This window comes from Marilutibacter penaei, assembly GCF_014145395.1.
Classification (GTDB): Bacteria; Pseudomonadota; Gammaproteobacteria; order Xanthomonadales; family Xanthomonadaceae; genus Marilutibacter; species Marilutibacter penaei.
The window spans coordinates 55,515-166,976 of the sequence record NZ_JACHTE010000005.1; the positions used below are offsets into that span (position 1 = coordinate 55,515).

Consider the following 111,462-nt stretch of genomic DNA (forward strand, 5'->3'; position numbering starts at 1 on the left):
AGGGTGACCTCGGTACCGCACTTCTCGCACACCACGCCACGGTGCTTCATGCGCTTGTACTTGCCGCACAGGCACTCGTAGTCCTTCACCGGCCCGAAGATCGCGGCGCAGAACAGGCCGTCACGCTCCGGCTTGAAGGTGCGGTAATTGATGGTCTCGGGCTTCTTGACCTCGCCGTACGACCACGAGCGGATCAGGTCCGGGGACGCCAGCGCGATCTTGATGGCGTCGAAGTCGAGCGCCGGCCGCTGCTGGTTGAACAGGTTGAGCAAATCTTTCATGGGGATATCTCCTCAGGCGGCGGCAGCGATCAGTTTTCTTCCAGTTCCATGTTGATCGCGAGCGAGCGGATTTCCTTCACCAGGACGTTGAAGGACTCCGGCATGCCGGCCACCATTTCGTATTCGCCGTCGACGATGTTCTTGTACATCTGGTTGCGGCCCTGCACGTCGTCGGACTTCACCGTCAGCATTTCCTGCAGGGTGTAGGCCGCGCCATAGGCTTCCAGCGCCCAGACTTCCATCTCACCGAAGCGCTGGCCGCCGAACTGCGCCTTGCCGCCCAGCGGCTGCTGGGTGACGAGCGAGTACGGACCGGTCGAGCGGGCGTGCATCTTGTCGTCGACCAGGTGGTTCAGCTTCAGCATATGCATGTACCCGACCGTGGTGTGGCGGTCGAACGCCTCGCCGGTCCGTCCATCGAACAGCTGGGTCTGGCCGCTCTGGGGCAGGTCGGCCAACGCAAGCATCGCCTTGATCTCGGACTCGGCGGCACCGTCGAACACCGGGGTCGCCATCGGGACGCCGTCGGTCAGGTTGCGCGCGAGGTTCAACAGCTCCTCGTCGCTGAACTGGGACAGGTCGACGCGCTCGCCATGCAGCTTGCTGTCGTGGTTGTAGATCTCGTCGAGGAACTTGCGCAGCTCGGCCAGCTTGGCCTGCGCCTCCAGCATCGCCTGGATCTTGCGACCCAGGCCCTTGGCGGCCCAGCCCAGGTGGGTCTCGAGGATCTGGCCGATATTCATTCGGCTCGGCACGCCCAGCGGGTTGAGGACGATGTCGACCGACTCGCCGCTGGCCATGTAGGGCATGTCCTCGACCGGGACGATCGTCGAGACGACACCCTTGTTGCCGTGGCGGCCGGCCATCTTGTCGCCCGGCTGGATGCGACGCTTCACCGCGAGGAAGACCTTGACCATCTTCAGCACGCCCGGGGCGAGGTCGTCGCCCTGGGTGATCTTGCCGCGCTTGTCGGCGAAGCGCTTCTCGAACTCCTGCTCGTGCACCTCGATCTGCTTGCGGGCGCGCTCGATCGCCTCGACCGCTTCCTCGTCCTTCATGCGCAGGCCGAACCAGTCCTTGCGGGCCAGTCCATCCAGCACCAGGCTGGTGACCGTGTCGCCCTTCTTCAGGCCCGGCCCGCCGTTGGCGACCTTGCCGATCAGCTGGCTGCGCAGGCGCGCGTAGATGGCGCCCTCCAGGATGCGGAACTGGTCGTCGAAGTCCTTCTTGACGCGACGGATCTCGGAGTCCTCGATCAGCTTCGCGCGCTTGTCCTTCTCGATGCCGTCGCGGGTGAAGACCTGCACGTCGATGACGGTGCCGTCCATGCCCGGCGGCACGCGCAGCGAGCTGTCCTTAACGTCGGACGCCTTCTCGCCGAAGATCGCGCGAAGCAGCTTCTCTTCCGGGGTCAGCTGGCTCTCGCCCTTCGGCGTGACCTTGCCGACCAGGATGTCACCCGCGCGCACTTCGGCGCCGATGTACACCACGCCCGACTCGTCGAGGCGGTTCAGCGCGCTCTCGGAGACGTTCGGGATGTCGGCGGAGATCTCCTCCGGCCCCAGCTTGGTGTCGCGTGCAACGCAGGTCAGCTCCTCGATGTGGATCGTGGTGTAGCGATCCTCCTCGACCACGCGCTCGGAGAGCAGGATCGAGTCCTCGAAGTTGTAGCCGTTCCAGGGCATGAACGCGACCAGCATGTTCTGGCCCAGCGCCAGCTCGCCGATGTCGGTCGACGGACCGTCGGCCAGCACGTCGCCGCGCTCGATCACGTCGCCCACGTTCACCAGCGGACGCTGGTTGATGCAGGTGTTCTGGTTCGAGCGGGTGTACTTGATCAGCGAGTAGATGTCGACGCCGGCATCGGTCTCGCCGGAGATCTCGTTCTCGTTGACCTTGACCACGATGCGGCCCGCGTCGATCTGCTCGACCACGCCGCCACGCAGTGCGTTCACGGTCACGCCGGAGTCACGCGCCACCGCGCGCTCGATGCCGGTACCCACGAGCGGCTTCTGCGAACGCAGCGTCGGCACGGCCTGGCGCTGCATGTTCGCACCCATGAGGGCGCGGTTGGCATCGTCGTGCTCGAGGAACGGCACCAGCGCCGCGGCGACCGACACGGTCTGCATCGGCGACACGTCCATGTAATGGATTTCCGCCGGCGGCTTCAGCAGGGACTCGCCCGCGTGTCGGCACGCGACGAACTGCGCGGTCAGGCGACCCTTGTCGTCGGTTTCGGCGTTGGCCTGGGCGATGACGTACTCGTTCTCCTCGATCGCAGACAGGTACTCGATCTCGTCCTTGACCACGCCGTCCACGACCTTGCGGTACGGCGTCTCGAGGAAGCCGTACTTGTTGGTGCGGGCGAACACCGCCAGCGAGTTGATCAGGCCGATGTTCGGGCCTTCCGGCGTCTCGATGGTGCAGACGCGGCCGTAGTGGGTCGGGTGCACGTCGCGCACCTCGAAGCCGGCACGCTCGCGGGTCAGGCCGCCCGGGCCCAGCGCCGAGACGCGGCGCTTGTGGGTGACCTCGGACAGCGGGTTGTTCTGGTCCATGAACTGCGACAGCTGCGAGGAGCCGAAGAACTCCTTGATCGCGGCGGCGACGGGCTTGGCGTTGATCAGCTCCTGCGGGGTCAGGCCCTCGGACTCGGCCATCGACAGGCGCTCCTTGACCGCACGCTCGACGCGCACCAGGCCGACGCGGAACACGTTCTCGGCCATTTCGCCGACCGAACGCACGCGACGGTTGCCCAGGTGGTCGATGTCGTCGACGACGCCGCGACCGTTGCGGATCTCGGTCAGGACCTTGATGACGTCCAGGATGTCGGACGAATCACCGCACTCCTCGACCAGGCGCTTGGACTCCTCGTCCTTGCGGTCGGCGAAGTACTTGGCGTCGTACAGCACCGAGGCGCCGGTGGTTTCCTTGCGGCCGATCCGGCGGTTGAACTTCATCCGGCCCACGGCCGACAGGTCGTAGCGCTCGAAGGTGAAGAACAGGTTGTGGAACAGGTTCTGCGCGGCGTCCTTGGTCGGCGGCTCGCCCGGACGCATCATGCGGTAGATCTCGACCAGCGCTTCCAGCTGGGTCTTGGTCGCGTCGATGCGCAGGGTGTTGGAGATGTACGGGCCGCGGTCGAGGTCGTTCACCCACAGGGTGCCGACGGTCTCGATACCGGCGCCGCGGAACTGCTCCAGCTGCTCTTCGGTGATCTCGTCGTTGGCCGACGCGATCAGCTCGCCGGTGGCGGTGTCGACGACGTCATGCGACAGGATGCGACCGACCAGGTAGCTGTCCGGTACGGCCAGAGCCTCGATGCCAGAGGCCTCGAGCTGCTTGACGTGGCGCGCGGTGATGCGGCGGCCCGCCTCGACGATGACCTTGTCCCCATCGGCCAGGTCGAAGTCCAGGGTCTCGCCACGCAGGCGCTCCGGCACCAGCTCCAGCTGGACGCCCTCTTCCGGATCGATCTGGAAGGTATTGACCTCGAAGAACTCGGCCAGCATTTCCTCGTTGCTATAGCCCAGCGCACGCAGCAGCACGGTGACCGGCAGCTTGCGACGGCGGTCGATACGGGTGAACAGGCCATCCTTCGGATCGAATTCGAAGTCGAGCCAGGAACCGCGGTAGGGGATGATGCGGGCGCTGTACAGCAGCTTGCCCGAGCTGTGCGTCTTGCCGCGGTCGTGGTCGAAGAACACGCCCGGCGAGCGGTGCAGCTGCGAGACGATGACGCGCTCGGTGCCGTTGACGATGAAGGTGCCGTTGTCGGTCATGAGCGGGATCTCGCCCATGTAGACCTCCTGCTCCTTCACGTACTTGATGGCCTTGGTCGACGACTCGCGGTCGTAGATCACCAGGCGCACGGTCACGCGCAACGGCGCGCCGTAGCTCAGGCCGCGGTTGCGGCACTCACGCTCGTCGAACGGAGGCTCGCCGAGCTTGTAACCCACGTACTCCAGGGCGGCATTGCCGCTGTAGCTGGCGATCGGGAACACCGACTTGAGGGCGGCGTGCAGGCCGCGGTCCTCGCGCTTGTCCCAATCGGTGTGCTCCTGCAGGAATTCGCGATAGGAGTCGACCTGGATCGCGAGCAGGAAGGGAACCTCAAGGATCGACCTGCGCTTGCCGAAGTCCTTGCGGATCCGCTTCTTCTCGGTGAGCGTGTACGACGTAGAAGCTGTGGTCATGGTGAGCTACCGCCTCGACTTTTCTGCGGACCGCGCGTCCGCGGCCCTGGGGGAATGGTGTGACCGGGACCCGCGACGACCGGGGACCCGATGGAACTGCCAGTTGGAAGTCGCTGGTATTGCCGGCACCAGCACGCCCTCTCCCGCTACTTCCAACTGCCAACTCGTGACTCGATATCTGCTACTGCCGACCGTCGCCATGCCGAAGGACGAACGCCTTCGTCATGAAACGGCCAAAGGCCGGGGGCTTTCGCCCCCAGCCTCAGGTGGTCGCCGGATGCACCTGGCGACGCAAGGACCGCTTACTTCAGCTCGGCGGAAGCGCCAGCGGCCTCGAGGTCCTTCTTGATCTTCTCGGCGTCGTCCTTGGACAGGCCTTCCTTGACTTCCTTCGGGGCGCCTTCGACCAGGTCCTTGGCTTCCTTCAGGCCCAGGCCGGTGACGGCGCGGACGACCTTGATGACCTCGACCTTCTTCTCGCCGGCGGCCTTCAGGACGACGGTGAACTCGGTCTGCTCCTCGGCGGCAGCGGCGGCGCCGGCAGCCGGGGCGGCGGCAACGGCAACCGGAGCAGCGGCGGAAACGCCGAACTTCTCTTCCATCGCCTTCACCAGCTCCATCACCTCGACCAGGGTCTTGCCGGCGATGGCTTCGATGATCTCTTCGTTCGAAAGGGACATTGTGTTTACCTCAATGAAATGATTTGGAAACGACTTGGGTTCCGGTAATTCGAAACCGAACTGTGTGCTTCAGGCCGCCTTCGCCTGGCCCGCCGCGTTGATGACGCGGGTGACCTGCGAAGCCGGCTCGCTGAGCAGACGGACCAGCTGGGTGGCCGGCTGGGACAGGACGCTGAGCAGCATCGACAGCGCTTCGTCACGGGTCGGCAGCGAAGCCAGGACATCCACGTGGGTGCCCGGGTACTTCTGTCCGCCGATCGCGACCAGGCGCGGCTTCAGCTTGTCGTTCGTCTTCACGAACTCCTTGATCAGGCGTCCGGCCGCACCGGGGTCTTCCTTCGAGAAGGCATACATCAGCGGACCGACGAGGTCGTCCTGGACGACCGCGTAATCGGTGTTCTCCACTGCGCGCGAGACGAGCGTGTTCTTGGCTACCTTGAGGTAGACGCCCTGCTCGCGAGCCTTCTTGCGCAGGTCGGTCAACTGACCGGCGCTGAGACCCAGGTACTCCGAAGCAACCAGCGAGTGCGCCGATGCGGCGACCTCGGCCAGTTCGGCAACGACTTCCTGCTTCTGAGTCAGATTAAGAGCCATTGCACTCCTCCGTACTTCAATTCCGCACCGCGCAGGATCACGCGGGCGGTACTCGGTCGGCATCGTTTGGCCCGATGCCGGGAACGCCCCGAAGGACATTCCGGGTGGCAGCCGTTTCCAGAAAACCTGGAGGGTGGCAACCATCTACGCAGGCCCGACCCCTTGCCGGGGTTGGATTAAGCGGTCCCGCTTCCGTCGTCGGCGATTCCCTGCCAGTGGTGCATCCCTGCCCGCCTTCGACGTGCGCTGATCGCGCCTGCGGTCTTTGACGGCCATCGCGTCGGCCTGGGCCGGCGCGACGCCCTCAAAAACCTGCCCTGTCGATCCGCCACGGCGGGCGCCAGGGACTTGATGCGTCCACCCGGCGCACGAGGCGCCGGGCGTTGCTGCATTACTTCAGGGCCAGCGAGGACTGGTCCACGGTCACGCCGGGGCCCATGGTCGAGCTGATCGAAATCTTCTGCAGGTACTGGCCCTTGGCCGTCGACGGCTTGGCCTTGATCAGGTCGGCCAGCAGCGCCTCGAGGTTGCCCTTCAGGGAACCGTCCTCGAAGTCGGCCTTGCCGATCGTGCAGTGGATGATGCCGGCCTTGTCGGTGCGGTAGCGGACCTGGCCGCCCTTGGCGTTCTTGACCGCTTCGCCCGGGTTCGGGGACACGGTGCCGACCTTCGGGTTCGGCATCAGGCCGCGAGGGCCCAGCACCTGGCCGAGCTTGCCGACGACGCGCATGGCGTCCGGGGTCGCGATCACGACGTCGTAGTTCAGGTCACCGGCCTGCATCTTCTCGGCCAGGTCGTCCATGCCGACGATGTCGGCACCGGCGGCCAGGGCTTCCTCGGCCTTGGCGCCCGACGGGGCGAACACGGCGACGCGGACGCTCTTGCCGGTACCGGCCGGCAGCACGGTCGAACCGCGGACCTGCTGGTCGGACTTGCGCGCATCGACGCCGAGGCGGACGGCGACGTCGACCGACTGGACGAACTTGGCACCGGTGACGGTCTTGACGATCTTGATCGCGTCCTCGAAAGCGTATGCCTTGCCCGGGACGACGGCGGCCTTGATGGCCTTCTGACGCTTGTTCATTGCCATGACTTAACCCTCCACCACCAGGCCCATGGAACGGGCCGAGCCCGCGATCGTGCGGACGGCGGCGTCCAGGTCGGCCGCGGTCAGGTCCGGTTCCTTCGCCTTGGCGATCTCTTCCAGCTGCGCACGCGTGACCTTGCCCACCTTCTCGGTGTTCGGACGCTTGGAGCCGGACTGGATGCCCACGGCCTTCTTCAGCAGGATCGACGCCGGCGGCGTCTTGGTGATGAAGGTGAAGGTACGGTCGGAATAGGCGGTGATCACGGTCGGAATCGGCAGGCCCGGCTCCAGCTTCTGCGTGGCGGCATTGAACGCCTTGCAGAACTCCATGATGTTCAGGCCGCGCTGACCCAGCGCAGGACCCACCGGCGGCGAGGGGTTGGCCTGGCCGGCCTTGACCTGCAGCTTGATGTAGCCCACTACTTTCTTAGCCATTGCTTCTCTCCGGGTGCTAGCGCCCTTGCCGGGCTCCCCATCGGGTCGGGAAAAACGCGTGTCCCGACGTCACGTCTTGAAACTGAATGCCCGCCCTACGGAAACCGGAGACCCCGACACGCCGACGGCCGCCTGGGGTGGCGGCCGGGGGTCTTGGCCCGCTAAATGGGCAGCGAGCCGGAAATCATAGCAGGTTTTTGGGCGGTTTTGGAATCAGGCCTTCTCGACCTGACCGAACTCCAGCTCGACCGGCGTGGAGCGACCGAAGATCAGGACCGAGACGCGCAGGCGGCTCTTCTCGTAGTTGATCTCTTCGACCACGCCATTGAAATCGTTGAACGGGCCGTCGATGACGCGGACCATTTCGCCCGCCTCGAACAGCACCTTGGGCTTGGGCTTGGCCACGCCTTCCTGGACCCGGTTCAGGATCGCATCGGCCTCGTGGTCGGCGATCGGCAGCGGCCGGTCGGCGGTACCGCCGATGAAACCCATGACCTTGGGGGTTTCCTTGATCAGGTGCCAGCACTCGTTGTCGATGCGCGGGATCCCGCTGTCGTCGTGGGTGGCGATCTCGACCAGCACGTAACCCGGGAAGAACTTGCGCTCGGACCGGCGCTTCTGGCCGGAGCGCATTTCCACGACCTCTTCGGTCGGGACCAGCACCTCGCCGAAGCGCTCCTGCATCTCCGCACGGACGATGCGCTCCTTCAGCGCCTTGGCCACGGACTTCTCGAAGCCCGAGTAGGCGTGGACCACGTACCAGCGCTTGGTGTTCTCGCTCATCGACTCAGCGTCCCAGGATTGATTTGACGACCCACTGGATGACCAGGTCGAAGCCGGCCAGGATCAGGCTCAGCACGATCACGGCGATGATCACGACCCAGGTCGTGCGCAGGGCTTCCTGACGGGTCGGCCAGACGACCTTGCGCAGCTCGAAACGCGCCTCGGACAGGAACTCGCGGGTCTCGCGGCCCTTGCTGCTGGTAAAGAAGACCAGCACGCCGGCCACCAGGCCCACGGCGACCAGCAGGGCCCGCAACGCACCGGCCCACTGGTCGAACCAGATGTAGCCGAACACGCCTGCCGCGACCAGCGCGATGGCCAGAACATACTTGACGATGTCGCCGGCACTGGCGGCTTGGGAGTGTTCGACCTTGCTGTTCATCCGACTCTTCGCGCACAGCCAGGGCTGCACATCTTCAGGTGGCACGCCAGGAGGGACTCGAACCCCCAACCTGCGGTTTTGGAGACCGCTGCTCTGCCAATTGAGCTACTGGCGTAGATTTCGGTTGGCCCGAAACGGCGACGGCGGCCTGCGCCGCCCTCGCCCTTCCGACCGTGTTCCAGCGCCTCGATGATCAGGCAAGGCGCCGGGATCGAGCAACACCGCCGATGCGAAGGCATCGACAACGCGGCCACGCCAGGGCGCGGCCGCGGGATATTACTTGATGATCTTGGCGACGACGCCGGCGCCGACGGTACGGCCGCCTTCGCGGATCGCGAAGCGCAGACCCTCGTCCATCGCCACCGGGTTGATCAGCTGGACGACCATCTTCACGTTGTCGCCCGGCATCACCATCTCGGTGCCTTCCGGCAGCGTCACCGCACCGGTGATGTCCGTGGTGCGGAAGTAGAACTGCGGGCGGTAACCCTTGAAGAAAGGCGTGTGACGGCCACCCTCGTCCTTCGACAGCACGTACACCTCGGCCTCGAAGTCCGTGTGCGGCGTGATCGAACCCGGCTTGGCCAGCACCTGGCCACGCTCCACGTCGTCACGCTTCGTGCCGCGCAGCAGCAGGCCCGCGTTGTCGCCCGCCTGGCCCTGGTCCAGCAGCTTGCGGAACATCTCCACGCCCGTGACGGTCGTCTTGGTGGTCGGACGGATACCGACGATCTCGATTTCGTCGCCCACCTTGATCACGCCGCGCTCGATTCGGCCGGTCACCACGGTGCCGCGGCCCGAGATCGAGAACACGTCCTCGACCGGCATCAGGAACGCCTTGTCGATGTCACGCTCCGGCTCCGGAATGTAGCTGTCCAGCGCTTCCACCAGCTGGATGATCGCAGGCACGCCGATCTCCGACTGGTCGCCTTCCAGCGCCTTCAGCGCCGAACCCTTGATGATCGGGGTGTCGTCGCCCGGGAAGTCGTACTTGCTCAGCAGCTCGCGCACTTCCATCTCCACCAGCTCCAGCAGCTCGGCGTCGTCCACCATGTCCGCCTTGTTCAGGAAGACCACGATGTACGGCACGCCCACCTGGCGGGCCAGCAGGATGTGCTCGCGCGTCTGCGGCATCGGACCGTCAGCGGCCGAACACACCAGGATCGCGCCGTCCATCTGCGCCGCACCCGTGATCATGTTCTTCACGTAGTCGGCGTGGCCCGGGCAGTCCACGTGCGCGTAGTGGCGCGTCGGGGATTCATATTCCACGTGCGCCGTCGAGATCGTGATGCCGCGCGCCTTCTCTTCCGGCGCCGCGTCGATCGAATCGTACGCCTTGAACTCGCCACCAAAACGCTCCGCGCCGATCTTCGTCAGCGCCGCCGTCAGCGTGGTCTTCCCGTGGTCAACGTGACCGATCGTGCCGACGTTCACGTGCGGCTTGGTGCGCTCGAACTTACCCTTGGCCATGGTTGTCGCTTCTCGTTTTGGGACGGTTGTTACGGTGGAAATCTGGTGCTCACGACTGGAATCGAACCAGCGACCTCCTCCTTACCAAGGAGGTGCTCTACCGACTGAGCTACGTGAGCGAAACGGGTTGTCAGGACAGGTGGCGCGCTGCAGCAATGGAGCGGGAGACGGGAATCGAACCCGCACCATCAGCTTGGAAGGCTGAGGTTCTACCATTGAACTACTCCCGCACCGGGGATCCTGCCTGGGTACTGCACCCGGCCGCTGGTAAGGCGTCCGGTTGAACCTGCCACCGCCGGCCGGGCCGGAAGGTGGTGGAGGGAGGTGGATTCGAACCACCGAAGGCGTAAGCCAGCAGATTTACAGTCTGCCCCCGTTGGCCGCTTGGGTATCCCTCCAAAAGAGCCCGCAATTTTGGCGACTGCCCGCGGGCTTGTCAACGCATTGGCCGGATTATTTTACGCTCCGCGGCTGTTGCACGTCAGGCGCCGGTCAGACGTTGAACCGGAAGTGGAGGACGTCGCCTTCCTGTACGCGGTACTCCTTGCCCTCGAGGCGCATCCGCCCGGCCTCGCGCGAACCGGCTTCGCCCTTGTACTGGATGTAGTCGTCGTAGGCGATGGTTTCGGCGCGGATGAAGCCCTTCTCGAAATCGGTATGGATCACCGCGGCCGCCTGCGGGGCCGTGGCGCCCTTCTTCACCGTCCAGGCGCGGACCTCCTTCACGCCGGCGGTGAAATAGGTCTGCAGGCCCAGCAGGGTGTAGGCCGCGCGGATGACCCGGTTCAGGCCCGGCTCGTCGAGCCCCAGGTCGGCCAGGAAGGCGTCGCGGTCGGCGTCGTCGAGCTGACTGAGCTCCTCTTCGATGGCGGCCGAGACCGGCACCACCTGGGCACCCTCGCCGACCGCGCGCTCGCGCACGGCATCCAGCCAGGGGTTGTCGGTGAAACCGTCCTCGAGCACGTTGGCGACGTACATCACCGGCTTCAGGGTGAGCAGGAACAGGTCGCGGACAACCGCGAGGTCGTCCTCGGACAGGTCCAGCGCGCGTGCAGGCTTGCCGGTGTCGAGCCCGTCGCGGATCCGCCCCAGCACCTCGACCCGGACCTTGGCGTCCTTGTCGCCCGACTTGGCGGTGCGCTCGGCGCGCTGGATGGCCTTCTCGACCGACTCCAGGTCGGCCAGGGCCAGCTCGGTGTCGATGGTCTCGATGTCGGCGATCGGATCGACCTTGCCGGCGACATGGACGATGTCGCCATGCTCGAAGCAGCGCACGACATGGGCGATGGCGTCGACCTCGCGGATGTGGGCCAGGAACTTGTTGCCCAGGCCCTCGCCCTTGGCCGCACCGGCGACCAGGCCGGCGATGTCGACGAACTCCATCGCGGTCGGGATCAGCTTCTGCGGCTTGACGATGTCCGCCAGCGCATTCAGCCGGGGATCCGGCACCGGCACGACGCCCACGTTCGGCTCGATGGTGCAGAAGGGGAAATTGGCCGCGGCGATACCCGCCTTGGTCAGCGCATTGAACAGGGTCGACTTGCCGACGTTAGGCAGGCCGACGATGCCGCATTTGATGCCCATGGTGCGTCCGGGTCCGGTGGTCGTGATTCGTGATTGGCGGCTCTCGGGAGTCGCCAATCACCAATGACGGCCTCAGGGCCGCGGGGTGTGGAGGCGCTTCATCGCCTCGTTGAAGTCGCCGTTGACGGCCAGCGGAAGGACGTCGATGGCGTCGTCGATGGCACGGAGGATCAGGGTTTCGTCGTCGCCTTTCGCGCGGCCCAGCACCCACGGGGTGACCAGGTCCTTGTGACCGGGGTGGCCGATGCCGACGCGCAGGCGATGGAAGCGACCGTGGCCCAGCAGGCGCATGGTGTCGCGCAGGCCGTTCTGGCCGCCGTGGCCGCCGTCGAACTTCAGCCGCGCGGTGCCGGGCGCCAGGTCGAGCTCGTCGTGGGCCAGCAGGGTTTCTTCGGGCTCGATCTTCCAGAACCGCTGGGCGGCGGTGACCGACTTGCCCGACAGGTTCATGAAGGTGGCCGGCTTCAGCAGCCACACCGGCTCGCCGCCGATCATGACCTTGCAGGTCGAACCGAACAGCTTGGCGTCGACATTGAAGCGGCCGCCCAGGCGCTCGGCCAGGGCGTCCACAAACCAGAACCCGGCGTTGTGCCGGGTCCGGGTGTGCTCGGGACCGGGGTTGCCCAGCCCGACGATGAGGCGCAGTCCCGCCATCGATCGGCTTCGCAGCAATCCACGTGCACCGGCCGGCCCGCGGACGGGCCAGCCGGCGGGACGCGATTACTCCTCGTCCTTCTCGACCTTGGTGGCCGGGACGTCGGCCGACGCGTCTTCTTCCGCGCCTTCCTCGACCTCGACGCGGCCCGCACGGGCGACGACCACGGCGACGTCGTGCTCCTTGCCCAGCTTCAGCTCGGGGATCTCGACGCCCTTGGGCAGCTTGATCTCGGAGAGGTGGATGGTCTGGCCCAGCTCAAGCGCGGCCAGGTCGACCTCGATGAACTCCGGCAGGTCCTTCGGCAGGCAGCTGATCTCGACTTCGTTCAGCTCATGGGTGACGACGACGTCCGCGGCCTTGCCGGCCGAGGAGGTGTCCTCGTTGATGAAGTGCAGCGGCACGCGGGTACGCAGCGCCTGGCCGGCGGTCACGCGCTGGAAGTCCAGGTGCATGATCAGCTGGCGGAACGGATGGCGCTGCATGTCACGCAGCAGGACCTTCTCGACCTTGCCATCGATGTCGAGATCGATGATGGACGAATAGAACCACTCGTTCTTCTGCGCCAACCAGGTCGGCTCGTGCTCGAGCTGGATGGACTTCGGCTCGGACTTGCCGCCGTAGACGATGGCCGGGATCACGCCCGCGTGACGGAGGCGGCGGCTCGCACCCTTCCCTTCGTCCTTGCGGCTGACGGCCTTGAGGCTGTGTTCGGACATGGTATTGACTCACTTCTCTTGCGTTGGACCCGCCTCGCGGCGGGGATGACGCTCACCCGCGACCAGGTGAGCGGATTCTGCCGGCGGCCGGGGCCACGCGGCGGATGGGGTGGTGTCAGTCGACGTACAGCGAACTGACGGACTCGCCGAAGGCGATGCGGCGGATGGTCTCGGCCAGCAGTTCGGCGACGCTGAGCTGGCGGATGCGACCGGTGGCGCGCGCGGCCTCGGTCAGCGGGATGGTGTCGGTGACCACGAGCTCGTCGAGCTGCGACTTCGTCACGTTGTCGATCGCCGCGCCCGAGAGCACCGGGTGGGTGCAGTAGGCAACGACCTTGGTCGCGCCCTGCGCCTTCAGCGCATTGGCGGCGGCGCACAACGTGCCGGCGGTGTCGACGATGTCGTCGACCAGCACGCAGGTCTTGCCCTCCACGTCGCCGATGATATTCATCACCGTGGCGACGTTGGCGCGCGGACGGCGCTTGTCGATGATGGCCAGGTCGGCGTCGTCGAGGCGCTTGGCGATCGCGCGGGCGCGGACCACGCCGCCGACGTCCGGGCTGACCACCACCATGTTGTCGGTGCCATGCGCGCGCCAGATATCGGCCAGCAGCAGCGGCGAGGCATACACGTTGTCGACCGGCAGGTCGAAGAAGCCCTGGATCTGGTCGGCATGCAGGTCGACGGTCAGCACGCGGTCGGTACCGACGGCGCTGAACATGCTGGCGGCGACCTTGGCGGTGATCGGCACCCGCGAGGAGCGCGGGCGACGGTCCTGCCGGGCGTAGCCGAAGTACGGCACCACCGCGGTCACGCTGGCCGCCGATGCGCGCTTGAGCGCGTCCACCAGCACCAGCAGCTCGACGAGGTTCTCGGCGCTCGGCGCGCAGGTCGGCTGGATGACGAAGACTTCCTGCCGGCGGACGTTCTCCTCGATCTCCACCTGGACCTCGCCATCGGAGAACCGCCCGACGAGGGCCTTGCCGATGCGGATGCCCAGTTCCTTGCAGACGGCGTCGGCGAGGGGGCGGTTGGCGTTGCCGCTGAACACCAGCAGGTTGCGGTCGGTTTGCACGATCGGACTCCGGCGAGGCGGTGTTCGTGGAAGGGGCGGTGGCACAAATCGCCAACGGGCGGAACTGGCAGGGGCGGTAGGATTCGAACCTACGAATGCCAGGATCAAAACCTGGTGCCTTGGGCCTCTTGGCGACGCCCCTGTGGCGTTCAGTCCGTTGTCGTCACGCGGCCCGTGCGGGCGCCACGCTGCATCTGGTACGTTTCAAGCGCGGCCAGCAGCGGCGAACGCTCGACGCCCGATGCCACCCAGGCCCGCAGGCCGGGAGGCAGGTCCGCCAGCGCGCGTTCGGCGGCCTCGAGCGAATCGAAACCGACGAAGCAGCCGCTGCCCGACCCGGTCAGACGCGGACGACCGATCCGCGACAGCATGGCGAAGGCAGCCTCGACGGCCGCTTCCCGCGCGCGCAGGACGGATTCGAACACGTTGCCGAGCGGAGCGCCCGAAACGAAGTCCGATATTGTCGCGGGCGGGCAATCCCGCGTCAATTCCGGCGCCCGGTACAGCGCGGCCGTCGGCGCATGGACCCCGGGATCGGCGACCACATAGGCCGCCGCCGGCAACGTGAGCGGCGTCAACCGCTCGCCGACACCCTCGGCCCAGGCGTTGCGGCCGTGCACGAACACCGGCACGTCGGCCCCCAACTGCAGGCCGAGCGCAGCCAGGCGCGCAGGCCCCAGCCCGGTGCCCCACATGGCATCGAGGGCCACCAGCACCGTGGCCGCATCGGTGGAGCCGCCGCCGAAACCACCCCCTGCCGGAATGCGCTTTTCGATGGAGATGTCTACACCATGGGAGACGTTGGCGTGTTTTTTAAGGAGATTCGCCGCCTTGACGGTCAGGTCGTCCTCGGCGGCGACACCCGGCACGGACGGTCCATGCCGGACGATCCGTCCATCGTCCCGGAGCCGCAGGCGAACGGTATCGCCCCAGTCCAGCAACTGGAACACCGTTTGCAGCAGGTGGTAGCCATCCTCGCGTCGCCCGGTGACATGCAGGAACAGATTGAGCTTGGCGGGTGCGGGCCAGCCGCAGCCGTCGACGCCGTCCCACCGGGCACCAGAACCTGAATGCCCCGCGACCGGCAGCCCGGGTTCAATCATCGGTCCCACCCGGCTCGCCCATTCCCACCCCGCCCCACGCGTCGACCACCACCCGCACCCGGGCCATGCCGTTGCCTTCGCCCTCGCCACGCTGCGCATCGATCCGGCGGGGCAGTACCGGTTCCGGCCCGGTGGTTTCCGGCCACTCGTAGTCGATGCGCCAGCCGGCCTGGCGCAACCTCGCCAGACGTCCGTCCTCACCGTAAAGCGCCTCGTCCACCGGTCCGGTGGCCCGCACGCCACGCACCCAGTCGGCCAGGGTCGCCACCGGGAGGTACCAGCCAGTGGCCCGGTACAGCAGCTCGGTCGCATCCGGGCCTTCTCGCGGACCGCCTTCGACACCCTCCAGCCGGGCCCCGGCCGGGCCGCCGGACAGCCGCCAGCTACGGCGCGTGACCGGCGCACTGATCTCGGCCACGAAGTCCGGGCCCGCCTGTTGCCACTCCAGCCGGCCGCTGCCCCCTCCGCCCTCGACCGACACCGCCATGCGGCCGGTCATGGACCAGTGATTGACCGCCCGCAGCGCCGCCTCGCGCGCCTGTTGCGCTGCCTCGGCGCTGGCCTGCTCCGCCGGCGGCAGGCTGCGCGGCGCGGGTGCGGTGGCGCAGCCTGCCAACCCCGCGAGCAACAACGCCCCCGCAAATGCCCGCAGCCTCATTCCTGCACGCCCTCGTCCGCATCATCCCCATCCGGCGCGGCGGGTGCGGCGGGCTCCACGGGCAGGCCGAGGCCCTCCAGCGCACGCCTCAACGCCCGGTTGTCGGGGTCGATCACGCGGGCCTGCTCGAACACCTCCAGGGCTTCCTCGCGACGCCCCATCGCCCACAGCACCTCCGCCAGGTGCGACGCGATCTCCGCGTCCTCCTGCAGGGCCAGCGCGCGACGCAACTCCACCAGGGCCTCGCGATGACGGCCCAGGCGATAGAGCACCCATCCGTAGCTGTCGATGATCGCCGCGTTGTCGGGCTGTGCCGCGCGCGCGCGGTTGATCAGCTCGAGCGCTTCCTGGTAACGGTCGGTCCGGTCGGCCAGGGTGTAGCCCAGTGCATTGAGTGCGGCGACGCTCTCCGGCTCGATGACCAGGATGCGGCGGAAATCCGCCTCGGCGCGCACGATGTCGTCGCGGCGCTCCCAGGCCAGCGCGCGTGCATAGAGGATCTCCGGCTCGTCCGGGAACATCGACAGGCCGCGTGCGAATGCCTCCATCTCGGCGCGCGGGTCGTCGTCCTCCTGGTGCAACACCGACTCAAGCAGGAACGCGTCACGCCGCGCGTCGTCCGGCGCGGTCGGGTCGGCCTGCACGTCCGCGAGCGCATCGAACGCGGCGGGCGTGCGACCCAGTTCATGCAGCACGTTGGCGCCGCGCAGCCGTGCCTGCCAGCGCTGCGGTCCGCCGGGCACGCCTTCGTACCACGCCAGCGCTTCGTCGTAGCGCTCCAGGAATTCCGCGATCTGGCCCAGCAGCAGGCGCCGCTGCGGATCGGGGCTCGCGGCATCGCGACCCAGCTCGCGGTAAAGCGCGGTCAGGCCTTCGGTGTCCTCGTCGCGGGCGAGCAGCGAAGCCCGCAGCGCATAGGTCTGGTCGTCCTGCGGCCCCTGCGCGAGCGTCTGCTCGGCCAGGTCGAGATCCCCCAGGCGGTCGTACTCGTGGGCGACGCTCTGGCGCATGGACGGATCGGTCAGTGCGCGCGGCTCGATCGCCCCCAGCGCCTCGCGCGCCTCGTCCTCGCGGCCGGCCTCGCGCAACTGTCCGGCACGGAGCAGGGCGACCCTCGGCTCACCCGGGAAATGCTCGATCACCTTGTCGACGATGTCGTCCACGAGGTCGGGGGCGTCCAGCCGCAGCGCCAGGCCGCCAAACGCCATCCACGCCTCCAGTTGCGCGGGGATGCGGTCGCGGCGCACCAGGTAACGCAGCACATCGACCGACTGCCCCGGGTCATGTCCGCCGGTCGCCAGCACGCCGAAGGCCTGGCGCCAGCCGCCCGGTTCGGGCATGCCGATGAGTGCCTCCAGCTGCCGCCGCGCGCGCCGGTCGTGCCCCTGCCTCAGCGAAAGGGCCGCCTCCGCGGCCAGCATGTCCTCCTCGGCGCCGCCCAGAGCGCCCCAGAGCGCCAGGGAGGCTTCCGTACGGGCATCGTCCTGGGTCAGCAGGCCGATCCGGGTCGCACGTTCGGCCAGCCCGGCATCGCCGGTTTCACGCGCGGCACGCAGGTAGGCGTCCGCGGCCTCGTCGAGCCGCCCCGCCTGCAGGGCGAACTCGCCTTCCATGAGCGGCTCCAGTGCCCGCAGCACCGGATCGTCGCTGTCCGCTGCCGGCACGGTGGCCGCGGCTTCGCGAGGCGCATCGAAAGCCATCGCCGGGACGGTCTGGAACGCGAACGCACAGGCGGCCGCCACGGGAAGAAGGCGCGCAAGCGCCGGTCGATAGATCGAATCCATGAATGGCATCGGCAACGTGATGAAGCCCGGAACCGCCCGGACCGTTAGAATGTGCCCGATTCGGCAGCCAGCAGCTTAGCGCAAGCAACTGAACGGGAACGCGGCCTGCACGCGTCCCGGCGGAAACCCGGCAGTGAACCTCTACGTCCTCGGCATCAATCACCAGACCGCACCCGTCGCCCTGCGCGAACGGGTGGCGTTTGCCGGTGACCAGGTCCCCGCGGCGCTCGCCACGGTGCGTGGCCTGCCCGGCATCCATGAGGCCGCGCTGCTGTCCACCTGCAACCGGACCGAACTCTATGCCGTCTCCGAGCAGGGCGATCAGGTGCTGGCGGACTGGCTGGCGACCCATCCGCGCGAAGCGGGCGACCTCCACGCCTACCTCTACCGCCATGCCGATGCCGCCGCGGTGCGCCACCTGTTCCGGGTCTCCACGGGGCTCGACTCGCTGGTCCTCGGCGAGCCCCAGATCCTCGGCCAGGTGAAGGACGCCTGGGCCATGGCGCGCGGCGCCGGCAGCCTCGGAGGGCAGCTCGACCGGCTGTTCCAGCAGGCCTTCGCCACCGCCAAGCGGGCGCGCACGCACACGCGGATCGGCGCCAATCCGGTGTCGGTCGCGTCGGCGGCGGTGCGCCTGGCGCAGGAATCCTTCGCGCGCCTCGAAGACTCGACGGTGCTGCTGCTCGGGGCGGGCGAGACGATCGAACTGGCCGCACGCCACCTGTCCCAGGCCCGGGTGAAGCGCCTGCTGGTCGCCAACCGCACGCTCGCCCACGCCCAGGACCTGGCGAGCCGCCACGGGGGCGTGGCCCTGCCCCTGTCCGACCTCGACAAGCACCTGGCCGAAGCCGACATCGTGCTCTCGGCCACCGCCGCGCAACTGCCGATCCTGCACAAGGCGCAGGTCGAGGCCGCGCTGGTGCGCCGCAGGCACCGGCCCATGCTGCTGCTCGACCTTGCCGTGCCGCGCGACATCGCCCCCGATGTCGCCGAACTGCGCGACGTGTACCTCTACACCGTCGACGACCTCGAACGCACCATCGAGGACAACCGTCGCGGACGGCGCGAGGCCGCCGACGAAGCCGAGGCGATCATCGACCTGCAGGTCGCGCGTTTCGTGGAAACGCTGGCCGCCAGCCAGCGCACCGAACCGCTCAAGCGCCTTCGCGCGCATGGAGAGGCGGCCCGGGCCGACGTGCTGGCCCGCGCGCGACAGCAGCTCGCGGCCGGCGGCAACCCGGAGGAGGTGCTGGATTTCCTCGCCCACACTCTCACCAACCGCTTGCTGCATGCGCCCACGGTGGCCCTGCGCGAGGCCGCGCTGAGCGGCAGTGCCGAGTTGGGCCATGCGGTCGACCGGCTGTTCCCGGCCGCCCCCGGCGGCGCACCGGACGCCACGGGCACGGACGACGGGACGACCGCACCGGTGATGCCGGACCGGCGTTAGCGACGCCCGCCGCGTCGTCCCCACCCGCGTCCCCATTCGACCGAAGCCCCCTCCATGCTGGATTCCCTGCGCCACAAACTGCTCGCACTGGTCGAGCGCCGCGAAGAACTCGAGCGCCTGCTGGCCGATCCCGACGTGATCGGCGACGCCAAACGCTTCCGCTCGCTCTCGCGCGAATTCGCCCAGCTCGAACCGCTGGCCACGGCCCTCGCCGGCGAGCGGCGTGCGCGCGAGGACCTGGCGACCGCCGAGTCGATGCGTGCCGATCCGGAGCTGCGGGACCTCGCCGAAGAAGAGATCACCGATGCGCGCGCGCGGCTCGAACTGCTGGAAGGCGAGCTGCTCGGCCACCTCGTTCCCCGGGACCCGCGCGACGACGGCGACCTCTACCTGGAAGTGCGCGCCGGCACCGGCGGCGACGAGGCGGCGATCTTCGCCGGCGACCTGTTCCGGATGTATGCACGCTATGCCGAACGACAGGGCTGGCGGGTCGAGGTCGAGTCCGCCAATCCCGGTGAGCACGGTGGCTTCAAGGAAGTCATCGCCCGCGTCGAGGGCCAGGGCGCGTACTCGAAGCTGAAGTTCGAGTCCGGCACCCACCGCGTGCAGCGCGTGCCGGAGACCGAATCGCAGGGCCGCATCCACACTTCCGCCGCCACGGTGGCCATCATCCCGGTGGAACCCGAGGGCGAGCCGATCGTGCTCAACCCGGCCGACCTCAAGGTCGACACCTTCCGCTCCAGCGGCGCGGGCGGCCAGCACGTCAACAAGACGGACTCCGCGATCCGCATCACCCACGTCCCCAGTGGCGTGGTCGTCGAGAGCCAGACCGAACGCAGCCAGCACGCCAACCGGGACAAGGCGATGAAGCGCCTGCAGGCGATGCTGGCCGAGGCGCAGGCCGCGCAGGCCGCGGCGGCGCAGGCCGAGACACGCAAACTGCAGGTCGGCAGCGGCGACCGCAGCCAGCGCATCCGCACCTACAACTTCCCGCAGGGGCGGATCACCGACCACCGGGTCGACGGACTGACGCTGTACGACCTGCCCAACGTGATCGAAGGCGGGCTCGACGCCCTGGTCGAACGCCTGCAGGCCGAACACCAGGCGGACGAACTCGCGCGCATGACCGAAGGGGCGTGACCGGGCCCGGTTGTCGCCTGCTCACGCATCCGGCACCCTGCCCGCCTGTCTCGTGAGCCCAAGCGCCATGCACGCCGACCCCCGACTCGCCGCGCGCGACGCCGTGCGCCGCCAGCCCGGCCACCCGATGGCCTGGATCCTGCTGGGCGACGCCGAGCTCGAGGCCGGCGATGCCCGCGCCGGCGAAGCCGCCTGCCGTCGCGCACTCGCGCTGGCGCCAGGGCATCCCGAGGCGCTCGCGCGGCTGGGCCGGGCCTTGTCGATGCAGGGCCGGCACGCCGAGGCGGCCGGGAGCTTGCGCGCCGCCGCCGACGCGGCGCCCGGCCACCCCGGCATCCAGGTCTGGCTCGCCCACGTGCTGGAGGATGTCGGTGAAGCAGAAGCCGCCGCCGAGGCCTACGCGCGCGCCCATGCGCTGGCGCCCGACGAGCCGCAGCTCGCCGCCTACCTGCTGGCCTGGCGACGCAAGCTCTGCGACTGGCGCGACCTCGACCGCCTGTCCGCGCAGGTCCGCGACGCGGTGCGCCGGGGTCGCGCGGCCGTCGAGCCCTTCGCCTTCCTGAGCGAGGACGCCAGCGCGGCCGAGCAGTTGCAATGCGCGCGCTTGCGTGCCGCACCACTGGCCCGGCACGTGCCGCCCCTGCCCTCACCGACGGCACGGTCGCCGGGTCCGCTACGCGTCGGCTTCCTGTCGAACGGCTTCGGCGCGCACCCGACCGGGCTGCTCACCGTCGCCCTGTTCGAGGCCCTGCGCGCACACGACCTCGACCTCCACCTGTTCGCGCTCAACCCGGACGACGGCAGCCCGATCCGCCAGCGGCTCGCCGCCGCCACGACCCTGCATGACGCCAGTGCGAGGCCGCACCGCGCGGTGGCCGAAGCGATCCGCGCGGCCGGCATCGACGTGCTGTTCGACCTGCGCGGCTGGGGCGGCGGTGGCGCCCCCGAAGTGCTGGCGATGCGCCCCGCGCCGGTGCAGGTGAACTGGCTGGCCTACCCCGGCACCAGTGGCGCGCCCTGGATCGACTGCATGCTTGCCGACGGCTACGTGCTGCCCGCCGGGCTCGAACCGCACTTCAGCGAGCGCGTGGTCCGCCTGCCGCGCGCATTCCAGCCCTCGGACACCCGCCGCGAAGTGCCGCCCGCGCCCACCCGGGCCGAGTGCGGCCTGCCGGACGAGGGCGCGGTCTATTGTTGTTTCAACAACAGCTACAAGCTCAACCCGCGCAGCGTTGACCGCGCGCTTGCCGTACTGAGCGAGGTGCCCGGCAGCGTGCTGTGGCTGCTGTCCGGGCCCGGACGTGCGGACGAGCGCCTGCGCGATCACGCGGCGTCGTGCGGTATCGAACCCGACCGCCTCGTCTTCATGGCCAAGCAACCGCACGCCGACTACCTGGCGCGCCTGCAGCTCGCCGACCTGTTCCTCGATACCCACCCCTACAACGCGCACACGACCGCGTCCGATGCGCTGTGGGTCGGTTGCCCGGTGCTGACCTGCCCCGGCGACACCTTCGCGTCGCGCGTCGCCGGCAGCCTCAACCATCACCTGGGGCTGGACGCGATGAATGTCGCGGACGACGACACCTTCATCGCCGAGGCCGTCCGGCTTGGGCGCGACCCCGCAGCGCTGGCGGCGCTGCGTACCGAGGTCGCGCGCCTTCGCGATGAGGGGACGCTGTTCGACATGGACGGCTTTGCACGGGATTTCGCCGACGCGATCCGCCGGATGGCCGTGCCCGACCCGACTACAGCTTGAACAGCGGCTGCAACGTCCGCGCGATCCAGCCCGAGAAGCGCAGCGGTGCATCGGTGGCCGCCACGCAGATGCAGGGGACACCGGGCGCCGTGACCGGCTGGTGTTCGACGTCGCCATCCAGGTCGGCGACGTCGCCGGGCGCGAAATGGCCCAGCGCGTCGTCATAGGCCCCCTGCAGGATCATCGTCAGCTCGTTGCCGCCGTGCGTGTGCATGGGGACGCTGCGTCCGGGTGCGGTCCGCAGCAGCATCAGGTGGCCGTCGTCGACCCCCTGCGCGCGCACATGGTGGACGCCCGGGCCGATCATCCGCCAGCGCAGGCCGCTGAAGCGCTCACCGAAGTACGGACGCAGGGACCGCGGGATCAGGTCGGGGTCCGTCCGCGCCGGAGCCGCTGCGGCCGGGCGCGCGGCATGCGCGACCGGTGCGCCTTCGGCGTGCAGGCGTTCCAGCAGGGCCTGTCGCGCCCCATCGGCCAGGGGTGCTCCTTCCTGCTGCGCCACCAGCGCGCCGCCAACACGCTCCGCTCGTTCGAGCTCCTGCCTGCACGCAGCGCACACTGCGAGGTGCGCTTCGACCACGGCGGAGAACGCGAGCGGCATCGCACCGGCGGCATGGCCGAGCAGGGTCGATGCGTCGAGATGATGATGGGGCTTCATGGCGCCTCCCCCAGGCTTGCCTTGAGTTTCATGAACGCGCGACGCAATGTCGATTTGACCGATCCGAGCGGCATGTCGAGCTCGGCGGCGATCTCGCTGTGGCTCTTCGCCTCCAGGTAGGACATGCGGATCAGCCGCGCCTGGACGCCCGGCAGCGCGCCGATGGCGCGGTCAAGGCCGACATGGTCGGTGAAGGCGTCGGGCGATACCGCGCCTTCGTCCTCGGCATGCAGGGCCATCCAGTCATCGCCATCGTCGACGGCGGTCCAGTGGCCACCGCGCCGGCGTCCGTCGATGTACAGGTTGCGGGTGATGCGGAACAGCCAGGTGGTGACGCTTGCGCGGGCCGGGTCGAACGTGCCGGCGCGGCGCCAGGCCCGCAGCATGGCTTCCTGCACGAGATCATCGGCCTCGACGGCGCTGACGCCCAGGCCCAGCAGGTAGCGCTTCAGCCGGGGCGCGAAGTGGTCGTGGATCTGCATGAATGCATCGGTATCGCCATGGTCGGCAACCCGGGCGATCAATGCGCTCCACTGGAGCGCGTCCGAAGCATCGGTGCTCTGGCGGCTGGACACGCGCGGCGAGGCCCGCAAGGGCGTCACTTTCCTCGTAGCCGAATCGATCGCCATCTTACCTGTACGCCATCTGCCGTGATCCACCGCGGACGCGGTGACCTGTGACGGGTCTTACGTTCGATCGCCCCGATCGGATGCACTCGCCCGTCCCGGTCGAGTCACGGCACGGGCGTGGTCCCGGACTCGGGCCAGCGCTGCGGCACGCGGCGCAATGTCGACGGGTCGTATCCCATCTCGACGACCTTCCGAAGCAGGGCTGCATACCGGTCCTCCGGCAGCGTCGGCGTGCGCGCCATGATCCAAGCGTAGTCGCGCTTGCTGCGGGCGATGATCGTCTCGGAATGGTCCGGCGACAGGTAGGCGATGACGTACTCCGCCTTGATGGGCCAGACGAACTGCATCCCCCAGACCGCGTTGCCCGTGCCGGGCTCGACGAAGCCGGTTGGTGTCAGGGTTTCGACCGTCGCATTGAAGCCGCCCTGCCGGAAGCGATAGACCGTGTCGATGTGGCCTTCGGGGGACAGCGTGTAGCTTTCCACCGCGTTGAACGCCTCGCGATCCATCGGCGTGGGCGTCGATGCGATCACATACCAGTCCCCCATGAACCGCTCGAGGTCGACCCGGGGCACCGGCTCGATCGGCGGCTGGCTGGCGCAGCCGGCGACCAGGCCCAGCACGGCGGTCGTCCAGGCCAGGCGTCTCGTCCTCCAGCGGCTCATGCGACACCCCGCGTCGAAGGCCGTGCGAAGCGGTAGTGGGCGACCAGCCACTGCTGGCCGCCGTCGTAGCCGAACAGCTCAGCGCAGGCCATCCAGAACATGCGCCAGCGCTGGAACCACAGGCGCGCCTGTGCTTCGCCCCCGTAGGCGCCCTCGAGGATGGGCATGAGCGGCTCCCGGGACGCGTCCTGGTTGCGCAGCCAGGCCTCCGCGGTGCGCTGGTAATGCCGGCCGTCGACCAGCCAGCGCTGCTCCAGGTCGAGATCGCGCTGGTGGTGCAGCAGCGTGTCCACCGCCGGCATCAGGCCGCCGGTGAAGAAATGGCGACCCATCCAGTTCCCGCGCCCTTCGGTCTCGAACGGATAGGCGGCCCAGCGGTGGGCGAAAATATGGACGAACAGCAATCCACCCGGACGCAGCCAGCCCGAGATCCGCGACATGAGCCGCGCATGGTTGCGGACATGCTCGAACATCTCGACGGACACGCAGCGATCGAAGGTGCCGGCGGGCAGCTCCAGTGCATTGACGTCGCGGGTCAGCACGGTGACGTTGGCGAGTCCCCGTTCCCGGCACGCCTGCTCGATCCAGAGGCGCTGCGATGCCGAGTTCGAAACGGCAGTGATCCGTGCCTGTGGGTAGCGTTCGGCCATCCACAGGGTCAGCGATCCCCAGCCGCAGCCGAGCTCCAGGATCGATTGCCCGTCGGCCAGCGCCGCACGCTCGGCATACAGCGCGAGCATCGCGTCCTCGGCGTCGGCCAGCGTGCTGTCGGGCTTCTCGAACAGGCAGGCGGAGTACTTGAGGCGCGGCCCCAGGCAGTGCCGGAAGAACGCGGCGGGCACCTCGTAGTGCTGCGCATTGGCGGCATCCGCGTGGATGGCCAGCGGGGCGCCCGCCAGCGCCGTCATCAAGGCCTGCTGGCGACGTGCCTGGGCTTCGACCCCGCCCGCCTCGCAGGCCGCGAGCCGCGCCGCGCAGAGCCGGCGGATGCCCTGCCGCAGCACGGCGTCCGGCACCCAGCCGCGCTCGGCCAGGCCGACCAGGCCCGGTGCCGCGCCGTCGCCCCGCAGGCGTGCGGGTGTTGCCACGTGGGTGTTCATGCGATGTCCTCCTGTCGGCGCTCCTGGGGAAACCACGGGAACAGCATCGGGGTGCGTGCCCGGTACGCACGGTAGGCGTCGCCGCGCGTCCGCTCGGCCTGGGCTTCGGTGAAGGGAATGCCGCTGAGGTAGCGCAGGAACAGGTACATCAGCACCGGCCCCAGCCACGCGAGTGCCATCCAGGGTGAGCCGATGGCCAGGCAGACGTAGGCCCACCACTGCAGCCATTCGAAGAAGTAGTTCGGGTGCCGCGAATAGCGCCACGGGCCCACGTCGCAGACCTTGCCCGCATTGGCGCGGTCCGCGCGGAACGCCGCCAGCTGCCGGTCGGCAACGGCTTCCCCGACGAGGCCCGCCGCCCACACCAGTACGCCCGCCACCAGCCACGGCACCGACACGACCGGGTTGGCGGCGACGGCGAGAAAGGGCAACGCGAACAGCACGACCAGCAGCGCCTGCGCCTGGAAGAACAACAGGAACGCCCAGCCGCGGTCCCGCAAGTAGTGGCGGAGATGGCGATAGCGGCCGTCCTCGTCCTCACTCCGCACCCTCGCCCACAGGTGCAGGGCCAAACGCAGCGACCAGACGCCGGCAAGGATCGCCAGCAGCAGGCGTGGCCGCGGATCGCCCGACCCGACCCACGCAAGCCAGATGCCCGCGAAGCCCATCCCCGCCGCCCACAGCACGTCGACGATGCCGGCATTGCGGTGGCGCCGCTCCCAGGCCCACCCAGCGAACATCACCGCGGACATCACGCACCCGATCGTGCCCAGGGCCCAGAGCGGGGTCATGCGTCGTCTCCCGCATCGCGATCCACCCACCGCATGCCCCTCGGTCGTGCCCCCGGTCGGGCGAACAGCAACTGCGACACGCCAATCGAGCGCTCGCGGAACCCGCCTTCGCAATACGCCAGGTAGAACAGCCACATGCGCAGGAAACGCTCGTCGCGGCCATGCGTGAGGGCGTCCGCGCGCCGCTCCAGCAGGCTGTGGCGCCAGGCCTCCAGCGTCCGCGCATAAGACAGGCCGAAGTCCTCCAGGTCGACCAGCGCGAGGTCGCTGGTGCGGCGCTTGGCCACCAGCATGGCCTCGACCGAGGGAATGAAACTGCCCGGGAACACATGGCGCTTGATGAAGTCCACCGACGCCAGCGCCTGTTCGTAGCGATGGTCCTCGATGGTGATGGCCTGCACCAGCGCCAGGCCGTCGTCCGCCAGCAGGCGTTCCAGCGCCGCGAAATAGACCGGCAGCTGCGCGGCGCCGATGGCCTCGATCATCTCGATCGAGACCAGCCGGTCGTAGCGCCCTTCCAGGTCGCGGTAGTCGCGGCACAGCACGCGCACGCGGTCCTTGAGGCCCGCTGCGGCCACGCGCTCGCAGGCCAGCGCGTATTGCGCCTGCGAGATCGTCGTCGTGGTGACATGGCAGCCGAAGTGCCGCGCGGCATGCAGGGCGAAGCCGCCCCAGCCCGTGCCGATCTCGACCACGTTCATGCCGGGCCCGAGCCCCAGCTTGCGGCAGATCGCGTCGAGCTTGCGCGCCGACGCCTGTTCCAGCGTGTCGGCCCCGTCCCGCCACATCGCCGACGAATACATCATGTCGGGCGACAAAAACAGTTCGAAGAAGTCGTTGCCGAGGTCGTAATGCGCGGCGATGTTACGGCGCGCGCCGCGCCGGTCGTTGGGGCGGAGCGCATGGAGCGCCCGCATCGCCATGCCGCCCAGGCGTGCCGCCCCGCCTTCCATGCCGTCGAGCAGCGCGCGGTTGCGGACCAGCAGGCGCACCAGACCGACCAGGTCGTCGCTGTCCCAGTGGCCATCGCCAAAGGCTTCGCCCGCGCCGACGCTGCCATTGAGTGCCAGCGCACGGTAGAAGCGCAGGTCATGGACGCGGACATGCACGGTCGTGGCACCCGGAGCGTCCTGGCCGACTACCGTGCGCCCCATCGGATCCTCGATGCACAGGCACCCGTGCCGTAGCCGTGCCATGTGGTCGAGCAGGCGTTGCCGGAGCCACCGGTCCAGTGGCCCTGCCCCGGCAACCGGCCGATCTTCGCGACGGGCATCGATGCTCTGGTTCATCCTCGTTCCTCTCCTGCCGTTCCGAAGCCGCGCACGCCTGCATCCGGGTGGGTGTGAACGGGCACGCCCTTCAACCAGAGACGGAGGGCCTGCCAGTGGATCGCCCCGAAAACCTGCGCGGTCATCAGCGGGTACCGCCACAGCAGCCGTGCCAGCTGGCGGCCGTCCAGCGGGCGGCGACGCAGCCACAAGGTGGCGTCGAACTCGGAGTTCTCGCCCTGCCAGGCCTTCATGTGCACGTGCAGGTCCTCCCCGGGCGTCGTGAAACGCCAGTCGTAATGGCGCTCCATGCCCATGAAGGGCGAGACATGGAAGGTCTTGTCGAACTGCCAGGCCCACGAGCGTCCGCGGCGCTCCGCTCCTTCAAGGGGCAGGACATACGCATGACGCTCCTTCCAGGGCGTGTTGGTGATGTCGGCCACGATCGCCTGCAGCGCACCCGCGGGACCGCCATGGCAGTAGTAGAAGGTCACCGGATTGAAGACATAGCCGGCATAGCGCGGATGGCAGAGCATGCGGATCGGGCCATCCGGACGCAGGCCGCAGGCCTCTTCGACCCGGGCCATGACCGCTTCGCGCAGACCCAGGTGCCCCGGGCCCAGATAGTCTTCGCGCCGCCACTCGGCGAGGTTGCGGCCCTTCGAGGACCACAGCAGCCGCTTGCGGAACAGGCCCTCGATCTCGTCCAGGTCGAGGAACAGCTGTGCCAGCGGGAAGGTGAATTCGTGCCGTCGCGGCAGGTGCCGGCGGTGGGTGACGTGGCCTTCGTAGATCGCGCTGGACGTCGCACTCATGCCGCCACCTCCTGTCGCACCGCGACCGCGCCCCGCAGGCTGGCTTCAAGCGCGCCTGCCGCTTCCACGCCGCTGCGCATGCCGTCCTCGTGGAAGCCCCAGCCCCAGTAGGCGCCGGCATAGAAGGTGCCGCGGATGCCCTGGATCTCCGCCCGCCTCGCCGCCGCGGCCACCGACGTGCGGGTGAACACCGGATGCGCGTAGCGGCGCACGCGCAACACACGCGACGGGTCGACCGCCGCGCTGCGATTGAGTGTCACCACGACGGGCGTCTGCACCGGCAGGCCCTGCAGCAGGTTCATGCAGTAGCTGACCGTGCACGGCGCCCCGGGGTCGACCGGCACGTGGGCGTTCCATGCCGCCCAGGCCTTGCGGTCTCGCGGGAGCAGGCGACCGTCGGTGTGGAGCACGGCCTCGTTCGGCTGGTAGCGGATCGCGCCGAGCAGCTCGCGTTCGATCGGCTCGGGGACGTCCAGCATCGCGAGCGCCTGGTCGGCGTGGCAGGCCATCACGACCCGGTCGAAGGACTCCGCGCCCCGTGCGTGGCGCAGGTGGATCCCCGCGGCATCGCGCAGCACCCGCTGCACCGGGCAGGCCAGCCGGACATCGACGCGCCACCGGGCCTGCAAGCGATCGACATAGCGCGACGAGCCGCCGGCGACGACGCGCCACGGCGACCGCCCGGCCACCTGCAGCATCTGGTGGTGCGCCATGAACGCGACCAGCGATTTCGCCGGGAAGTCGAGGATCCGGCGCGCCGGCGACGACCACAACGCCGACGCCATCGGCACCAGGTGGTCGTCGCGAAAGGCGGCACCGTATCGGCCCTGCGTGAGGTACTCGCCCAGGGTCGGGCCATCCCCGGCCACGTCGAGCAGTGCCGGGGCTTCGCGATAGAAGCGCAGCAGGTCGCGCAGCATCCCCAGGAAGCGCGGGGACACCAGGTTGCGCCGTTGGCAGAACAGGCCATCGAGGGTCGACGCGTTGTACTCCAGCCCGTCCTCGCGCTGCACCGAGAAACCCATCGTGGTGGGCGCGGTCGCCACGCCAAGCGTGTCGAACAGCGCGGTCAGCAGCGGGTAGTGGTCGCGGTTGTGGACGATGAAGCCGGTATCGACGTCCAGCTCGACGCCGTCCACCTCGACCGCATGGGTGTCGGTATGCCCGCCGAGCCGGTCCTCGGCCTCGAACAACACGACGTCGTGGTCGCGCCACAGCGACCATGCGGCCGCCAGGCCCGAGATGCCGCCGCCGATGACCGCGATCCGCGCCATCTCAGCGCACCGCCCGGGCCATGACCCACTGCGGCACCGGACGCAGGTCCCAGACCAGGCCCAGCCGCTCCAGCAGCAACAGCCCGTACCAGGTCAGGTCGATTTCGAACCAGCGGAAGCCCTGGCGCGCCGACCCCGGGTAGAAGTGGTGGTTGTTGTGCCAGCCCTCGCCAAAGGTCAGCAGCGCCAGCCAGGCGTTGTTCCGGCTGTCGTCGCGGGTCTCGAACCGGCGCCGGCCGTAGCGGTGCGCGAGCGAGTTGATGGTCACCGTGGCGTGGAAGAGCACGACGGTGGACACGAAGAAGCCCCACACCAGCATCTGCGGGCCACTGGTGCCCAGGCCCGGCGCCCAGCGCTCCAGCGCGGCCCCGAGCAGGTACAGGAGCGCGGCCAATGCAACCGGCACCGCTGTGTCGAACCGGTCCAGCCAGCGCAGTTCCGGATAACGCGCCAGATCGCGGACCCGCCGGCAATCCGTCGCGAAGGCCTCTTCGGTCAGGAACCAGCCCATGTGGCTCCACAGCAGCCCGCGGGGGCCGGGCGCATGCGGGTCGAGGTCGGTATCCGCATGGCAGTGGTGCCGCCGGTGGTGCGACGCCCACCACATCGGGCCGCGCTGCACGCAGGCCGCCCCCAGCACCGCGAACACGCCCTGGGTCCAGCGCCCGGTGCGGAAGGCCTTGTGCGAGAAGTAGCGGTGATAGAAGCCGGTCAAGGCGAACATCCGCACCGCGTACAGCAGCACCGCGACGGCGACCGCGACCGGCGACACACCCACCCAGACGACGCCGAGGCAGCCCAGGTGCAGCGCGACGAAGGGCGTGGCGCGAAGCCAGTCGATCCGGCCCTCCGAAGCGGCATCGCGCGACGCGACGGGCGCGCCCGTATCGAACCACGCCCTCAGTCGTTGGGTGCGCACGCCACGGGCATGGGGGCGTGCTTCGGTGTGCATGGGGTCGGGCATGCGCTCGTGTCGGCTCGCGGGATTCACTGCATGCATACGCACGCGGACGGGGTTTGGATGCGGGCGTGCCGCGGGCCACGACCGCAGCGCCCTGGTCAACGCGGCGTGATGAATCCGAAGCGCAAGCCGCCGCGTAGAGGGACTTCGACCGCGCCATGCGGTCACCCCTTTCCGATGCGCCCCCTCACCAAGGAGCCCGACATGAACCGCAATGCCCTCGCAATCGCGCTTTCGCTCGTCCTCGCCGCACCGCTGGCGGCGTCCCTCCCGCATGCTGCCGTCGCCGGCAGCAAGGCCGCCATGAGCACCGGCGACGTCGTCGACGGTGCGATGGCCTCCGCCGACCACGAAACACTGGTCGCCGCGGTCAAGGCCGCGGGCCTGGTCGACACCCTCAAGGGCCGCGGCCCCTTCACCGTCTTCGCACCGACCGATGCCGCGTTCGAAGCCCTGCCGGCCGGCACGGTCGACACGCTCCTGCAACCGCAGAACAAGGCCAAGCTCGGCAGCGTGCTCACCTACCACGTCGTGCCGGGCAAGGTCGATGCGACCACGCTGGCCGGCCAGATCCAGGCCGGGAATGGCAGTGCCCGCCTGACCACGGTCGAAGGCGAGGCGCTGGTCGCCCGTCTGGATGGCAGCACGGTCACCCTGACCGACGCGCAGGGCAACACCGCCCGCGTCACCGCCGCCGACGTGATGCAGAGCAACGGCGTGATCCACGTCATCGACACGGTCTTGATGCCCTGACTCCCACTCCTTGGGTCAGGCATCCCGGGGGCGCCTGCCGGCGCCCCCGGACTTTCGCGCCGGGACGCTTCGCAACGTCACTCCCTCGGTCCGCCCTGCGCGGGCGAAGCGTCCCGGCCTCTCCCCGACGCGACGAAAGGACGCCCGGTCGAAGGCAAACGTAACGTTTCAGGCCAGCGTCGACACGATCCGCTTGAGCAGTTCCAGGATCGGAATTTCGATGAACACCAGCGGCAGCAGCGGCAGCACCGCCACGCCCGCCATCCGCAGCAGGTGGCTGCGCGACAGCGGCACCGCGGACATACCGCTCGCGGTCTGGTGCACGGCACCGTAGTCCGCCATGCCCGAGGCATCGTCGTCGTCCAGCAAGGTCGTGTCCCCGACCGGCGACAGCGTCCGCCAGCGGCGGTCGAAGGTGCGTGCCGAACGCTGGGCGAGCTGGTCGTAGGCGCGCATCGCCGCGCGGCGCGCCCGCACCATCGCCGGCCACAGCAGCATCAGCGGCGCCAGCAGCACCAGGGTCGCGATGACCACGTAGCCGCCCAGCAGGTAGCGCAGTTCGAGCAGCGAGGCGTCGAGGTGGAGCATCAGGTTCATCGCCTCGCCGCAGAGGACGATGCCGCCGACCAGCGCGACCACCGCGAAGCAGCGCGACTGGGTGTCGCCCAGGAACCCCAGCCCGCCCGCGCCATCGGGATGCGCCGGCCGCAGTACCAGGTCGAGCCGCGACAGCCGCCACAGCAGCACGCTCCACAGCACGAAGCGCCACAGCCAGATCAGCGCGATGAAGCGGAACAGCGGCACCGACACATGGTCGAACCAGAACAGCGCCCAGGTCGGGTCGCCGTCGAGGAAGCGCCAGCTCGATGCGGTGTCGAGCGCGGCGTTCGAACGCGACAGCAGCAGCGAGGGCGAGAACGCCAGCACCAGGCAGACGATCTCCGGCAGCATCGAATCGCGGGCGCGGCGCATGGCGCCCAGCGCCTGCTGCAAGCGCCCGCGCTGGCCGCGCCGAACGATGTCCAGGCTGATGAGCTGGCGGATGTCGCGACGGGCCACCGCGTCGGCTCGCGGCGCGAACACCACCAGCAGCGGCACCGCCAGCAGGAAGCGCCCGAGCACCCCGTAGTCGCCCAGCAGGTTCATCTCGACCCGGTCGCCGACCAGGGTCCCGTTGAGCGCGCTGGCCACGACCAGCGGCACCAGCGCCAGCGCCACCACCAGCAGCGCGATGCCCAGGCTGACCGCGCGGCGCCCATGGGCCAGGCCCAGGCCGTCCAGCACGCGATAGACCAGCCCACCGCGCATCATCGAATAGCGCCGATGCCCCTCGTTCATGCGTGACGTCGCCCCTGCCGGAACCCGGATCCAGCTTGCCGTGGCCCCGCATCGAAACGACGCCCGTCACGCATTGACGGGGATCGCGCATTCACGGACCGTGAAGGGCCGCACGACGTGATCCATCCGCCCCTGACCATCCGCAGTCGGCCGATGCCGGCCGGCGGCCTAGAATCGCCGTATGAAGACGCCCCTGTTCAGCCTCGCCCTCGCGGTGGCCTCGCTTGCCGCCCTCGTCCACCCCACCCCCGCCGCCGCCCAGGCCTGTCCCGATGTCGCACCCTACGCGCCGGCGCGCGAGGTGATCGCCGATCTGACCCGGATCGTCGCGCCCAACGGCCTGCAGGAGGCGTATGCGACGGAGATCGGTGGCATCCCGCAGTACCTCAACATCCGCGGCCAGGACCGGGACAACCCGGTGATCCTGTTCGTGCACGGCGGTCCGGCCTCGCCGCTGACGCCCAGCCTGTGGCAGTTCCAGCGCCCGCTGGAGGAGTACTTCACGATGGTCACCTGGGACCAGCGTGGTGCCGGGCGGACCTTCAACCTCTCGGATCCCGACGCAATCGCCGACACCATCCGCATCCCGCGCTATGTCGACGACGCGATCGAGGTCGCCGAGCATGTCCGTGCACGCCTCGGCAAGCGCAAGCTGATCCTGATGGGGCACAGCTGGGGCACCCTGGTGGGCATGGCGGCGGCGCTGGAGCGGCCGGACCTGTTCCATGCGTATGTCGGCATCGGCCAGGTGATCGACGTGCAGGAGAACGAGCGCATCAGCTTCGACTACGCGCTGGAACAGGCCCGGGAACACGACAACGCCGAGGCGGTGCAGGCGCTGGAGGCGATCGCGCCCTACCCCGGCGACACCCCGCTGACCCGCGAGCGCATCGTCACCGCGCGGATCTGGGCGCAGCACTACGGCGGCATGAGCGCGTTCCGCGACGAGACCAATCTGTATTTCTACCGCGCCGGCCGGCTGTCGCCCGAGTACGACGCCGAAGACGTCTGCGCGATCAACCGCGGCAACGTGTTCACCCTCGGCCGCGTACTCGACGCCTTCCTCGCGACCGACTACAGCAACGTCACCCGCTTCCCGATCCCGGTGGTGATGTTCATGGGCCGGCATGACTTCACCACGCCCTCGGCTCCGACCGCCGCCTGGCTCGACGCCGTCGAGGCTCCGTACAAGCGCGGCGTGTGGTTCGAACGCTCCGCGCACATGGTGCCGTGGGAGGAACCCGGCAAGACCCTGGTCAGCCTGCTGGAGACCGTCCGCCCGCTCGCGCTCGGTGCCGAAGCCCGCACCGGGGCCGACAGCAGCGAGGGCACGCCCGCGCCCTGACCGCCGCGTGCGCGGCTACTCCACCTCCATCAGCGGCACCCGCTGGCCGTCCAGCAGGCCGCGGCTCATCACCCCATCCTCGACGAACAGCAGCTCGCCGTTCTCGCCGTTCTTGATGCTGCTGTCGACGGCGACCACGGTGCCGCCGTGGTGGCCTTCGACGTGCTCGCGCGAGGTGTGGCCGACGACGATGTGGCGCACGCCCAGCCGCGCGGCCAGCGCGTCGACCGCGGCGGTGTCCAGGCCGTCATCGAGGAAGTACCCGCGGTACCAGATCGGACTGGCGCTGCCGTCGTACAGCGGTGCGTAGCGCGGGTCCTCACGGGTCGCCTCGCGCGGCAGGCCCAGCGATTCGCGGTAACGGTCGTTGGCCGTTTCGTTGTCGATGCCCAGCGCGAGGAACTCTGGCGACAGGCCGCCATGCACGAACAGCAGGTCGTTGATCCGCGCGATCACCGGCCGGCTGCGCAGCCAGTCGCCCAGCACCGTGTCGGGGCCGTACAGGTCGGCATAGGCGATGCCCAGCGTGTTGGTGGTCGTGAAGTAGCGGTCGTTGACGTAGCGCAGGTCGCGGTAGAGCACCATCGTCTCGTGGTTGCCGAGCAGCAGGTGCAGGCCCCCGCCGGCCGCGCGTGCCTGGCCTTCGAGCCGGTACAGCGTCCACAGGATCTCGTTGATCGCCGGGCCACGGTCGAAGACATCACCGACGAGGACCAGGTGGCCGTCGCCCCAGGCCCAGTCGCCGCGGTCGTCCAGCACGCCGTTGGCGGTCAGCAGCCGCTGCATCAGCGCGTACTGGCCGTGCACGTCGGACAGCGCGACGATCCGCCGCACGTCGCGCAGGTCGACCCGGCTGCGCGCCTCGACGGGGGCGCGGATCTCGACGGCCGCATCGACGCCGCAGCGCGCCGGAACCGTCGCCGGCCAGCGCCGCACCCGCAGGTGCTCGACCACCGGCTCGCCCTCGCAGACCCAGCGTGCGGTCAGCCCGCCGGCGTCGCGGAAGACATAGGGGCCGTCGTCGATGCCCTCGGCGGCGAAGCCGGGGCCAATGGCGAGGGTGAGTGCAAGAGCGAGGGCCACCGCGAGCCGTCGCGTGAACGCGGACAGCGCGCGCGGCGCACGGGTCAAGCGAGGGAGGGCCATCGGCGACACCGGTTCGGAGAGGTCGAAGCGCCGGAGCCTAGCATTGGCAGGCGTGCGGCCGGCGTCCGGGCGGTCCCCCGTGGGGTTCGCGGGCGAGTGTGAACGTATTCGCGGGCGAGCCGAATGTGCTTCGCGAGTTCGGCAACACGCCTCGCGAGCGAGCCATCCACGACGCGCGGTCGAGTGCCCGGCAACTCGCGCGCGGAGCCCACCGGTGTCGTGCGCGAGCCACGCTGGCTCGTGCGCGAGTGGAATCGCCATCGCGCACGAACCCGAATCCCTCGCCCGCGAGCCAGCCGCTGCCCGCGAGCGACACACATGGGACTCGCGAACGAAGCTCGACGCTTCGTGCGCGATACCGGCCGGTCCCACCCGCGAAGCATGGGCGGTCATTCGCGAGCCGTGGGTGGCGCGGGCGCGAGGCAGGTGGGCCTCGCGAGCGAGCCGGCGCACATCAAGTCGAACGTTACCCCCTCCGCCAGGGCAGCGGAGGCAGGCCTGATGGGGACGCCCCGGTGTAACCCGATGGACTTCGAGGCGAATGTCCCCCGTCCGCCTGCGGCGGGCCGGTGCCGGGGGACATTCACCCCCCGGGACACCCGATGCCCGCTCCAGCGCCCCGCCCCCCGTTCCAGTGCCCCGCGCTCCCGCACCCACACGATCGCCCGACCCGATGCGCTAGGCTCGTCCCATGACCGCCGCCCACGACTTCAAGCCCCTGGCCCTCTGCGTGCTGACCGTCTCCGACAGCCGCACGCCCGACACCGACACCTCTGGCGACTACCTTGCCGGTGCCCTCGTCGACGCCGGCCACGCCCTGGCCGGCCGCGCCCTGCTGCCCGACGACAAGTACCGGCTGCGTGCGCAGGTCTCGCAGTGGATCGCCGACGACGGCGTCGAGGGCATCATCGTCACCGGCGGCACCGGGTTTACCGGCCGTGACTCCACGCCGGAGGCCCTGCTGCCCCTGCTCGACAAGGTCATGGACGGCTTCGGCGAACTGTTCCGCGCGATCAGCTTCGAGGAGATCGGCACCTCGACGCTGCAGTCGCGCGCCTTCGCCGGACTCGCCAACGGTACCTTCCTGTTCGCCCTGCCCGGCTCGACCTCGGCCTGCCGCACCGGCTGGGAGAAGATCATCCGCGCCCAGCTCGACGCGCGTACGAAACCCTGCAACCTCGCCAACCTGCGGCCGCGGCTCAAGGAGTGACGCGATGAAGCGCAAGGCCTACGAAGCGGCGCTGGAACCCCTGCAGGTCGAACTCGGGGCGATGGCCCGCTGGCTGGCCCACACCGGCACCCGCGTGCTGGTGCTGCTGGAAGGCCGCGACACCGCCGGCAAGGGCGGCGCGATCGGCGCAATCGCCGACCACCTCAACCCGCGCCAGTGCCGCGTGGTCGCGCTGCCCAAGCCCAGCGAGCGCGAGGCGAGCGAGTGGTACTTCCAGCGCTACGTGCCGCACCTGCCGGCCGGCGGCGAGCTCGTGCTGTTCGACCGCAGCTGGTACAACCGCGCCGGCGTCGAGCAGGTCATGGGCTTCGCCACGGGCACGCAGGTCGAGGCCTTCCTGGCGCAGGCGCCGGTGTTCGAGAAGCTGCTGGTCGACGACGGCATCCTGCTGTTCAAGTACTGGCTGTGCTGCGACCAGGAGAAGCAGGAGGAACGCTTCGCCGAACGGCTCGAAGACCCGCTCAAGCGCTGGAAGCTGTCGCCGATCGACCTCAAGGCCCGCCGCCACTACGACGACTACACCCGCGCCCGCGAGGCGATGCTCGAGGCCACCCACACCGCGCACGCGCCCTGGACGCTGGTCGACTTCAACGACCAGAAGCGCGGCCGCCTGACGCTGATCCGCGACCTGCTCGACCGCCTGCCGGACACCCGGGTCGAACCCGCGCAGATCGACTACCCCGCGCTCAAGGGCGCGCCGGGCACCGAGCGCTACGGCGTGCTTGCGCCGCTCCCAGCCTGGCCGGACGGCGACGCCACGTAACCTTCGGCCGCCCCGGGCCGAAAGCGGGAAGGAACGGGCGCACCGCGGCCCGAACCGGAGAACCCTCGTTCCCGCTGCCTGCTGGCGGCAGCGGACGGACCGCGCGACCATGGGCAGCATCGTTCAATTCCACAGGACACGGGACCGACGCCCCATGCCTTCCCCGCCCGCTCCCGGCGACACCGACACGGCGCCGCCCACGGTGGCGTGGGACGAGCTCATGGCGCGCGCGCAGGACGGCGACCGCATCGCCTACCGCACCTTGCTGACCGGCATCACCCCCTACCTGCATGCGATCGCCCGGCGTTACCTCGGCCCCGATACCGACGACGCGGTGCAGGAGATCCTGCTGGTCGTCCACGACATCCGCCACACCTATGAGCCCAGCCGGCCGTTCAAGCCCTGGCTGGGGACGATCGCCAGCCGGCGCTGCATCGACCTGCTGCGGCGTCGCGGGCTGCGCGCCCGCCATGAGCGGGCGCTCCCCGAAGACGGTCCCGAACCCGTCGACACCGGCGCGACGCCGCTGGACAGGGCGAACCACGACGAAGCGGCGCGTGCGCTGCATGCCGCCATCGAAACGCTGCCACCGCGCCAGCGCGAGGCGGTCCGCCTGCTGCGCCTGCGCGAGATGTCGTTGGGCGAGGCCGCCGCGCACAGCCGCCAGACCCCGGGGGCGCTGAAGGTGGCCTATCACCGCGCCCTGAAGTCCCTGCGCCGCGCGCTCGGCCCGGAGGAAACCCCTGATGACTGACACCCCCCGCCTGATCGAGCAGCTTGCCGCGCGCGCGACGCCGGTCCGTCCGCTGGCCTCGCCGGGACGACGCACCCTGCTCTGGCTGGCCCTGGCCTTTGCAGTCATCGCCACCCTCCTGCTGCTGCGGGGCGGCATGGAGCCGGGCGCGCTCGCCGACCCGGCGGCCCGCCTGCAATGGGGCGCCAGCCTGCTGGCCGGCGTGCTCGCTGCCTATGCGACCTTCCAGGTGTCGGTACCGGGTCGCGCGGCGAGCTGGGCCTGGTTGCCCGTGCCGGCGGTGCTGGCGTGGCTGGCCGGCCTCGGCTGGGGCTGCCTGCGGGAACACGCCCGCCTGGGCGACGCGGCCTGGCAGTTCCATGCCGGCAGCGCGGAGTGCGCCTGGGCCATCACCGTGGTGAGCCTGCCGCTGGCGCTGGTGATGCTGCTGGTGGTACGCCATGCCGGCGCCGTGCGGCCCGCACTGACCGCCCTGCTCGCGATGCTGGGCACCGCCGCCCTGTCGTCGGCCGGCGTCACCCTGGTCCACGATGCCGGCGAAACGATGGCCATGGTGCTGCTGTGGCACCTCGGTGTGGTGGTGCTGCTGTCCCTGCTCAGCCTGCTGGCCGGGCGCCCGCTGCTTGGCTGGATCGGCCACGCCCGTCCGCGCCCCTGATCCGCGCCACGACCGGCGGCCACGGCAGGCACGGCGGCGCGTCAACCGATCGCGAACCCGCTGCCTGCCTCGTCCGGGTCGGCGGCTTCACGCCGCACCCCGCCCACCTCGGCCTGGGGAGGCCCGCGCTGCAGCCAGGCGTCCAGCGCGTCGATCGCCTCTCCCTCGCCGGCCGCCAGCACTTCGACGCGGCCATCGGGGAGGTTGCGGGCGTAGCCGCGCAGGCCCAGCTGCTGGGCCTGTTCGCAGGTGGAGGCCCGGAACCACACGCCTTGCACCTTGCCCTGGATGAAGAAGCGCGCCGCTTTCACGAGGCATCGCCCTGGGTAGCGATGGCGGCCTCGATGTCCTGCGCCGTCACCGGCCCGACGAAGCGTTCGGCCACCCGGCCTTCGGGGTCGATCAACCAGGTCATCGGCAGGCCACGCGGGGTCTCGAGGTCGGCGGGGGGCGACGCGGTATCGACGATCGCGATCGGGTACACCACCGGGTGGCGCTCCAGGAAGGCCTGCATCTCGGCCGGGGCGATGTCCTCGTAGGCGAGGCCAATCACCTCGATGTGTTCACGCATGGCGTCCAGCGCGGACAGCTCCGGCATCTCTTTCAAGCAGGGCGTGCACCACGTCGCCCAGTAGTTCACCACCACCCAGCGGCCGCGGCGCTCGGCCAGCGACCAGGGCGTGCCGTCCACGGTCACGACCTCCAGCGCAGGCTGCACGGGGGGCTTCGCGGCCTCGGGCACCGGCAAGGGCGCTTCGTCCCCGGCCGGCGTCGACGCCGCGGGCGCGGCGGGGTCGGGCGACGGCTGGCAGCCTGCCAGCGCGATCGCGAGGCCCGTGGCGAGGGCAAGGCAGGGGGAACGGCGGCACGGGGGAACGGGCATGGTCACTCCTTGTCGTCGGCGTGGAGGGCACCCACGGGACGTTGCAGGACATCGCGCAGCGGCGTGCGCAGGGTTTCGATGGCGGCCACCACGGGCCGGCCGGTCGGGTCGTCGGACAGCGGCAGCGGCACCGACGCGACCGGAATACGCAACTGGCTGGCTTCGTACAGCTCGGCCAGGCTGAGGTCGTCGAGGTCGCGCGCCAGCAGCCACTCCCCCTCCTCGGTGCGACGCACCACGCCGATCCCCTCCAGGTCGCCCAGCATGCGCTGCACGAGGTCGTCGGTGAGGATGGGCTCGCGCTCCAGGATGTCGTCGGTATGCAGTCCCTGACCGTCCCGGCGCGCGTCGCGGAAACGGCTGAGCATGCGCAGCAGGCCGTAGATCTCGTGGCCCTCGGGGAGGCGGAGTTCGATGGGCTGGTAGCGGAACGCCGACGCCGCGGACGCCACCGAAGCGCCCAGCAGCACCGACAGCCAGCCCATGTAGATCCACAGCAGGAAGATCGGCAGGAACGCGACCGCACCGTAGATCTTCGAGTAGCCATTGAAGCTGCCGAGGTACAGCCCGAACACGCCCTTCACCAGCTCGAACATCAGCACCGCCAAGAGCGCGCCCGCGCAGGCATGGCGCCAATGCACCTCGCGATGGGGCACCACGCGGAACACGGTGGTGAAGGCGAGCCACTCGATCACCATCGGCGAAAGCCGCAGCGCCACGTCCTGCAGGAAGTGTCCGGTTTCGGTATCGAACACCGACAGCGCGAACACCCGCGCCGATACCGCCAGGCTGGCCGCGGCGACCAGCGCGCCGAGCGTGAGCACGGTCCAGTAGATCATGAAGCGGCTGATCTGCGGCCGCGCCGATGGCACGCGCCAGATGCGATTGAAGGTCGCCTCGATGCTGTTGAGCGTGACCAGTACCGACAGCACCAGGGCGATCACGCCCAACGCGGTCAACTGACCCGAGTTGCTCGAGAACTCGCGCAGGTACTTGGCCACCGACGCGGCGGCGCTCGGCACGAAGTGGGTGAACACGTAGTCGGTGAGCCGGTCCGCCCACACGTCGAACACCGGGAAGGCCGACAACACGCCGAACACCACCATCGACAGCGGCACCAGCGCGAACACCGTGGTGAAGGCCAGCGCGCCCGCCGCCTGGAACAGGTTGTCGTCGAGCATGCGGCGGCCGACGAACCGGCAGAACGCGAGATTCCGCTCGCGGTCCCGCAGGCGTTCGCTCCAGAGGTGGACGGCATGCAGGGGCTTCATCCGCGCAGGGTACCCGATGCGCCCGCCTGCGCGATGTGCACGGGCTGCACGGTATCCTGTCGCCTCACGTTTCCCGGTGGAACCGCATGCCCGACATCCTCGTCCTTTACTACAGCCGCGGTGGTTCGGTGGCCCGCCTGGCACGCCAGCTCGCGCGCGGCATCGGCGAGATCGACGGCATGCAGGCGCGGCTGCGCACGGTGCCGCCGGTCGCGCCGGTCACGCGCACGGCCGAACCGCCGGAGCCGGAGGACGGCGCGCCCTACGTCGAGGCACGCGACCTGGACGAGTGCGTCGGCCTGGCGCTGGGCAGTCCCACCCGCTTCGGCAACATGGCCGCGCCGCTCAAGCACTGGCTGGATGGCCTGGGCGCGCAATGGGCGAGCGGCACCCTGGTCGGCAAGCCGGCGGCGGTGTTCACCAGCACGGCGACCATGCACGGCGGCCAGGAGGCGACCCTGCTCGGCATGCACGTGCCCCTGCTGCACCATGGCTGCGTGATCGTCGGCATCCCCTATACCGAGCCGGTGCTGAGCACCACGCGCACCGGGGGCACGCCCTACGGTGCGAGCCACGTCGCCGGCGGCGACGACGACCCGCAGCCGAGCGACGACGAGGCCACGCTGGCCCGTGCGCTGGGACGGCGGTTGGCCACCATCGCCGCGAAGCTCTCCGCATGATCGCCTCGCACCGACTGCTGAGCGTGCTGCTGGTGGCGCTGGCCGCCGTCTACGCCGCGTGGTTCCACGACGACCGCCACGCGATCGCCGCGATGCTGTTCTTCGTCCTGCCGCCCCTGCTGATGGCCTGGGGCGCGTGGTACCGGGGGCGTCTGTCGGTGTTCTGGGCGGGCGTGTTCGGGCTCGGCTGGTTCTGCCATGGGGTGATGGTCGCGTGGGCCCACCCGGAACTGCGACTGTTCGCCTGGCCGGTGCTGCTGCTGGCGATCGCGATCATCACCGCGGCGAGCTGGCCCGGCCTCCGGGGACGCTTCGCGTCACGCCGCCCCGGTTGAGGCGGCGCACGGTCCGGGCGCTGGGGCGGCGACGGACAGGGCCTTATAATCGCCGTCCCTCGCTTCGCCCGGGCCTCCGCCATGGACCAGCTTTGCATCGTCACCACCGGTGGCACGATCGACAAGATCTACTTCGACGACAAATCCGACTACCAGATCGGTGAGCCGCAGATCGGTGGCATCCTGCACGAGCTCGGCGTGGCGTTCCGTTTCAACGTGATCCCGATCCTGCGCAAGGATTCGCTGCACATCACCGACGACGACCGCGAACTGATGCGCGCCACGATCGCCGCCCAGCCCGCACGCCACGTGCTTTTGACGCACGGGACGGACACCATGGTGCAGACCGCCCGGGTGCTGTCCAGCCTGTCCGACAAGACCATCGTGCTGACCGGTGCGCTGAGCCCGGCGCGCTTCCGGGGCTCGGACGCGGAGTTCAACATCGGCTGCGCGGTCGGGGCGGTGCAGGCGCTACCGCCCGGGGTCTACATCGCCATGAACGGCCGGGTGTGGGACCCGGCCCGGGTCCGCAAGAACGTGGAAGCGAATCGCTTCGAAGCCATCTGAGCCGCGCCGCGGCGCGTGCCGGCCGACGTGCCGGGCGGGGCGTGTCCCGCCCGGCATTTCCGTCAAGGCGTATCCAGCCAGAGCTGGTAGTTGCCGCTGCCGGAGTAGGACAGCACCTTCCAGTAGTAGTAACCGGCACTGCCGTTGTAGCTCACCGATTCCTCGCTGGTGGGCGTGGTCGACGAGGCCACTTTGCTCCAGCCCGAGCCGCTCCAGCGGTACAGCTCCAGGTCGAAGTCGGTGCCGGACGGACCGCGTAGCCAGCCCTTCTGCGCGCCGGCGGCGGACGGGTAGTAGGTCCCGTTCGGCTGCACCGCCGAGCTGCCGGTGCCGCTGAGCGAACCGCTGTACGTGTCGCATCCGGTGCACGGCTCGCCCGGGTCCGGGTCCGGATTGCCGCCGCCCTGGTAATTGCCCACCAGGCTCACGCCGGAGAAGCTGCTGTAGGCCTTGATGCGCACGTGCCAGGTCCCTGCCTGCGGAGAGGCGAAGGTGCAGGTTTCGGCGTTGCCGCTCTTGTACGGCCGGCAGTCATAGCTGCTGTCGGTCGGGGCCGTACCGAACTTCACGTACAGGTCGGCATCACCGCTGCCGCCGCTGGTGGTGAAGCTCAGGTTGCTCGCCCCCGCCGGCACCACCAGCGTGTAGTTCAGCGAGCTGCCGCTGTTGGCCGACAGGCCGGTCTTCGGCACGCCCTTCTCCAGCTCGCCGCCCGGCGTCGGATCGGGATCCGGATCGGGGTCCGGACCGCTGCCGCTGGTCTTGCCCAGTTCGCCGATGAACGCGAGACCGAGCTTGGAGAAGTTGACGCTGGCGTTCGCCGTTCCGCCCATGCCCTGCAGGGTGTCATTGGGCGTGTGCAGCCTGTTGTTGAACGTCGGCTCGAACATCATCGCGGCCGGAAATCCGGCATTCGTCCACGAGGCGTGGTCCGAGCAGCCGTAGCCGCAGGTGTACGTACCGCGCGACAGGCCCATCGGCGCCAGGTACTCGTCGAACAGCGCGTTGAGGAACTGCTTCAGGCTGGCATTGGAGTAGTCGGCCACCAGGTTCATCGCAACGCTGGATCCGGCCGCATAGTTGGTCATGTCCATCTGCAGCACACCGACCACGTCCTGCCCCTGGGCCTTGAACTGCTGGGCGATGGCATTGGAGCCGCGCAGGCCGACTTCCTCCGCGGCGTAGGCCATGAACTTCACCGTGCGCTTGGGCTTCCAGCCGCTGGCCAGGGCCACGCGGATCACCTCGGTGACGCTGGCGATGCCCGATGCATCGTCGTCGGCGCCGGGCGCGTTCATGGCATTGCCGCTGCCGCTGTTGGAGATCGAGTCGAGGTGGCCACCGACGACCACGATCTCGTCGGCCAGTTCATTGCCCTGGACGGTGAGGATGACCGAGGGCTGCGTGGCGCAGTTGCCGCAGCTCTCGAACAGCTCCGCGCTGACGTCGCTTCGGCCGTTGCCCAGTGCCTGCCACGTGTCCCGGATCCATAGCGCGGCGTTGCGACCGTGGGTGCTCGAGTAATAGCGGTTGTCGTACTGGGTGGAGAGGTGGCTGATGGTGCCGCGGATGCGCGTTTCCTGGACCTGCCCAAGCCACGGGTCGACGGTGGCCTGGTTGTCGATGCCGTAGTCGACCAGGAAGGCCTGTTGCGTGGCCCTGAGCGCCTCGCCATCGGCCACGAAGGCGACCGCTTCCGCACGGGTGGCAAAGGCGAAATAGCCGCCGCATCGTTTCTCGCGGGCATGGATGCGTTCGCTGATGGCCGGCAGCTGGTGGGCGCTGACCTGCGAGACCACCAGGGCATTGCCCAGGCTGTCGCGCATGATGTCGGCGTTTGTGGCCTGGTCCTTGAGGCTGTGCACGTGGGTGTCGCGCGAGGTGACGATGTAGACCGGCGCATGCGGATCCTGCTCGAGGGCCATGCCCAAGGCCACGGCTTCGGCCGGATCATGGGGGTGGTCATGCGACTGGGCGAGGGCCAGGGCAGGCGTCGCCAGCAGGGTGCCGGCCAGCAGGGCCAGCAACGGACGGTGTGAAGTGTTCATGTCTGGAATCCTTTCTTCTCGGCGCCCCTGGTCCTTCCGCACTCACGTGGAAGCCGCCGATGCATGTGTGTGGACCCGCACGTCAGGGCCGGGGCGAACCCGATACCGGGTGGGTCGGGATCGAACCGACCCACCCGGCCGGCACGCGCGACCAGGCGCATGCCGACGGCTTCAACGACTGCAGGCGTCGCGCTTAGGGCGTATCCAGCCAGAGCTGGTAGTTGCCGCTGCCGGAGTAGGACAGCACCTTCCAGTAGTAGTAACCGGCGCTGCCGTTGTAGCTCACCGATTCCTCGCTGGTGGGCGTGGTCGACGAAGCCACCTTGCTCCAGCCCGAGCCACTCCAGCGGTACAGCTCCAGGTCGAAGTCGGTGCCGGACGGACCGCGCAGCCAGCCCTTCTGCGCGCCGGCGGCGGACTGATAGTAGGTCCCGTTCGGCTGCACCGCCGAGCTGCCGGTGCCGCTGAGCGAACCGCTGTACGTGTCGCATCCGGTGCACGGCTCGCCCGGGTCCGGGTCCGGATTGCCGCCGCCCTGGTAATTGCCCACCAGGCTCACGCCGGAGAAGCTGCTGTAGGCCTTGATGCGCACGTGCCAGGTCCCCGCCTGCGGGGAGGCGAAGGTGCAGGTTTCGGCGTTGCCGCTCTTGTACGGCCGGCAGTCGTAGCTGCTGTCGGTCGGGGCCGTGCCGAACTTCACGTACAGGTCGGCATCACCGCTGCCGCCGCTGGTGGTGAAGCTCAGGTTGCTCGCTCCCGCCGGCACCACCAGCGTGTAGTTCAGCGAGCTGCCGCTGTTGGCCGACAGGCCGGTCTTCGGCACGCCCTTCTCCAACTCGCCGCCCGGCGTCGGATCGGGGTTCGGGTTGGTGCCGCAGCTGACGCCCACGGTGGAGAACGCCGACGTGACGTCTGCCGCACTGAAGCCGAGGTCGGTCGCCGCCGTCTGCGCGCCGCAGGCACCCTGGTTGAAGTTGGTGCTGGGGCCCCAGTACACGCGGTTCGCACGGGCGAACACCTGGAAGGCCTTCTTCACGTCCCAGCCGGACTTGTTCGACAGCAGGTAGAACGCACGGTTGTACACGCCCGAGGAGTGGTGCACGTCCATCCCGTTCGTGTAGTTGGACGCATGGCCGATCGAGCGGCCGTCGCGGGTCGGGTCGTCCATGTAGCGCAACGCGCCGCTGCCCTTGAAGATCTGTGCCCCGACGAGGAAGTCGTTGCTGCCGGTCATGAAGCGCTCGGCAGCCTCGCCGGCCATGTCGGAGAACGCCTCGTTGATGCCACCGGACTGGCCCGAATAGGTCAGGTTGGAGTTCTGCTGGGTAAAGCCGTGCGAGACCTCGTGAGCGGTCACGTCCAGGCTGACCAGCGGGTAGAAGGTGCTCGCACCGTCCCCGAAGGTCATCTGCTGGCCGTCCCAGAACGCGTTTTCATAGTTGCTGCTGTAGTGCACGCGCATCCGCAGCTGGAACGACAGCGGAGCGACGCCCACGTAGTCCTGGTACATGTCGTACACGACGCCGCCGAAGTAGTGGGCGTCGTTCAGGGGCGAGTACGCGCCGTTGATCGACTTGACCGTGTTGTGCGGACAGGTGAACGAATGCGTCGTCGAGCCGGAGGTCCCATGGTTCAGGTTGATCGTCCGGACGTTGGTGTTGTTCATCGAGCAGGTGTTGCCGCTCTGCTGCACGTTGAGGTACCCGTAGTCGGTGCCGTACTCGTACTGACCCGTCTTCTGGTTGCCGCCGGGACCCGATGCATTGGCGTGCGCCAGCGCATCCCACTTCTTCAGGACCGTGCCCGTGGTGGCATCGACGATGACGAAAGGACGCGTCGGATCACCGCCGCCGGCGAGGTCGGCATTGAACGACACCACGTAGCTCAGGCGCGCACGGCCCGCGTCGTCGACGAAGACCATCCGTTCGGCCTTCTCGTTCTCGATCACGCGACTGACCACCTGGCTGCCCAGCGCGGCCCGCTTGGCCACGGCGAGCGCACGGGTCGGGCTGACGCGGGCGCCAGCGATGGCGACTTCCGACGCGAGCCCGTCCACCATCTGCCCGAACAGGGTCGCGACCACGCCGTCCGCCGCTTCGCTGACGATCACGTGCTCGCCGAACACGGGCACGCCCTGGAAGGTCTGCTGGTACCGGTAGTGCCGACGGCCGTCCGGGTCCTCGTGCAGCTTCAGCAGGGTCAGGCTGGCGCCCTGCTCCAGGCCGAGCATCTCCGCGTGGCGGACGCCTGCGTCCGCGGCGGCGCCCATGCGGGCACTGGCGGCCGCGTACTGCTGGTTGAGCTGCGCGACGTCCATCGCGTGCAGGTCGATGCGCTCGGCCGCCTGCGCCGTGGCCAGGGACACGGTCAGCGCGAGTGTGGTGAGGATCAGCGCCTGCCCGCGCCGGGATTGAATGCCTTTCATGTGCTTGTTTCCCTTCAAGAATGTGAAAGAGTGGATTGCATCGCTGCAATTTCGCGTCCGGCGAAACCCGAAGTGCTGCCAACCGCGCCCCCCGCGCGTCCACGTACCGCGACCCCCCGTGGCGCCGGTGCCGACCCGCGCCTTGAACCGCGACCCCAGGCCCTGCCCAACGGCAGGCACCGGAGGTTGCCTCCACCGGGGCGGTCGATGCGGACGTGGGACGTCCCGTCGCCGCTCCAGCGAAGGCGCCATGCTGGGCGCGGCATCGGCGGGCTGCGATTGGCGCGCACTCAAATAGTTCTCAAATGGCCGTGATTGCGTGATGGCGCGCAAGGACGGACCGTGCGCCGCGCGACGTAACCGGTCCAGGCCACCGGCTGCCGCGGCGGTCGGCGCGCCGGGTACGCGCTCGCCCCAGGCCTCGTCCTCCCCCGTTGGGGTGTTCGCACCGGAAAATAAAATGTGACGTCACGCACATATTCAAGGGGTGCGCCGCAGGTCCATAACTCGATTTGATGACCGCCGCCACCGCGGAGTGACCGGAGGCCACCGGACAGGGTAGGCTTGCGGTGCCGGTCAGGCCTCTTGGCTTCTTCTGGCGGCGGGCTTGTCCGGACAACAACGGACGGGGCCTCGGGGGCGCCGACAGGGCATGAATGTCCACGCATTGCGTGGATCCAGTCACGCCGATCGGACAGGGGGTTCGACGACTTGAATCGTGCGGAGGCACGAGCACACCCTGTCCGTACGGGGACCGGGTGTTCATGACGGGTTTTGATCGGAGCACGCCTGGTGACAGTTCCAGCCTCACCGTCCTGGCCTCCCGGGACGCGCCGCCTGCGGATCGACGATCTGCAGATCGACCTGCATTCGCGCCAGGTCATCCGCCCCGATGCCGAGGTGGAACTGACCCAGCGCGTCTTCGAGTTGCTGCTGGTGATGCTGGGCGAGCCCGATGTCCTGCATTCCCGTTCGGATCTGTTCAAGCGCCTCTGGCCGGACGTGGTGGTCGAGGACGCCAACCTGTCCCAGAGCATCTGGATGCTGCGCAAGGCACTGGGCCCGGAGCGCCGCGGGTGGATCAGGACCGTCGCCAAGAGCGGCTACATCTTCGAACCGCCCACCGCCATCGAGCCGGTGGACGCGGCGTCGGTCGGGGTGGACTCGTCGGGCGCCGTGCCTTCGCAACATGACGAGGCCGCGGACGGCAGCCCCCCCGCGGCGCATCCGGACGCTACCGGCGCGGATGCCCCCTCGCCCTCCCGTGAGAGCGCCGGTCCCGGTGCGAATGGAGGCGCCATCGCTGAAGCGGAGCGTGCTCCCCCAGGATCCGGGGCACGTCCCCCCGGTCCCACCCGTCGCCCGCTGCGTCATCTCGCCTTCGGCGTCGCGGCCGCCCTGCTGCTGGTGGCGGTCGTCGCGTTCACCCGGTTCCACGCCAGCCACCAGGTCGGCACGGACGACACCCTGCGCGTCGCGCTGATCGAGATCGACGACGAGGATGCGCCGCCCGAGAACCGATGGCCGATCACCCTCATGCGTGCCTGGCTGGGCTGGAAGCTGAGCATGATGCCGGACGTCACCCTGCTCAACGAGGCCCACCTGGCCACGCATGCGTCGGAAGTGTCGCCGCAGATCGTGATGCTGTCAGGCGGGCGTGTCAGTGGCGAGCCGGACCTGATGTACGTCCGCGCCCGGCTGGACGGACGCGGCGGCGCCCGCCAGCTGGAAGTCCGGGGTCCGGCGACCCAGATGCCCACCCTGGTCGACGACCTGTCCCGCCAGGTGACCGATGCGCTGATGCCCGGGCGCGCCGGCGAGGCCTGGCCCGCGCTGGGCGTGGACGCGCCGCTCGCCCGGCGGTACGCCGATGCCTACAGCGCGCATCGCCGCCGCGACTTCGCCCGCAGCCGGCGCGACCTCAAGCGCATCGTGATCGACGCGCCCGATTTCGGCCTGGCCCACTACCAGTTGTCGCTGGCGCTGTCCGGCCTGGGCCACGCCAACGCCGCGATGGAGCACATGGAGGCCGCGGTCGCTTCGCTGCAACCAATGCCCGCCGACGCGCTGGAGGTACTCGACGCACGGCGCCTGTCCGTCGACCCCTCGCAGTCGGAAGCGGCAGCCGCGGCGTTCATCGCATTGGCCGATCGCTATCCCGGCAAGCGCGATTTCGTGTTCGACAAGGCCTGGGCCATGATGGCGACCGGCCGCGCCGCCGATGCCCGCGAGCTGCTCGTCGGCCCCGGCTGGGAGGACATCCCGATCGGTCCGAGCATCCATCGCGAGAGCCTGCTGGCACAGGCCAACCTGATCCTGGCGGAGTTCGACGTCGCCCGGGCCCATGCCGAACGCGCCCTCGCCCTTGCCGAGGAAGCCGGCGACGCCTGGGTGTACGAACAGGCCGGGGCCCTGATGCAGATCGCGGAGGTCGACTACCTCCAGTTCCCCGGCCGCATGGACCTGGGGGTCTACGACGACATCGCGCAACGCTTCGAACGGGCCGATGCGCCGGCCGACGTGCTGTACACCCGCTTCCTGGCCGAAACCCGCCGCCCGTCCGGCGAGACGTCCAGCCAGTTGGACGCCCTGCTCGCCACGGCCCGCGCGGACGGGTACCTCGCGATCGAGATCGAGATCCTGCGCCTGGTCGCCCTGCAGCAGCGCGCCAAGGGGGACTACGCCGCCTACCGGCGCTGGCTGGACCAGGCGCTCGCCACCGCGCACGAGGCCGGCGACATCACCGCCCGCGACGCCATCGAGACCGATCTCCTCTACGAAACCCTGATGACCGGCGAACTGGACAAGGCCCAGGAACTGATCGAGCACCTCCGCGACAGCCCGCTACAGGGTGACCTGGCGCATTGGATCAGCCAGATCGATGCCTACCTCGCCTTCACCGACGGCCAGTACGACAAGGGCCTCGGCATCCTGGATCGCGACGAGCACAGCGCGCGGAACTCGAGCGAAGGCGAGCTCCCGGCGATCTCCGCGGCGCGCGCCAACTGCCTCAGGGCCCAGATGCAGATGGCGCAGGGCGACCTGGCGTCGGCGCGCAGCGCGTGGTCGCGATGCAGCGAGCCCAACTTCGCCATCACCCAGCTCCACGCCCTGCACGGCCTGGCGCTGGCCGACCTCCTGGCCGGCGATCGCGAAGCCGCCGTCGAGAAGGTCGATATCGCGCAGGAACGGGCGATGCAGGACCTGTCGCAGGGCCCGGATCGACTCGACCTCCAGGTGCAGCTGGGTTACATGCTGGTGCGCGCGGGCGAGCTCGATGCCGCCGACGCGCTCTATGCCAGCCTGCTGCCGCAACTCGACGGGGGCGGCTACGACTGGCTCAAGGCGGACGTCGAACTGGGGCTGGCCGAGGTAGCGGCCGCGCGCGGCGAATGGGACGCCAGCCGCAGGCTGACGGAAGCTGCGCGCCGGGCATTGCCGACCGGTGCCTGGATCGTGGAACGTCGCCTGGCCTTGCTGGAAGTCGTGCAGATGCTGGCCGCTGGCGAACGCGGCCAGGCCGCCGACCGGCTGACCGCCATGGACGCCGCGGCCCACCGCAAGGGCGACGCGATCGCCCAGCTGGAAGCGCACAGCCTGATGTCCCCCGACGCCAGCCTGAAGGGCTGCAACCCGGCGTCGCGCGCGGCGCTGCTGGCCCGGACCGGACTGCGCGGTGCGGGGCTGGGCTGGCTGACGCAATCACTGACCAGCGCGGAACACGGGATGGCGCTGGAAGACCACTACTGACCGGGGCCGGCCTACAGCATGCCGGTTTCGAGCCGGGCGGCCTCGGACATCATGTTGCGGTTCCACGGCGGATCGAACACCAGCTCGACGTCGGCTTCGGCGACCGTCGGGATCATTTCCAGCTTGCTGCGGACGTCGTCCACGAGGATGTCGCCCATCCCGCACGCGGGTGCGGTGAGGGTCATGCGCACCTCGACGCGCCGCGTGCCGTCGCGCGCGTCATCGGCCTTGACGGTGGCCTCGTAGATCAGGCCGAGGTCCACCACGTTGATCGGGATCTCGGGATCGAAGCAGGTGCGCAGCTGCTTCCAGACCAGCGCCTCGACCGCATCGTCGTCGGCGCCTTCGGGCAGTTCGAGCGGCGGCGGCGGCTCCTTGCCCAGCGCATCGGCGTCCCGGCCGGCGATGCGGAACAGGTTGCCTTCGATGAATACGGTATAGCTCCCGCCCAGCGCCTGCGTGATGTAGCCGATGCTGCCGGCGGGCAGCTTGACGTGTTCGCCCTGGGGCACGAGCACGGCCTCGCAGTCGCGTTCGAGACGGACGGGTTCGCTGGTTCTGGAGTACATGCGTCGGAAATGGGGATGTAGCCGGGGAAGGCAAGCCCATTCTACCGGCACGTCCATCCGGGAGGCGTGCCCGCTATGCTGTGCGGCCTTCGCCCGAACCGCCCGACATGCCGGACCGCGACATCCGCCAACGCCCCGCACGCCCCCGCCCCTCGGCCTGGGCCCTGCTTGTACTCAGCATGGCGGTGCTCACGGTGATGTGGGTGCTGCTGTCGCTCTACACCGAGGGCACCCATGGCTGGATGGCGATCGTGGCCGCGCTCGACGTGGCCTGGGTGCTGCGCTTCGGGGGCTGGCGTCCCGGCCCAGGCCGCGCCGTCCTCGCGACCTGCGCCGTTGCACTCGTGGTACTGGCCTCGCAGTGGGGCCTGATCGCGGGCCACGTCGGCAGCCAGTTCGGGCTGTCGCCCTGGATGTCGGCCCTCAAGCTCGGCCCCGCGCACGCGTGGTGGCTGGCCCAGGCCGCCAATGGTCCGCTGGACTGGGCGGGGCTGCTCGCGGGGATCCTGCTCGCCGCCCTCGCGTCGCGCTGAGGACGGTACGGCCCGGTCAGTGCCCGCCGCCGTCCAGCGCTTTCAGCTCCGACACCAGCGCGCTGGCCATCTCCGCGCCATCGCCGTACAGCATGCGGGTGTTGTCGGCGAAGAACAGCGCATTCTCGATACCCGCGAAGCCGGTGCCCTTGCCGCGCTTGATGACGATCGTGTTCTTCGAGTCCACCACGTCGAGGATCGGCATGCCGTAGATGGGACTGGCCGGATCGGTCTTCGCCACCGGGTTCACCACGTCGTTGGCACCGATCACCAGCGACACGTCGGTGTTGGCGAACTCGGGGTTGATGTCGTCCATGTCGGCGATCAGGTCGTAGGGCACGCCGGCTTCGGCCAGCAGCACGTTCATGTGGCCGGGCATGCGGCCGGCCACAGGATGGATCGCGAACTTCACCTTGACCCCGCGCTCGACCAGCTTCTGGGTCAGCTCCCAGATCTTGTGCTGGGCCTGTGCCACCGCCATGCCGTAGCCGGGCACGATCACCACCCGCTCGGCGTAGGCCATCATCGCGGCCACGTCGCCCGCTTCGATCGGCTTCAGGCTGCCCTCGATCGCCTGGGCCTGACCGCTCGCCCCGAAACTCCCGAACAGCACGGTGTGGATCGGGCGGTTCATCGCCTTGGCCATCAGCTTCGTCAGCAGCATGCCGGCGGCGCCGACCATCATGCCGGCGATGATGAGCGCCTCGTTGCCGAGCACGTAGCCCTCGAAGGCCACCGCGAGCCCGGTGAACGCGTTGTAGAGCGAAATCACAACGGGCATGTCCGCCCCGCCGATCGGCAGGGTCATCAGGATGCCCAGCGCAAGCGCGACCACGAAGAACGCGATGATCCACTGCGTCGAGAGCGTGGTACCGGCCAACACGCCCAGCACCACCATCGCCAGGGCGACCAGCAGGTTGAAGACCTGCTGCCCCGGGAACACCACACGCCGGTCGAGGCGACCATCAAGCTTGGCCCACGCGATTACCGAGCCGGACAGCGACACCGCGCCGATCGCCGAGCCGAGCACGGCCAGCACCAGGGTGACCACCGGTACGCCGGCATCGGTGGCATGCAGGCCGGCCACCGCGCTGGCGCCGGCCACCAGCCCGCTGTACTTGAGCAGTTCCACCGCGCCGATCGCCGCGGCGGAACCGCCTCCCATGCCGTTGTAGAGGGCGACCATCTGCGGCATGTCGGTGATCGCCACCTTCTTGCCCGACACCCAGGCCAGCACCGTGCCCAGCACCAGCGCGGTGACGATCAGGCCGAGGTTGTGGAGGTCCGGCAGCAGGAACGTCGCGCCGGTGGCGATGAGCATGCCCCAGCCCGCCCAGCGGATACCGCTGCGGGCGGTCCGCGGCGAGGCCATGCGCTGCAGGCCGAGCAGGAACAGCGTCGCCGCAACGAAGTAGCTGGCCGATGCCAGCAGCACCTGCAGCGTCATGCCTTGCCCCCGTCGCGGCTGCTGCGGAACATCTCGAGCATCCGCTCGGTCACCACGTAGCCACCGGCCGCGTTGCCCGCACCGAGCAGCACCGCGACGAAGCCGATGGCTTTTTCCAGCGTCGTGTCGGCATGTCCCAACACGACCATCGCGCCGACCAGCACGATGCCGTGGATGAAGTTCGACCCGGACATCAGCGGCGTGTGCAGGATCACCGGCACCCGCGAAATGATCACGTGCCCGGCGATCGCCGCCAGCATGAAGATGTACAACGCCACGAACCCGTCCGTCATCGTCCTTTCCCCGTGCGCGAAGCCGTCCGCATCATAACCGGCCCTGAACCCGGCGCGTCCAGTGTCAACCCCGACGGGCGCGGTGCGTTCTTGATGTCGAAGGACCGGTACCGCGCCGGTCCCGGAGAGGGACGTGGCCGATCACGGCGTCCGCGCCGGGCAGGACGTATGCTCGACGTGGTGAACATCCAGGCGACTCCCGATGCGTCCGCGGGTCCGGACGAGGCGCCGTCGGCCACCCCCGTCCCGGCGACGCTCGACGCGTTCCTCGCGTCGGTCGGCACGCGTGCGTTCCGCTTCGCGGAAGTCGCGCTGCGCCAACGCGAGGACGCGCTGGACGCGGTACAGGACGCCATGATGAAGATGCTGGCCTACGAAGACCGCCCCAACACCGAGTGGACGCCGCTGTTCTGGAGCATCCTGCGCCGGCGCGTTATCGACCTCCAGCGCCGGCGGACGTTCCGGCTCGGCTGGTTGACCGCGGCGCCGCGCCTCGAGGACGGCAGCGAGGTCGAATGGGCCGACGATGCACCGGATCCATCGCGTGCACATGATGGCCGGGAGGGCTACGCGCGCCTGTCCCAGGCCCTGGGCGCGCTGCCGCCCCGACAGCGCGAAGCGTTCAACCTGCGCGTGCTCGAGGAACTGGACGTGGCGACCACCGCCCGGGTGATGGGCTGCAGCGAAGGTTCGGTCAAGACACACCTGTCGCGCGCCCGCGAGGCGCTGCAACGGCAACTGGAGGAATGGCGATGAGCGCCAGGCACGAAATCCCGCACGACCGTGGCGACGCCGCCTTCGACCAGGCGGCGCGCGACCTGCACCAGGCATCCCTGGCGCACCTGCAACCGGCGACCGCGACCCGCCTGCGCGCGGCACGGCGTGCAGGGGGCAGGACAGCCACGCACGGCATCCGGCACTGGGGCCTGGCCGGCGTCGCGGCCGCGGTATGCGCGCTGGCCGTCGGTTGGCTCGCGCTGCCGACCGCGCCGGACGCACCGCCTCAAACCACGGCCGGCGCCCCCATGCCGGACAACGCGCTCGCAACGGCACTGGCCGACGCGGAAGCGGAAGCGGCACTCGTCCCGTTCGACGAAGACCCTGATTTCTACTTGTGGCTGGCCGCCAACGATGACGTCCGCCCATCGATCCTGGAGCGATGACATGACTCGCCGCACCCTTCGCCTGCTGGCATTCGCCAGCGCCCTGTCGATCGCATTCGCCGCTGCGGGCGCGTGGGCGGGTCCGCCCGCTGCGCCCCCGGGCGACGTGGCGCCCCTGCCCGCCTGGGAGCAGCTCACCCCGGCCCAGCGGGAGGCCCTGGTGGCACCGCTCCGCGAGCGCTGGAACAGCGAACCGCAAAAGCGGCAGCGCATGCTCGATCACGCCCGGCGCTGGCAGGAAATGACCCCCGAACAGCGCGCCCGCGCCCGGAACGGCCGCGAACGCTGGCAGCACATGGGCCCGGAAGAGCGGGCGCACAGCCGCGTGCTGTTCCGCGAGATGCAGCAGATGACGCCTGCCCAGCGCGATGCCCTCAAGGCGCAGTGGCGTGCGATGTCGCCCGAACAGAAACGGGCCTGGGTGGAACAGCACCGCGGGAACGATTGACGCTTCGGGCGAGGCGCTCAGTTCCCCGCCACCAGCGCCGCCACCACGTCTTCCCAGAGACCGCGCGACCCGGTCCGCCGCAAACGCCCCTGGTCGCGCGCCGCCGCCAGCACGTCGGGTTCGATAGCGATCTGCGCACCTTCGGGGTCGAGCAGCAGATGGCTGCCCCGGCATTGCGTCGCGCCGACCACGAGCAGGGCACGCGGCGCATCCGGGCCCACGGCCAGCACCACGCGCTCCCCGGGCTGCAACACGCAAGCGGGCGTACGCATCGCATCCGGCAGGTCCCGTCCGGCCGCCGGTCGCCGCCACTCGACGCGGACCGCATCCGGCTCGGCCAGTTCGGCGACCAGCGCGCCGACGAGTGCGTCCGCGGCCGTCTGGTCCAGACCCGCCACCATGCACGCTCGCCGGACATCGGCCTCGGCCTCCAGCAAGCCGTCGGCGACGCTGGCGCCCATGGCCGACGAGGCCGCCTGGTCGAGCGTCATCAGTGCGTGACCCAGGGCCTGCATGCCGAGGAATGCCTCGGAGTCGGCCCCCTCGCGAAGCCATACACGCTCCAGCGCCACCGGCCAGGTCTCCTGCAGGAACCGGGCGATCGCCGGTCGCACCGTCTCCCGTGCCGGCAGCCCCTGCTGCGCGGCGTGGACCGCCCCTGCCGCCAGGACCCGCCGCTCCCGGCCGTCCATCGCCTGCAATGCACGCCGCGCCAGCAAGCGGGCCTTTCGTTCGTGGGACTCGCGCTCCGTCTCCAGCCGCTCCAGCACGTCGCGGAACGGGCGCGGGTCGCCGTTGAAATCGCGCGCCACCTGCCCGGTCAGCGCAACCGCGATGCCATGCAGGACATCGCCGCCGCGCTGGCCATCCAGCGCCGACACCAGGGCTGCCATGCATCGGCGCACCGGGTGGCCGGCGTCATCGAGCATCGCGGGCGATTGCCAGATGGCCAGCGTCAGGGGGAGGCCGAGGGCGCTGAGGGCGCGAGCGCCCTCGGCGTCGAACGCACCCTGGCGGCACACTTCCCCGATCAGCAAGGACGCGACTTCACTGGCGTCGCGTTGCGCATCCGCGAACCTCACTTCGGACGCGGCCATCCCCAGTCCACCCGCGACGCGCAGCAGCAGGCCTTCCAGGCCGACGGCCTGCCCCACACCCTCCCTGTCCGGGTCAGGCCCTTCGGTCTGGGCCAACGACAGGACCGCCTGGAACTCGGTGTCGCTCATGGCGCGCCGGCGGTCGTCGGCGGCTGCAGCGGGCGCCTGGCGCGACTGCCAGGACTGCCGGCCGCGACGCAGCAGGGCGAGGGCCGCCGGCCCGGGTCGCGCCGTCTCGTCCCGCCCTACGGGCGCGGTGCCGGCGAGGGCGCCGGGGGGCGCGGTACCAATGCGACGGGTCACCTGCAGGCCGTGCCGGTCCGAGTCGGACATGGCGAGCCCCTGGTCCGCCAACCAGCCGTTGAGCCAGTCGTAGAACCCGCCCAGCCGCTGCATGGCCATCTGGAGGAACGTGCGGACCAGGCGCTCACGCAGGACGCGCGGACACTCCTGGGCCGGGAACACCTGCAGCAGCGCATGGACCAGCGCGGCGGGCGAGGTGGGCGGCGACGGCATGTCGACGACGCCCTTGGCGGCAGCCAACGCGGCATACCGGCTGTTGATGACCGCCAACGGATTGGCGAAACGCCGGTCGAGCATTTCCACCACCGGCTGGGCCAGCATCTGGGCATCCAGCATGCCATCGGACAGCAGGCTGAGCGGACCGTCGGGGGCCGTCGGCCACGCGCGGATCCCTCGATCGAGCACGCCCGTCCAGCGCTGCTCCAAGGCCATCACCTGCTTCGCCATCAGCGACAGGTGGATACGGGCGTCGGACAGATGCCCCTCCGGCCCATCCGGAGGCGCATTCGTGTCCGCCGAGCCGCACGCGGCAGCGTCCAGCGCCGTGCTCGCGGCCTGCAACAGTTCCGGAATCCAGTCCCGCAAACGCTTGACCGCTTCGACCGCCAGAGCATCCGTGATCCGTTCGGGACGAAACGCAAGCGACGCGGACGACCTCACGTCTTCGTCGATCGCGATCATGGGGTGCCCCCTGCCTGTGACCCATCAGGCAGACGATAGCCGATAAAAACGCGAAACCTGTCACACAATCTTGATCGATCTGAACAACGCCGTCAGGCAGCGGCAGGCGAACGCTCCGGCCAGACGGTCTTTGCGAGCAGTTCGTCGTCCCAGTTGAAGGCCACCTGGCCGTCCACCAGGAACAGGCTGGCGAAATTGAACAGGTTGCGTGCGTACATCTCGCTGGCGTGGACGGCGCCGCGACTGGCCAGGTTGAGCGGTCCGGCCACCACGACGCCGTTGGACTGCGTGGTCTCGCCGGGACGGGTCAGTTCGCAGTTGCCGCCGGTTTCAGCCGCGAGGTCGACCACCACGCTGCCCGGCTTCATGCCGGCGACCATGGCCGCGGTGATGATCCGCGGCGCCGGTCGGCCGGGTACGGCCGCGGTGCAGACGACCACGTCCACGCTCTTCAGGTGCTCCCCGAGTCGGCGTTGCTGCTCGGCGCGCTCGTCGTCGGTGAGTGCCCGGGCGTACCCCCCCTCCCCGGCCGCGCTGACACCGAGGTCGAGGAAACGGCCGCCCAGCGATTCGATCTGTTCGCGCGTCTCCGGGCGCACGTCGAAGCCCTCGACCTGCGCGCCCAGACGCTTCGCGGTCGCGATGGCCTGCAGACCCGCGACGCCCGCACCGACGACCAGCACCTTGGAGGGCCGGATCGTGCCCGCGGCGGTGGTGAGCATGGGGAAGAAACGAGGCGCACGTTGCGCGGCCTCGAGCACGGCCTTGTATCCGGCCATGCCTGCCTGGGAACTGAGCACGTCCATGGACTGCGCCCGGGTGGTGCGCGGCAGGCGCTCGAGCGGGAAGGCATGCAGCCTGCGCTCGCCGATGGCCTGGGCCCGCGCGTCGTCGGACTGCGGCGCCAACAGGCCGACGATCGCGGCGCCTTCGCGCAGGGAGGACAGGGTGGCGGCGTCGGGCGCCTGCACGCACAACAGGACGTCGGCATCGTGGACGCGGGCGGCATCCCCGACCTCGGCGCCGGCCTCGCGGTAGGCATCGTCGGTGAAGGCGGCGGCCTCGCCTGCTCCTTCCTCGACGCGGACCCGCACGCCAGCCGCCACGAACTTCCGGCAGGTTTCGGGGGTCAGCGCCACCCGGCACTCACCGGGCGCGCGTTCGCGCAGTACACCCACGGTTGCCGCCGTCGATGCCGTCGATGCCGTCTGTTCCGTCATGCCGTCGCTCCACGCGGGGGGTCTGCCCCGGACCCTCGCATCCTAACGAAACGCCAGGCGGGCTGGGAACGGCGCCGGCACCGCCGACGGTCCGCCCGGCCTGTGCGGTGCGCTCAGTAGGTTTCGGCCGCGCTGTCGATGCGCTCGCGCACCCGGCGCATGGCCTCGTCGAAGGCGGAGCGCTCGGAGCCCACCACCAGCCGGCCATCCTGCTCCATGACCGCCAGCTCCTCCGCCGAGGCCACCAGCATGCGCAGGCCGCGGCGGTTGACCAGCAGGAAGCGCGAGGTCATCGGGCTGACCCAGGCGACCTTCGCCGCGGCCACGTCGCCGTGCACATCGGTCAGGCGGACCCAGTCACCGGGCTCCAGTTTCCGCATGCGCTCGGCCACGGTGGGGTCGTGGCCGACACCGGTCGTGCCGCCGGCGAGCCAGAGCTTCCGCTCCTCCCCGCTTTCCACGGTCTCGCCGCCCGACAGGGGCTTGGCGCTCTGGGCCCGACGCGGGCCGTCGGGCGTGGCGAGCGCGCGTACCAGCCCGGCCAGGCCATGCTGTGCGGCGCTTTCGTCCAGGCCGGAACTGGCAAGGCACCGCAGCACCAGCGGCTCGATGGCAAGCAGGTGGTCGGCCAGCTCACGCCCCCGGTTCTCGGCGGCGAGGCGGTCGGCCTTGAGCAGGGCGTCGCCCAGGGCGATGGCTTCCTCGCGCCGGGCGGGATCTTCGTCGCGCAGCTGCGTCTGGACGATGTGGTGCCGCCAGGGCATGGCGAGGAAGTCGGCCACCGCCTGGGTCAGGCGGGTGCTCCGCAGGCGCTGCACCAGGGCCTCGTCGGCACTCTCCCGCGCCTTGTCGAGGCGCTCGCGGCCGAGGGTCGCCTTGACCAGCCGGTCCTCCTGGAGCTGGCTGCGCTTGCGGTGCTGCCCCAGCAGCGCGTCCAGCTCGGCATGCGCCAGCTCGAACACTGCGACGTCCTCGTTGTACTCGGCCACCACCCGCTGGGATGCAGCGGCGGCACGCTCCAGCAGTTCCTTCTCCTGCGGCGTGGCGCCCTGGTTGCCTTCGCAGGCCTCGGTGATGGCGTCCAGCAATTTCCTGGCCGGGTGCTCGCGTTCGACGAACAGGCCTTCGTCGGTGAGCGCGACCTTCACATAGGGCAGGACCAGGCGGCCGTAGAGGCGGCGCGCACGATCCTGCAGCGAGTTGGACCGGAAAAGCGAGTCGAAAAGCAGCGCCACGAGATCGATGGCGTCCTCTTCCTGGTCGCTGAAACGGGTCTGCTCCGGGTCCACTCCGATGCGGCGCGCCCCGTCCCCGAGGTGTTCGCGGATCGCATCGCCGAGCCGGCCGGGGCCGGCGAGTGCACGTGCGAAGGTGTCGGACGGCTCGGGCTGCAGCAGGTTGACGAGATTGAGCATCTCATCGATACGCAACTCGCGCCGCGGGGTGCCCCCGAGGCCGCGATCGCGCGGGGCCGGTGCCGGGGATCGCGACGTTGCGGCGCCGGACGACCCTGCCATGCCGCCCTCGCGCCACATCCGGAGCATCGAACGCAGGTCGGCCATGTCGGCATCGGGCATGTGCCCGGCGGCGGGCATCCCCGCACCGCCATGGAAGTCCTGCATCGCTGCGCCGCTGTTCACGCCTGCGTGTCCCCGGTAAGGCACGGCGTCCACCGTGTCGTGGATGTAGCCACCCGCGTGGGCGGATGGAGCGGAGGCGCGCGGCATGGCGGCCGGACCCCGGGCGCCGGTCATGGCGCCGAAGCCGGTCGCGGCGAGCAGTGCATTGGCCCGCTGGTAGACATCGCCCAGGCGACGCACCAGTTCCGCCTCGTACTGTCGGACCAGCAGGCCGCGCACGTTGTCGGTGACTTCGGTTTCGCGGAACGTCTCGACGAACGCCGCCGCGAGCCGGTCCGGTCCGATCGGATTGGGCACCTCGGGCATGCCGAGGGTGGCCGCCATGTCGCGCAGGCGCGCGTCCATGGCGTCGATCGCCTCGCCGAAGCGCCCCTGGAGCGACTCCGCCAGACGCTGGCCGTCTAGGTGATAGGCCAGATGCACGTCATCGATCAGGCCCAGCGGAAGCTCGCTGCGAGTACGGACGCGGAGGCCGCGGAAGTCGTCGAACCCCTTCGCCAGCTGCTGGCGGAAACGCATGACCAGCGACGCGGCCTGGCCGCGCATCATCCGCAGGGCGGTCTGGTCCTCGAAATGGCCGGGACCGACATCGCCCGACTGCAACGCCATCGACAGCGCCTGCTCGACGCCCGGGTAGAGGGCATCGGGCAGGCCGCCGAGCTTCTCGACGGTCTGACGCTTGATTTCTTCGAGGACCCGCAGCGGCTCGCTGCTGGTCGCCTGCGATGCATTTGGCACGCCCATGACCCCTGACCCGGCGAGGTGACGCGATGCGTCGGTTACCGCACGCTTGGGAGCATAGTGGCAATATGGGGCAGGTCCCCTCTTGAGCTTTCCGAACTGTGACTCATGTCGCCCACCCATCTCGACGACGTGCCGCCCGTGCCCCCCGTTTCCCTGCTTGACGCCCTCGACGAACGCCGCTCGGTGCCGGCCCGCCAGCTCGGCACACCCGCCCCGGACGAGGCCACGCTGCTGCGGATGCTCGCGTCCGCCTGCCGCGTACCGGACCACGGCAAGCGCGTGCCCTGGCGCTTCGTCTCGGTGCAGGGCGATGCCCGCCTCGCGCTGGGCGAGCGCCTGGCGACGCTGACCGCGTCGCGCGATCCGGAGGCCGCGCCCGCCGCGATCGAAAAGGACCGCGAACGCTTCTCCCACGCACCGCTCGTGGTGACCGTGATCGCCCGCCTGGGCGAGGACGCCCAGATTCCCGGACAGGAGCGCCTGCTCACCGCCGGATGCGTGTGTTTCGCGCTGCTGCAGGCCGCACAGGGGCTGGGCTTCGGTGCCAGCTGGTTGACCGGGTGGCCGGCCTATGACCGGACCGTGCATGGCTGGCTGGGACTGTCGGACGATGAGGCCATCGCCGGTTTCATCCATATCGGCACGCCACGGCTGGAGGCGCCGGAGCGCGAACGCCCCGACCCTGCGACCCTGTTGACGGACTGGCGCCCCTGATGGGGGCCATGCCCACGCTCCACCTGGTGGATGCCAGCCTGTATGTCTTCCGGGCCTGGCACTCGATACCGGACGAGTTCTCCGACGCCGAGGGCTGGCCGACCAACGCCGTCCATGGGTTCGCGCGCTTCCTCGCCGAGCTGCTGGAACGTGCACGGCCCAGCCATGTCGTCGTCGCCTTCGACGAGGCCCTCGACAGCTGCTTCCGCAACGCGTTGTATCCGGCCTACAAGGCCAACCGCGAGCCGGCACCCGATGCCCTGAAGCGCCAGTTCGCCCACTGCCGGGCGCTGTGCGGGGCGCTGGGGCTCGACGTGCTGTCCCACCGCGAGTACGAGGCCGACGACCTGATCGGCAGCGCCGCCCATGCCGCCCGGGCCCGGGGCTTCCGGGCGGTCATCGTCTCGGCGGACAAGGACCTCTCCCAACTGCTGGGCGATGGCGACGAGCAGTGGGACTTCGCGCGCAACCAGCGCTGGGGCGCCGCCGGGGTGCCCGCGCGGCATGGGGTCGAAGCGCGGCAGATCGCGGACTACCTGGCGCTGACCGGCGACAGCATCGACAACATCCCCGGGGTGCCCGGGGTGGGCGCGAAGACCGCGGCCGCGCTGCTGGCCCACTTCGGCACGCTGGATGCGCTGCTCGACCGCGTCGACGAAGTGCCTTACCTGCGCCTGCGCGGCGCGGCCAGCACCGCGCGCAAGCTGCGCGAGCACCGCGACCTGGCACTGCTCTGCCGGCGCCTCACCACGATCGCGCTGGATGCCCCGCTTGCCGTGGCTGACGGTGATTTCAGCCGCCGCACGGGCGATGCCGCGGCATTGCTGGCCCTGTGCGATGACCTGCGTTTCGGCCCGCTGACCCGGCGCCGCCTGCACGAGGCTGCCGGGCTGCCTTACGCGAACGGCTGAGCGTCTGCCGGATGTCACCCGGGCGCGCTACGATGGGCGCATGCACAGCACGCCCACGGACGCTGCACACGAGCCGGTCGAGACCCTCCACGAAGGCCAGTGGCTGCGCCTCAGTCGCCGCGGCAAGTGGGAATTCGCCGAGCGCACGCACGGCAAGGGGATGGCGGTGATCGTCATCGCCGTCACCCCTGATGACAAGGTGATATTCGTCGATCAGTACCGGGTGCCGCTGGGCGCCCGCACCATCGAGATGCCGGCGGGCCTGGTGGGCGACGACCATGCGCACGACACCCTGGCCTCGGCGGCGAAGCGCGAACTGGTCGAGGAAACCGGCTGGGAGGCGGGCCGCGTCGACGTGTTGCTGGTCGGCCCTACGTCCTCGGGGATGAGCAACGAGCGGATCGCCTTCGTGCGCGCGTCGGACCTGCGTCGCGTGGGTCCCGGCGGCGGCATCGACGACGAGGACATCACCGTCCACGAAGTGCCGCGCGCGGACGCGCCGGCCTGGCTGATGGACCGGCAGGCGGAAGGGTACGAACTGGACCTGAAACTATGGGCCGGGTTGTGGATGATCGACCGCAACCCGGACGGTTCACCGGCAGGCTGAGCGGCTGGCCGGGCAGACCCGCCCAGGCGAAACCGCTTACGCGAAACCGTCGGTCGCGGTGACCAGCGCGTCGATGTTCTCTTCTTCGAAGGCCGAATGTCCCGAAGTCGGGGTCATCACCAGCGACGCGCCCGGCCAGGCCTTGTGCAGGTCCCAGGCATTCTGCGGCGGACAGACGACGTCGTAGCGTCCATGCACGATCACGCCCGGGATCTCGGCCAGCTTGTCGGCATCCCGCAGCAGCTGGTCGTCCACTTCGAAGAACCCGCTGTGGATGAAGTAGTGGTTCTCGATGCGGGCGAAGGCCAAGGCGAAGTGCGGGTCCTCGTGGCTTCGTGCGAAGTCCTCGTCCACGTGCAGGAAACTCGTGGCGCCTTCCCACACGCTCCATGCCTTGGCCGCGGCCAGCCGGGTGGCCTCGTCGGCCGAGGTCAGCCGGCGGTGGAACGCGCTCATCAGGTCGTGGCGCTCCACCTCGGGGATGGCGGCGACATAACGCGACCACGCCTCCGGGAACAGCCGGGACGCGCCCTCCTGGTAGAACCATTCCAGTTCCCAGCGGCGGAGCATGAAGATGCCCCGGAGCACCAGTTCGGTCACGCGCTTCGGATGGGTTTCGGCATAGGCCAGCGCGAGCGTTGACCCCCACGAACCGCCGAACACCTGCCAGCGATCGATGCCCAGCCGGCTGCGCAGCTTCTCGATGTCCTCGACCAGGTGCCAGGTCGTGTTGTCCTCGAGGTCCGCATGCGGGGTGGAGCGCCCGGCGCCACGCTGGTCGAACAGGACGATGCGGTATTTCTCCGGATCGTGGAAGCGACGCATCTTCGCGCTGCATCCGCCCCCGGGACCGCCGTGCAGGATGACCACCGGCTTGCCTTCCGGGTTCCCGCACTCCTCGAAGTAAAGGGTGTGGCGATCGTCGACGTCGAGCTTGCCGGTGTTGAACGGTTCGATCTCGGGGTAGAGCTTTCGCATGCAGGTGTCCGGGGGTCTAGGGGCGTGCCGGGCCAAGGGATCGAGTGTAACCACTGCGGATCAAGACGGCGTGCCCGGTGGGACGGGACGACGCCCCAGGGTGACGCGGTCCCGTCCCTCGAGGTCGGTCGCGGTCTCCACCGCCACCAGGCCGGCGGCTTCGAACAGTTCGCGCACGGATGCGCCCTGCGCCCATCCGTGCTCCACCAGCAACCAGCCGCCGGGCGCCAGGAATGCAGTCGCGCCGTCGGCGATCCGTCTCAGGGCATCCAGCCCATCGATCCCGGATGCCAGCGCGCCGCGCGGTTCCGCCCTCAGGTCGCCAATCGCGAGGTGCGGGTCTTCGCTGGCGATATAGGGCGGGTTGCTGGCGATCAGGTCGAACGCACCCTCCAACGGCTCGAACCAGTCGCCCTCGTGGAAGGCGATGCCGTCCACCCCGAGTTCCCGGGCATTGGCCGCGGCCACCGCCAGCGCAGCGGGGCTCGCGTCCACGGCCTCGACCCGCGCACGCGGGCGCTCGGTCGCCAGGGCCAGCGCGATGACGCCGCTGCCGGTGCCCAGGTCGGCGACCCGGACATCGGCGTCCGTCGGCAGTCGCTCCAGCGCCAACTCCACCAGGCGCTCGGTTTCCGGCCGGGGAATGAGGGTGTCGGGAGTGACCTGTACATCGAAGCGCCAGAAGCCGCGACGCCCCGTCAGGTACGCGACCGGCACGCCCCGGCGGCGGCGCTCCAGCAGCGTGTCGAACCGGACCCGGTCGTCGCCCTGCAGGGCTTCGTCGCCATGCGCGTACAACCAGCCCACCGGCTGGCCCAGCACGTGGGCAAGCAGGGCCTCGGCGTCTCCCGGCTCGGTATCCCGGCGGGCTTCACGCAACAGCAGGTTGATGCAGGTCATCTCGCCCCCGGGTCGCTGGCGACACCATGCTAAGCCGCGGTGGCAGGGCCGTGAACCACCTGTGGATCAAATTCCTTTTAAAACAAGTATTTACAATAATTGATAGCTTATGGCTATGAAATCAATTCGATTAATCAAATTGATGAATTAACAGGGCGCCCTTAAGATGCTGCCTATCGCGGCGTCCGCTCCGGTCGCCCCGTTTGCAAGACCCATGGCCTGGCCATGTTCCCCCCCAAGAGACCAGAAGGATTGATCCGAATGTCGCTCATCAACACCGAAGTCCAGCCGTTCAAGGCCACCGCGTTCCACAACGGCGAGTTCGTCGAGGTCAGCAACGAGAGCCTCAAGGGCAAGTGGTCCGTCGTGATCTTCATGCCGGCCGCCTTCACCTTCAACTGCCCGACCGAGGTCGAGGACGCCGCCGACAACTACGGCGAGTTCCAGAAGGCCGGTGCCGAGGTCTACATCGTCACCACCGACACGCACTTCTCGCACAAGGTGTGGCACGAGACCTCGCCCGCCGTCGGCAAGGCGAAGTTCCCGCTGGTCGGCGACCCGACCCACCAGCTGACCCGCGCCTTCGGCGTGCACATCGACGAGGCCGGCCTGGCCCTGCGTGGCACCTTCGTCATCAACCCGGATGGCGTCATCAAGACCCAGGAAGTGCACGACAACGCGATCGCCCGCGACGTCAGCGAGACCCTGCGCAAGCTGAAGGCCGCCCAGTTCGTCGCCGCCAACCCCAACGAGGTCTGCCCGGCCAAGTGGAAGGAAGGCGAGAAGACCATCGCGCCGTCGCTGGACCTGGTCGGCAAGATCTGATCCACGCGTCAACCGCTCCACACGCAACACCCGTACTACCGGGCGGCCCAGCGCCGCCCCGTCCCGCCCCTCCCGGGGGCGGCGCGGCATCCCGAAGTGCCGCAGGGCGCGGCCCGGCCTCTTTGCGCCGGGCCGCCCTTCCCGGCCGCCCCCGGCCATCCGTGGGCGCGCCCCCGTTTACCGGGATGCCGCGGCGTCCGGTCGATCCCTCTCTCTCCGACCGGATGCCGTGACATCCATTCCACGCCGTACCTGCCAGGAACCGCACGCATGCTCGACGACGCCCTCGCCACACAACTGAAGGCCTACCTCGAAAAGGTCCAGCATCCGATCGAGCTGGCCGCCTCGCTCGACGGCGGCGCAAAGTCGCAAGAGCTGGAGTCGCTCCTTCAGGAGATCGCCGCGCTGTCCGACAAGGTCGCCTACGCGCGCGTCGACGACGACCTGCGCCGCCCCTCCTTCGCGATCCGCCGGACCGGCAGCGACGTGCAGGTTCGCTTCGCCGGGCTGCCGATGGGCCATGAGTTCACTTCGCTGGTGCTGGCGCTGCTGCAGGTCGGTGGCCATCCGCCCAAACTGGACGACGCCGTCGTCGAGCAGATCCGCGGCATCCAGGGCGAGTTCGAGTTCGAAACCTATTTCTCGCTGTCCTGCCAGAACTGCCCGGACACCGTGCAGGCGCTCAATGTCATGAGCGTCATCAACCCGCGCATCCGCCACGTGTCGATCGACGGCGCCCTGTTCCAGGACGAAGTCGAAGCCCGCCAGGTCATGTCGGTGCCGACCGTCCTGCTCAATGGCGAAACCTTCGCCCAGGGCCGCATGACCGTCGAGGAGATCCTCGCGAAGATCGACACCGGCGCATCCGACCGCACCGCCGAGACGATCAAGGGCAAGGCCCCGTTCGACGTGCTGGTGGTGGGCGGTGGCCCGGCCGGCGCCGCCGCGGCGATCTACGCCGCGCGCAAGGGCATCCGCACCGGCGTGGCCGCGGAACGCTTCGGCGGCCAGGTGCTGGACACGATGGCGATCGAGAACTTCATCTCGGTGCCGCATACCGAAGGCCCCAAGCTGGCGGCCGCGCTTGAGCAGCACGTCAGGGAGTACGACGTCGACGTGATGAACCTGCAGCGCGCGACCGGCCTGGTGCCGGCTCGCGAACCGGGCGGCCTGGTCGAGGTCACGCTGGAGAACGGCGCGACGCTGAAGTCGAAGACGGTGATCCTGTCCACCGGCGCACGCTGGCGACAGATGGGCGTGCCCGGTGAGGACCAGTACCGCAACAAGGGTGTCGCCTACTGCCCGCATTGCGACGGTCCGCTGTTCAAGGGCAAGCGCGTCGCGGTGATCGGCGGCGGCAACTCGGGCGTCGAGGCAGCGATCGACCTCGCCGGCATCGTCGCGCACGTCACCCTGGTCGAGTTCGACGACAAGCTGCGCGCCGACGAGGTGCTGCAGCGCAAGCTGCGCAGCCTGTCCAATGTCGACATCGTCCTCAGCGGCCAGACCACCGAAGTGCTCGGCGACGGCCAGAAGGTCACCGGCCTGAGCTACAAGGACCGCGTGGGCGGCGACCTGCACCGCGTCGAGCTGGAAGGCGTGTTCGTGCAGATCGGCCTACTGCCCAACACCGAATGGCTGAAGGGCACGCTGGAGCTGTCGCCGCGCGGCGAGATCGTCATCGACGACCGCGGCGCGACCAGCCTGCCCGGCGTGTTCGCGGCCGGCGACGCGACGACGGTGCCGTACAAGCAGATCGTCATCGCGATGGGCGCGGGCTCGACCGCGGCACTCGGCGCCTTCGACCACCTGATCCGCCATTCGGCGCCGGCCGACGCGACGGAGACGAGCGCCGCCTGAGCCCTCCACCGTGGCACGATCCGGGACGGACACGCAGGCAGCCGACGCGACCCACGCATCCGACCTTCGAGGAGCAGCCCGATGAACCTGCGTGACCTCAAGTACCTGGTGGCCCTGGCCGAGCACAAGCATTTCGGCCGGGCGGCGGCCGCCAGCTTCGTCAGCCAGCCGACGCTTTCGACGCAGATCAGGAAGCTGGAGGACGAACTCGGGGTCGCGCTGGTCGAACGCGCGCCGCGCCGGGTGATGCTCACGCCGGTCGGGCACGAGGTCGCCGAGCGCGCGCGCAAGGTGATCGCCGAGGTCGAGCAGATGTCGGAGATCGCCCGCCGCAGCCAGGACCCGGAGGCCGGCAGCGTCCGCCTCGGCATGTTCCCCACGCTGGGGCCCTACCTGCTGCCGCACGTGGTGCCGGCGATCCGCGAGCGCTTCCCGCGACTGGAACTGCTGCTGGTCGAGGAGAAGACCGATCAGATCCTCGCGCGGCTGCGCGACGGCCGGCTCGATGCCGCCCTGCTTGCGCTCCCCCTGCACGACGACCAGTTGCACGTCGAACCGCTGTTCGACGAACCCTTCCTGCTCGCTGTGCCGCGCGCGCACCCGATGGCCGAGCGTGGGCCATTGAAACTCCGCGACCTCGACGACCAGCACCTGCTGCTGCTCGAGGAAGGCCACTGCCTGCGCGACCAGGCCCTCGACGTGTGCCGCCTGTCGGGCGCCGACGAGCGCGACGGTTTCCGCGCCACCAGCCTGGAGACCCTGCGCCAGATGGTGGCCTCCGGCGTCGGCATCACCCTGTTGCCGGTCCTCGCGGTGCAGCCGCCCGTGCCCCCCTCACCGGACATCCGCCTGCTCGGTTTCGAAGGCCAGCCCCCGCATCGCCAGATCGCGATGGTTTGGCGCCGCAGCTCGGCGATGGATGCCTTCCTGCGGAAGCTGGCGGACGAGTTCCGCGCCCTGCCCGCGCACCTGCTGCAGCCTCCCGCCCTCCCCGATGCACCAGTGAACGCGCGACGACCGGCCTGAAGCCGGGGCCTGTCGTATCCTGAGACAGCGGCACTGGCACCGGGACGTGCATTACCATCCGGCACGACAGGGGGCAGCGGTGGCCAAACGCGACATCCACTGGGTGGTACGACTGAACTGGCGGAACCGTTCGCTGTTCTTCGCGCTCGCGTTCGTGGCGCTGGGCACCCACCTGCACGCACGCGACGCAGGACCCGGCGCGTGGTGCGCGCTTGCCCTGCTGTTCCTTGCCTATCCGCATGCGGTGTACTGGCGCGCCGCGCGTGCGCCGCACCCGTTGCGGGCCGAGATGCACAACCTGCTGGTCGATGGTGCCCTGCTGATGGCCTGGGCCGTCTCATGGGGGCTGCCGTTGTGGCCGTCGTACATGCTGTTCGTCGGCCTGTGCCTCAACCTGATGATCTTCCTTGGCCAACGCGGACTGTTGCAGGTGGTCGGCACCATGTCGGCCGGCGGACTGGCGGCGGCGCTGCTGTTGGGATTCGACTTCCAGCCCGGCACCACGCCACTGACGACCGCCCTGTGCATGGCCGCGCTGACCCTGTACCTGCTTGTGTTCGCGCGCGATGGGTATGGCCGCGGGGTGGCGCTGGTGGAGAGTCGCCGGCGGATGCGGGAGCAGCTGGACGAGATCACCCGCCTGCAGGCCCGGCTGCGCGAACAGACCCGGCAGGATCCGCTGACCGGCCTGGCCAACCGTCGCCATCTCGACGAAGCCCTTCCGCAGGCCCTGGTGGACTGCCACCGCCTCGCCAGGCCCCTGACGGTGGTGATGATCGACATCGACCACTTCAAGCGCATCAACGATGCGCATGGTCATCTCGCGGGGGACGCGATGATCCGCGAACTGGCGCGCCGACTGTCCCGGCTCGTGGAGGGACATGGACTGGCGTGCCGCTACGGGGGCGAGGAGTTCCTGCTGCTGTTGCCGGGCCGGGGCATCGAACCCGCCCTCCGGCTGGCCCGGGACTTCGGCCGCGAGGTCGCGGCACTGGACATGAACTTCGACGGGCAACGCCTGCAGGCGACGGTGTCCTGCGGCATCTCCGAATACCCGACCCACGCCTCCGAGCCGCGCGGGCTGGTCAGGGCCGCCGACCAGGCGCTGTACGCCGCCAAGCTGCAGGGCCGCAACCGGGTATGCGTCGCGCTGGACGAGGCACCGTTCGCGCTGCCAGCGGACTGAAGCTCGTCCGCTCCTGCATCAGCGACGGAAGCCGCCCCGCCTCATTGGACGTCCGCCACCCAGTCCTGGACGGAAACCGCCCGTGGGCCGGGACGGCACGTGCATGGGCCGGTTGACGGGTGCATGGACCGGCATCGGCCGGGTCGCCGGTCGCGCCTGTTGCGGGAAGTGGCCATCCACCCGCTGCTGGCCCCGTTCGCGCGCGACGCGGTCGCGGTCGAGTTGCCGCGTTGCTCCGCCGGGATTCGTGGTGCGGTCGGGACGGGTGACCTGTTGCCACTGGCCGTCCTGGTAGCGATAGACGTTGCCGTCGTGCCCGGCATAGACATTGTCGTTCACCTGGACCGCGCCGCCGTGGTGGAGGTCACCGGTATCGGCGTTGTAATGGAAGCCGCCCGCCCCCTTCGCGTCGACCTGGCGTCCATCGCTGTCGAAACCGCCCACGCCCGCCGCGCCGGCATCGCCGCGAGCGGCCGCACCGGCGCTGTCGGTCACGCGCCCCGTGGTCGTGTTGACGACGGTGCGGTCGCCGGCCACGCCCGCACGGCCCGAGTAGGGGTTGCTGGCAGCGGCCACTTCGCCTGACACCACCCGGCCCGTCTGCGGGTTGTAACGGATGCCGCTCGCCCGCGTGCGGGTCGTGCCGGTGTAGGCATTGGTGTTGCGCGCGGCCTGGCCGTAGCCGCGGCCCCCGGTCGCTTCGTTGTAGTAGCCGCCGCGTCCCGCCCGGCCGTAATTGCCCGTCCAGGGGTTGGCCCAGGCGGCCGCGGTGCCACGGACGGTGGCGTTGCCCCAGTGGTCGTACACGTTCCAGGCGGCGGCACCGCCTTCCCACCAGCCCCAGGGGTAGACGGGCCCGTACCACGGCCCCCACCAGGGGCTGTAAGGGCCATACCAGCCGCCCCACCAGCCGAAGCCGAAGCCGAACGTCCAGCCGACCCACGGGTTCCAGCCGAAGTACACGCCCATGCCGTAGGTGGCCGGGCAGCCGTACCAGTAAGCACCCAGCCATGGATCGCAGCCGTAGCCGGTGCCATACACCACGACGTTGTTGCTGACGACCGTCCCGTAGTACCCGGGGGTGTAGCCCACGTAGACCTCGTCGCCGTCCTGGCCGTACACGCGCACGTAGGTCACGTAGTGCAGCGGCGACGAGGTCGGGATGGCGTAGATCTCGGCTGGCACCGATGTCGCGACCTGCCACGGGCCGTTCGCGGCGGCTGCCGTGAACCAGATGCCCTTGTCGACCGCGTAGTAGCCGCCATCGGAGGTGCGGATCACCGGCACGGGCGTGTTCCATGCGTACTGCAGCGCCGTGCCGTCGATCGGCCGGAATCGCGGCTCGCCGTCATACGTCACGACGAGGGTCGCGGTGGTGCGATCGACCGTCGCGGTCTGCGGGATGCTGTTGGCGATCAGCGATTCGCGCGCTTCCGGCGTGCCGGGGATCGACGCCAGCACCGCGCTCTTGGGGCTGTCCGGCGGAATGCGGGCGAAGTCGGCCGGCAGGGCGGACGCCTCGACATGGCGCCATGGCCCCTGGCTGCCGGCGGCGGTGAACCAGCGGCCCGACAGCAGCACGTACCACGCATAGCCGGCCGACGCGTCGACGAACACGTCGGCGCCCGTGTTGCCGACGTAGCTCAACGCGGTGCCCGGCACCTCGACGAACACCGGCTCGCCTTCGGTCGTGACGAGTTCGGCCGCATGCGTGCGCACCTCCAGTACCGGGTCGCCCGCCGCGAGCGCCTGCTTGAGCGCGTCCGGGGCACCCTCCATGGTGTCCACGACTTTCACCGCGCTGGCCTCACCCGCCGCCTGCCGGAGGGCCGGTGTCGGCTGCACGGGCGACCAGGGACCGGCGAGCGAGCCCGCGCCCATCCATTGACCCGCCAGCGCGATATAGAACCGCCCGTCCTGGCGCAGCACCAGCGAGCGCGTGTTGATGACGCGCTCCACGCCGGCCGTGCCGGTGGCGCGAAGGGTGGGCTCGCCGTCGATGCTGACCAGCACCGCGGGTGCGGCACGAAACAGGATTTCAGGGGGGGTGTTCGCGACCGGCCGCGAGGCGGTGCCGGCATCGAGGGCCGCGATCGCCAGGGAGGATTCGAGCTGGTCGAGCGATACCGTCAACGTCGTGTCGGGTGCGAACAGGCCCTCGACCAGGGTCAGGTAGGCCTGCTGCCTAGCCGGCGCGGTCGGGAAACTGGCCGCTCCGAACTGCAGCCCGCTCATCACCACCGCGCGCGCGGCCTTGTCGATCTGGGTGCGTGCGTTGAAATGGACCACGCCGTAGTCCTGGCCTTCGTGGGTGCTGCCATCCGGGCCGCGCTCCGTGCCGGTCGCCACCGACACCGCGAACACCCCGGCCAGGCGGTCGTCCTGCCAGCTTTCGTACTGCGGCTGATGGATGCTGAAGGCCGTGCCTCCCGCTTCGAACGCACGGGGAAACGGCCGCGCATCGACGCGGGTGCCGGCATCCGTCGCCACGCCGCTGGCAGGCGGCAGGGTGGCCGTGGACCGGGATGCCGCTGTGGCTGGCACTGGCGGTGGCGGTGGCGGTATCGATGCGCTCCCCGCGGAGGACGACGGGCTGCTCGCACACGCAGCGAGCGCCCCGAGCAGCACGCTTGCAAGGAACACCCCCAACGCCGCTGACCGACCTTCGCCCGCTCGCCGCTTCATGCACCACCCCGCGCCTCTTCGATGAACTCGATTGTGCCCCTGCCACCCGAGGCCGATGTCAACACGGACTTCACGACCGCCGTCCGTTACGACCCGCCCCGGTCGACCCGGCGTCGGCCCTCCGTTCAGCCCACCGTCGGCAAGCGATGTGACGCTGCACACGCTTGAACGCGAAATTGGCGGTACGCACACGAAATCCGAACGAACCATCGACACGGCCCTCACGGCGCCGTGCCGCGTCGTTCAGCCGTGCCGCCGTAGCGTCGTCAGGCAAGGAGACCCGGCAACCGGAACCCGCCATCCGGCGCCGCGTAACGGCCCCGGGCCTCCGGGATTTTTTTCCTGACAGGAGAGACGCCATGAATACCAAGCGCATTTCGCACCTGACCTCGACCGCCCTCATGGCCGCGATGCTTGCGGCGGGCACGGGCTACGCAATCGCCAACCCGGCAGGCCAGCAGACCGAGCCGGCCGAAACGGTCAACGATGCGGAGTCCTCGCAGCCGATGGGCGATACCTGGATCACCACCAAGGTGAAGAGCCAGCTGTTGGCCGATGACCTGACCAAGGGCACCGAAATCGACGTGGATACGCTGAACGGCGTCGTGCACATGTCCGGCGCGCTGGGCAGCCAGGCCGAGATCGACAAGGCGGTCGAGATTGCCCGCAGCACCGAGGGCGTGACCGATGTGGACACCAGCGACCTCACCATTTCGGGTGCCGGCGCCACCAAGTAACACGGCACGGTCACACATCGCGCGCGACACCACGCAGCCCCGCTTCGGCGGGGCTGCCTCGCGTTGGCACGGCCGTTCCGACCCACTCCGCCCATTCCCACGAGGGTGGCAACCGTAGGCCCACCGCGTCACTGGATGCGCAGCGCCACCGTATCCACCCCGTGCGCGGCATTTCCCGCGTAGTCGCGTGCATGCACGCGCAGGGTGTAGTCGCCCGGCGCCAGGTCGCCGACCTGCCATTGGCCCGCCTCCGCCACGCCGTTCCGCACCGTGTTGCCGAGGTCGTACCGGAAGCGCGTGACGGCGCTGCCATGCACGGTGATGCCACTGCCCTCGGCGTACGCCAGCTTCACCGCCTCGCGATCCTGCGGCATCCGGTCGAACTCGATGCGCGGCGCTTGGCCGGAATGCCCGGGGACAGGGCGCCCGGCGGCATCCCACAGCGCATAGCCCAGTGCATACAGACCGAGCCGCCGCCGCGGCAGGTTGTCGTCCACCTGGTCCCAGGCTTCGACAACGAGCTGCAGTCCGACGCCATCCCGTGGCACATCGACGCGCCCGTCCCGGACCGGCAAGGGAGCGCCGGACGCATCGAGCAGTTCGATGCGGTCAATCCGCGGCGGCACGGTATCGACGAACCCGGTGAAGCCCAGCACCGCGGCATTGCGCTGGAAACCGCTGCTGCCGACCTCGAGGTGCACGTGGGCCATGCGGTTGATGGTGCCCAGCGGCTCGCCGACCTCGAAACGGGTGCCGCGCCTCACGCGCACGCGCGCAAGCGCGCCGGTGTCCGACTCGACCATGCGGAATTTCGACGGCGCCAACGGCGACGCATCGGACCGCCGGCCCACGCGCATGTGGATGTAGTTGAGTTCGTCCAGCGCGAGGCCCTCGCCCAGGCCGCCGGGGTTCCACGCGGCCAGTGGCTGGCTGATCTTCGCATCGCTCATCGCCAGCACCGGCTGGCCAACGTCGCCGCGGATGTCCAGCCCGGCATGCAGGTGATGGCGGCTCTCCCCGTGATAGTCGCCGCGCACCTCGCCAAGGGTCCCGACCACCTCGTGCCATCCCTGCTGCGGGTGCAGCGGCCACCGCCCACCGGTGTCCGGCAGGGGCGTGGCGGGGTCGGGGCCGATCGGTCCGGGAACGGTTAGCGGGCGCGGGGCGGTATGCACGCGGGCCTCCCCCGGCACCTCGCTCTCCGCGGGAGGGGTCGGCCACGGGCGCGCGATCGGCGCGGCCAGGCGGTGGACGCGGTACGCACCGGCATCGGCCAGGGTGAGCGCACCGTCCAGGCCGACTGCGATTCCCGCCGGGCGGGACATCCTGTGACCGGGCGGCAACTCGAGCACACGCGTCCAGTGCCCGTTCGCGCCCTGTTGCCATATCGCGCCCGGCCATACGGTGCTGGCATACAGGACGCCGTCGTGGCTGCGCGCGAGGGCCATGGGGGTCGCCTCCATGTCGGAGAGGAGCGTCGCGACCTGCCCATTGGGCTGCACCTGCCGCAGCAGCCCATTGCCGGCGTCCGCGACCCAGGCCCGGCCCCGGACATCGACCGCGATGCCGGTCGGGGTGTCGAATCGCGCCTGCCAACCGGGACCGTCGCGCATCCCCGGCGTGCCGTCGCCCGCAAGCGTTCCAACCCGCCCATGCGGGTCGATCACCCGGATCCGGTCGTTGTAGGTATCGGCCACGAGGACCCGGCCGCTGGCATCCACGGCGACGCCCATCGGGCCGTCGAACATCGCGTCCACGCCTGCCCCATCGCGGTAGCCGGGTTGGCCCGTGCCGGCAAGCGTGGTCACGCGGCCGTCGGGGGTGACCTTGCGGATCGCATGGTTGCCGGTGTCGGCGACATAGAGGTTGCCGGCGAGGTCCAACGCCAGCCCCGACGGCGTGTGGAAGCGCGCCTCCGCGCCGGTGCCGTCGCGGAACCCTTCAACGCCGCCGGCGAGGGTCTCGACCCGCCCGTCCAGGGTGATGCGCCGGATGCGGTTGTTGTCGCCGGCATCCGCCACCAGCACGCTGCCGTCGCCCGGGAGGGCGACGCCCCATGGATCGGCGAAGCGCGCGCGGTCGGCCGTGCCGTCCTGCCAGCCGCGCACGCCGCTCCCGGCGAGCAACGCGGGGGCGGCCTTCCAGGCCCGGGGCGTGGGCGGCGGACCGGCCGCCTCGAACGTGGGCAGCGGCGGCTCGAAGGGCCACAGGAAGGTCACGGCCAGGGCCGCCAGTGTCAGGACGGCCACCCCCCACGTTCCAGACTTTCGAGACATGCACTCCCCGGGAGCTCCGCGGCCCACGTGACCGCACCGCCGATTCTAGCGGGCGGATCCGAGGGCCCCCGGCGGGGGCGTCTGCCGGCGCGAAGCAGGGTCAGCCGATGGGCTGGCAGGTCGCCTGCTTCCCGAAGAAATCGAGCTGCGCCTCGCCCTGGTGCTCCCAGAATGATACGCCCTGACGGCCGTACTTGGCCCCGCTCGCGGAGCGGTCCGGGAACACGATGGCCTGGTCGCCGCCCCAGGTCAGCACCGCCGCGCGCGGTTCGATGTCGTTGTAGTACACGGCCGTGAACGGAAGCGTGCCGTCACCGCAACGGAACGCGACCGGCGTGGGCACCACCACCTCGCCACTGTCGAGCTGCAGTTCGACCAGGCGGGTCTGGTAGGCCTCCCGGACGCAGCGAGGGGCATCGCTGTCCTTCCAGCACTCGTCTCGACCCTTGACCCACCCGCGCTGCGTGGCGACGAAAGCGTCGCGATCCCCGGCCTTCGACTGAAGACGGGTGTAGAGCGCGTCCAGTTCGCGATCCAGTGCGGCGAGCGCAGGGTCCTGGCAGACCATGCGCTCGACGTCGCCACTCGCTTTCGCGCAGTCGAACGAGGGACCGCTGGCCGGGTCGACATCGGACGGGGACATGATCGAAGGCGGCCCCATGTCGTCCTCGCCCATGCCCACGGCCGGCCCCAGGTCCTCCGGCGCCATGCCTTCCGCCGGCCCGAGCTCGGCCTCCGACATCCCGGCGGGCTCCGAAGCAGGCGATTCGGCCGGCGCCACCGGATCCGTTGGCGGCTCCGGCTGGCAGCCAAGCAGCGGCGCGAGGGAGAGGGCCAGCGACACCTTCAACAGGATGGGTTTCATGGTGGGATCTCCGTGGCTATCGGGGGGCGAAGCCCGCCATTACGCGTCCACGCCGAGCGGGCAGCTCACGCCGGTGCCGCCCAGGCCGCAGTAACCGGCCGGATGCTTGGACAGGTACTGCTGGTGGTCGTCCTCGGCATAGTGGAAGGGGGGTGCCGGGCAGGCAATCTCCGTGGTGATGGTGCCCAGTCCCGCGGCGTCGAGGCGCTGCTGGTAGGCGTCCCGGCTGGCGATGGCCGCCGCCCGTTGCGCGTCATCATCGCAATAGATGACCGAGCGGTACTGGCTGCCGACATCGTTGCCCTGGCGCATGCCCTGGGTCGGGTCATGGCCCTCCCAGAAGGCCTTGAGCAGCTGCTCCGTCGTGATCAACGCCGGGTCATGGACCACCAGCACCGTTTCCGCGTGTCCGGTCAGGCCGCTGCAGACCTCGCGGTAGGTCGGGTTCGGGGTCACGCCGCCGGAATACCCCACGGCCGTGGTGAAGACCCCCGGGATCGACCAGAACAGCCGTTCGGCGCCCCAGAAACAGCCCATGCCGAACTGCAGGCGCGACAGCCCCTCGAAATCGCCCCGCAGGGGGCGGCCCGTCACGTGATGGACGTTGTGCAACGGCAGCGGCGTGTCGCGCCCCGGCAGCGCATCCGCGGCGGTGGGCAGCCGTTGTTTGAAGGCACCGATGTTCAGCATGGGGGCTCCAGACGGGACAGGGAGGGACGCCGGGTCATCATGCCGGCACCCAGCCTCCCCCCGGCACGGCATCGTCGCTTTCATCCGCCACGGTCCCCGGCGCGGACAGCGGCAACGCCGCGACCAGGGCGCTGGCCTCGGGCCAGGCGCTGTCGGGCACGCAGACCGCGACCACGCCGAACAACGGCAGTTCACCCATGCCGCCGACGAGGCTCTCGCCCCGCAGGAACACCGGGATGCCGGCATCCTCCAACGCATGCCGGACCAGGTGCGCGTCGATCACGCTGGCGGCTTCATAGACGACCTTCATTGCCGGGGCCCCGGGAGTGGACTGAACGCGAGCATACGTGGCCGCGCGACCACGCGGCGTCAAGGGCACGAGGAGCCGGCGTCGGCGCCTGCGAGACGCTAGACTGTCGGGTTCAACCCCACGCTGATCCGCCGCCGCATGCCTGCCACGCCCACCCCGCCCGACTCCAGCCCCGACACCGCCGGCACGGCCCCGGTCAAGCAGGACTTCATCCGCCAGATCGTCCGCGACGACCTCGCCAGCGGCAAGCACGCGGCGATCCGCACGCGTTTCCCCCCCGAGCCGAATGGCTACCTGCACATCGGCCACGCCAAGGCGATCTGCCTGGACTTCGGCATCGCGCAGGAGTTCGGTGGCACCTGCAACCTGCGCTTCGACGACACCAACCCGGTGAAGGAAGACCCGGAGTACGTGCGTGCGATCCAGGAAGACGTGCGCTGGCTGGGATTCGAGTGGAACGACCTGCGTCATTCTTCCGATTACTTCGAGGTCTACTGCCTCGCCGCGGAGAAGCTGATCCGCCAGGGCGATGCCTTCGTCTGCGACCTGTCCGCCGACGAAGTGCGCGCCTACCGTGGCACGCTGACCGAACCGGGCCGCAACTCGCCATACCGCGACCGCCCGGTCGAGGAGAACCTCGACCTGTTCCGCCGCATGCGCGCGGGCGAGTTCCCGGACGGCGCGCGGACGCTGCGGGCGAAGATCGACATGGCCAGCGGCAACATCAACCTGCGCGACCCGGCGCTGTACCGGATCAAGCACGTGCCCCACCCGATCGCCGGCGCCGGATGGTGCATCTACCCGATGTACGACTACGCGCACTCGCTGGGCGACGCCGTCGAAGGCATCACCCATTCGCTATGCACGCTGGAGTTCGAGGACCACCGTCCACTCTACGACTGGTGCGTGGAGAAGGTCGACCTGGCCGGCAACCCCGACCTGCTGAAGCCGCTGACCGACAACGGGCTGCCGCTGGAGGCGGCGAAGCCGCGCCAGATCGAGTTCTCGCGCGCCAACATCAACTACACGGTGATGAGCAAGCGCAAGTTGATGGCGCTGGTGCAGGCCGGGCTGGTCGATGGCTGGGACGACCCGCGCATGCCCACCCTGCAGGGCATCCGCCGCCGCGGCTATACCCCGGCGTCGCTGCGCCTGTTCGTGGAGCGCCTGGGCATCAGCAAGCAGAATTCGCTGATCGACTACTCGGTGCTCGAAGGGTGCCTGCGCGAGGACCTCGACGCCGCCGCGCCGCGCCGGATGGCGGTGGTCGAACCGCTGAAGCTGGTGATCACCAATCTGCCGGACGGCCACGAGGAAGCGCTGGAGTTCCCCAACCACCCCAAGGACGAACGCTTCGGCAACCGCACGGTGCCGTTTTCGAACGTGCTGTGGATCGACCGCGAAGACTTCGCCGAAGTCCCGCCGAAAGGCTTCAAACGCCTGGTGCCGGGCGGCGAAGTGCGCCTGCGCGGCGCGGGCATCGTCCGCTGCGACGAGGTCATCAAGGACGCCAGCGGCAACGTGGTCGAACTGCGCGGCACCCTCGACCCCGAGTCGCGCCCGGGCATGGAAGGCGCGAACCGCAAGATCAAGGGCACCATCCACTGGGTCAGCGCCGCGCACGCCGTCCAGGCCGAGATCCGCCTGTACGACCGCCTGTTCGACGTCCCCGACCCAGATGACGACACGGATGGCAAGACCTACCAGGACCACCTCAATCCCGATTCGCGACGCACCGTGACCGGCTACGTGGAGCCCGCGGCGGCCGACGCAGGCCCCGAACAGCATTTCCAGTTCGAACGGACCGGCTACTTCGTCACCGATCGCAAGGACCACCGCGCGGACGCACCGGTGTTCAATCGCGCGGTCACCCTGCGTGACACCTGGGCCAACAAGGACTGAACAGCCGCTGCGACGTTGACGCCGACTGGCGTACCCTGCCCGCACGCACGGACCCTTCCGGAGGCCGCCATGGCTGTTGACCGCGTTTCGCTCCTGACCCGGCTCGCATTCCTCGCGGGCCTCGCCCTGGCCGTCGGGCTTGCCGCCTGCGCGCCCGCCGTGGACAGCACGCCCCCCACGGCGCCGGCCGCGCCTGTCGCGACAGCGGCGACGTCGGACGCGGTTCCCGAACGCCCCGCGCCCGGGGCCGGACAGGCCTTGCCTCCAGCGCGCGCACCCGGCGAGGAGGTCGCCCCCGGCGCCGCGACACCGGGCGTCGGCGAAGAGGTCTCCGCGCCCATCGGAGCCGCCGTGAAGCTCGACATGAGCTGCAGCACGAACGCCGATTGCACCGTCAAGGACGTTGGCAACTGCTGCGGCTACTACCCCGCCTGCGTCAACAAGGGCAGTCCCACCGACCCGGCCGCGGTCAAGGCGGCGTGCGAGGCATCGGGGATGATGGCGACCTGCGGCTTCCGCGAGATCCAGGCCTGCCAGTGCGTCCAGGGGCGCTGCGAAGCGCAGGACAGCGACGTCCCCCAACTGCAGTAAGCCGATGCTCTACGCCCAGGTCCACCTGACCCTGCCCGCCTGGGTCCACGAGCGCGTGGACACCGGCCCGGCCTACCCCGGCGACGACGACAAGATCGCGCTGGCGATCAGCCTGTCCCGCCTCAACATCGATGCCGGGAGCGGCGGGCCGTTCGGCGCCGCGGTATTCGGTCCGGACGACCGCATCGTCGCCGTCGGCGTCAACCGCGTGCTGCCGCACACCTGTTCGGTCGCGCACGCGGAAACGATGGCCTACATGCTGGCGCAGCAACGCACCCAGCGCGCGCGCCTGAACCGCGATGCCGACGACCGCCCCTGCGGCCCGGTCACGCTGGCGACGTCCTCGCAACCCTGCTGCCAGTGCTATGGGGCGACCGTCTGGGCCGGCATCGACCGGCTTCTGATCGGCGCCCGCAGCGAGGACGTGCAGTCGCTCACGGCGTTCGACGAGGGCCCGTTGCCGGCGGACTGGATCGGCGAGTTGAACCGCCGTGGCATCGACGTGGTCCGCGACCTCCAGCGCGACGCCGCATGCGACGTGCTGCGCGCCTATGGCGAGTCCGGCGCTCCCCGCTACTGACGCCCCACATGGACCTCCGACCCGACGCTCTCGACGGCCCTCGCGCGGACGCGCTGTTCTGCCACTGCCGCGCCGGTTTCGAGCCCGAACTCGCCGCCGAGCTCACCGCGCGCGCCGCGCTGCTCGGCCACGCCGGCTACGCCCGCACCGAACGCGACAGTGGCTTCGTCCAGTTCATCAGCGACACCGCCCCCGCACTGGCACGGGCGCTGCCGTTCGCGGAGCTCGTCTTCGCACGGCAGAAGCTGCTGCGCCTCGCGGAGCTGAGCGCCCTGGACCCGAGCGACCGGATCGCACCGATCCTGGCCGCCCTGGAGGGGGCCGCGGTGCGGCGCGACGGCCAACCGCCCTTCGGGGAGCTGCAGGTGGAGCACCCGGACTCGGACGCCTCCCGCCCGCTGTCCGGCCTGGCCCGCAGCTTTGGCAACGCGCTTCGACCGGCCCTGCGCAAGGCCGGCTGGCTCTCGGCCCGGGATGTGCCGCACCGGCCCCGGTTGCACGTGGTCTTCCTCGACGGCAAACACGCCCTGCTCGCCCGCAGCCATCCCGGGGACAGCGCGCCCTGGCCCGGAGGCATCCCGCGCCTGCGCATGCATCACGAAGCGCCCAGCCGCTCCGCGCTCAAGCTCGAAGAGGCCCTCGCCGTACTGATGGATGCGGACGAGCGCCGGGAGCTGCTTCGCGATGGCCTCACCGGCGCCGACCTCGGGGCCGCACCCGGCGGCTGGACCTGGGTCATGCTTCGCAAGGGCCTGCACATGACCGCGATCGACAATGGTCCCCTGCGAGGCCATCTGTTCGACACGGGCCGCCTCGAGCACCTGCGTGCCGATGGCTTTCGATGGCACCCCCCGCAGCCGCTGGACTGGATGGTCTGCGACATGGTCGAGCAGCCGCGCCGCGTCGCCGAGCGCATGGCGACCTGGTTCCACGAAGGCTGGTGCCGGCAAGCCATCTTCAACCTCAAGCTGCCGATGAAAAAACGCTGGGACGAAACGCGCCTCTGCCTCGACCTGTTCGAAGCGCAGGCAGGCCGTCCCCTGCACATACGCGCACGCCAGCTGTATCACGATCGCGAAGAGATCACCGTCTTCGCGCGGCCGCGCTGAACGCAAGCCGTCCAGTGCCGCCGGCCACGTTCATCCCCGGTTCCGCAATTTGACGCGGACTTGATAGCCGCGTCCCCAGCATCGGTCCCGACCCAACCAGAAAGGAGCCGTGCCATGCGAGTCCCCGCCCTGCGAGTCGATGGCCCCAGCGCCCGCCGCGCCCTCCTGGCCGTGGCACTGGCGACATGTATCGCCCCGGCCGTCGCGCAACAGGTGCAGTCAGAGGTCGAGGCGAAGGTGGAAGCCGGGCAAGACGCCGAGATCGCGGTCGCCGAGGCGCGTGCGGCGCGCCATCAGGCCGCGGTCGCGCAGGAAGCCGCGCAGGCCGCTGCGGAGACCCGCGATGCGGGCGCGACAACCGTCGAAGGCGCGATCGCAGCGCGCAGCACCGCGCATACCGCCGACCTGTCGTCGGCCAATGCGCTGGAAGCCGCGAACGAGGCGGTGAACGCGGCCAACCGTGCGTTGACCGCGGAAACGGTTGCGCAACGCGGTGCCAATCCGGTCGCAGCCGCCGAAGATGCACGCCAGGCCGCCAACGAGGCAGCGAACGCCACCGCCGCTGCGATCCTGGCCACCTCCCAGGCCCGCTCGGCGGCCGAGGCCACCGCGCTCGCCACGACTGCGGCACCTGCCGCCACCGCCCCGCTCCCTGAGCCGGTGGCGCCCCAACTGACGGTGCGTTCGCTTCCGTCCGGCCAGGCGGTGGACATTCCGGCCGCCGACTTCGGCACGCTGGATCGCGATGGCGACCAGTGGCTGGATCCGGCCGAAGCGTCCACGCATGTCGCTGTCGCGCATCATTTCGAGCGCATCGACGCAGACCGCGATGGTCGGTTGTCCGCAGGCGAATTCGAGGACTGGGCGAACGTGCGCTGAGCGCCACCGGCGGGACGCGTCCCGGGAGGACGTGTCCCGCTGGAACGACCCGCGTTTAGTGCCTCGCGGCCACAGGCCCCATGATCAAAGGCCGGCCGCACGCCGCCACAGGGCGTGGGTGATCGGAGGGAACCGCCCGACCAGGCCCATGGCGGGACCCCGCAACAGGGTCGGCACCAGGGCCTCGTTGGAGAACACCCGGTTGAGACCATCGAAGGCGTGCGCGGCCAGCGCGTTTTCACTGCGGCGCGTGCGGGCCCAGCGCGCGAGACGCGAGGCCGAGCCGATCTCCAGGCCCCTGCGGGTCGCGCCGCGGAGCGAGGCACGGAGGCTCGAGACATCCCGCAGGCCCAGGTTCACGCCCTGGCCCGCAAGGGGATGGACGACGTGCGCGGCATCGCCGAGCAATGCCACGCGCCCCGCGACACAGGCCTCGGCCAGCTGGCGTTTCAGCGGGAACGCCACGCGTTTCGATACCGCCTGGACGGGCCCCGGCGGTCCGTCGAAGGCGCGTTCAAGCTCGTTGAGGAATGCACTCTCGTCGACATCGCGCAGCCTCAGGGCCTCGGATTCGGGCAGCGTCCAGACGATCGAGCTGCGCCGGCCCCCGTGCCCGGCGAACGGCAGGAAGGCGAGTGGGCCGGTGGGCAGGAACCGCTGCCAGCAGGTGTCGCCGTGCGGATGGGCGTGGTCGACGAAGGCGACCAGCCCACTCTGTCCCGCATCGCGGGTCACCGTCTCGATGCCCGCGAGGCCACGCAGCTGCGAGTCGCCCCCATCGGCAGCCAGCACCAGCCGTGCGTGCACGCGCAGGCCCGACTCGAGCTGGAGCGTGGCATGGGTCGCATCCTGCTCCAGCATCGCGACCCGGTCCGGACAGTGCAGATCGACTCCCGCAGGCGCCAAGGCATGCCAGAGCCGGTCGACCAGCAACGCGTTCTCGACGATCCACCCGAGTTCGCGACGGGCGAACGCGTCGGCATCGAACGCCAGCGGTGTGCCCCCGCCCGCGTCCCACACCCGCATCGAACGGTAGGGCTGGGCCCGGGACTCGCGCACCCCGCGCCAGACGCCGAGGTCGTCCAGCAAGGCGGCATTGTCGGGCGCGAAGGCATATACGCGCAGGTCCGGCGCTTCCGCACGCCAAGGCGCGGGCGGGCGGGCCTCCACCAGGGCGACGCGCAGGCCATCGCGCGCGCAGGCCAGGGCGGCGGTGGCGCCGACCACCCCAGCGCCCACCACCACGATGTCGTACAGGTCGCGGCGGCTCATGCCGGTGCCCGGCACAACGCCGGGACGTGGCCCCGGTATCCCAGCGCGCCCCCGACCAGGGCGGCCTGGACCGAAGGCACCCGCTCCAGTGCGAACAGACCCAGGCTGCGCAGCGGACGCAGCAACGGCGCCGGGTTCGCGCTCAACTTCGCCAGACCGTCCGACAAGGCCACGGTCTCCTCGCGATCGACATGCCGACGTTCCACATGCGAACGGAGCAGACCCGCCTCGCCACAATCGGCGGCGGGATCCCGCGCGCGCGCCTCGCCAATCAGCTCCGCGAGCGTGAGTGCGTCGCGCAGGCCCAGGTTGAAGCCCTGCGCGCCGATCGGATGGATGCTTTGGGCGGCGTTGCCCACCAGCACCGCGCGCGGAGCGACGGTGCGTTCGGCCAGCAGGCGGATCGCCGGGTACTGGCTCGGGCGTCCACAGGACAGGAAGCGTCCCACGCGCCAGCCAAAGGCTTCCTGCACGCGCTCGAGCAAGGCTGGCTCGGCCAGTCCGGCCACCGCCTCGGCCTCGTCACGTGCCACGCCATGGACCAATCCGAAGTGGCGGTCGCCGCGCGGCAACAGGGCGGTGGGTCCGTGCGCCCCCAGGCGCTCGTACGCGGTCCCGTCGGGGGCGCGTTCGGCACGCAGCCGGGTCACGAGCAGGGTCTGCTCATAGTCATGCAGGTCGCTGCCGATCCCGAGGGCCTCCCGGACCTGGCTGCGGGTGCCGTCCGCGGCCACGAGGAGCCGCGCGCGCAGCACCCGCTCCCCTCCCTGGTCGGCGACCCGGACCGCCCGCCAGGCCGCCGTGTCGCCCGCCTCAAGGCCCACGAAACGAACGGGGCGGTACCGCAGCAGGCCCGGGAGCTCCGCCAGCCGGGCCTCGAGCGCATCCCCGAAGTCCCGCGCAACCACGACCTGCCCGAAGGCCTCGCGCCCATGGTCCGTCGCGTCCAGCAGGGCACGGCCGAGGTCGCCGCGACGGCTGATGTGTATGCGCTGGATGCGGCCCGTGGGGGCATGCAGCTTCTGCATCACGCCCAGCGCGGTGAGTGCGTTGACCGTGGCCTCGGCGAAGCTGAGGTTGCGCTCGTCGAACACCGCCGGAAGCGAGCCGGGCGGCGCCGCCTCGACCAGCCCCACGTCCACGCCCAGTCCGTCCAGGGCGATCGCCAGGCTCGCGCCCACCAGGCCGCCCCCCACGATCAGCACGTCATGGCAGGGGGTGTCGGCGGGCGCGTCGGTACTGGGGGGCATGTCGGGCATGGATCCTGTGGAGACACGGAGGGCCGGCGACGGCCTGCGCGCCATGGTGCCATGCAGCACGCCGCCGCGAGCGGCCCACCCTCTGCGCTATGCTATCCGCTTCCCACGTCCACGCCACGTCGTCGCACCATGAACCGCAGCGCATCCCCCACGACCGTCCCGTCCCGCGCATCCACGAACGGGATCTTCTCCGCCGGACCTCTGGTGCTTGCCGCGCTGATCCTCGGTGCCGCGCTGACCCGGGTCTTGCCGCATCCGCCCAACTTCTCGCCGGTGGTCGCGATCGCCTTGTTCGGCGGCGCCTACTTCGCCTCCCGCCAATGGGCGTTCATCGTCCCGCTCGCCGCGATGCTGCTGTCCGACCTCCTCCTCGCCACGATCAACGGCGGCCTCTACGCAAGCTGGTTCAGCGGCGCGGGCATCTGGCTGGGCTACGGCTGCGTCGCCGCGATTACCGCGATCGGATTCGGCCTGCGCGGCAAGGTCGGCGGGGCCCGCGTGCTGGGGTTCGCGATCGGCACTTCGCTGCTGTTCTTCATCGTGAGCAATGCCGGCGCCTGGCTGACCGACCCCATGTATCCGAAAACACTGGGGGGACTGGGCCTCGCGTATGCCGCCGGCATCCCGTTCTTCCAGTGGACGGTCCTCGGTACGCTGTTCTACGCAGCCGTGCTCTTCGGTGGTTTCGCGCTGCTGCGCAGCCGCCTGCCGGCCCTCCAGGCACGCACCGCCTGAGCCATGGGCAATCGCCTGTCCAGGATCTACACGCGCACCGGCGACGACGGCAGCACCGGACTGGGCGATGGCAGCCGTACCGGCAAGGATTCCGCGCGGGTCGCGGCCTATGGCACCGTGGACGAAGCCAACTCCTGCCTGGGCCTGCTGCTGGCCTGCGACCTCCCCGATGACGTGCGCGCACTGCTGACCGCTATCCAGCACCAGCTGTTCGACCTCGGCGGAGAACTGTGCATCCCCGGCCATGCGGCCATCGGCGCCGCGGACGTCGAGCGGCTCGAAGTGCATCTCGACCGCCTCAACGAGGACCTGCCGGCCCTGAAGGACTTCATCCTCCCCGGTGGCGGCGAGGCGGCAGCACGCTGCCATGTGGCCCGCACGGTGGTCCGTCGCGCCGAACGCGAAGCGGTGGCCCTGTCCCGGGTGGAAGACGTGCGCCCCGAGGCCGTGCATTACCTCAACCGCCTGTCGGACCTGCTGTTCGTGCTGGCCCGCGTACTCGCCCGGGCCAGCGGGCACGGCGAGGTGCTCTGGAACCACGAGCGGCGCAGGGCCTGACCGGCGCGGGGTGGACCCAATGCGCATCTACAGCCATCCCGACTGCCTCCTACACGATCCCGGCGCGGCCCATGCGGAGCGCCCGGCCCGGCTGGCCGCGGTGACCGAGGCGCTCGGGGCGGCCTTTCCCGATCTCGACTGGCATACCGCGCCCTGCGCGACCCGCGGACAGTTGCTGCGCGTGCACGATGACGCCCTGCTGGCGTTGGTGCTCGACACGCCGCTGCCGCATGGGGAACGCGTCGCGCTGGACCCGGACACGGTCCTGGGCCCGCATTCGGCCGATGCCGCGTTGCGCGCGGCCGGGGCCGGCGTCGCCGCGGTAGACGCAGTCCTCGGCCACGGCCCGCGGCGGGCCTTCTGCGCGATCCGCCCCCCCGGCCACCACGCGACGGACACCGCCCCCATGGGGTTCTGCCTGTTCAACAGCATTGCCGTGGCCGCGGCGCATGCCTGCGAGCGGCATGGCCTCGCGCGGGTCGCGGTGGTGGACTTCGACGTGCACCACGGCAACGGGACCCAGGCGATCTTCCGCAGCGATCCCCGTGTCATGTACCTCAGTTCGCACCAGATGCCGCTGTACCCCGACACCGGCCACGTCCACGAGCGCGGCGTGGGCAACGTCCTCAATGCCCCCCTCGCGTGCGGCGACGGCAGTACGGCGTTCCGTGCGGCGTGGGGGGAGCGCCTGCTGCCGACGCTGGACGCTTTCAGGCCTCAGCTGCTGCTGGTGTCCGCGGGCTTCGACGCACACCGCCTGGACCCGCTCGCCGGCCTCACCCTGGACGCGGACGATTTCGCCTGGCTGACCCGCGAACTGGTAGCGATCGCCGACCGCCACGCGAGTGGGCGCGTGGTGTCGATGCTCGAAGGCGGATACGACCTGCAGGCCCTGCGGGAATGCAGCGTCGCCCACGTGGGGGCTTTGCGCGAGACGCCGCCCGCCTGAGCGTCCCGGCCCCGCCAGATGAACGAGCCCCCCTGGCCGTGCATTGCCGCTCCACGGGCGATGGGGCAAGCTAACCGCCGCTCTGCCACCACCGCCGGATGACCGCGTGCGCCAAACCCTCCGCCTCTTGCCTCTGTCCCTGTGCATCGCGCTGGCGCTCCCGGTGCAGGCCGCCGAGGACGAGGAAGACTGGAGCCTGTGCCCGGTCGGCGACGCAGTACCGGCGTTTGACGACGCCCCGGAAGCCACGACCGGGCCCGAGGCGCGACAGGACGCGCCCACCGACATCGAAGGCGGCCACCTGGAACGCGAGGCGACGGGCGAGAACATCATCGTCCAGGACAACGTGCGCCTGACCCGCGGCGACCAGTTCCTGCATACCGACACCCTCAGCTTCCACGAGGAAACCGGCACCTACACCGCCGAAGGCGGCGTGCGGTACCAGGATTCCGGGATGCGCATCGTGGCCGACCATGCGGAAGGCAACCAGAACAACGACCGCCACGTCATCAGCGATCTGCGTTACCAGCTGATCGACCGTCGCGGCAACGGCGGCGCCGATCGGATCGAACTCAACGGGGCCCAGGGCGCCCTGGTCGGCTCCACGTACACCACCTGCCCCCCTGGCGAGGAAAAGTGGCAGCTGCGCGCCCACCGCATCGACATCGACACCGACGAAGGCATGGCGGTGGCCCGGAACGCCGTCCTGCGCGTCGGCAACGTGCCGGTGCTGTATGTCCCGTGGTTCATGTTCCCGACCGACGACCGTCGCCGCAGCGGCCTGCTGTATCCGTCGATCTCGATGTCCAGCCGCGACGGGTTCGACTGGGAGCAGCCGATCTACTGGAACATCGCGCCGAACTACGACGCGACGTTTTTCCCCCGCATCATGACCGACCGCGGCCCGCAGCTCGGCGCCGAGTTCCGCTGGCTGTACCCGCAGGGCGAGGGCGAGGTCTACGGCGAGTGGATGCCGCACGACCGGCTGCCGTCCCGCGATCCCGACGATTACTTCTTCCTCCCCAACGGCACCCCGATCCCGGGCGCCACGTTGCCCGAGGATGACCGCGGCCTGTTCCGGCTGAAAGCCACCCACAACATCGACGCCGACTGGCTGGGCGGCAGCTGGCATGCGCGCGCCAACCTGGGCTGGGTCAGCGATACCCATTACCTGGACGACTTCAGCAACAGCCTGTTCGGGCGCTCGGCGTACGCGATGACCAGCAGCATGGGCCTGTTCGGCCGGGGTCGCTACTGGGACGCCGGCCTGATGGCCGACCACCAGCAGCTCACCGACTACACCGTCAGCGAGAGCAGCCTGCGCTTCGACCGGCTCCCGCGCGCCTACTTCAACTGGGAGCAGCCCCAGGGCCAGTGGTTCGAGACCGGCCTGAACGCCGAGGTCGTCCGCTTCCAGCACGAAGTCGACCTCAAGGGCGGCGGTACCCGGCTTGACCTCAAGCCCTGGGTCAGCATGCCGCTGGAAGGCAACAGCTGGTTCGTGCGCCCCACCCTCGCGTGGCGTTACACCGGCTACGAGCTGGACGACACCCTCGCCAACCGGTTCGGCGACGCATCGCCCAGCCGCAGCATGCCGATCACGTCGATCGACGCGGGCCTGTTCTTCGACCGCGAGACCCGCATCGGCGGCGAGAACTACCTGCACACCCTCGAGCCGCGGATCTACTACCTGAACGTCCCCTACCGGGACCAGAGCGGCATCCCCAGCTTCGACACCGCCCCGATGACCTACAGCTGGGGCCAGCTGTTCCGCGACAACCGGTACACCGGCGCAGACCGCCAGACCGACGCCAACCAGCTGACCGCGGCGCTGACCACCCGCCTGATCAGCGAGGACGACGGCCGGGAGCGGCTGGCCGCCAGCATCGGCCAGATCCAGTATTTCGACGACGTCCGCACCACCCTGGGCAGCGAGCAGCCCATCGAGCAGGGCAAGTCGGCGTGGATCGCCGACGTCAGCGTGTCCCCCAACGACCGCTGGAAGATCAACGTCGGCTACCAGTGGGATCCCAAGTTCAAGGGCGAGGACCTGGCCAGCGTGCGCCTGCGGTACCTGCTCAAGGACTCGGGCGTCATCAACCTGGGCTACCGCTACCGGCGCCGGCCGACCGACCGCGAGGACCTGCTGGAGCAGGTGGACTTCTCCTTCCTCTACCCGGTCAGCGACAACTGGAGCGTGGTGGGGCGCTACTACTACTCACTGCTGGACGACAAGCTGCTGGAATCCATTGCCGGCGTCCAGTGGGAAGACTGCTGCCTGGCAGTCCGCCTGATCGCCCGCCGCTACGTCCGCAACCGCGACGGCGACCTGGACGACTCCCTGCGCCTGGAGTTCGAGCTCAAGGGCCTCGGCTCGGCCGGCCAGAAGACGGAACGCGAACTGCGCCGTGCTATCCTCGGATACGACCGCGACGACCTCTATCTGGTGCCGCCGTCCCTCATTACCGACGACAACGTCGAATCGTCTGCTGATCCGCTCCTATGAAGAAACTCCTCGCCTGCGCCCTCGTGGCCGCCCTCTCCGCGACCACTGTCCAGGCCCAGCAGGCAACGCCATCCGGCCAGCTCCAGCCCATCGACGGCATCGTCGCGATCGTCGACGAAGACGTGATCCTGCGCAGCGAGCTCGATCGCGCCATGCAGAACATCCTGGCCCAGTACGCCGGCCGCGAAGCGCAGCTTCCGCCGCGTGACGTGCTGGAACGGCAGGTGCTGGAGCGCCTGGTGCTGCTCAAGCTCCAGGTGGCCCGCGCGGAAGCCTCGGGCATCCGCACAAGCAACCAGGAAGTGGACGCGGCGATCGCCAACATCGCCGCCCAGAACAACATCAGCCTCGACCTGCTGCGCGCGCAGCTCGTGCGCGACGGGACGTCCTACGAGGAGTTCCGCAGCTCGATCCGCGACGAGCTGCTGACCCAGAAGCTCCGCCAGAGCTACGCCCAGAGCCGCGTATCGGTCAGCGACGGCGAGATCGACGCCGCGCTGGAAGCGCAGGCCGCCGGCGGCGTCCAGTACCACCTCGCGCACATCCTGGTGGCGCTGCCCGAGGGCGCGACCCCGGAGCAGATCGCGGTCGCGCAACGCAAGATCGAAGGCGTGAAGGGCCTGCTGGACCGGGGTGAGATGGACTTCGCCGCCGCGGCGGTCCGCTATTCCGACAGCCCCAACGCGCTCGAGGGCGGCGACCTGGGCTGGCGTTCCAGCGACGAGATCCCCAGCGCCTTCATCCAGCTGGTCAGCAACATGGCGCCCGGCGAGGTCAGTGATCCGCTGCGCGGCCCGTCCGGCTTCCAGCTGCTGCAAGTCGTGGAGAGCCGCAACGCCAGCGAGGACAGCAGCGCACAGACCGTCACCCAGTACAAGGCGCGCCACATCCTGATCCGCGTCGACGAGGACACCTCCGATGCCCAGGCCAAGGCCCGCATCGATACGCTGGCCGCGCGGCTGGCAGGCGGCGCCGATTTCGCCGAACTGGCGGGCGAGGAATCCGAGGACCTGAACAGCAAGGTGCGCGGTGGCGACCTCGGCTGGTTCAATGCCGACCAGTTCGGGTACGAGTTCGGGGCGCAGGTCACCGGCCTGGCCGACGGCGAAACCTCGGCGCCGTTCCGCAGCTCCACCGGCTGGCACATCATCGAGCGTACCGGCAGCCGCCAGACCGACGTCAACGCCCAGAACCGGCGCAACCAGGTGGCGGACACGATTGGCCGGCGCAAGCTGGAAGAGGAGTGGAACCGCTACCTCCGCGAGCTGCGCAGCGAAGCCTATGTCGACCTGCGGGTCGGCCCGCAGGCCACCGACGGCCCCACCGGCAGCTGACATGCGGGCACCCCGGCTCGCGCTGGTCCCGGGTGAGCCGGCCGGCGTCGGGCCGGAACTGTGCGTCCGCCTGGCCCAGCGTCCACGCGACCACGCGCTGACCGCCTTCGGGGACCCGGACACACTGCGCGATGCCGCGGCACGCCTCGGCCTGCCGCTCGAGCTGACCGACCCGCGGGACCCCGGCACCACGCCCGGCACGCTGGCCCTGCAGGAGGTTCGCAACGCGCGCGCCGCATCGCCCGGGCGCGCCGACCCCGCCAACGCCCGCGCGGTCATCGACGCCCTGCTCGATGCCGCCGCCGGCTGCCTCCGCGGCGAGTTCGACGGCCTGGTGACCGGCCCGGTCCACAAGGCGACCATCAACGAGGGCGGTATCGCCTATACCGGCACGACCGAACTGCTGGCCGACCAGGCCGGCCGGGAGGTGGTGATGATGCTGGCCAACGACATCGTGCGGGTCGCGCTGGCCACCACCCACCTGCCGCTGCGGGACGTGGCCGATGCGATCACCGCCGAGCGGCTGGCTCGCCGGCTCGACGTCCTGCACCAGGCCCTGCGCCAGGACTTCGGCATCGCCGACCCCGTGATCGCGGTGTTGGGGCTGAATCCCCATGCGGGCGAAGCCGGCCACCTCGGCCAGGAGGAGATCGAGGTGATCGAACCGCTGCTGGCGGAACGTCGCGAGGCTGGCATGCGGCTGGTCGGGCCCCTGCCGGCCGACACCGCCTTCCTGCCCGGCAAGCTCCGGAGCTTCGATGCGGTGCTGGCGATGTACCACGACCAGGGCCTGCCGGTCCTCAAGTACAGCGGCTTCGAGCAGGCCGTGAACATCACCCTGGGCCTGCCCTACCCCCGGGTCGCGGTCGACCACGGCACCGCGCTGGACCTCGCTGGCCGCGGCATCGCGGATCCCTCCAGCCTGTTCGCCGCCGCCGACACCTGCGCGCGCATGGTGCGCGGGCGGGCTGCGGTCCGCGGCCGAAGCTGAGTCCATCCAACCACGACCCCGTCACGGGGACGTCGGCGGCCGGCGAGGGAAATGCGCCCGCTCTCGCGACTGCCAACGACACCGCGGTGGTCGGCGGGGGCTTGGGCCGGCGGGACCGTATGCGGCATGGATGCCGCATACGAGCCTACATGGATGTATTTACGGCGTGTCCCGCTGGCCCAAGCCCCCGGCGGCCCCCACGACGCTACACTTCCCGCCATGACCGCCTCCCATTTCAAGGATCCGCCGAAGAAGAGCCTCGGCCAGCACTTCCTGCACGAACGCGGCATCATCGACCGCATCGTCAAGGCGGTGAATCCCGCGCCGGAAGACCGCCTGGTCGAGATCGGCCCCGGACAGGGCGCGATCACCTTTCCCCTGCTCGACGTGCATGGCCGCCTGACCGTGATCGAGTTCGACCGCGACCTGATCTTCCCGCTGACCGAGGCGGCGCGCGCGCACGGCACGCTGCGGGTGATCCATCGGAACGTGCTGGAGGTCGATTTCACCGCGCTCGCGGGCGAGGAAGGGCCGCTGCGACTGGTGGGCAACCTGCCCTACAACCTGTCCTCGCCGATCCTCTTCCATGCACTGGAACATGCGGCAGTGATCCGCGACATGACCTTCATGCTGCAGAAAGAGGTGGTCGACCGCATGGCCGCAGGGCCCGGCAGCAAGGTCTACGGCCGGCTCAGCGTAATGCTGCAGGCGTGGTGCCGCGTGACCCCGTTGTTCAACGTCCCGCCGGGCGCATTCCGTCCCCCGCCCAAGGTCGACTCGGCGGTCGTGCGGCTGGTCCCGCGGCCCGCGGGCGAGGTCGGCATCGACGACCCGGTCCGTTTCGCCGACATCGTCCGCGACGCCTTCGGCCAGCGTCGCAAGACGTTGCGCAATGCGCTCTCCCGGCAATGTGACGCCGAGGCGATCGACGCCGCCGGCATCGACCCGGGCACGCGTGCCGAACAGGTGCCGGTGGATGCCTTCGTCCGGCTCGCGAACCGCCTGTCCTGAACGCCCCGCCTGCGCGAACTCCCCCGCGCGCCGGTACACTGTCCCGATGAACCACCCCGCTGAATACGCCCTCGAGATCGCCGTCGCGACCCGTTACCTCGACGACCAGTCCGAACCCGAGCAGGACCGTTACGTCTTCGCCTATACCATCCAGATCCGCAACACCGGATCGGTTTCCGCGCGCCTGCTTTCCCGCCACTGGATCATCACCGACGCCAACGGCAAGGTGCAGGAGGTCGAGGGCGAAGGGGTCCTGGGCGAGCAACCGTGGCTCCGGCCCGGCGAGGATTTCGAGTACACCTCCGGGGCCATGCTGGAAACCGACCTTGGCACCATGGAAGGCCGCTACCAGCTCATGGCGGACGATGGCACCTCGTTCGAAGCGCCCATCCCGGCCTTCACCCTGACCGTGCCCCGCACGCTGCATTGACGGGGCGGTCGGCATGAGCATCTGGGCCATCGGCGACCTGCAGGGGTGCTACGACGCTACCCAGCGCCTGCTGGAGAAGATCGCGTTCGATCCCGCGCGCGACCGGTTGTGGTTCTGCGGCGACCTGGTCAACCGCGGCGGCCAGTCGCTGGAAACCCTGCGGCTGGTGCACTCGCTGCGCGAGCAGAGCGTGGTGGTGCTCGGCAACCACGACCTCTCGCTGCTGGCGATCGGCCAGCGCAGCGAGGAGGAGCAGCGCAAGGTCAATCCCGACCTGCAACGCATCGTGCTCGCCGAGGACCGCGACGTCCTGCTGGAGTGGCTGCGCATGCAGAAGCTCTGCCACGTGGACCGTGACCTCGGCTGGATGATGGTGCATGCCGGGCTGGCCCCCAAGTGGACGCCCTCCATGGCCGAGCGCCATGCGCGCGAAGTGGAACAGAAACTGCACGGCGACCAGTACCAGCGTCTGCTGAAGCACATGTACGGCGACGGTCCGGCATGGAGTCCCCGCCTCGGCGGCATGGACCGCATGCGCGCGATCATCAACGTGATGACACGGCTGCGCTACTGCACGCCGCGCGGTCGCATTTCGTTCGAGGAAAAAGGCACGCCGGGCACCCAGCCCGCCGGCCTGTACCCGTGGTTCGAAGTACCCGGCCGTGCCGAGCGCGACCTGAAGATCGTCTGCGGGCACTGGTCGACCCTGGGCCTGTTCGTCGGGTATGGCGTGCATGCGCTTGACACCGGCGCGGTCTGGGGCGGCACGCTGACGGCACTGCAGTTGGACAGCGATGAGCTGCGGATCGTGCAGGTGCCCGGCCGCGACACGCCCGCCGCCGTCCCGCGCAAGCGCCACAAGCCACGTCCGGACGACGGCAACCGGAACCGCGGCGGCGAGCGCGCCAGACGGGCCTAAAGGCCCGCGCGTCGATAGTCGACGAACTCGAACGCGAAGGCATGCTTCGCGTCGGCGTCGTGTGCCTCGCGCCATTCCACCCTCCAGTCGGCAGGATCGAAGCGCGGGAACCAGGCGTCCGCACGCTCGACTTCGGTATCCACGTGGGTCAGCCGCAGGCGCGCGGCCAGCGGCAGGCAGAGCGCATAGACCTCGCCGCCCCCGATCACGCACAGCTCCGGATCGCCGGCGGCCGCCCCCCGTGCTTCGTCCACCGAGGCAACCGCCTCCATGCCTTCGAACGGCACGGTCCCGCGCCGGGTCAGCACGAGGTTGCGCCGACCCGGCAGCGCGCGCCCCAGCGACTCGGCGGTCCTGCGGCCCATCAGCAGCGGCTTGCCCAGAGTGACGGCCTTGAAGCGCTTCAGGTCGGCCGGCAAACGCCACGGCAGATCATTGTCGCGACCGATCGCGCGGTTGCGGTCGAGCGCGGCGACCAGCACAAGGTCCGTCATTTCGATCCGGCCTACACCGCCACCGGCGCCTTGATGGCCGGGTGCGGGTCGTAGTCCTCGATCGCGATGTCCTCGTAGCGGAAGCCGAAGATGTCGGTCACATCCGGGTTGAGGCGCAGCACGGGCAGCGGACGCGGCGTGCGCGAGAGCTGCTCGCGCGCCTGCTCGAAATGGTTCGAGTACAGGTGCGCATCGCCGAGTGTATGCACGAAATCACCCACGCCCAGCCCGCAGACCTGCGCCACCATGTGCGTGAGCAGCGCGTAGCTGGCGATGTTGAACGGGACGCCGAGGAAGATGTCGCCGCTGCGCTGGTAGAGCTGGCAGCTCAGCTTCCCGTCGACCACGTAGAACTGGAACATCGTGTGGCAGGGCATCAGCGCCATGCGCGGCAGGTCGGCCACGTTCCACGCGCTGACGATCAGTCGGCGCGAGTCCGGGTTGCGGCGGATCTCGTCGACGACCCAGCGGATCTGGTCCACCTCGCCGCCGTTGCCATCCGGCCAGTGCCGCCACTGGTGACCGTACACCGGTCCGAGATTGCCGTCGGCATCCGCCCATTCGTCCCAGATCGAGACCTTGTGGTCCTTCAGGTACGCGATGTTGGTGTCGCCCTGCAGGAACCACAGCAGCTCGTGCACGATCGAGCGCAGGTGCAGCTTCTTGGTCGTGAGCAGCGGGAAGCCTTCGGACAGGTCGAAGCGCATCTGCCAGCCGAATACGCTGCGCGTGCCGGTACCGGTCCGGTCGCCCTTGTCGCTGCCCTTCTCGAGGACGTGCTGGAGCAGGTCGAGGTACTGGCGCATCGGTCAGGCTCCGCGGCCGGGGGACGCAGGCGAGAGCACGGGGGCGCCGCGTGATTTCCAAAGCAGGAACAGGCCCAGCAGGACCAGCGGCAGGCTCAGGACCTGGCCCATCGTCAACCAGCCGAACGCCAGGTAGCCGAGCTGCGCATCCGGCACGCGGACGAATTCGACGAGGAACCGGAACGCGCCGTACAGCAGCGCGAACAGGCCCGACACGGCATACCGCGGTCGGGGCTGGCTGGAGAACCACCACAGCGCGACGAACATCACCAGCCCCTCCAGTGCCGCCTGGTAAAGCTGCGACGGATGGCGCGCGAATGCGTCCAGCGCACCGTTGGCATGCAGCTCGCGCAAGCGCTCCATCGGGAGCCCGGCGAAGCGTTCCGGCAGACCGTTCGGGAAGACGACGCCCCAGCCCGCGCCGGTCTCCTTGCCCCACAGCTCGCCACCGATGTAGTTGCCCAGTCGCCCGAAGCCCAGCCCCGGTGGCACCAGCGGCGCGACGAAATCAATGACGTCGAAGAAGTGCAGTCCATTGCGCCGCGCCCACCACCAGGACGCGACCAGTACGCCGATCAGGCCCCCGTGGAAACTCATGCCGCCCTGCCAGATGCGGAACAGCATGAGCGGGTCCTCGAGCAGGGCTTCGAACCCATAGAAGAACACCCAGCCCAGGCGTCCGCCGAGCACGACACCGAGCATGGCGTAGAAGAGGAGATCGCCGAAGCCCTGCTCGTCCACCCCGGGCAAGCGCCCCGCGCGCACCCGTATGCGACCCAGCCACCAGGCCGCCAGGAAACCGAGCAGGTACATGATCCCGTACCAGTGGACGCTCACGGGCCCGACGTGGAAGGCGATCGGGTCGATCTGGTGCAGGACGGTCATGCGGACGACGCGCTCCGGTTGGCGGGAACCCGCCTATTGTGCCCCAGCCGCGTGCGCTTCCGGGGTGCGATCACAGCAGGTGCGGATCGTCGGGGAGTTCGTTCGTATCCGCCTCGTCCGCCTCGCGGGGAAAGTGTCGGGCGGCCAGGTCAGACAGCGCCTCGATCGCCTCGACCACGGCGGCGTCCGCATCGCCCGCCCGCAGCCTGTCGGCCATGCGTTCGCAGACGCCCCGCCACTGTGCATCGCTGACCCGCCCGTCAAAGCCGCGGTCCGCGACGATCTCGATACGGTGGTCGGCCAGCAGCAGGTACAGCAGCACGCCGTTGTTCGCTTCCGTATCCCATACGCCGAGCCGTGCGAACACCGCCTGCGCCTCCGCGCGCGCGTCCACGCCCGCCCACACCGCCGCGGGGGACAGCGCGGACTCCACGGCGAAGCAGATCTCGGCGCGATGGCGACGCTCGCCGGCCACCACGGCGGCGGTGATGCGCTTCAGGCGATCCTCGGGGAACAGGCGCCGCGAGGAAGGCGCGAACAGGTGGCGGAACAGTCGGCCCAGGCGTGCCATGGTCACCTCACCAGCTCCCGGAGGCGCCGCCGCCCCCGCTCATGCCACCGCCCCCGGACCAGCCGCCGCCGAACCCACCGGAGGACCCGCCTCCCCAGCCGCCACCGAGTCCCGGGCCGCCGAAACCACCCCAGCCACGGTCGCGCGCGTAGCGTCCACCTCGCCCACCTCCGCCTCCACCGCCGAGGCCCGCGATGCCGACGAGGAAACCGACCAGTCCGCCGAACCCGCCCACGAGCCACGCCGAAGAGAGCCACCACGCGGCACCCGCGGACAGCCCGCCGCCGATCACGCCGCGCGGCACCGCGGGCAGCCGGGCCAGCATGACCCGGGCCAGTTGCGCGACGAAGAACGCCGCCACCAGCCCGAGCAGCCAGTTCCCGGAGCCAGGCCTCCGGGGCTCCGGCGCCATCGGCGCGGGCAAGGGCTCGCCCTCGATCAACCCTGCCAGCACCGCGCTGGCGTCACCGATTCCCCCCGCGTAATCCCCCTGTCGGAACTTCGGCACGAGGTACTCCTGGATCACCCGGTGCGCGGTCGCATCCGGGATGGCGCCCTCCAGTCCGTAGCCGACCTCGATGCGGACCCGCCGGTCGTCCTTGGCGACCACCAGCAGCACGCCGTCGTCGACCCCCTCGCGCCCCAGCCTCCACGCGTCGAACGCCCGGACCGCGTACTGTGCGATGTCTTCCGGCTGGGTACTCGGCACGATCAGCACCTGCAGCTGGCTGCCCTTGCGCCGCTGCAGGTCCCGGGCTCGGGTCTCCAGCGCCTGCCGGGCAGCAGGATCGAGCGTCGCGGTGGTGTCGACGACCGGGGAGTCCAGCGCAGGCAGCGGTGCCAGCGCCTGCGCGGCGGCCGGCCCGGGGCTGCACAGCGCCAGCGCGGCCACCAGCCAGACGACGACCGCGCTGACCCCTGTCGGGCGCATCGGCTCAGCCGCCGGGTGGCGTGTTCTGGCCGAAGTCGACGGTCGGGGCCTGCTGGATCTCCGCCTCGTTCTCCACGCTGAAATTCGGCCTGCGATCGTAGCCGAACACCATCGCCGTCAAGTTGGTCGGGAAGCGGCGGATGTAGGTGTTGTAGTCCTGCACGGCCTGGATGTAGCGCTGGCGCTCCACCGTGATGCGGTTCTCCGTGCCTTCAAGCTGCGCCTGCAGTTGCAGGAAGTTCTGGTCGGCCTTGAGCTGGGGATAGTTCTCGCTGACCAGCAGCAGGCGGCCGATCGCGCTCTGCAGCTGCCCCTGCGCCTGCTGGAACTGTTCCAGAGACGCCGCGTCGCTGGCATCGACATTGATGCTCCCGACCTTCGAACGCGCCTCGGTCACCGCGGTGAACACCTGCTCTTCGTGCGCGGCGTACCCTTTCACCGTCGCCACGAGGTTCGGCACGAGGTCGGCGCGGCGCTGGTAGACATTCAGCACCTGCGACCAGGCGGCGTCGACCGCCTCGTCCTTCTGCTGGATGGTGTTGTAGCCGCAGCCCGCCAGCACCAGGGCCATGCAGGCCACGACCAGGCCCCTCAGGAGCGCGGGCCCCCGCGCGAAGACGCGTGCAGTACGGGTGGCATCCATGGCGGCGATCCTCGCGAAGCGGACGATGCTGCCGATTGCACCACCACGCCGCTGCCCGTGCAACGGCGTGCCGTCACGCGCCCCTCACCTGCCGGCGGCTAGACGCGGCCGAGGCGTTCGCGCTCGCGTCGCTTGGCCCACAGGTTCAGGCACTCGACCAGCGCCGAGAACCCCATGGCCCCATAGATGTATCCGCGCGGGATGTGCTGGTCGAAGCCCTCGCCGATCAGGTAGATGCCCACCAGCACGATGAAGGCCAGCGCCAGCATCTTGACGGTCGGATTGTGGTCGATGAACTGGCCGAGCGGACGGGCCGCGAGCAGCATGACGCCCACGGCCAGCAGGATCGCGAACACCATGATGATGCGCTCGTCCGCCAGGCCCACCGCGGCGATCACCGAATCCAGCGAGAACACGATGTCGATCACCGCGATCTGCGCGATGACCATGCCGAAGGACGCGGCCGGGCGCGCGTGGACATCCTCGGAGTCGGGCTCGCCGGCGATGAGATCGCGGATCTCCATGCCGCCCTTCACGAGCAGGAAGCCGCCACCGACGATCAGCACGAGATCGCGCATCGAGATGCCCTGGCCGAACACGCTGAACAGGTCGTGCGTCAGCCCCGCCAGCCACGCCAGCGTCAACAGCAGGCAGATGCGGGTGACGCAGGCCACGGCAATGCCGAACTTGCGCGCGACCTCGCGACGCTGCGGCGGCAGCTTGCTCACCGCGATCGAAATGAACACCAGGTTGTCGATGCCCAGCACGATCTCGATCGCGCTCAGCGTGAGAAGGGTGATCCAGGCGTTCGGATCGGTCAGCAGTTCAAACACGGGTCCGGGGCTTCCGCAGCAGATTCAGCAGGGTGCCAATTCTAGAGCAGGCGGGGCAGGAGGATGAGGCCCCAGACCAGGAGGACGTTCATCATCATCGCGAACACGGCCGCCGAGCCCATGTCCTTGGCCCGGCCTGCGAGGACGTGGTGGTCGTCGCCAAAGCGCGCGATCACCGCCTCGATGGCCGAATTCAACAGTTCCGCGCCCAGCACCATGATCAGGCTGCCGATCAGCAGCGCACGCTCCACGCCGCTGGTGCCGAGCCAGGCGCCCAGCGGCGCCAGCACCACGAACAGATAGACCTCCAGCCGGAACGAGGATTCGTGCAGCCAGGCGGCCTTGAGCCCCTGCATCGACCACACGGTGGCCTTGAAGACGCGACCGGGGCCGCGGGGAAGGTGTCCGAACTCGTCGGCCATGGCGCCTCTCTCGGGTAACGGGAAGGAAGCGCCGGCACCGGGCCGCCGCGCGACGCGCGCAATTCTGCCACAGGCAGGTTGCGACTCCGCGACGCTCAGTCGTCTTCTTCGTGGATGGCGGTGCCGCGGCTGCCGTCGGGATGGATCCACCCCCGGAACATGCTGCCGCTATTGAACGGCATGGCGATGTTGCCCTCACGGTCCAGGGCGATGGCGCCTCCGTCGCCGCCTGCCGCCGGGACGACGCGGTTGACGACCTCGCCGGCCGCGTCCGCGAGCGTATCGCCACGGTAGGCCACCCGCGCGCAGATATCGTGGGCCACCGCGTTGCGGATGTAGAACTCGCCCCAGCCGGTGCCTGACACGCCGCAGCGATCATCCGCCCAGGTCCCCGCCCCGATCACGGGGGCATCGCCCACCCGTCCGAAGCGCTTGTTGGTCATGCCACCGGTGCTGGTCCCGGCGGCAATGTGCCCCTGCCTGTCGAGGGCCACGGCACCCACCGTGCCGAAATACGCGGGGGCATCGTCGGCCAGGACCGCGGCCGGATCGCGGGCCTCTTTCTCGCGCGCCTGCTCCAGTGCGCGCCGACGCTGTTCGGTGTCGAACCACCCGTTGGGCACGCGTTCGATCTCGGGGCGCGTGTCCGCGAACGCTTCCGCGCCCTGCCCGGCCATCATCACGTGGGGGCTGTGCTCCATCACCGCGCGCGCCAGCAGGATCGGGCTGCGCACGGTGCTCACGCCCGCCACCGCACCCGCGCGCCGGGTGTGCCCCTCCATCAGGGAGGCGTCCAGTTCGTGCCCGCCGACCGCATTGAAGACCGCGCCCTTGCCCGCGTTGAAGCGCGGGGACTCTTCCAGCACCCGGATGGCGGCCTGCACGGCGTCGAGGGCGGCGCCTCCGCCGGCGAGAACGCGGTTGCCGGCGTCCAGCGCCTCGTCGAGCGTCGCATGCACCTCACGCAGGTCGTCGTCGCTGAGCGACGCCTTGGGTACGAACCCGGCGCCGCCGTGGATCACCAGGGCGGTCCTGCCCGCCTGCGTCGCCGCAGCCGGAGGGCCGTCCTGGGCCAGGGCGGCGGGAACCAGGGCCGCGAGGGCAAGCGGGAACAGCAGGCGCATCGGTCGTCTCCGTGGGTGCCGACGCAGCATACCCCCCGCTGCCAACGCGGGCACCCTGCCCCATGCCGGCCGAGCGAAGCATGCCGGAGCTACTGCTGCCTCAACGCCTCGATCGGATCGAGTTGCGATGCCTTGCGCGCGGGGTAATAGCCGAAGAAGAGCCCCGTGGCGATGGAGAAACCGGCCGCGAGGCCGATCACCTGCCCGTTCAGCGCAACCGGCAACGAGCCCAGTCGGCCCACCACCAGGGCGCCGACGATCCCGATCGCGATGCCGAGCGCGCCGCCGATCAGCGAGATCAGCATGGCCTCGGCGAGGAACTGCCTGCGCACGTCGGACGGTCCGGCGCCCACCGCCATGCGCAGGCCGATCTCGCGGATGCGCTCGGTCACCGACACCAGCATGATGTTCATGATGCCGATGCCGCCCACGACCAGCGAGATGGTCGCCACCGCGCCCAGCAGCAGCGACATCAGCCGGGTGGTGGCGGTCCGCGTCTCGATGATCTCGGCGATGTTCCGCACGCGGAAATCGTCCTCGGCCCCCGGCTGTATGCGATGCCGCTGGCGCAGCAGGGCCTCCACCTCGCCCTGCACGTAGCCCAGGTCGTCGGGATGCGCCACGCCCAGCGTGATCTGCTGGACCGCACCGGGCGGCAGGGCCATCGCCCCCATCAGGCGGCGCCGTGCCGTTTCCAGCGGCACCAGCATGATGTCGTCCTGGTCCTGCCCCCAGCCGCCCTGTCCCTTCGATTTGAGGGTGCCGGCCACGGTGAAGGGCACGCGACCGATACGGATCGTCTGCCCGACCGCCTCGGCATCGCCGAACAGCTCGCGCCGCACGGTGTCGCCCAGGATCACCGTCTTGGTGCCGGCGCCGTAGTCGCGGGGCTCGAAGGCCGCTCCGGTCGCCATCTCCCACTGTTCGATGGCGAAGAAATCCGGCTGGACCCCCTGCCACTGGCTCGACCAGTTGCGCTCCGCGAACACCACCTGGCTGCCGCCGCGCAAGGTGGCGGCCACGTACTCCACTTCCGGGATCTCTTGGCGGATCGCCTCGGCGTCGTCCTCGTCGATCGTGTAGAAACTGTCGGCACTCATCCGTGCGCCGCCCATGCGACGGTCGGCGCCCGGACTGATGTCCAGCCGGTTGGAGCCCAGGCCCGATACCAGCTTGTCGATCTCGGCCTGGGTGCCCTGGCCCACCGAGACCATCACGATCACCGCGGCGATGCCGATGATCACGCCGAGCGAGGTCAACGCGCTGCGGACCCAGTTCCCGCGCAACGCGAACACCGCGGTGCGGATCACCTCCATGAAATTCATGCGACCACCCCGGCGTGCTCGTGCAGGCGCCCGTCGTGCATCTCCAGGACGCGATCGCAATGTTCGGCGACCCCCGGGTCGTGGGTGATCAACACAACGGTCTGTCCGGTGTCCTGCAGGCGTTTGAACAGCCCCAGGATCTCTTCGCCCGTGCGGCTGTCGAGCGCGCCGGTGGGCTCGTCCGCAAGCAGGATCGAGGGGCGGTTGACCAGGGCGCGCGCGATCGCCACCCGTTGCTGCTGCCCCCCGGACAGCTCGCCCGGGAGGTGGCCGGCGCGCTCGGCCAGGCCGACCTCGGACAGTGCCTCGCGGGCGCGCTCGAGGCGCTCCGGGCGTGGCACGCCGGCGTAGCCCATCGGCATCGCCACGTTCTCCAGCGCACTCATGCGGCTGAGCAGGTTGAAGCCCTGGAACACGAAGCCGATCCTGTCCAGGCGCAAGCGTGCCCGCTGCTCAGCATCAAGGGTGGCGACGTCCACGCCGTCGCACAGGTACACGCCGCTGCTGGGCGTATCCAGGCACCCGATGAGGTTCATGAGGGTGGACTTTCCCGAGCCCGACGGGCCCATGATCGAGACCAGCTCGCCGCGGCCGATCGCCATGTCGACGTCGCGCAACGCGACCACCTCCGCCGGCGTGCCGGCCGAGTACACCTTGCCCAGCCCTTCGGTGCGGATGACCGCGGTCATTCGCGACTCCGTTCGCGCCCGGTCACCACCTGGTCGCCCGCCCGGATGTCCCCGGCGACTTCACTCATGCTGCCGTCGCTCGCACCCACGCGGACCATCACCGTCTGCAGCGTCCCATCGCGCAACACGTACACGGGCGCGCGGCGGGCCGACAGTTCATCGGTGAGCGCCGTGCGCCAGCGGCGGCGCTGGTCGTCGTCGAGCGTGGCCACGAAGTCGGCGAACTGGGCGTCGAGCCGTTCAAGCATGCGTTGCCGCATCGCGCCGTCCAGGCCCGCCGAGCCGGCGGCACCGCCGCCCCGGGGCCCCGGAGGACCGCCCATGACCCGGTTACCGCCCGCGGCGTTGCCGGCCGCGGTCGATGCCCGGGCCGCGCGCGCCGCCTGCACCGCGGCCAGCCCCGCGTCGAAAGCCGACTGCTGCGGCTCCGTCAGGTCGAGGCTGGCCGCGATGCGGGGCAGGCCGTCCATCCAGCCGCCCCGTGCGCCGGGGGCCTGCGCGGGCTCCGCCGCTTCGCCGTCTTCAGGCCGGAAACGCAGCGCCGCATTGCTCACTTTCACCACGTCGTCGCGCTGGTTCACCGCGATCTCGGCGTTGGCGGTCATGCCGGGCAGCAACAGTTGCTCGCCGTTGTCGACCGACACCACGACCGGGTAGGTGATGACGTTGTTGGTGTTGGTCGCCGACAGGCGCACCTGCTCCACCTCCCCGCGGAATTCGCGGTCCGGGAACGCATCGACGGTAAACGCAACGGCCTGTCCTGGCTTGACCTGCCCGATGTCGGCCTCGTCGATCCCCAGCACGATCTCCATCTGGGCCAAGTCCTCGGCGATCTGGAACAGCACCGGCGCCTGCAGGCTCGCGGCCACGGTCTGACCGGGCTCGATGGAACGCGTCAGGACCACGCCGTCCACCGGCGAGCGGATGACGGTGCGGTCGAGGTTCAGCCGTGCGGTCCGCGTCGACGCCACCTGCTGCGCGATCTGCGCGCGCGCGGACGCGACCTGCGCCTGTGCCTGGTCGCGCGCGGCACGGGCCAGGTCGGCGTCGCTCTGGGCGACCAGCTGGCGCCCGACCAGCGCGTTCTTGCGTTCGAAATCGACCTGCGCATTGCGAAGCGTGGCCTCGGCCGTGGCCAGGCTGCCACGCGCGCTCGCCACCGAGGCATCGCCCTGGGCGATCTGGGCCTCGAAGGTGCTGGGGTCGATGCGGGCGATGACCTGGTCGCGCGCCACGCGGTCGTTATAGTCGGCCAGCACCTCGGTGACCTGCCCCGAGATCTGGCTGCCGACATCCACCGTGGAGATCGCCGACAGGCTCCCCGTGGCCGAGATGCCGACCCGGATATCGCCACGTTGCACCTCCTCGGTACGCCAGCCGGACGCCGTCGCGCCCACGTCGCGCTGGAACCAGAACCCGACGGCGGCGGCGACGCCGATCAGCACGACGAGGATGGGCACGCCCCGGCGGCGGATCGCGCGGGAACGGGTAGGCGTGGAGGCGACGGGCATCGGCAGCGGCACGGAGTGGAGATGCCTGGAACAACGCCTGCGCAGCACCGCGGTTGACAGCCCGCCAGCCGGATCGGAACCCGGAATGGCAACGGGTTCAGGCGATGAATCGGATGATCGCCGTGGTGCCCTCGCCCGGCTCGCTGAACAACTGCACCGGCCAACCGAAACGTTCGCCGAGCCGGCGCACGATGGACAGGCCCATGCCCTTGCCCGCGTCGCTGTTGGGGTCGGCACGGAAGAACGGGTCGAACGCACGGGTGAGCGCTTCCGCATCCATGCCGATGCCGGTGTCGCGGACCTCGATGCTGTCGGGGGCGACGCGCACCTCGATCCGCCCGGACTCGGTGAAGCGCACCGCGTTGCCCAGCAGGTTGCCCAGCATCACGTTGAGCACGTTGGGGGGCGCGTACAGCCGGGGGGCGCCTTCATCGATCACCACGAGTTCCAGGTCCCGCCCCTTCAGCAAGGGCTGGACCCGGTCGACTTCATGATGGACCACCTCCATCGCGTCGAACTCTTCGCTCTGCGGCGCGATCTCGGCCTCGCGGGCAAGGATCAGGAACGCCTCGATCACCGCCTCCATGTCGCGTCCCGCCCGCTGCACGCGAGCGAGCGAGCGGTGCGTCTGCGGTGACATCGCCGGGTCGGCCAGCATCAGGTCGGTCGCGACCCGGATCACGGTCAACGGCGTCCGCAGTTCATGGCTGGCGTCGCGGGTGAAGTCGCGCTCCCGCGCCACGAAGGCCTCGACGCGCCCCGCGAGCCCCCGCAGCGCGCGTGCCAGCGAACGCACTTCGCGGCCCGAGTCCGCCGGCAGCGCGCCACTGGAGATCGCCTCGGTGTCGGGGGCGCGCGGGTCCCATCGCGTCACCACGTTCGCGAGCCAGCTCACCGGCGACACCAGTCGCTTCGACGTGCGGTAGCTGAGCCATGAGATCACCGCGATGGTCAGCACGGCGAGCAGGAGCACTGATAGCCCGGTCAACGCGATGGCCCGGTCGATGTCGCCGGCATCCACCTTGAAGTACAGCACGCCCTGCGGTCGACGGTCGATGTAGAACGTGTCGCGCGTCCGCAGCCGCCAGTGCAGGCCCGCCGCCATCTCGCGCACGTCGTCCGGCAGGCCCGCATCGATTGCGCCTCCGGTATCCAGGTAACTCTCGATACCGGAGGTACGCGGCAGCGGGTGCGCCGGGTCCACCTCGCGCTGCTCCCAGAACACGTCCGCCTCGGCCTCCATGCGCTGGTCGAGGATGACGTGCCGTACCACCAGGCCGAGGGCGATCGCGCCCGCCGCGATCAGCAGTCCGCTGATCAACGCATGCAGGATGAACACCAGTTTGATCTGGCGATGCAGTCCGTGGGCCATGGCGGGAACGGGCGGCGCGTCTCGCGTCAGTCGGGCGACTGCGAGATGTCCGCGATCCGGTAGCCGGCGCTCTGCACGGTATGCAGCAGCTGTTTGTCGAAGGGCTTGTCGATGGTCTTGCGCAGGTTGTAGAGGTGGCTGCGCAGGGTATCCGAGTCCGGCAGCCCATTGCCCCAGATCTCGCGCTCGATTTCCTGGCGGCTCACCACGCGCGGGGACTCGCGCATCAGGATGGTCAGCAGCCGGAGTCCGATCGGCGACAGTTGGAGCTCGTTGCCGCCGCGGGTCACGCGCAGGCTGGTCGGGTCGAGCACCAGGTCCGCCACCTTGAGAACCTCGCCCCCCACCTGGCGTCGCTCCCGGCGGATCAGCGCGCGCAGGCGGGCTTCCAGTTCCTGGATGGCGAACGGCTTGGTGAGGTAGTCGTCGGCACCGACCGAAAGGCCGTTGAGCTTTTCGTCCAGGGTGTCGCGGGCGGTAAGCATCAGCACCGGCGTGGACTTGCGCGCTTCCTCGCGCAGCTTCTTGCACACCTCGATGCCATCCATGCGCGGCAGCATCAGGTCCAGCACGATGACGTCGTAATTGTTGTCCGTTGCCAGCCGATAGGCGTCGAGCCCATCGCCGGCGTAGTCGACCTCGAAGCCGCGCCCTTCGAGATACTCTCCGACCATCTCGGAGATGTTGCGGTTGTCCTCGACAATGAGGACAAGGCCTCCTTCACGTGTACCCTGCATGGGACCCCCTCGCTTCAGTTTCGTGAAGGCTGGGGCACAGCGAGTGCAAGCCTTGTGAAATCACCCCCGTTCAAGGGGCTTTTTCCCGACTCGCACATGAACACAGCCTTGGCATGGCCGTTGGGCACCGGAGTGCGGCCAGCAGTATGTGACTGCCGTCTCAGAAGCGAATCCGGCCGCGCAGGATGTCCGCGAACATCACCCAGTCGCCGACGAACGAGTAGAACGGGTGGCGAAACGTCGCGGGCCGGTTCTTCTCGAAGAAGAAGTGCCCCACCCAGGCGAATCCGTATCCACACACGAGAGCGGCCAGCAGCCACGCCGGCTGCATCCGGACGACGGCCAGCACCAGCAGCAGGATCACCCCGGAACTGCCGATGAAGTGCAGTCGCCGGCAAGTGCGGTTGCGATGCTCCGCGAGGTAGTACGGATAGAACTCCCGGAAGCTGGCGAAGGCCATGACGCCGTCCTCAGGTCAGGTCGAAAACGGACTCGGGCGCGTTGCGCCCCGCTTCGCCATACCGCAGGTGGGCGGTGAGGTGGCTCAGCGCTCCGTTCGCCTGCAGTAGCGGCCGCACGGCCTCCAGCAGGCGCTCGGCGTCGGGGCCATAGAGAAAGAACGTGCCATCGCTGCCGTCCTCCGCCACTTCGTGCCCGTCGTACTCGCCCAGTCCCTTCTCCCCGATCACCGCGCGGAGTTGCTCGCCCAACGCCGCGATCGGCGCGTCGTCGTTCGACCCGTACTCGAAGGAGATCATCACTGCGTGTTCGCCGAAGCCGGTCGGCACGCGCTTGCGGAACAACTTTGACAACCAGCCCATGTCTCCTCCTGGTGCCCGTGTCGGTGGACGCACCCCTATTCGTCGGCCTTGACCCGCGTCCAATAGGCATCCTGCGCTTCCAGGGGCAAGTTCTCAAGCGCACGGCCCTCCGCCGCGGCCAGCGTTTCCATCGCACGGAATCGCCGCTCGAACTTGTGGTTGGCCCGGCGCAGGGCCGCGCCCACGTCGACACCGCCATGGCGGGCGACATTCGCACAGACGAACAGCATGTCGCCCACTTCCTCCTCCAGGCGGTCCCGGGCACTCGCGTCCCCCGCACCCAGCGCCTCGAACTCCGCCCGGACTTCCTCGATCTCCTCGGCCAGCTTGGCCAGCACCGGCTCGATGCCGGGCCAGTCGAACCCCACCCGCGCGGCGCGCTTCTGCAGCTTGACCGCCCGCTGCCATTCCGGGAGCCCGCGGGCAATGCCCGCCAGTGCCGACGCATCCGGCTCGCCGCGCGCTTCGCGCTCGCGCTGCTTCAGGACCTCCCAAGCGACGGTCTGGGCATCCGCGTCGGCCACCTCTTCGTCGCCGAACACATGGGGATGGCGCCTCACCATCTTGTCGCTGATCGCGTCGACGACATCGGCGAAGGCGAATGCACGCTGCTCTTCGGCCATGCGCGCATGGAACACCACCTGCAGCAGCAGGTCGCCCAGCTCGTCCTTGAGGTCCGCCAGGTCGTCGCGATCGATCGCATCGGCGACTTCGTAGGCTTCTTCGATGGTGTAGGGCGCAATCGTGGAGAACGTCTGCTCCAGGTCCCACGGGCACCCGCCCCCGGGATCGCGCAGCGCCGCCATCACCGCCAACAGGCGCCGGATGTCCCCGCGAGGCGAGGCCGACACGTCGCTCACGCGGCGCTGCCCGCCCAGCGGGGCCAGGGAAGCTCGGTATCGCCCAGTGCGATGAACTCACCGTTGAGGATCGTGTCGCGCTGGTTGTAGCGGAAGGGACGGCCCTGCAGGTCGAGCACGGCACCGCCCGCGCCCTCGAGCACCGCCTGCGCGGCGGCGGTATCCCACTCGCTGGTCGGGCCGAAACGCGGATAGACATCCATGCCCCCCTCGGCGATCCGACAGAACTTGAGCGAGGAGCCCAGTCCGATCGGCTCGACCTCGCCCATGCGGTCGATGAAGCCCTGCGTCCGCTCGTCGCGATGCGAGCGGCTCGCCGCGACCCGCAACGGCGCGACCGCCGGGGCGCGCACGGCCATCGGGCGGACCTCCCCGCCCTCGCTGCGCGTGGCGCCCAATCCGCGTCCGCCTGCCCAGGTCACGCCGGTGACCGGTGCATGGACCACGCCAAAGACGACGTCCCCGCCCTCGACCAGCGCGATGTTGACGGTGAACTCGCCGTTGCGCTTGATGAATTCCCGGGTGCCATCAAGCGGGTCTACCACCCACAACCTCGACCAGCCGCGCCGGGTCGCGGTGGGCACTTCGTCGGCGGATTCCTCGGAAAGCACGGGGATGTCCGGCGTGAGCGCGGCCAGGCCTTCGACGATGCAGCGGTGCGCGGCCAGGTCGGCTGCGGTCAGCGGCGAACGGTCGTCCTTGTGTTCGACGGCGAAATCGCTTTCGTACACGCCGAGGATCGCGCGCCCGGCCTGTTCGGCCAGCGCGGCGACGCCTTCGCGCAGCTCGGGGGTGATCGGGGTTTCAGTCATGGGGTCGGGTCCTCAGCCACTCCCGGGCGATGAACAGGGCCGCGATGGAGCGACCTTCGGAAAAATCCTCGCGCAGGATCAACTGGTCCAGCGCATCCAGCTTCCAGGGCACGACTTCCAGCTCCTCCGGCTCGTCGCCCGGCAGGCGCTCGGAATACAGGTCGCGCGCGATCACCAGTTGCGTCTCGTGGCTCATGTAGGTGGGCGCGAGGGTCAGCGCACGCAGCACGCGGAGGTCACGCGCGCCGTAGCCGGCCTCCTCCTTGAGCTCACGGTCGGCGGCTTCCAGGGCGGTTTCGCCGGGATCGATACGCCCCTTCACGAGGCCCAGCTCGTAGCGATGCATGCCGGCGGCGTACTCCCGCACCAGCAACACGGTCTCGTCGTCGAGCAATGGCACGACGGCCACTGCGCCATGGCCACGATTGTGCAGGCGCTCGTAGCGACGGCGCTCGCCGTTTGCGAACTCCAGGTCGAGGCGCTCCATGCGGTAGGGCCCGACGTCATGCTCGGTGACGCCGTGGATGGTCGGCAGGCGGGGGCTCACGGCACGGTTCCCGGACCCGGGGGCGCGAGAAACGCCGGCGCAGGCACGATAATGGGGAAATGGACAAGTCGAATCACGATCCACTGATGCTAGCAGAGCCGGGCGAAGCGAATGCCGATGCGTGGCGCCGCCGCGACCTCGAGGTGCTCTGGCATCCCTGCACCCAGATGCGCGAACATCCCGACACGCTGCCGCTGCTTCCGATCGAGCGCGGCGAAGGGGCGTACCTGGTCGGGCGTGACGGGCGCCGCTACCTGGACGCCGTCAGCAGCTGGTGGGTGAATCTGTTCGGCCATGCCGAGCCGCGCATCGGGGCCGCGATCGCGCGCCAGGCACAGACCCTCCAGCACGTGATCCTCGCCGGGTGCTCGCACGCGCCCGCGGTCGAGCTCGCCGAACGCCTGTTGTCGATCGCCCCCACCGAGCCGGGCCGGCCGCGCTTCAGCAAGGTCTTCTTCGCCGACAACGGCTCCGCCGGGGTCGAAGTCGCGCTGAAGATGGCGTTCCACTGGTTCCGCAATCGCGGCATCGAGGGCCGGAACAAGTTCATCGCGCTGGAAGGCGGCTACCACGGTGAAACGCTGGGCGCACTCGCGGTGGGGGACGTGCCGCTGTACCGGCGCGTGTACGCCCCCCTCCTGACCGAGGCGCTGTTCACGCCGTCACCGGACGCCTACGCGGCGGGGCCCGGGGAGACCGCAGGGGAGTGCGCCCGGCGTGCGGCAGCAGCGCTGGAACACCTGCTCGAGCGCCATGCGGGCGAAGTCTGCGCGATGATCCTGGAACCCCGGCTGCAGTGCGCAGGTGGCATGCGCATGCACGACCCGCTGTACCTCAAACTTGCCCGTGAGCTGTGCGACGCACACGGGGTGTTCCTGATCGCGGATGAGATCGCGGTGGGCTTCGGCCGCACCGGCACGCTGTTCGCCAGCGAACAGTCGGGGGTCGCACCGGACTTCCTGTGCCTGTCGAAGGGCCTCACCGGCGGCGCGTTGCCGTTGGCCGCGGTACTGACGCCGCAATCGGTGTATGACGGGTTCCTCGACGACTCGCGCGAGAAGGCCTTCCTGCACTCGCACAGCTACACCGGCAACCCGCTGGCCTGCGCGGCCGCCCTCGCCACCCTGGAGATCTTCGAGGCGGACGACGTGATCGCGCGCAACCGCGGCCGCGCCGCACGGATGGGCGCCTTGGCCGCGCCGATCGGCGCGCATCGCCACGTGGCGGACCAGCGCCAGGCCGGGATGGTCGTCGCGTTCGAGCTCACCCGCAACGGCGACAAGGCGACGCCCTTCGCGCCTTCGTTGCGCGTGGGCCTGCGCGCCTATCGCGCCGCGCTGGACCGCGGCGTGCTGCTTCGCCCGCTCGGTGACGTGCTGTACTGGATGCCGCCCTATTGCGTCGATGATGCCGACCTGGAACACCTGGCGCGGACCACGGCCGAGGTGATCGATCAGGCGACCCGGGAGGCCCTGGCATGAGAACGACACGCGTCCACGTCGACGCCGGGCTCACCGCCGGGCTGGAGCTGGACCTCCCCGAGGGCGCGGCCAACCACCTGGCGCGCGTGTTGCGGCTGGTCGAAGGCGACGGTTGCGTGCTGTTCAATGGTGATGGCCATGACTACCCGGCGCGCTTGGTCGCGGTCGGCAAGCGCCAGGTGCGGGTGGCGGTCGACGCTGGCATCCCCGTCGAGAACGAGTCCCCGCTGCCCGTGGTGCTGCTCCAGGGCGTGGCACGGGGCGAGAAGATGGACCTCATCCTGCAGAAGGCCACCGAACTGGGCGTGGTGGCCGTGCATCCGCTGTGGTCGCAGCGTAGCGAGGTCAAGCTGGAAGGCGCCCGCGCGGACAAGCGCCATGCCCATTGGCAAAGCGTGGTGGTGTCCGCCTGCGAGCAGAGCGGACGGGCGCGGGTGCCGGTGGTTGCAGCCCCCCTGCCACTAACCCGGGTGCTCCAGGGCCTGCCCGCCGGCGGGCGCCGGCTGACGCTCGATCCGGGCGGTGGCCATTGCCTGGGGTCGCTCGCCGTCGATCCGGGCGAGCCGGTGCTGCTGGCCGTGGGCCCCGAAGGAGGCTGGTCACCACGCGACCGCGAGCAGTTGCACGACGCCGGCTTCGAGGGGTTGCGCCTGGGACCGCGCATCCTGCGTACCGAGACCGCGGGCCTCGCGGCGATCGCGGCATTGCAGGCGCGCCTGGGCGACTTCGCGTGAGGCGTCAGACCTTGAAATGGATCCCGCGGGCGTCGAGCCAGCGCACGACACCCCACCAGAACGCCACGAAGGCGAGCGCGTACGCCAGCGACGGCACCCACGGGCCGAAACGGGGCGTCATCCAGTCCGCGAAGCCATGCTGGTACAGCGGCTGCAACCCTCCCAGGCCCGCCAGCAGGTACAGCATGAACGCCGAA

108 protein-coding genes and 5 tRNA genes (2 of these 113 running past the window's edge) are annotated in these 111,462 nt (G+C 69.7%); 41 read left to right on the top strand and 72 right to left on the bottom strand.

Translation table 11 applies throughout. The annotated features are described in order from the left end of the window. From rpoC to H4F99_RS07870, 21 genes are all read right to left on the bottom strand, one after another. Positions 1-281, bottom strand: partial view of a DNA-directed RNA polymerase subunit beta' gene (gene rpoC / locus H4F99_RS07770; RefSeq protein WP_182669177.1) — the start only. Its footprint begins 3,937 nt before the window's first position; 281 of the gene's 4,218 nt are visible here — the first part of the coding sequence; the start codon lies at positions 279-281; its stop codon lies off the left edge, out of view. A 29-nt stretch (positions 282-310) separates the two neighbouring features. Continuing rightward, positions 311-4,477, bottom strand: coding sequence for a DNA-directed RNA polymerase subunit beta (gene rpoB / locus H4F99_RS07775; protein ID WP_182669178.1), 4,167 nt, complete (start codon positions 4,475-4,477; stop codon positions 311-313). 302 nt (positions 4,478-4,779) lie between these two features. Further along, complete coding sequence (gene rplL, locus H4F99_RS07780) at positions 4,780-5,157, bottom strand: 50S ribosomal protein L7/L12 (RefSeq protein WP_182669179.1); 378 nt, start codon at positions 5,155-5,157, stop codon at positions 4,780-4,782. Between the two features lie 69 nt (positions 5,158-5,226). Then, the gene (rplJ, locus tag H4F99_RS07785; RefSeq protein WP_182669180.1) at positions 5,227-5,751 is read right to left on the bottom strand and encodes a 50S ribosomal protein L10; all 525 of its coding nucleotides are present in this window, start codon (positions 5,749-5,751) and stop codon (positions 5,227-5,229) included. Between the two features lie 391 nt (positions 5,752-6,142). Beyond that, positions 6,143-6,841, bottom strand: coding sequence for a 50S ribosomal protein L1 (rplA, locus tag H4F99_RS07790; protein WP_182669181.1), 699 nt, complete (start codon positions 6,839-6,841; stop codon positions 6,143-6,145). A 3-nt stretch (positions 6,842-6,844) separates the two neighbouring features. Continuing rightward, on the bottom strand, positions 6,845-7,273 hold the full coding sequence (gene rplK, locus H4F99_RS07795; RefSeq protein WP_182669182.1) for a 50S ribosomal protein L11: 429 nt from the start codon (positions 7,271-7,273) through the stop codon (positions 6,845-6,847). Positions 7,274-7,486: 213 nt separating this feature from the next. Then, positions 7,487-8,056 (bottom strand): transcription termination/antitermination protein NusG, encoded by a 570-nt coding sequence (gene nusG / locus H4F99_RS07800; RefSeq protein WP_182669183.1) that lies wholly within the window; start codon positions 8,054-8,056, stop codon positions 7,487-7,489. Between the two features lie 4 nt (positions 8,057-8,060). Further along, positions 8,061-8,438: a preprotein translocase subunit SecE gene (gene secE / locus H4F99_RS07805; RefSeq protein WP_182669184.1), complete on the bottom strand. Its 378-nt coding sequence runs from the start codon at positions 8,436-8,438 to the stop codon at positions 8,061-8,063. A 39-nt stretch (positions 8,439-8,477) separates the two neighbouring features. Further along, a tRNA-Trp gene (locus H4F99_RS07810) sits at positions 8,478-8,553 on the bottom strand. Positions 8,554-8,714: 161 nt separating this feature from the next. Next, entirely contained in the window at positions 8,715-9,905 is a 1,191-nt protein-coding gene (gene tuf, locus H4F99_RS07815; RefSeq protein ID WP_182669174.1) for an elongation factor Tu, read from the bottom strand. Positions 9,906-9,948: 43 nt separating this feature from the next. Continuing rightward, positions 9,949-10,024: transfer RNA gene (locus H4F99_RS07820), tRNA-Thr, on the bottom strand. Between the two features lie 37 nt (positions 10,025-10,061). Next, positions 10,062-10,135 (bottom strand) — tRNA-Gly (locus H4F99_RS07825). Between the two features lie 82 nt (positions 10,136-10,217). Then, positions 10,218-10,303 (bottom strand) — tRNA-Tyr (locus H4F99_RS07830). Between the two features lie 94 nt (positions 10,304-10,397). Continuing rightward, the gene (gene ychF, locus H4F99_RS07835; RefSeq protein WP_182669185.1) at positions 10,398-11,489 is read right to left on the bottom strand and encodes a redox-regulated ATPase YchF; all 1,092 of its coding nucleotides are present in this window, start codon (positions 11,487-11,489) and stop codon (positions 10,398-10,400) included. A gap of 72 nt (positions 11,490-11,561) precedes the next feature. Then, positions 11,562-12,143 carry an aminoacyl-tRNA hydrolase gene (gene pth / locus H4F99_RS07840; RefSeq protein WP_182669186.1) on the bottom strand — a complete coding sequence of 194 codons (582 nt, stop codon included), beginning with the start codon at positions 12,141-12,143 and terminating at the stop codon, positions 11,562-11,564. 66 nt (positions 12,144-12,209) lie between these two features. Then, on the bottom strand, positions 12,210-12,863 hold the full coding sequence (locus H4F99_RS07845) for a 50S ribosomal protein L25/general stress protein Ctc (protein ID WP_182669187.1): 654 nt from the start codon (positions 12,861-12,863) through the stop codon (positions 12,210-12,212). Between the two features lie 115 nt (positions 12,864-12,978). Beyond that, positions 12,979-13,938, bottom strand: a complete 960-nt coding sequence (locus H4F99_RS07850) for a ribose-phosphate diphosphokinase (RefSeq protein WP_182669188.1) — start codon at positions 13,936-13,938, stop codon at positions 12,979-12,981. A 65-nt stretch (positions 13,939-14,003) separates the two neighbouring features. Then, positions 14,004-14,080 (bottom strand) — tRNA-Gln (locus H4F99_RS07855). A 7-nt stretch (positions 14,081-14,087) separates the two neighbouring features. Further along, positions 14,088-15,041 carry a 4-(cytidine 5'-diphospho)-2-C-methyl-D-erythritol kinase gene (gene ispE / locus H4F99_RS07860; protein ID WP_182669391.1) on the bottom strand — a complete coding sequence of 318 codons (954 nt, stop codon included), beginning with the start codon at positions 15,039-15,041 and terminating at the stop codon, positions 14,088-14,090. Beyond that, positions 15,034-15,699, bottom strand: a complete 666-nt coding sequence (gene lolB / locus H4F99_RS07865; RefSeq protein ID WP_182669189.1) for a lipoprotein insertase outer membrane protein LolB — start codon at positions 15,697-15,699, stop codon at positions 15,034-15,036. The genes ispE and lolB overlap by 8 nt, the downstream gene beginning before the upstream one ends. After that, positions 15,696-17,492 (bottom strand): tetratricopeptide repeat protein, encoded by a 1,797-nt coding sequence (locus H4F99_RS07870; RefSeq protein WP_182669190.1) that lies wholly within the window; start codon positions 17,490-17,492, stop codon positions 15,696-15,698. The genes lolB and H4F99_RS07870 overlap by 4 nt, the downstream gene beginning before the upstream one ends. A 124-nt stretch (positions 17,493-17,616) precedes the next feature. Between H4F99_RS07870 and hemA the strand changes: the two genes are divergently transcribed. The 3 genes from hemA (at position 17,617) to H4F99_RS07885 (ending at position 21,826) form a co-directional block, all read left to right on the top strand. Then, on the top strand, positions 17,617-18,930 hold the full coding sequence (gene hemA, locus H4F99_RS07875; protein ID WP_182669191.1) for a glutamyl-tRNA reductase: 1,314 nt from the start codon (positions 17,617-17,619) through the stop codon (positions 18,928-18,930). A 54-nt stretch (positions 18,931-18,984) separates the two neighbouring features. After that, positions 18,985-20,070, top strand: coding sequence for a peptide chain release factor 1 (gene prfA / locus H4F99_RS07880; protein WP_182669192.1), 1,086 nt, complete (start codon positions 18,985-18,987; stop codon positions 20,068-20,070). A 67-nt stretch (positions 20,071-20,137) separates the two neighbouring features. Then, a complete protein-coding gene (locus H4F99_RS07885) occupies positions 20,138-21,826 on the top strand; it encodes an O-linked N-acetylglucosamine transferase, SPINDLY family protein (RefSeq protein WP_182669193.1) in 1,689 nt (562 codons plus the stop codon). Here H4F99_RS07885 and H4F99_RS07890 read toward each other — a convergent pair. The 9 genes from H4F99_RS07890 to H4F99_RS07930 all read right to left on the bottom strand — a co-directional run bounded on the left by H4F99_RS07890 (position 21,816) and on the right by H4F99_RS07930 (position 29,990). Beyond that, positions 21,816-22,484 (bottom strand): ChrR family anti-sigma-E factor, encoded by a 669-nt coding sequence (locus H4F99_RS07890; RefSeq protein ID WP_182669194.1) that lies wholly within the window; start codon positions 22,482-22,484, stop codon positions 21,816-21,818. The genes H4F99_RS07885 and H4F99_RS07890 overlap by 11 nt on opposite strands. Next, entirely contained in the window at positions 22,481-23,086 is a 606-nt protein-coding gene (locus tag H4F99_RS07895; RefSeq protein ID WP_425488004.1) for a sigma-70 family RNA polymerase sigma factor, read from the bottom strand. The genes H4F99_RS07890 and H4F99_RS07895 overlap by 4 nt, the downstream gene beginning before the upstream one ends. A gap of 131 nt (positions 23,087-23,217) precedes the next feature. Then, positions 23,218-23,778 (bottom strand): lipocalin family protein, encoded by a 561-nt coding sequence (locus tag H4F99_RS07900; protein WP_182669196.1) that lies wholly within the window; start codon positions 23,776-23,778, stop codon positions 23,218-23,220. After that, positions 23,775-24,878 (bottom strand): SAM-dependent methyltransferase, encoded by a 1,104-nt coding sequence (locus tag H4F99_RS07905; protein WP_182669197.1) that lies wholly within the window; start codon positions 24,876-24,878, stop codon positions 23,775-23,777. Before H4F99_RS07905 ends, H4F99_RS07900 begins: the two co-directional genes overlap by 4 nt. Further along, complete coding sequence (locus H4F99_RS07910; protein ID WP_182669198.1) at positions 24,875-25,669, bottom strand: DUF1295 domain-containing protein; 795 nt, start codon at positions 25,667-25,669, stop codon at positions 24,875-24,877. The genes H4F99_RS07905 and H4F99_RS07910 overlap by 4 nt, the downstream gene beginning before the upstream one ends. Then, a complete protein-coding gene (locus H4F99_RS07915; protein ID WP_182669199.1) occupies positions 25,666-26,958 on the bottom strand; it encodes an SAM-dependent methyltransferase in 1,293 nt (430 codons plus the stop codon). Before H4F99_RS07915 ends, H4F99_RS07910 begins: the two co-directional genes overlap by 4 nt. Next, positions 26,955-27,752 (bottom strand): DUF1365 domain-containing protein, encoded by a 798-nt coding sequence (locus tag H4F99_RS07920; RefSeq protein WP_182669200.1) that lies wholly within the window; start codon positions 27,750-27,752, stop codon positions 26,955-26,957. Before H4F99_RS07920 ends, H4F99_RS07915 begins: the two co-directional genes overlap by 4 nt. Beyond that, positions 27,749-29,026, bottom strand: coding sequence for an NAD(P)/FAD-dependent oxidoreductase (locus H4F99_RS07925; RefSeq protein WP_182669201.1), 1,278 nt, complete (start codon positions 29,024-29,026; stop codon positions 27,749-27,751). The genes H4F99_RS07920 and H4F99_RS07925 overlap by 4 nt, the downstream gene beginning before the upstream one ends. 1 nt (position 29,027) lies before the next feature. Beyond that, positions 29,028-29,990 carry an acyl-CoA desaturase gene (locus H4F99_RS07930; RefSeq protein WP_425488005.1) on the bottom strand — a complete coding sequence of 321 codons (963 nt, stop codon included), beginning with the start codon at positions 29,988-29,990 and terminating at the stop codon, positions 29,028-29,030. A 201-nt stretch (positions 29,991-30,191) separates the two neighbouring features. On the opposite strand from H4F99_RS07930, the gene H4F99_RS07935 reads away from it, so the two are divergent. Further along, entirely contained in the window at positions 30,192-30,740 is a 549-nt protein-coding gene (locus H4F99_RS07935; protein WP_182669202.1) for a fasciclin domain-containing protein, read from the top strand. A gap of 168 nt (positions 30,741-30,908) precedes the next feature. Here H4F99_RS07935 and H4F99_RS07940 read toward each other — a convergent pair whose 3' ends face one another. After that, on the bottom strand, positions 30,909-32,078 hold the full coding sequence (locus H4F99_RS07940) for a hypothetical protein (RefSeq protein WP_182669203.1): 1,170 nt from the start codon (positions 32,076-32,078) through the stop codon (positions 30,909-30,911). Between the two features lie 181 nt (positions 32,079-32,259). Between H4F99_RS07940 and H4F99_RS07945 the strand changes: the two genes are divergently transcribed. Further along, on the top strand, positions 32,260-33,423 hold the full coding sequence (locus tag H4F99_RS07945; RefSeq protein WP_182669204.1) for an alpha/beta fold hydrolase: 1,164 nt from the start codon (positions 32,260-32,262) through the stop codon (positions 33,421-33,423). 15 nt (positions 33,424-33,438) lie between these two features. Here H4F99_RS07945 and H4F99_RS07950 read toward each other — a convergent pair whose 3' ends face one another. Then, positions 33,439-34,569, bottom strand: coding sequence for a metallophosphoesterase (locus H4F99_RS07950; protein WP_182669205.1), 1,131 nt, complete (start codon positions 34,567-34,569; stop codon positions 33,439-33,441). 691 nt (positions 34,570-35,260) lie between these two features. On the opposite strand from H4F99_RS07950, the gene moaB reads away from it, so the two are divergent. From moaB to H4F99_RS07970, 4 genes are all read left to right on the top strand, one after another. Continuing rightward, on the top strand, positions 35,261-35,779 hold the full coding sequence (gene moaB, locus H4F99_RS07955) for a molybdenum cofactor biosynthesis protein B (protein WP_182669206.1): 519 nt from the start codon (positions 35,261-35,263) through the stop codon (positions 35,777-35,779). A gap of 4 nt (positions 35,780-35,783) precedes the next feature. Continuing rightward, positions 35,784-36,563, top strand: a complete 780-nt coding sequence (gene ppk2, locus H4F99_RS07960; protein ID WP_182669207.1) for a polyphosphate kinase 2 — start codon at positions 35,784-35,786, stop codon at positions 36,561-36,563. 154 nt (positions 36,564-36,717) lie between these two features. Continuing rightward, positions 36,718-37,317, top strand: coding sequence for an RNA polymerase sigma factor (locus H4F99_RS07965; protein WP_182669208.1), 600 nt, complete (start codon positions 36,718-36,720; stop codon positions 37,315-37,317). After that, the gene (locus H4F99_RS07970; RefSeq protein ID WP_182669209.1) at positions 37,310-37,975 is read left to right on the top strand and encodes an NrsF family protein; all 666 of its coding nucleotides are present in this window, start codon (positions 37,310-37,312) and stop codon (positions 37,973-37,975) included. Before H4F99_RS07965 ends, H4F99_RS07970 begins: the two co-directional genes overlap by 8 nt. 41 nt (positions 37,976-38,016) lie before the next feature. Here the strand turns inward: H4F99_RS07970 and H4F99_RS07975 are convergent, their stop codons facing one another. Genes H4F99_RS07975 through H4F99_RS07985 form a run of 3 tightly spaced genes read right to left on the bottom strand, consistent with a single transcriptional unit; the run spans position 38,017 to position 40,129 of the window. Further along, positions 38,017-38,286 (bottom strand): acylphosphatase, encoded by a 270-nt coding sequence (locus H4F99_RS07975; protein WP_182669210.1) that lies wholly within the window; start codon positions 38,284-38,286, stop codon positions 38,017-38,019. Further along, a complete protein-coding gene (locus tag H4F99_RS07980; RefSeq protein WP_182669211.1) occupies positions 38,283-38,858 on the bottom strand; it encodes a TlpA family protein disulfide reductase in 576 nt (191 codons plus the stop codon). Before H4F99_RS07980 ends, H4F99_RS07975 begins: the two co-directional genes overlap by 4 nt. 2 nt (positions 38,859-38,860) lie before the next feature. Continuing rightward, positions 38,861-40,129, bottom strand: coding sequence for a YihY family inner membrane protein (locus H4F99_RS07985; protein ID WP_182669212.1), 1,269 nt, complete (start codon positions 40,127-40,129; stop codon positions 38,861-38,863). Positions 40,130-40,215: 86 nt separating this feature from the next. On the opposite strand from H4F99_RS07985, the gene wrbA reads away from it, so the two are divergent. The 3 genes from wrbA to H4F99_RS08000 all read left to right on the top strand — a co-directional run bounded on the left by wrbA (position 40,216) and on the right by H4F99_RS08000 (position 41,711). Then, positions 40,216-40,809, top strand: a complete 594-nt coding sequence (wrbA, locus tag H4F99_RS07990) for an NAD(P)H:quinone oxidoreductase (RefSeq protein WP_182669213.1) — start codon at positions 40,216-40,218, stop codon at positions 40,807-40,809. Next, on the top strand, positions 40,806-41,144 hold the full coding sequence (locus H4F99_RS07995; RefSeq protein ID WP_182669214.1) for a DUF2069 domain-containing protein: 339 nt from the start codon (positions 40,806-40,808) through the stop codon (positions 41,142-41,144). Before wrbA ends, H4F99_RS07995 begins: the two co-directional genes overlap by 4 nt. Before the next feature lie 81 nt (positions 41,145-41,225). Continuing rightward, positions 41,226-41,711, top strand: coding sequence for an asparaginase domain-containing protein (locus H4F99_RS08000; protein ID WP_182669215.1), 486 nt, complete (start codon positions 41,226-41,228; stop codon positions 41,709-41,711). Positions 41,712-41,773: 62 nt separating this feature from the next. Here the strand turns inward: H4F99_RS08000 and H4F99_RS14455 are convergent, their stop codons facing one another. Then, entirely contained in the window at positions 41,774-43,759 is a 1,986-nt protein-coding gene (locus tag H4F99_RS14455; RefSeq protein ID WP_182669216.1) for a M20/M25/M40 family metallo-hydrolase, read from the bottom strand. 193 nt (positions 43,760-43,952) lie between these two features. Continuing rightward, positions 43,953-46,184: a M4 family metallopeptidase gene (locus tag H4F99_RS08010; RefSeq protein WP_220481084.1), complete on the bottom strand. Its 2,232-nt coding sequence runs from the start codon at positions 46,182-46,184 to the stop codon at positions 43,953-43,955. A 792-nt stretch (positions 46,185-46,976) separates the two neighbouring features. On the opposite strand from H4F99_RS08010, the gene H4F99_RS08015 reads away from it, so the two are divergent. Beyond that, positions 46,977-49,934: a winged helix-turn-helix domain-containing protein gene (locus H4F99_RS08015; RefSeq protein ID WP_182669217.1), complete on the top strand. Its 2,958-nt coding sequence runs from the start codon at positions 46,977-46,979 to the stop codon at positions 49,932-49,934. An 11-nt stretch (positions 49,935-49,945) separates the two neighbouring features. On the opposite strand, the gene sufT is transcribed toward H4F99_RS08015, so the two are convergent. Next, positions 49,946-50,503, bottom strand: coding sequence for a putative Fe-S cluster assembly protein SufT (gene sufT / locus H4F99_RS08020; protein WP_182669218.1), 558 nt, complete (start codon positions 50,501-50,503; stop codon positions 49,946-49,948). Positions 50,504-50,610: 107 nt separating this feature from the next. On the opposite strand from sufT, the gene H4F99_RS08025 reads away from it, so the two are divergent. Beyond that, the gene (locus H4F99_RS08025) at positions 50,611-51,036 is read left to right on the top strand and encodes a hypothetical protein (RefSeq protein WP_182669219.1); all 426 of its coding nucleotides are present in this window, start codon (positions 50,611-50,613) and stop codon (positions 51,034-51,036) included. 16 nt (positions 51,037-51,052) lie between these two features. Here H4F99_RS08025 and H4F99_RS08030 read toward each other — a convergent pair whose 3' ends face one another. Together H4F99_RS08030 and H4F99_RS08035 are read right to left on the bottom strand one after the other, a co-directional pair. Continuing rightward, on the bottom strand, positions 51,053-52,483 hold the full coding sequence (locus H4F99_RS08030; RefSeq protein WP_182669220.1) for an NAD(P)(+) transhydrogenase (Re/Si-specific) subunit beta: 1,431 nt from the start codon (positions 52,481-52,483) through the stop codon (positions 51,053-51,055). Beyond that, on the bottom strand, positions 52,480-52,776 hold the full coding sequence (locus H4F99_RS08035) for an NAD(P) transhydrogenase subunit alpha part 2 (RefSeq protein WP_246371516.1): 297 nt from the start codon (positions 52,774-52,776) through the stop codon (positions 52,480-52,482). Before H4F99_RS08035 ends, H4F99_RS08030 begins: the two co-directional genes overlap by 4 nt. Before the next feature lie 168 nt (positions 52,777-52,944). Here H4F99_RS08035 and H4F99_RS14460 point away from each other — a divergent pair, with 168 nt between their 5' ends. The 3 genes from H4F99_RS14460 to H4F99_RS08050 are packed head-to-tail and all read left to right on the top strand — an operon-like array spanning position 52,945 to position 54,387. After that, a complete protein-coding gene (locus H4F99_RS14460) occupies positions 52,945-53,532 on the top strand; it encodes an RNA polymerase sigma factor (protein WP_246371520.1) in 588 nt (195 codons plus the stop codon). Next, positions 53,529-53,939, top strand: a complete 411-nt coding sequence (locus H4F99_RS08045; RefSeq protein ID WP_182669223.1) for a hypothetical protein — start codon at positions 53,529-53,531, stop codon at positions 53,937-53,939. The genes H4F99_RS14460 and H4F99_RS08045 overlap by 4 nt, the downstream gene beginning before the upstream one ends. A 1-nt stretch (position 53,940) precedes the next feature. Continuing rightward, entirely contained in the window at positions 53,941-54,387 is a 447-nt protein-coding gene (locus H4F99_RS08050) for a DUF3106 domain-containing protein (RefSeq protein WP_182669224.1), read from the top strand. 17 nt (positions 54,388-54,404) lie between these two features. On the opposite strand, the gene H4F99_RS08055 is transcribed toward H4F99_RS08050, so the two are convergent. The 3 genes from H4F99_RS08055 to H4F99_RS08065 form a co-directional block, all read right to left on the bottom strand. Further along, positions 54,405-56,468: a DUF1631 family protein gene (locus H4F99_RS08055; RefSeq protein ID WP_182669225.1), complete on the bottom strand. Its 2,064-nt coding sequence runs from the start codon at positions 56,466-56,468 to the stop codon at positions 54,405-54,407. A 92-nt stretch (positions 56,469-56,560) separates the two neighbouring features. After that, positions 56,561-57,688 (bottom strand): Re/Si-specific NAD(P)(+) transhydrogenase subunit alpha, encoded by a 1,128-nt coding sequence (locus H4F99_RS08060; RefSeq protein ID WP_182669226.1) that lies wholly within the window; start codon positions 57,686-57,688, stop codon positions 56,561-56,563. A 113-nt stretch (positions 57,689-57,801) separates the two neighbouring features. Next, positions 57,802-60,072: a DUF1631 family protein gene (locus H4F99_RS08065; RefSeq protein WP_182669227.1), complete on the bottom strand. Its 2,271-nt coding sequence runs from the start codon at positions 60,070-60,072 to the stop codon at positions 57,802-57,804. 105 nt (positions 60,073-60,177) lie between these two features. Between H4F99_RS08065 and H4F99_RS08070 the strand changes: the two genes are divergently transcribed. Genes H4F99_RS08070 through H4F99_RS08080 form a run of 3 tightly spaced genes read left to right on the top strand, consistent with a single transcriptional unit; the run spans position 60,178 to position 62,304 of the window. Next, positions 60,178-60,786, top strand: a complete 609-nt coding sequence (locus tag H4F99_RS08070) for a nitroreductase family protein (protein WP_182669228.1) — start codon at positions 60,178-60,180, stop codon at positions 60,784-60,786. Beyond that, complete coding sequence (locus tag H4F99_RS08075) at positions 60,786-61,697, top strand: 5'-3' exonuclease (RefSeq protein WP_182669229.1); 912 nt, start codon at positions 60,786-60,788, stop codon at positions 61,695-61,697. The genes H4F99_RS08070 and H4F99_RS08075 overlap by 1 nt, the downstream gene beginning before the upstream one ends. 40 nt (positions 61,698-61,737) lie before the next feature. Continuing rightward, positions 61,738-62,304, top strand: a complete 567-nt coding sequence (locus H4F99_RS08080) for an NUDIX hydrolase (RefSeq protein ID WP_182669230.1) — start codon at positions 61,738-61,740, stop codon at positions 62,302-62,304. A gap of 36 nt (positions 62,305-62,340) precedes the next feature. On the opposite strand, the gene pip is transcribed toward H4F99_RS08080, so the two are convergent. Next, positions 62,341-63,282 carry a prolyl aminopeptidase gene (pip, locus tag H4F99_RS08085; protein WP_182669231.1) on the bottom strand — a complete coding sequence of 314 codons (942 nt, stop codon included), beginning with the start codon at positions 63,280-63,282 and terminating at the stop codon, positions 62,341-62,343. Between the two features lie 60 nt (positions 63,283-63,342). Next, positions 63,343-64,182, bottom strand: coding sequence for a peptide chain release factor N(5)-glutamine methyltransferase (gene prmC / locus H4F99_RS08090; protein WP_182669232.1), 840 nt, complete (start codon positions 64,180-64,182; stop codon positions 63,343-63,345). Between the two features lie 261 nt (positions 64,183-64,443). Between prmC and ahpC the strand changes: the two genes are divergently transcribed. The 4 genes from ahpC (at position 64,444) to H4F99_RS08110 (ending at position 69,079) form a co-directional block, all read left to right on the top strand. Next, on the top strand, positions 64,444-65,007 hold the full coding sequence (ahpC, locus tag H4F99_RS08095) for an alkyl hydroperoxide reductase subunit C (RefSeq protein WP_182669233.1): 564 nt from the start codon (positions 64,444-64,446) through the stop codon (positions 65,005-65,007). 270 nt (positions 65,008-65,277) lie between these two features. Further along, positions 65,278-66,867, top strand: coding sequence for an alkyl hydroperoxide reductase subunit F (gene ahpF, locus H4F99_RS08100; RefSeq protein WP_182669234.1), 1,590 nt, complete (start codon positions 65,278-65,280; stop codon positions 66,865-66,867). Positions 66,868-66,948: 81 nt separating this feature from the next. Continuing rightward, entirely contained in the window at positions 66,949-67,893 is a 945-nt protein-coding gene (locus H4F99_RS08105; protein ID WP_182669235.1) for a LysR substrate-binding domain-containing protein, read from the top strand. 79 nt (positions 67,894-67,972) lie between these two features. After that, the gene (locus H4F99_RS08110; RefSeq protein ID WP_182669236.1) at positions 67,973-69,079 is read left to right on the top strand and encodes a diguanylate cyclase; all 1,107 of its coding nucleotides are present in this window, start codon (positions 67,973-67,975) and stop codon (positions 69,077-69,079) included. Positions 69,080-69,097: 18 nt separating this feature from the next. On the opposite strand, the gene H4F99_RS08115 is transcribed toward H4F99_RS08110, so the two are convergent. Next, positions 69,098-71,623, bottom strand: a complete 2,526-nt coding sequence (locus H4F99_RS08115; protein ID WP_182669237.1) for a hypothetical protein — start codon at positions 71,621-71,623, stop codon at positions 69,098-69,100. A gap of 500 nt (positions 71,624-72,123) precedes the next feature. Between H4F99_RS08115 and H4F99_RS08120 the strand changes: the two genes are divergently transcribed. After that, a complete protein-coding gene (locus H4F99_RS08120; protein ID WP_182669238.1) occupies positions 72,124-72,501 on the top strand; it encodes a BON domain-containing protein in 378 nt (125 codons plus the stop codon). A 128-nt stretch (positions 72,502-72,629) separates the two neighbouring features. Here H4F99_RS08120 and H4F99_RS08125 read toward each other — a convergent pair whose 3' ends face one another. From H4F99_RS08125 to H4F99_RS08140, 4 genes are all read right to left on the bottom strand, one after another. After that, positions 72,630-74,777 carry a gluconolaconase gene (locus H4F99_RS08125; protein ID WP_182669239.1) on the bottom strand — a complete coding sequence of 716 codons (2,148 nt, stop codon included), beginning with the start codon at positions 74,775-74,777 and terminating at the stop codon, positions 72,630-72,632. A gap of 100 nt (positions 74,778-74,877) precedes the next feature. Then, the gene (locus H4F99_RS14570) at positions 74,878-75,642 is read right to left on the bottom strand and encodes an MliC family protein (protein ID WP_182669240.1); all 765 of its coding nucleotides are present in this window, start codon (positions 75,640-75,642) and stop codon (positions 74,878-74,880) included. Positions 75,643-75,681: 39 nt separating this feature from the next. After that, a complete protein-coding gene (gene msrA, locus H4F99_RS08135; RefSeq protein ID WP_182669241.1) occupies positions 75,682-76,332 on the bottom strand; it encodes a peptide-methionine (S)-S-oxide reductase MsrA in 651 nt (216 codons plus the stop codon). A gap of 37 nt (positions 76,333-76,369) precedes the next feature. Next, positions 76,370-76,642 carry a putative signal transducing protein gene (locus tag H4F99_RS08140; RefSeq protein WP_182669242.1) on the bottom strand — a complete coding sequence of 91 codons (273 nt, stop codon included), beginning with the start codon at positions 76,640-76,642 and terminating at the stop codon, positions 76,370-76,372. 138 nt (positions 76,643-76,780) lie between these two features. Between H4F99_RS08140 and H4F99_RS08145 the strand changes: the two genes are divergently transcribed. The 5 genes from H4F99_RS08145 (at position 76,781) to H4F99_RS08165 (ending at position 81,703) form a co-directional block, all read left to right on the top strand. Further along, positions 76,781-78,544, top strand: coding sequence for a glutamine--tRNA ligase/YqeY domain fusion protein (locus tag H4F99_RS08145; RefSeq protein WP_182669243.1), 1,764 nt, complete (start codon positions 76,781-76,783; stop codon positions 78,542-78,544). Between the two features lie 258 nt (positions 78,545-78,802). Next, positions 78,803-79,135, top strand: a complete 333-nt coding sequence (locus H4F99_RS14475; protein ID WP_425488010.1) for a hypothetical protein — start codon at positions 78,803-78,805, stop codon at positions 79,133-79,135. 4 nt (positions 79,136-79,139) lie between these two features. After that, a complete protein-coding gene (locus tag H4F99_RS08155) occupies positions 79,140-79,715 on the top strand; it encodes a nucleoside deaminase (RefSeq protein ID WP_182669245.1) in 576 nt (191 codons plus the stop codon). 8 nt (positions 79,716-79,723) lie between these two features. Beyond that, the gene (rlmM, locus tag H4F99_RS08160; RefSeq protein WP_182669246.1) at positions 79,724-80,824 is read left to right on the top strand and encodes a 23S rRNA (cytidine(2498)-2'-O)-methyltransferase RlmM; all 1,101 of its coding nucleotides are present in this window, start codon (positions 79,724-79,726) and stop codon (positions 80,822-80,824) included. 114 nt (positions 80,825-80,938) lie between these two features. Then, a complete protein-coding gene (locus H4F99_RS08165) occupies positions 80,939-81,703 on the top strand; it encodes an EF-hand domain-containing protein (protein WP_182669247.1) in 765 nt (254 codons plus the stop codon). 84 nt (positions 81,704-81,787) lie between these two features. On the opposite strand, the gene H4F99_RS08170 is transcribed toward H4F99_RS08165, so the two are convergent. Both H4F99_RS08170 and ubiH read right to left on the bottom strand, forming a co-directional pair. Next, positions 81,788-82,975, bottom strand: coding sequence for an FAD-dependent oxidoreductase (locus H4F99_RS08170; protein ID WP_182669248.1), 1,188 nt, complete (start codon positions 82,973-82,975; stop codon positions 81,788-81,790). After that, positions 82,972-84,225: a 2-octaprenyl-6-methoxyphenyl hydroxylase gene (gene ubiH / locus H4F99_RS08175; protein WP_182669249.1), complete on the bottom strand. Its 1,254-nt coding sequence runs from the start codon at positions 84,223-84,225 to the stop codon at positions 82,972-82,974. Before ubiH ends, H4F99_RS08170 begins: the two co-directional genes overlap by 4 nt. Positions 84,226-84,438: 213 nt before the next feature. On the opposite strand from ubiH, the gene H4F99_RS08180 reads away from it, so the two are divergent. From H4F99_RS08180 to H4F99_RS08220, 9 genes are all read left to right on the top strand, one after another. Next, the gene (locus tag H4F99_RS08180) at positions 84,439-84,969 is read left to right on the top strand and encodes a DUF6580 family putative transport protein (RefSeq protein WP_182669250.1); all 531 of its coding nucleotides are present in this window, start codon (positions 84,439-84,441) and stop codon (positions 84,967-84,969) included. A 3-nt stretch (positions 84,970-84,972) separates the two neighbouring features. After that, positions 84,973-85,527, top strand: coding sequence for a cob(I)yrinic acid a,c-diamide adenosyltransferase (locus H4F99_RS08185; RefSeq protein WP_182669251.1), 555 nt, complete (start codon positions 84,973-84,975; stop codon positions 85,525-85,527). A 19-nt stretch (positions 85,528-85,546) separates the two neighbouring features. Further along, complete coding sequence (locus H4F99_RS08190; protein WP_182669252.1) at positions 85,547-86,476, top strand: histone deacetylase family protein; 930 nt, start codon at positions 85,547-85,549, stop codon at positions 86,474-86,476. A 106-nt stretch (positions 86,477-86,582) separates the two neighbouring features. Then, on the top strand, positions 86,583-88,982 hold the full coding sequence (gene lptD / locus H4F99_RS08195) for an LPS assembly protein LptD (RefSeq protein ID WP_182669253.1): 2,400 nt from the start codon (positions 86,583-86,585) through the stop codon (positions 88,980-88,982). Further along, entirely contained in the window at positions 88,979-90,316 is a 1,338-nt protein-coding gene (locus H4F99_RS08200) for a peptidylprolyl isomerase (protein WP_182669254.1), read from the top strand. Before lptD ends, H4F99_RS08200 begins: the two co-directional genes overlap by 4 nt. A gap of 1 nt (position 90,317) precedes the next feature. After that, positions 90,318-91,307, top strand: coding sequence for a 4-hydroxythreonine-4-phosphate dehydrogenase PdxA (pdxA, locus tag H4F99_RS08205; protein ID WP_182669255.1), 990 nt, complete (start codon positions 90,318-90,320; stop codon positions 91,305-91,307). Positions 91,308-91,526: 219 nt separating this feature from the next. After that, on the top strand, positions 91,527-92,318 hold the full coding sequence (gene rsmA, locus H4F99_RS08210) for a 16S rRNA (adenine(1518)-N(6)/adenine(1519)-N(6))-dimethyltransferase RsmA (protein ID WP_182669256.1): 792 nt from the start codon (positions 91,527-91,529) through the stop codon (positions 92,316-92,318). Between the two features lie 46 nt (positions 92,319-92,364). Beyond that, positions 92,365-92,748 (top strand): Co2+/Mg2+ efflux protein ApaG, encoded by a 384-nt coding sequence (gene apaG, locus H4F99_RS08215; RefSeq protein WP_182669257.1) that lies wholly within the window; start codon positions 92,365-92,367, stop codon positions 92,746-92,748. Between the two features lie 13 nt (positions 92,749-92,761). Continuing rightward, the gene (locus tag H4F99_RS08220) at positions 92,762-93,667 is read left to right on the top strand and encodes a symmetrical bis(5'-nucleosyl)-tetraphosphatase (RefSeq protein WP_182669258.1); all 906 of its coding nucleotides are present in this window, start codon (positions 92,762-92,764) and stop codon (positions 93,665-93,667) included. On the opposite strand, the gene H4F99_RS08225 is transcribed toward H4F99_RS08220, so the two are convergent. The 19 genes from H4F99_RS08225 to nudE form a co-directional block, all read right to left on the bottom strand. After that, entirely contained in the window at positions 93,664-94,161 is a 498-nt protein-coding gene (locus H4F99_RS08225) for a dihydrofolate reductase (RefSeq protein ID WP_182669259.1), read from the bottom strand. The genes H4F99_RS08220 and H4F99_RS08225 overlap by 4 nt on opposite strands. Before the next feature lie 11 nt (positions 94,162-94,172). After that, complete coding sequence (locus H4F99_RS08230; RefSeq protein ID WP_182669260.1) at positions 94,173-94,967, bottom strand: thymidylate synthase; 795 nt, start codon at positions 94,965-94,967, stop codon at positions 94,173-94,175. A gap of 3 nt (positions 94,968-94,970) precedes the next feature. Beyond that, a complete protein-coding gene (lgt, locus tag H4F99_RS08235) occupies positions 94,971-95,852 on the bottom strand; it encodes a prolipoprotein diacylglyceryl transferase (RefSeq protein WP_182669261.1) in 882 nt (293 codons plus the stop codon). Positions 95,853-95,922: 70 nt separating this feature from the next. Continuing rightward, entirely contained in the window at positions 95,923-96,423 is a 501-nt protein-coding gene (locus tag H4F99_RS08240; RefSeq protein ID WP_182669262.1) for a TPM domain-containing protein, read from the bottom strand. Positions 96,424-96,430: 7 nt separating this feature from the next. After that, entirely contained in the window at positions 96,431-97,354 is a 924-nt protein-coding gene (locus H4F99_RS08245) for a TPM domain-containing protein (RefSeq protein ID WP_182669263.1), read from the bottom strand. A gap of 4 nt (positions 97,355-97,358) precedes the next feature. Continuing rightward, positions 97,359-97,997: a LemA family protein gene (locus tag H4F99_RS08250; RefSeq protein WP_182669264.1), complete on the bottom strand. Its 639-nt coding sequence runs from the start codon at positions 97,995-97,997 to the stop codon at positions 97,359-97,361. Between the two features lie 98 nt (positions 97,998-98,095). After that, entirely contained in the window at positions 98,096-98,830 is a 735-nt protein-coding gene (locus H4F99_RS08255) for a TerC family protein (protein ID WP_182669265.1), read from the bottom strand. 41 nt (positions 98,831-98,871) lie between these two features. Continuing rightward, positions 98,872-99,252 carry a diacylglycerol kinase gene (locus H4F99_RS08260; protein WP_182669266.1) on the bottom strand — a complete coding sequence of 127 codons (381 nt, stop codon included), beginning with the start codon at positions 99,250-99,252 and terminating at the stop codon, positions 98,872-98,874. A gap of 95 nt (positions 99,253-99,347) precedes the next feature. Continuing rightward, positions 99,348-100,376, bottom strand: a complete 1,029-nt coding sequence (locus H4F99_RS08265) for an isoaspartyl peptidase/L-asparaginase family protein (protein WP_220481086.1) — start codon at positions 100,374-100,376, stop codon at positions 99,348-99,350. Between the two features lie 89 nt (positions 100,377-100,465). Then, positions 100,466-101,701 (bottom strand): ABC transporter permease, encoded by a 1,236-nt coding sequence (locus H4F99_RS08270; protein ID WP_182669268.1) that lies wholly within the window; start codon positions 101,699-101,701, stop codon positions 100,466-100,468. After that, positions 101,698-102,390 (bottom strand): ABC transporter ATP-binding protein, encoded by a 693-nt coding sequence (locus H4F99_RS08275; RefSeq protein WP_182669269.1) that lies wholly within the window; start codon positions 102,388-102,390, stop codon positions 101,698-101,700. Before H4F99_RS08275 ends, H4F99_RS08270 begins: the two co-directional genes overlap by 4 nt. Beyond that, positions 102,387-103,850 (bottom strand): efflux RND transporter periplasmic adaptor subunit, encoded by a 1,464-nt coding sequence (locus H4F99_RS08280; protein WP_343064171.1) that lies wholly within the window; start codon positions 103,848-103,850, stop codon positions 102,387-102,389. Before H4F99_RS08280 ends, H4F99_RS08275 begins: the two co-directional genes overlap by 4 nt. Before the next feature lie 148 nt (positions 103,851-103,998). Continuing rightward, complete coding sequence (locus tag H4F99_RS08285) at positions 103,999-105,273, bottom strand: sensor histidine kinase (RefSeq protein WP_182669271.1); 1,275 nt, start codon at positions 105,271-105,273, stop codon at positions 103,999-104,001. Positions 105,274-105,299: 26 nt separating this feature from the next. Then, positions 105,300-106,010: a response regulator transcription factor gene (locus tag H4F99_RS08290; RefSeq protein WP_182669272.1), complete on the bottom strand. Its 711-nt coding sequence runs from the start codon at positions 106,008-106,010 to the stop codon at positions 105,300-105,302. Between the two features lie 160 nt (positions 106,011-106,170). Continuing rightward, positions 106,171-106,470: an Mpo1-like protein gene (locus H4F99_RS08295; protein WP_182669273.1), complete on the bottom strand. Its 300-nt coding sequence runs from the start codon at positions 106,468-106,470 to the stop codon at positions 106,171-106,173. 10 nt (positions 106,471-106,480) lie between these two features. Next, the gene (locus H4F99_RS08300; protein ID WP_182669274.1) at positions 106,481-106,831 is read right to left on the bottom strand and encodes a hypothetical protein; all 351 of its coding nucleotides are present in this window, start codon (positions 106,829-106,831) and stop codon (positions 106,481-106,483) included. A gap of 35 nt (positions 106,832-106,866) precedes the next feature. After that, on the bottom strand, positions 106,867-107,682 hold the full coding sequence (mazG, locus tag H4F99_RS08305; protein WP_425488011.1) for a nucleoside triphosphate pyrophosphohydrolase: 816 nt from the start codon (positions 107,680-107,682) through the stop codon (positions 106,867-106,869). Positions 107,683-107,687: 5 nt separating this feature from the next. After that, complete coding sequence (gene cysQ / locus H4F99_RS08310; protein WP_182669275.1) at positions 107,688-108,503, bottom strand: 3'(2'),5'-bisphosphate nucleotidase CysQ; 816 nt, start codon at positions 108,501-108,503, stop codon at positions 107,688-107,690. Next, positions 108,496-108,990, bottom strand: coding sequence for an ADP compounds hydrolase NudE (nudE, locus tag H4F99_RS08315; RefSeq protein WP_182669395.1), 495 nt, complete (start codon positions 108,988-108,990; stop codon positions 108,496-108,498). Before nudE ends, cysQ begins: the two co-directional genes overlap by 8 nt. Before the next feature lie 146 nt (positions 108,991-109,136). On the opposite strand from nudE, the gene bioA reads away from it, so the two are divergent. Beyond that, positions 109,137-110,531 carry an adenosylmethionine--8-amino-7-oxononanoate transaminase gene (gene bioA / locus H4F99_RS08320; RefSeq protein WP_425488006.1) on the top strand — a complete coding sequence of 465 codons (1,395 nt, stop codon included), beginning with the start codon at positions 109,137-109,139 and terminating at the stop codon, positions 110,529-110,531. Continuing rightward, positions 110,528-111,265: a 16S rRNA (uracil(1498)-N(3))-methyltransferase gene (locus tag H4F99_RS08325; protein ID WP_182669277.1), complete on the top strand. Its 738-nt coding sequence runs from the start codon at positions 110,528-110,530 to the stop codon at positions 111,263-111,265. The genes bioA and H4F99_RS08325 overlap by 4 nt, the downstream gene beginning before the upstream one ends. Positions 111,266-111,269: 4 nt before the next feature. On the opposite strand, the gene H4F99_RS08330 is transcribed toward H4F99_RS08325, so the two are convergent. Continuing rightward, positions 111,270-111,462, bottom strand: the end of a protein-coding gene (locus H4F99_RS08330) for an acyltransferase family protein (protein ID WP_281369239.1). The gene runs 920 nt beyond the window's last position; only the last 193 of its 1,113 coding nucleotides appear in the window; its start codon lies off the right edge, out of view; it ends in the stop codon at positions 111,270-111,272.

Coding starts and splice junctions, on each gene's coding strand:
- H4F99_RS08075 (WP_182669229.1), top strand. CDS start 60,786: ATGGGGGCCATGCCCACGCTCCACCTGGTGGATGCCAGCCTGTATGTC.
- H4F99_RS08260 (WP_182669266.1), bottom strand. CDS start 99,252: ATGGCCGACGAGTTCGGACACCTTCCCCGCGGCCCCGGTCGCGTCTTC.
- pdxA (WP_182669255.1), top strand. CDS start 90,318: ATGCGGGCACCCCGGCTCGCGCTGGTCCCGGGTGAGCCGGCCGGCGTC.
- H4F99_RS08140 (WP_182669242.1), bottom strand. CDS start 76,642: ATGAAGGTCGTCTATGAAGCCGCCAGCGTGATCGACGCGCACCTGGTC.
- H4F99_RS07905 (WP_182669197.1), bottom strand. CDS start 24,878: ATGAACACCCACGTGGCAACACCCGCACGCCTGCGGGGCGACGGCGCG.
- rsmA (WP_182669256.1), top strand. CDS start 91,527: ATGACCGCCTCCCATTTCAAGGATCCGCCGAAGAAGAGCCTCGGCCAG.
- H4F99_RS07915 (WP_182669199.1), bottom strand. CDS start 26,958: ATGAACCAGAGCATCGATGCCCGTCGCGAAGATCGGCCGGTTGCCGGG.
- H4F99_RS08200 (WP_182669254.1), top strand. CDS start 88,979: ATGAAGAAACTCCTCGCCTGCGCCCTCGTGGCCGCCCTCTCCGCGACC.
- H4F99_RS08275 (WP_182669269.1), bottom strand. CDS start 102,390: ATGACCGCGGTCATCCGCACCGAAGGGCTGGGCAAGGTGTACTCGGCC.
- rplJ (WP_182669180.1), bottom strand. CDS start 5,751: ATGGCTCTTAATCTGACTCAGAAGCAGGAAGTCGTTGCCGAACTGGCC.
- pip (WP_182669231.1), bottom strand. CDS start 63,282: ATGCGAAAGCTCTACCCCGAGATCGAACCGTTCAACACCGGCAAGCTC.
- H4F99_RS08190 (WP_182669252.1), top strand. CDS start 85,547: ATGCGCATCTACAGCCATCCCGACTGCCTCCTACACGATCCCGGCGCG.
- H4F99_RS07910 (WP_182669198.1), bottom strand. CDS start 25,669: ATGACCCCGCTCTGGGCCCTGGGCACGATCGGGTGCGTGATGTCCGCG.
- H4F99_RS14455 (WP_182669216.1), bottom strand. CDS start 43,759: ATGAACACTTCACACCGTCCGTTGCTGGCCCTGCTGGCCGGCACCCTG.
- H4F99_RS07945 (WP_182669204.1), top strand. CDS start 32,260: ATGAAGACGCCCCTGTTCAGCCTCGCCCTCGCGGTGGCCTCGCTTGCC.
- ychF (WP_182669185.1), bottom strand. CDS start 11,489: ATGGGCATCAAATGCGGCATCGTCGGCCTGCCTAACGTCGGCAAGTCG.
- msrA (WP_182669241.1), bottom strand. CDS start 76,332: ATGCTGAACATCGGTGCCTTCAAACAACGGCTGCCCACCGCCGCGGAT.
- H4F99_RS08050 (WP_182669224.1), top strand. CDS start 53,941: ATGACTCGCCGCACCCTTCGCCTGCTGGCATTCGCCAGCGCCCTGTCG.
- H4F99_RS08080 (WP_182669230.1), top strand. CDS start 61,738: ATGCACAGCACGCCCACGGACGCTGCACACGAGCCGGTCGAGACCCTC.
- cysQ (WP_182669275.1), bottom strand. CDS start 108,503: ATGACTGAAACCCCGATCACCCCCGAGCTGCGCGAAGGCGTCGCCGCG.
- H4F99_RS08295 (WP_182669273.1), bottom strand. CDS start 106,470: ATGGCCTTCGCCAGCTTCCGGGAGTTCTATCCGTACTACCTCGCGGAG.
- H4F99_RS07970 (WP_182669209.1), top strand. CDS start 37,310: ATGACTGACACCCCCCGCCTGATCGAGCAGCTTGCCGCGCGCGCGACG.
- H4F99_RS08300 (WP_182669274.1), bottom strand. CDS start 106,831: ATGGGCTGGTTGTCAAAGTTGTTCCGCAAGCGCGTGCCGACCGGCTTC.
- tuf (WP_182669174.1), bottom strand. CDS start 9,905: ATGGCCAAGGGTAAGTTCGAGCGCACCAAGCCGCACGTGAACGTCGGC.
- H4F99_RS08065 (WP_182669227.1), bottom strand. CDS start 60,072: ATGGGCGTGCCAAATGCATCGCAGGCGACCAGCAGCGAGCCGCTGCGG.
- H4F99_RS07930 (WP_425488005.1), bottom strand. CDS start 29,990: ATGCCCGACCCCATGCACACCGAAGCACGCCCCCATGCCCGTGGCGTG.
- H4F99_RS08240 (WP_182669262.1), bottom strand. CDS start 96,423: ATGGCACGCCTGGGCCGACTGTTCCGCCACCTGTTCGCGCCTTCCTCG.
- bioA (WP_425488006.1), top strand. CDS start 109,137: ATGCTAGCAGAGCCGGGCGAAGCGAATGCCGATGCGTGGCGCCGCCGC.
- H4F99_RS08030 (WP_182669220.1), bottom strand. CDS start 52,483: ATGACGCTGCAGGTGCTGCTGGCATCGGCCAGCTACTTCGTTGCGGCG.
- H4F99_RS08060 (WP_182669226.1), bottom strand. CDS start 57,688: ATGACGGAACAGACGGCATCGACGGCATCGACGGCGGCAACCGTGGGT.
- H4F99_RS14570 (WP_182669240.1), bottom strand. CDS start 75,642: ATGAAACCCATCCTGTTGAAGGTGTCGCTGGCCCTCTCCCTCGCGCCG.
- prmC (WP_182669232.1), bottom strand. CDS start 64,182: ATGACCTGCATCAACCTGCTGTTGCGTGAAGCCCGCCGGGATACCGAG.
- rpoB (WP_182669178.1), bottom strand. CDS start 4,477: ATGACCACAGCTTCTACGTCGTACACGCTCACCGAGAAGAAGCGGATC.
- H4F99_RS08025 (WP_182669219.1), top strand. CDS start 50,611: ATGCCGGACCGCGACATCCGCCAACGCCCCGCACGCCCCCGCCCCTCG.
- H4F99_RS07845 (WP_182669187.1), bottom strand. CDS start 12,863: ATGTCCGAACACAGCCTCAAGGCCGTCAGCCGCAAGGACGAAGGGAAG.
- H4F99_RS08230 (WP_182669260.1), bottom strand. CDS start 94,967: ATGCGCCAGTACCTCGACCTGCTCCAGCACGTCCTCGAGAAGGGCAGC.
- ppk2 (WP_182669207.1), top strand. CDS start 35,784: ATGAAGCGCAAGGCCTACGAAGCGGCGCTGGAACCCCTGCAGGTCGAA.
- H4F99_RS07920 (WP_182669200.1), bottom strand. CDS start 27,752: ATGAGTGCGACGTCCAGCGCGATCTACGAAGGCCACGTCACCCACCGC.
- H4F99_RS08105 (WP_182669235.1), top strand. CDS start 66,949: ATGAACCTGCGTGACCTCAAGTACCTGGTGGCCCTGGCCGAGCACAAG.
- wrbA (WP_182669213.1), top strand. CDS start 40,216: ATGCCCGACATCCTCGTCCTTTACTACAGCCGCGGTGGTTCGGTGGCC.
- rplA (WP_182669181.1), bottom strand. CDS start 6,841: ATGGCAATGAACAAGCGTCAGAAGGCCATCAAGGCCGCCGTCGTCCCG.
- secE (WP_182669184.1), bottom strand. CDS start 8,438: ATGAACAGCAAGGTCGAACACTCCCAAGCCGCCAGTGCCGGCGACATC.
- H4F99_RS08185 (WP_182669251.1), top strand. CDS start 84,973: ATGGGCAATCGCCTGTCCAGGATCTACACGCGCACCGGCGACGACGGC.
- H4F99_RS08285 (WP_182669271.1), bottom strand. CDS start 105,273: ATGGCCCACGGACTGCATCGCCAGATCAAACTGGTGTTCATCCTGCAT.
- H4F99_RS07985 (WP_182669212.1), bottom strand. CDS start 40,129: ATGAAGCCCCTGCATGCCGTCCACCTCTGGAGCGAACGCCTGCGGGAC.
- H4F99_RS07890 (WP_182669194.1), bottom strand. CDS start 22,484: ATGAAGCCCCATCATCATCTCGACGCATCGACCCTGCTCGGCCATGCC.
- rplL (WP_182669179.1), bottom strand. CDS start 5,157: ATGTCCCTTTCGAACGAAGAGATCATCGAAGCCATCGCCGGCAAGACC.
- ahpF (WP_182669234.1), top strand. CDS start 65,278: ATGCTCGACGACGCCCTCGCCACACAACTGAAGGCCTACCTCGAAAAG.
- H4F99_RS08290 (WP_182669272.1), bottom strand. CDS start 106,010: ATGCAGGGTACACGTGAAGGAGGCCTTGTCCTCATTGTCGAGGACAAC.
- H4F99_RS08120 (WP_182669238.1), top strand. CDS start 72,124: ATGAATACCAAGCGCATTTCGCACCTGACCTCGACCGCCCTCATGGCC.
- H4F99_RS08270 (WP_182669268.1), bottom strand. CDS start 101,701: ATGAATTTCATGGAGGTGATCCGCACCGCGGTGTTCGCGTTGCGCGGG.
- H4F99_RS07980 (WP_182669211.1), bottom strand. CDS start 38,858: ATGCCCGTTCCCCCGTGCCGCCGTTCCCCCTGCCTTGCCCTCGCCACG.
- H4F99_RS08225 (WP_182669259.1), bottom strand. CDS start 94,161: ATGACGGACCTTGTGCTGGTCGCCGCGCTCGACCGCAACCGCGCGATC.
- H4F99_RS08165 (WP_182669247.1), top strand. CDS start 80,939: ATGCGAGTCCCCGCCCTGCGAGTCGATGGCCCCAGCGCCCGCCGCGCC.
- lgt (WP_182669261.1), bottom strand. CDS start 95,852: ATGACCGTCCTGCACCAGATCGACCCGATCGCCTTCCACGTCGGGCCC.
- H4F99_RS08325 (WP_182669277.1), top strand. CDS start 110,528: ATGAGAACGACACGCGTCCACGTCGACGCCGGGCTCACCGCCGGGCTG.
- pth (WP_182669186.1), bottom strand. CDS start 12,143: ATGGCGGGACTGCGCCTCATCGTCGGGCTGGGCAACCCCGGTCCCGAG.
- H4F99_RS07940 (WP_182669203.1), bottom strand. CDS start 32,078: ATGAACGAGGGGCATCGGCGCTATTCGATGATGCGCGGTGGGCTGGTC.
- H4F99_RS07885 (WP_182669193.1), top strand. CDS start 20,138: ATGCACGCCGACCCCCGACTCGCCGCGCGCGACGCCGTGCGCCGCCAG.
- apaG (WP_182669257.1), top strand. CDS start 92,365: ATGAACCACCCCGCTGAATACGCCCTCGAGATCGCCGTCGCGACCCGT.
- H4F99_RS08000 (WP_182669215.1), top strand. CDS start 41,226: ATGGACCAGCTTTGCATCGTCACCACCGGTGGCACGATCGACAAGATC.
- lolB (WP_182669189.1), bottom strand. CDS start 15,699: ATGAGGCTGCGGGCATTTGCGGGGGCGTTGTTGCTCGCGGGGTTGGCA.
- H4F99_RS07965 (WP_182669208.1), top strand. CDS start 36,718: ATGCCTTCCCCGCCCGCTCCCGGCGACACCGACACGGCGCCGCCCACG.
- ubiH (WP_182669249.1), bottom strand. CDS start 84,225: ATGCCCCCCAGTACCGACGCGCCCGCCGACACCCCCTGCCATGACGTG.
- H4F99_RS08155 (WP_182669245.1), top strand. CDS start 79,140: ATGCTCTACGCCCAGGTCCACCTGACCCTGCCCGCCTGGGTCCACGAG.
- moaB (WP_182669206.1), top strand. CDS start 35,261: ATGACCGCCGCCCACGACTTCAAGCCCCTGGCCCTCTGCGTGCTGACC.
- H4F99_RS08170 (WP_182669248.1), bottom strand. CDS start 82,975: ATGAGCCGCCGCGACCTGTACGACATCGTGGTGGTGGGCGCTGGGGTG.
- prfA (WP_182669192.1), top strand. CDS start 18,985: ATGCTGGATTCCCTGCGCCACAAACTGCTCGCACTGGTCGAGCGCCGC.
- H4F99_RS07870 (WP_182669190.1), bottom strand. CDS start 17,492: ATGCCATTCATGGATTCGATCTATCGACCGGCGCTTGCGCGCCTTCTT.
- H4F99_RS08220 (WP_182669258.1), top strand. CDS start 92,762: ATGAGCATCTGGGCCATCGGCGACCTGCAGGGGTGCTACGACGCTACC.
- H4F99_RS07935 (WP_182669202.1), top strand. CDS start 30,192: ATGAACCGCAATGCCCTCGCAATCGCGCTTTCGCTCGTCCTCGCCGCA.
- rlmM (WP_182669246.1), top strand. CDS start 79,724: ATGGACCTCCGACCCGACGCTCTCGACGGCCCTCGCGCGGACGCGCTG.
- rplK (WP_182669182.1), bottom strand. CDS start 7,273: ATGGCTAAGAAAGTAGTGGGCTACATCAAGCTGCAGGTCAAGGCCGGC.
- H4F99_RS07950 (WP_182669205.1), bottom strand. CDS start 34,569: ATGGCCCTCCCTCGCTTGACCCGTGCGCCGCGCGCGCTGTCCGCGTTC.
- H4F99_RS08125 (WP_182669239.1), bottom strand. CDS start 74,777: ATGTCTCGAAAGTCTGGAACGTGGGGGGTGGCCGTCCTGACACTGGCG.
- H4F99_RS07995 (WP_182669214.1), top strand. CDS start 40,806: ATGATCGCCTCGCACCGACTGCTGAGCGTGCTGCTGGTGGCGCTGGCC.
- H4F99_RS08035 (WP_246371516.1), bottom strand. CDS start 52,776: ATGACGGACGGGTTCGTGGCGTTGTACATCTTCATGCTGGCGGCGATC.
- H4F99_RS08245 (WP_182669263.1), bottom strand. CDS start 97,354: ATGCGCCCGACAGGGGTCAGCGCGGTCGTCGTCTGGCTGGTGGCCGCG.
- H4F99_RS07900 (WP_182669196.1), bottom strand. CDS start 23,778: ATGAGCCGCTGGAGGACGAGACGCCTGGCCTGGACGACCGCCGTGCTG.
- ispE (WP_182669391.1), bottom strand. CDS start 15,041: ATGATTGAACCCGGGCTGCCGGTCGCGGGGCATTCAGGTTCTGGTGCC.
- ahpC (WP_182669233.1), top strand. CDS start 64,444: ATGTCGCTCATCAACACCGAAGTCCAGCCGTTCAAGGCCACCGCGTTC.
- H4F99_RS07925 (WP_182669201.1), bottom strand. CDS start 29,026: ATGGCGCGGATCGCGGTCATCGGCGGCGGCATCTCGGGCCTGGCGGCC.
- H4F99_RS08045 (WP_182669223.1), top strand. CDS start 53,529: ATGAGCGCCAGGCACGAAATCCCGCACGACCGTGGCGACGCCGCCTTC.
- H4F99_RS08070 (WP_182669228.1), top strand. CDS start 60,178: ATGTCGCCCACCCATCTCGACGACGTGCCGCCCGTGCCCCCCGTTTCC.
- H4F99_RS08265 (WP_220481086.1), bottom strand. CDS start 100,376: ATGCGCCTGCTGTTCCCGCTTGCCCTCGCGGCCCTGGTTCCCGCCGCC.
- H4F99_RS08250 (WP_182669264.1), bottom strand. CDS start 97,997: ATGGATGCCACCCGTACTGCACGCGTCTTCGCGCGGGGGCCCGCGCTC.
- H4F99_RS08055 (WP_182669225.1), bottom strand. CDS start 56,468: ATGATCGCGATCGACGAAGACGTGAGGTCGTCCGCGTCGCTTGCGTTT.
- sufT (WP_182669218.1), bottom strand. CDS start 50,503: ATGTACTCCAGAACCAGCGAACCCGTCCGTCTCGAACGCGACTGCGAG.
- H4F99_RS08145 (WP_182669243.1), top strand. CDS start 76,781: ATGCCTGCCACGCCCACCCCGCCCGACTCCAGCCCCGACACCGCCGGC.
- H4F99_RS14460 (WP_246371520.1), top strand. CDS start 52,945: ATGCTCGACGTGGTGAACATCCAGGCGACTCCCGATGCGTCCGCGGGT.
- nusG (WP_182669183.1), bottom strand. CDS start 8,056: ATGAGCGAGAACACCAAGCGCTGGTACGTGGTCCACGCCTACTCGGGC.
- H4F99_RS08010 (WP_220481084.1), bottom strand. CDS start 46,184: ATGAAAGGCATTCAATCCCGGCGCGGGCAGGCGCTGATCCTCACCACA.
- nudE (WP_182669395.1), bottom strand. CDS start 108,990: ATGGAGCGCCTCGACCTGGAGTTCGCAAACGGCGAGCGCCGTCGCTAC.